We start from the raw sequence: 114494 nt of genomic DNA, 5'->3' as shown, positions 1-114494 counted from the left end.
ACAGCCTGGCGGCGGTGGTCGTCGGCCATGACGTCCTGGTCCATTCGGTCGGCGGACAGTTGCACCTGTCGTCGCCGCTCGACATCAGCCGCCGCGTCCGCGAGGGCACCATGCCACCACCTCCGGCCTACCTCCGGCGGCGGCTCGGGTGACCGCCCTCATCGAGCCGCGCCGCTGCCAGGCGGAGCGCGCCCAGGGCGGCGGCGAGCTGGCTCGCGTAGGCCGGGCGAAGATACGCACCGACATGACCCAGAGCGCCGCGCCCGGCGGCTGCGAATGTGCTCGGTGCCGACCGGAGCCGCTGACCGACATCGACGCCCAGCGGGCGCTGCGGCACGTCACGAATGGCAACGCCGCCGCCTACGCCAGAGGCGAGCTGACACTGATCGGCTGCCGCGACTGCGAGGACTGCGGAGCCTGGGTGCCGTCCTTCATCGCGGCGGAGCTGGCCGACGGCAGCTCGAACGCCTGATCGAACCGACCCCCCGCTGGGCCGAAAATGGGCCAAGACATGGCTTAACAAGGCTGACAGAAACCTAACCGGGCTAGACGAAAGACGTTGGCCTGTAAGTTACTTCGTAGACAAACCGATACAAACGTGATCCGGCCTAGACATACCGATATAGATTTACACACCAGCGGTCGGCGGTTCGATACCGTCCGCGCCCACCAGAATCAGCGCAGTCAGGCCCGCATATTGCGGACTTTGCTGACGAAGGCCGCGCCGAATGCATTCGCGGAGTAGGGGTCTTGGCCGGTGATCAGTTCGCGATCCTCCACGACCTTGCTGCCCATCGGCAGAATCGTCTGCTCAACCGTCGCGCCGCGCGACTTCAACAATTCGGTGGGGTCGTCTTTGAGGTGCCCCTTGAAGCGACGCGCCAACGGGACCGTGGACAACATCGTGTCCACGCCGGTTTTGAAGCACGTCATGCGGTAGCCCGCGTAGGTCCAGCGGCCCTCGATGGTCGGAGCCGCCGCGAGTGCAGCCGGGGCGTGACAGATCAAACCGGTGGGGCGCTGGGCGTCGTGGAAGTAACGGACCAGCGCGCCGAAGTCGTCGTTGAGAGAGTCGTCGGCGAATGCGTCGCGGTGCAGCAGGTCAACCAACGGCGCATGACCCCCCGGCACGAACATCGCATCGAACCCGTCCAGGCGCTGTGTGTCATGGGCGATCTCTTCCAGTTTGGCCGGTGTTGCCAAACCAAGTTCGAGAAGCTCCCGATAGCTGCTCAACGCGGCGTCACGCTTTTTCCGCGAGCCTTTGAAGTACATCAGGCTGCATGAGGTGCCATCGATGGCGGGAATCCTGGCGCCCGGTGTGGCGAACGCGAGCTCAAACCCGGCGTTGCGCATTGCATCAGTGGGTTCGACCAGCTCTCCTAAGTATGTGCCAGTCAGCTCGCTGCGGCCTTCTCGTAGCGGAATCCGGTCGGCCGCAGACACCACAACCAGCACGCGCCGCCCCGTCGTCGTACCCATGGCGAATTCCTCTCAGTTGTCGGCACCAGCTTCCTCCCACGTTGTCAGCGATACCCCGACGACAGTGTGACAATCGCTCTTCACCAAGCTCGTGCTCATTCCCGTGGACCTGTCTGAGTCGGTATGGCAAGGTCGTGGACGTGGGCGAGGCCTTTCAGAGCGAGAGCGCAGCGCGGCCTCCGGTGCGGTCCGCGTCGTCGGACCAACAGCCGGCGACCAAGGCCGATCTGTATGCCGCGGTCGACGCGATGCGCGCGGACATGCGCGAGTTGCTCGAGCAGATCAGCACACTGATCCGCGAGTCGAAGTAGAAGACGAACGGGATGAGGCCATTTCGCATCGACGTTCCCGACGACGTGCTCGACGACTTGCACGCGCGGTTGGCGCGCACGCGGTGGCCCGAGGCCGAATGTGTCGACGACTGGAGCCAAGGCATCCCGCTGGCCTACACCCGCGAGCTGGCCACCTATTGGGCCCACGAATACGACTGGCGCTCCCGTGAGGCGGCGCTGAATCGTTTCGACCACTTCGTCACCGAAATCGATGATCTGGACATCCATTTCATCCATCAGCGCTCCCCGCACGAGGATGCCTTCCCGCTTGTGATCACGCACGGCTGGCCGGGCTCGGTGGTGGAATTCCACAAGGTGATCGAGCCGCTGACCAACCCCACCGCTTATGGCGGGCGCGCCGAAGACGCCTTCCATGTGGTCTGCCCGTCGCTGCCCGGGTACGGGTTCTCGGGCAAGCCCAGGCGCACCGGGTGGGGCGTGCCGAAGATCGCCGAGGCCTGGGAGACGCTGATGCTGCGCCTCGGCTACGAACGCTACGGCGCTCAGGGCGGGGACTGGGGCGCGGCCGTCACCACCCAGATCGGCCGCAATCGCGGCCACTGCGCGGCAATTCACCTCAACATGCCCATTGGCCGGCCCACCTCGGAATCGCTGAAGAATCCCACCGAGGAAGAGCGGCGCGCGATGGCGGCGTTGAACGATCACCGCAAATGGGGCACCGGCTATTCCAAACAGCAGTCCACCCGGCCGCAGACCGTCGGCTACGGGTTGGTGGATTCGCCGGTGGGTCAACTGGCGTGGATCGTCGAGAAGTTCTGGGCGTGGTCCGACTGCGACGGCCACCCGGAGAACGCGGTGAGCCGCGATGAGTTGCTGGACAACGTGATGATCTATTGGGTGACCGAAACCGCGGCCTCCTCGGCCCGCCTGTACTGGGAGAGCTTCAAGGTCTGGGGTCAGCTGGACCGAGTCGAATTGCCCACGGGCGTCGGCGCTTACCCCAAAGAACTGCTGCGGGCGCCGCGGTCGTGGTGCGAGCCGGTGTACAACATCACCCATTGGACGACGATGCCGCGCGGCGGACACTTCGCCGCGTTCGAGCAGCCGGAGCTGTTCGTCGACGACCTACGGGCGTTCTTCGCGACGGTGCGCTGATCCTCAGGGGCTTCGAGTGTGCGTCTGCCGACGCGACACGCCGATTCAGCGCCGTGAGGTGCACGCCCGGGCGGGAAGAACTCAGGACGGCGGGGCGAAGAATTCGAGCGCGATGCCGTCGGGGTCGCGGAAGCTCAGGGCCGAGCCGTAGGGCGCGTCCACGATGCCGCCGTGGTGGATGCCGAGCTCATCGAGGCGGTCGGCCCACGCCTCGAGTTCGGCGCGGTTGGCGCAGCCGAAGCCGACGTGGTCCAGGCCGACGCGCAACTCGCTGAATTCTTCGTGGGCAGCTTCGCTGTCGTGCTGGTGTATGCCAAAGGCGTTGCCGTCGTTGAAGATCCACACGTGATGGTGGAAGCCGGAGTCGGTGTGCTCGTCGACCGTCGGGTCACTGCCCAGCAAGTCGCGGTACCAAGGTCCACTGATTCCGATGTTTCGGACCGTGATTGCTACGTGGTTGAGTGCCGGTACAGGCATCAGATGTGTCCTCTCATGTCGGTATGTGTCACGCTGACGGCATGCATGTCATCAGCGGCAGGCGCGATCCGGCCACCAGCTTCCCGTTGACGAGTTCGATTGACGATGACGACGAGCGGCGCCGGGCCAACCGGGCGGTCGCAGTGAGCGCTGTCGGGTTGGCGTTGACGGGTTTGATCGAACTGGCCGTCGCGGTGGTCTCTGGTTCCGCCGCGCTACTCGGCGACGCGCTGCACAATCTTTCGGACGTAACGACCAGCGCGGTGGTGTTCGGTGGCTTTCGCGGCTCCCGCGGGTTGGCGAGTCGGCGCTACCCCTATGGGTTGGAACGCGCTGAGGACCTCGCCGGCATCGGAGTGGCGCTGGTGATCTGGGCCAGTGCCATTTTCGCAGGCGTGGAAAGCGTCGAGAAGTTGTTGCGGCACAACCCGACTCGGCAAGTCGGCTGGGGTATTGCGGCCGCGGTGGTCGGCATCGTCGGCAACCAACTGATCGCCCGCTACAAGCTGACGGTGGGCCGCCGTATCCAGTCGTCGACGTTGATCGCAGATGCCAAGCATTCCTGGCTGGACGGGCTGTCATCGACGGGAGCGCTGTTGGGGTTGTGTGGGGTCGCAGTCGGTTGGGAGTGGGCCGACGGCGTGGCGGGCCTCGCGGTGACGGGTTTCATCTGCCACGTGGGGTGGGAGGTCACCACCGACATCGGGCAGCGGCTGTTGGACGGCGTCGATCCGGACGTCATCGACACCGCCGAAGCAGTAGCGGCCGAGACCGACGGTGTGCTGCATGCGCACGCCCGGGCCCGCTGGACCGGCCGCACCTTGCGGTTGGAGGTGGAAGGCTGGGTCGACTCGGATACCACCGTCGCCGAGGCCGACCGCATCGGTCGACGAGTCGCGGATCGGTTGTCGGACCGGCTGCCAGAGATGCGCAGTTTCACTTGGGCGGCTCGCAGCGTCGCTCAAGACGAGTGTTAGACGATGCGCCGGTCGCGGAAATAGCGGTATAGACACTCGGTTACCCATCGCTGAGGTTTCGGTCACGTTGTATGACAACCGGCTCGAGCATTTTGATCGCGCCCACCGCCGAACGGTTAGCTCACCGGTAAACGGGCACAAGAGCCCCCATGAGTACACCCTCCTGCCCGCCGCCGCCCGACGGGCCGAACTTGTCGCCGCACGGCAAATGGGGCGTCGCCCCGTCGAGCAGCCCGCAAATGACCCGCGCTTCGGACAAGATGGGGCTGTTTCCGGCGCTGTGGTGGCTGCTGGCGGTCGCCGTAGTGATCGTCGTGACAATCGCCATCGCGTGGCTGGTCTAAGCGCGCGACGAGCCGCACAGCACATGTGAGACGCTGCCGGGGTGGTGACGTCGACGCGGCAAGCGCGCCTTGTCGGCGTGCTGGCGGGATACCTGACTGACCTTGCGCTTGCCGACCCGCGACGGGGTCATCCGGTGGCGCTGTTCGGTCAGGGTGCCGCGACGTTAGAGCAGGTCACCTACCGCGACAGCAAGGTCGCCGGTGCGGTGCACACGGGTCTGCTGGTCGGTGCGGTGTGCGCGGTCGGCGCGACGGTACGTGCCCGCGTCTGGGCGCTTGCGGCCGCGACCTGGGTGGCTTTGGGCGGGACGTCGCTGGCGCGCACCGGCCTGGACATGGCCGAACTGCTGGCCCGAGACGACATCGACGCGGCGCGAGGGCTATTGCCGTCGTTGTGTGGGCGCGACCCCGCCCGCCTCGACGAGGCCGGGCTGACGCGCGCAGCGCTGGAATCGGTAGCGGAGAACACCTCCGATGCTCACGTGGCGCCGCTGCTGTGGGCGGCGGCCGGTGGGGTGCCCGGGGTGCTCGGCTACCGGGCGATCAACACCTTGGACTCGATGATCGGTCACCGCTCGCCGCGCTATCAGCAATTCGGTTGGGCCGCTGCGCGATTGGACGACGCGGCAAACTACGTGGGCGCGCGGGTGACGGCAGTGCTGGTGGTCCTGTGCGCACCCCTCGTGGGGGGATCACCGTGGAACGCCATACGAGCTTGGCGTCGCGACGCCGCGCGCCATCCCAGTCCCAACGCCGGCGTTGTCGAAGCGGCATTCGCCGGGGCGCTCGGCGTGCAGCTCGGCGGCCCCACCCACTATCACCACGAACTGCAGATCCGGCCCACCCTGGGTGACGGACGAGTACCCGGGGTCGGGGATCTGCGCCGCGCGGTCGCCTTGTCCCGGGCGGTACAGGCCGGGGCCGCGGTGTGCGCCGCGCTGATCGCCTACCGGCGCCGCCCGTAGCGGTCGGCCAGTTTCTCCTCGACGGTCATCGGCTGCTGGGCGGGCGGGGCCTGCTGCTTTTCCCGGCGCCGTGCCTTGATCTCGGAGTAGGCGAAATAACCCAGTCCGATGGGCGCCAGGATGCCGAACGAGATCCACTGGATGCCGTAGGACAGAAACGGTCCCGCATCCAGATGCGGCACACCGAGCACCCCCAACCCGCCGGGTTGGTTGTCGACCAACTGCAAATACATTCCGGCCAGGGGGACCGAAGTCAGCGCCGCAACCTGCTCGGTGCTGATCGAATAGACCTGCAGGAAACCATCTCTGGTGAACGGGTCCTTGCCCGGGACGGTCGGCTCCGGGTTACGCAGCCGTGCGGTGATGGTCACCGTTTGATCCGGCGCTCGCGGGATCGGCGGTACGTGTGATCCCGGCTCTGGCCGCACATAGCCGCGGTCCACCAAGACGGTCGGTCCACCGTCGACGACGAAGGGTGCCAGAACCTCGAACGCCTGCTCTCCCTCGACCACCCGCAACCTCGCCAGCACCTGGACGTCCGGCAGGTAGTGCCCGGTCGCGGTCACGCCCCGCCACTGCGCCGCCGGGTCGCTCGAATCCTGATGGGGCAGAAGCGAAGTCAGCGGCACCGGCGCGGTCCGCAGGGACTGCTCGATCTGGTGGTTCTCCCGGGAGGTCTTGGTGTTCTTCCCCAACTGCCACGGTGCGAGCACCATGAAACACAGGTAGGTGAACGCGACCACGACGAGTGCCAGCGCCAGCCAGCCCGGACGCAACAGAAACGCAAGGCCCCGCGTCAAACGTGGCATCAGCCAGACCCGTTCGCAGCCAGTCGCTGGTCGACCCAGTCGTGCAGGCCGGGCAGGGCGGCCTCGATGACGGTGAACACCTGCTCGAAGTCCTCGTGGTCGCCGTAATAGGGGTCGTCGACATCGAGCACGTAGCTCCCCGAGCGGGGATCGAACGAACGCAGCATCCTGATCCGGTCGGGGTCGACGCCCATCTCACGCAACAGCCGGGCATGGTTGCGGCTCAACGCAATCACCAGGTCGGCCGCGAGGTGGTCGTCGTCGACTTGTGCCGCACAATGCTCGGTGGGGTAGCCGTGGGCGCGCAACACCCGGTTGGCGCGTTCGTCGGCGCACTGACCCACATGCCAGTTCCCGGTGCCCGCGCTGGTCACCCGCACCGCGTTCGCCAAACCGCGCTGTTCGATCTGGTGGGCGAACATCTTCTCCGCCATCGGGGAGCGGCAGATGTTGCCGGTGCAGACGAACGTGATGTGCAGCGGTCTACCTTCAGACACCCAATGCCCTCCGTAACTCCTCGACCGTCTCCACGTGTGTGACACCGGTCAGGCCGACGGGGTCGGCGAAGTCGGCCCGCCCGTACCCCCACCCGACCACCACCGTGTCGATGCCGTGCGCGGCGGCCCCCGCCACGTCGTGGCTACGGTCACCGACCATGAGCACGCGCTCGGGAAGCGGGGCGAGCTGCTCCAGCGCGTGCGCCAGCACGTCGACCTTGCTCTTGCGCGATCCGTCGGGCGCGGCACCGGCCACCACCTCGAAGTGGTGGTCCAAGCCGAAGTGCGCGAGGATGCGCACCGCGGTGGTCTCCAGCTTGGAGGTCGCCACCGCCAACCGGATATCGGCGGCGCGCAGGTCGGCCAGCAGCGGCGCGATTCCGTCGAAAACGGTGTTGACGGCCCATCCGCGCGCCGCGTATTCGGCTCGGAAGGCGGCGATCGCGTCCTCTGCGCGCTCGCCGAGACCCATCGACCGGAAGGTGTCGTCCATCGGCGGGCCGACGATCTGGGCGACCAGGTCACCCTCGGGTATGGCAGCGCCGATCTCCATGAGCGCATGCCGGAAGCTGGCGACGATGCCCTTCGCCGAATCGGTCAGTGTGCCGTCGAGATCGAAGATCACCAGTTGGGGGGCTGGGCAGCCGTCGTCGTCGCCGGGCGGCGCTGGGCGCTCAGCTTGCTGCGCGATCGAACCTGTCACGGCTTCCATTGTCGTCGATTACTCCCCATGCCTTGCCTTCGCTGCGGCGCACTAGTGTTTCACTGATGGCCGGTCTGGATCATCGCGCGTCGATTCGCCCGGCGGCGGCGCGGTATCACGGTGATCAAGACGCCGCGCCCGGGATGTTGGACTTCGCGGTCAACGTCCGGCATGCGCAACCCCCGTCGTGGCTGGTGCAGCGGTTGGCGACGCGGTTGCCCGACCTCGGTCGTTATCCCAGCGGTGACGATGTTGCCGCGGCGCAGGACGCGGTCGGCGCGCGGCATGGCCGCGACCGCGCCGAGGTAGTCCCGTTGGCCGGGGCCGCGGAGGGCTTCGCGCTGCTGAGCAACCTGCGCCCGGCGCGCGCGGCGCTGATCGCGCCGTCCTTCACCGAACCTGCGGTGGCGCTCGGCATGGCCGGCGTGCCGGTGCACCACGTCGTTCTGGACCCCCCGTTCACCCTCGATCAAGCGCAGGTGCCCGAAGACGCCGACCTCGTCGTCGTGGGCAATCCGACCAACCCGACATCGGTGCTGCACACGCGCGAGCAACTGCTGGCGCTGCGCCGCCCCGGCCGCATTGTGGTGGTCGACGAAGCGTTCGCCGACGCCGTCCCCGGAGAACCCGAGTCGCTGGCCGGTGAACGGTTGCCCGACGTCGTGGTGCTGCGCAGCCTGACGAAAACGTGGGCGCTGGCCGGGTTGCGGGTCGGGTACGCGCTCGGCTCACCCGACGTGCTGGCCGCGCTGACCTGCCAACGCGCGCACTGGCCGGTGGGAACGCTGCAATTGACGGCCATCGCGGCCTGCTGTGCACCGGACGCCGTCGCCCAAGCCGCAGCCGACGCCGTACACCGGACGCAGGTGCGAGCCGAGATGGTGGCCGGATTGCAAGCCGTCGGCGCCGACGTGGTCGACGGCCGGGCGCCGTTTGTGTTGTTTCGGGTGCCCGACGGTGAATTGGTGAGAAAAGTGTTGGCAGACAAAGGGATTGCCGTCCGTCGTTGCGACACGTTCGTGGGCCTGGACGAACAGTACCTGCGGGCGGCGGTGCGGCCGGAGTGGCGGCAGCTGGTAGAGGGGATTGCAGCAGCGTGAGTGTGCGGCTGGCCGAAGTGATCGAGGTGCTGGACGAGGCGTATCCGCCGCGGCTGGCCGAGGCGTGGGACTCGGTCGGACTGGTCTGCGGCGACCCCACCGAAGTTCTGGATTCAGTGACCGTGGCCATCGACGCGACGCCCGAAGTCGTCGACCAAGTTCCCGACGGTGGCCTGCTGTTGGCCCACCATCCGCTGCTGCTACGTGGGGTCGACACGGTCGCGGCCAACACCGCCAAAGGCGCGCTGGTGCACAGCTTGATCCGAACCGGCCGAGCGCTGTTCACCGCCCACACCAACGCCGACTCGGCGTCACCCGGCGTATCCGACGCGCTCGCGGCAGCGCTGGGCTTGACCGTCGAAGCGGTGCTTGACCCTGCGCCCAGTTCGGCCGAATACGACAAGTGGGTCATCTACGTGCCGCCCGAAAACGCAGACGCGGTGCGGGCGGCGATCTTTGACGCCGGCGCCGGGCACATCGGTGATTACTCGCACTGCAGCTGGAGCGTGAGTGGGACGGGGCAGTTCCTGCCCCAGGAGGGCGCCTCGCCGGCGATCGGCAGCGTGGGCAGCGTCGAGCGGGTGACCGAGGACCGGGTCGAGGTGGTGGCACCGGCGCGAGCGCGGGCGCGTGTGTTGGCGGCGATGCGCGCAGCGCACCCGTACGAGGAGCCGGCCTTCGACATCTTCGCGCTCGTAGCGCCGCCGGCCGACACCGGATTGGGCCGCATCGGCAGTCTGCCCGAGCCAGAGCCGTTGCACGCCTTCGTCTCCCGGGTGGGCGCCGCGCTGCCCGAGACCTCTTGGGGGGTGCGGGCGGCGGGTGATCCGGAGTTGTCGGTGTCGCGGGTCGCCGTCTGCGGCGGCGCGGGTGATTCGCTGCTGAGCGCGGTGGCCGCTGTGGACGTGCAGGCCTATGTCACCTCGGATCTGCGCCACCATCCCGCCGACGAGCATGGCCGCGCTTCGCCGGTGGCCTTGATCGACGTCGCGCATTGGGCCAGTGAGTTCCCCTGGTGCGAGCAAGCGGCCGGCCTGCTGCGGTCCCGCTTCGGGGACGCTCTGCCGGTGCGCGTGTGCAGCATCCGTACCGATCCGTGGAACCTGGCTTGCCATTCCCGAAAGACTGACAGCGGAGATCAACGATGAAAGCCGACGTCGCACAACAACGCTCGCTCCTGGAATTGGCCAAGTTGGATGCGGAGCTATCCCGGCTCGCGCACCGGTCCAGCCATCTGCCGCAGCGCGCCGATTTCGAACGCGTTCAAGCGGAACACAATTCGGCCAGCGACCGGCTGGCCGCGGTGCGGATCGCGGTAGCGGATCTGGATGGGCAGGTCGCACGTTTGGAGGCCGAGATCGATTCCGTGCGCAAGCGCGAAGACCGCGACCGGGCGCTGCTGGCGTCGGGAGCAACCGATGCCAAGCAGCTTTCGGATCTGCAACACGAACTCGAGACGCTGCAGCGGCGTCAGGCCACCTTGGAGGACTCGCTGCTGGAGATCATGGAGCGCCGCGAAGAGCTTCAAGCGCAGCAGAGTGCGGAAGTGACCATGATCGAGGGGTTGCAAGCCGAATTGACCGGCGTGCAACAGGCCCTGGACGATGCGCTGGTAGAGATCGAGCAGACCAGGACCCAACAGTCGGCGCGGCGCGACGAGTTGGCCGCGTCGCTGGACTCGGACTTGGCGTCGCTGTACGAACGGCTGCGCGCCGGCGGGAGGCCGGGTGCGGGGCCGCTGCAGGGACACCGCTGCGGTGCCTGCCGCATCGAGATTGGCCGCGGCGAGCTGGCCCGTATCACCGCTGCCGCCGAGGACGAGGTGGTGCGCTGCCCGGAGTGCGGGGCGATCTTGTTGCGGGTCAAGGGGTTTGACCAGTGAGGGTGGTGGTCGAGGCCGACGGCGGATCACGAGGCAATCCGGGCCCGGCCGGCTACGGGGCGGTGGTGTGGACCGAGAACCACCAGACCGTGCTGGCGGAGGCCAAGCAGGCGATTGGTCGGGCGACGAACAACGTCGCCGAGTACCGGGGTCTGATCGCCGGTTTGGAGGAGGCCGGGCGCCTGGGCGCCACCGAGGTGCGGGTCCTGATGGACTCCAAGCTGGTGGTCGAGCAGATGTCCGGGCGCTGGAAAGTCAAACACCCCGACCTGATTGCGCTACACGCCCAGGCCCGCGCACTGGCCTCCCGGTTCGGCCGGATCAACTATGCGTGGGTGCCACGGGCGGAGAACTCATATGCCGATCGGTTGGCCAACGAGGCGATGGACGCCGCGGCTGAGACCAAGATCGACGGCCAGAGAGCCGACGGACCGATCACGGTCGTGGACAAGACCGTAGAAATAGAGTCGCCGAAGGCGCCGGGCTGGACCGGCGCGCGCGGTACTCCCACCCGGTTGCTGCTGTTGCGCCACGGACAGACCGAATTGTCGGCGCAACGCCGCTATTCGGGGCGCGGCAATCCGGAACTGACCGATGTCGGTAGGCGACAAGCGGATCTGGCGGCGCGTTATCTGGCCGAGCGCGGCGGCATCGCCGCGGTGGTGTCCTCACCGTTGCAGCGCGCCTACGACACGGCCACCGCCGCCGCTCGCGCGCTAGGGCTGGACGTGACGGTCGACGACGACCTGATCGAGACGGACTTCGGCGCCTGGGAGGGGTTGACGTTCACCGAAGCCTCCGAACGGGATCCGCAGCTGCATCGGCGCTGGCTGCGTGACACCACCGCGACCCCGCCCGGCGGTGAGAGCTTCGAGAACGTGCTGGGTCGGGTACGCCGCGGCCTCGACCGAATTGTCGAGGCGCATGACGGCAAGACGGTGCTGGTGGTCTCCCACGTCACGCCGATCAAGATGTTGTTGCGCATGGCCCTGGATGTCGGTCCCGAGGTGCTGTACCGCCTGCATCTGGATCTGGCGTCGTTGAGCATCGCCGAGTTCTATCCCGACGGCGCGTCGTCGGTGCGGCTGGTGAACCAGACCGCGTACCTCTAGCGAGCGGGCCTGGTCACATGGGCCACATTGGCCCCTGCGCAGGCTGGTGCACTTTTTGCCCGCCTCACAGCGACAACACCGGGCGGCGCTGTATTTGTCGCTCGGAGGCGGGCACATCGGTGATGTCCCGAGGGAGAGACTGCTGTGGCGGTTGTGACAGAACCGTCAGGCGGCGTCGTGAAAGATCAGACCCAAGGCATAGCGTCGGCCGGAGCGCACCGTCGACACGCCATGGCGCACCGGTGCCGCCGACCAGCCCCGTGCCGATCGCACCGGCCGCTCGCGGGTGGTGAAGACGTACCCGTGTCCCTGCGGCAATTGTGTTGCGGTGCCGCGAGATTGCGCACGTAACCGTTGTTCGACGAGCAGGAATTCGCCGCCGGTGTAATCGGATCCGGCGTCGCTGAGGTTGATCACCACCTGAAGCGGAAACACCAATTCGCCGTACAGGTCTCGGTGTAGGGCATTCCAGTCACCGGGCCCGTACTCGAGCATCAGTGCGGTGGACCGCGTCTGCCCGGCGGCATGGCATGCCGCCAGCCAATCGTCGAGGGTGTCGGGCCACGGCGCCTCTCGGCCCAGCTTGTCCCACCAATCCCGGGCGATCGGCAGGAGGCGGGGATAGAGCGCGTGTTTGAGCGGCTGGATCGGCTCGGGATAGGGCGCGTGAAAATACCGGTATTGCCCGGCGCCGTAGCGTTTCGGCGCCATGTCGACCGTCGACCGGAACAGGCTGTCGTCGGAGTAGAGCCCGCGCAGCCGCGCCGCCTCGGTCGGTGTGATCAAGTGGGGCAACAGCGCTCCGCCGTACTCGTTGAGCTCAGCGGTGATCTGATCCCAGTCGGCAGAGTCGACGCGTGCTGCCCACGTGGCCATCCGTCCACGATAGAGACGAACTGGCCCCGCCGTGGTGGTGCGGGTAGCGTTGTTCGTCGCGGACGAGTTGGCTGGACGGCCGCGGCCCGCGTTGCATTGGCAGCGTCGGGTCGAGGAAAGTCCGGACTTCACAGAGCAGGGTGATTGCTAACAGCAATCCGAGGTGACTCGCGGGAAAGTGCCACAGAAAACAGACCGCCATCCTCGTGGTGGTAAGGGTGAAACGGTGCGGTAAGAGCGCACCAGCGTCTCGGGTGACCGGGATGGCTCGGCAAACCCCACCCGAAGCAAGGCCAAGAAGGCCGCACCACAGGTGCGGCCGCGCAGACGTTCGAGGGTTGCTCGCCCGAGTCTGCGGGTAGGCCGCTCGAGGCACCCGGCAACGGTGTGTCCAGATGGATGGTCGTCGCCGTGCCGCCGTTGGCTCAAGCCGTGGCGGTGGGGAACAGAATCCGGCTTACAGGCCAACTCGCCCGCGCTTCACCCACCGCCCTCAGCGGCGGGCTTTCGAAACCGCCTTGTCGAGCTTGTGCAGCGCCGCGTCCACCTGCTGATGCGCGGCATCGGCCAAGTCGGCCTCCTGCTGGTAGAGCAAGCCGTAGGTGAAGGTGTCCTCGCCGGCGGCGTGCGCGGCATCGGCCTCGTGCACCAGATGCTCGCGGCTGACCACGCTGTCTTGATGCTCGCCGAGCAACGCTTGGATCGCTTTCGCCTGCTGGGACACGTCGTCGGCTCCGGTGGCCGACGCCGTATAGCGTAATCTCTTGGCCCGCTTGCGAATTCGGTGCAACGCCTCGTCGGGGTCGTCCTCTTCGGCCCGTGCCGCCTTCGCGGCCTTGCGCACGCCCTTGTAGGCGGCGTCGATGGTGATCGACGTCGTGTCGTCGGGTTTCTGGTCGGTCGGGGCCGCCGGGGCTTCGGCCACCAACTCCTCAAGGGCGTCGAGCAGCCGGAAGTATCGCTTGGACCGCATCGCGATCAGCGACCGTCGCAACCCGACCTCGTAGCGACGCTGCGCGCCGTCGACCAGACGCTGCCGAATCGGCCCGCGCACCAGCGCCGGATCCAGCCGGTCGAGGGCCGCCCGGTAGCGGTCGCGCAGCACCTCGGCGTCCCGGGCCACGCCCAACACCGCGGCCAGCTCGCGTAGTTCGTCGAGCACCCACGTGCAATCCGAGGAGCCAAACGAATCCTGGGCGTCTTTGAGCAAGCTGCGGATCTTGCGGGTGATCACCCGCATCTGGTGCACGGCATCCTCGGCGTCGGCGCGCACCGCGCGATCCCACACCAACAATTCCTCGATGTTCTCGGCGACCGCACGATGGACCGGGTCCGCCGGCGGAGGAGGACGGTCCACGTCGCTGGTCGGCGGGCCCAGCGCCCGCGCCAGCTTCGAGCCATGGCCGGCCGGGGCGGCGCCGGCATCGAGCAACCGATTACTCAGCCGGTCCAGCAGCTCCCGATTGGCGGTCCCATTCCCGCCCCCGTCCTCGATGAGCTCGATCTCCCACTCCCGCCACTCCTGCTCGGCGGGTCCGGAGTCCGAGCCGTCCGGCGTGCCCGCCGACCAGGCGGTGACGTGATCGTTCGAGAACTCCGCCAGAGCGGCCCCGTCGGCGCCGTAGAGCACCTGGCTTTCGCGTTGGGTGGTGATGCGGACAACCGGCTCCAGCGGGCGGTCCCGAACGATGGCGGCGACGACGTCGCGCAGCTCACCGGGCACCTCGGCGTCGTCGGACTCGCCGAGCGGTGCGTGGATCTCGGTGCGCGAATCCGGCCCGTCGGGCAGCTTCAGGTGCCAGCCGGCATCGTGGCCCCCGGTGCGGCGACGCAGCGTGATCCGGTGCCGCGCGAGGTCCTGGTCCGGGGTGTCGAAGTAGACCGCGTCCAACGCCTGCGCCGCGGACCTCTCCACGCGAGCCACGCTGGCGATGCCCTCGAACGACGGCGAGACCGCCGCCTCGCCGACATCGAACTTGCGCTCAACCTCGAGATGGCGCGCCGTCTTTGGCGCTTTTCCTGGCATTTCGCCTCCGTGAGAGCGCGTGGCCGCGGTCGTGGATCGGGAAAGGGCCCCAATAGCGTGCCATACCAGGGTTACGCGCTACCGGCGCGCTGGCCGGACCGGTCAGAAGCAGTGTTCCTCGGCGGGAAAGACCCCGCCGGCCACCTCTTCGGCGTATTGCGTTGCGGCGCGGCGCAGTTCACCGCCGATGTCGGCATAGCGCTTGACGAAGCGGGCGGCCTTACCGCTGCTCAACCCCGCCATGTCCTGCCATACCAGCACCTGACCGTCGCAGTTGGGGCCGGCGCCGATTCCTACCGTCGGGATGGTCAGCTTGCCGGTGATCTGGGTGGCCAGTTCGGCCGGCACCATCTCCATCACCACGGCAAACGCCCCGGCCTCGGCGACGGCGATGGCGTCGGCGATCGTCTGCTCGGCGGCATCCCCACGGCCTTGCACGCGGAACCCGCCCAGGGTGTTGACGCTCTGCGGGGTGAAGCCGATGTGCGCCATCACCGGGATGCCGGCGGCGCTGAGGCAGGCGATCTGTTCGGCGACCCGCTCACCGCCTTCCAGCTTGACGGCGTGGGCGCCGCCTTCCTTCATGAAGCGGGTGGCGGCGGCCAACGCCGCGGCGGGGCCGCTCTCATAGCTGCCGAACGGCAGGTCGGCGACGACCAGCGCGTGCGGAGCGCCCCGCACCACGCCCCGAACCAGCGGGATCAGCTCGTCGATCGAGATCGGGACCGTGGTGTCGTAGCCGTAGACGACGTTGGCGGCCGAGTCGCCAACCAGCAGCACCGGGATGCCTGCCTCGTCGAAGACCCGGGCGGTCGAGTAGTCGTAGGCCGTGAGCATGCCCCACTTATGGCCTTCGGCCTTCCACTTCTGCAGGTGATGAGTGCGAATCTTCGGCCGTGACGGGCTGACGGGCGCGCTGGCGGCAGGGGTGTCCCCATAGGGATTTTGCTCAGACATCATTGTCCTCGTGGGTGGTCGGGTCGATCCTCGTGGCCCTCGAAGTCTGTTTCCTCGGTGGGTCCCCGGGTTCGTCTGACGCCGCCATTCTGCCAGATTGTGCGGCTCGATGTCCCCACGCCCCCTTGGTCGGCATAGCATCTTCGGATGCAGCGGCTCAGTGGACTCGACGCCAGCTTCCTCTATCTGGAGACTCCCTCCCAGCCCATGCATGTTTGCTCGATCATGGGGCTGGACCCGACCACGATGCCGGGCGGTTACAACTTCGATCGGCTGCGCGAAGCACTGTCCCTGCGCATCAAAGCCATGCCGGAGTTTCGCGAAAAGCTTGCCAACAGCCCACTCAACCTCGATCACCCGGTGTGGGTGGACGACAACAATTTCGAAATCGACCGCCATCTGCACCGCATCGGCTTGCCGCCCCCGGGCGGGCGCACGGAGCTCGCCGAGATTTGCGGACACATCGCCTCGCTGCCGCTGGACCGCAGCCGGCCGCTCTGGGAGATGTGGGTGATCGAAGGCGTCGCCGGTGCCGACCCGGACAAGAAATGTATGGCGGTGATGACCAAGGTTCACCACGCCGGCGTCGACGGGGTGACCGGCGCCAACTTGATGTCGAAGCTGTGCACCACCGAGCCCGACGCGCCGGCGCCGGAGCCGGTGGCCGGTGTCGGCGACGCCAACGGCTGGCGGATCGCCGGTGGCGGCCTGCTCAGGTTTGCCACCAGACCGCTGCGCTTGGCCAATATGGTGCCGCAGACGGTGTCGTCGGTGGTCGAGACGGTGCTGCGCGCCCGCGACGGCCAGGCCATGGCCCGACCGTTCTCCGCACCGCGAACCGTGTTCAACGCCTCGGTGACCGGCCGGCGCAACATCGCCTACGCCGATCTGGACCTGCAAGACGTGAAGACCGTCAAGGACCGGTTCAACGTCAAGGTCAACGACGTGGTGATGGCGCTGGTCTCCGGGGTGCTGCGGCACTACCTTTCCGACCGCGACTCGTTGCCCGAAACCTCGTTGGTGGCGTCGGTACCGGTGTCGGTGCACGGCAAGTCCGACCGTCCGGGCCGCAACCAGGTGTCGGCGATGTTCGCCAGCCTGCAATCCCACATCGCCGACCCGGTGCAGCGTTTGAAGGCGATCGCCGACGCCAATTCCGTTGCCAAAGAACACAGTTCGGCCATCGGCGCGACACTGCTGCAGGACTGGACCCAGTTCGCGGCGCCCGCGGTGTTCGGCGTGGCGATGCGGGTCTACGCCAGCACCCGGCTCACCGAGAGCCTGCCGGTGCACAACCTGGTGGTGTCCAACGTGCCCGGCCCGCAGGTGCCGTTGTACCTGCTGGGCTGCGAGGTCAAGGCGATGTATCCGCTCGGGCCCATCTTCCACGGCTCGGGGCTCAACATCACCGTGATGTCCTTGAACGGCCGGCTGAACGTCGGGCTCATTTCCTGCCCCGACTTGCTGCCCGACTTGTGGGAGATGGCTGACGAGTTCACCGTCGGAATGGAAGAACTGCTGGCCGCGGCCCGGTAGCGACCCGTCCAGACCGCTGACCAGCATCTTGAGTGTTCTCTGGCAGCATAGGGTGCCATGTTCTCGTCTCGCCGCGACAAGATCGCGCGCTTGCTGCTGATCTGGACCGCGATCGCCGCCGTGGCGCTGATGCTCACCGGCTGCATCCGCGTGGTCGGTGGCCGCGCCCGGATGGCCGAGCCGCGGCTCGGGCAGGCGGTGGAGTGGACACCGTGTCGCACCGCCAGCGCGCAGCTGAAGCTGCCCGGCGGTGCGATGTGCGGCAAGCTCGCCGTCCCGGTCGATTACGACCACTCAGATCCCAATCAGGTCGCGGTGCTGGCGATGATTCGCTTTCCGGCGACCGGCGACAAGCTGGGTTCGCTGGTGATAAACCCCGGCGGCCCGGGTGAATCCGGTATCGAGGCGGCCCTGGGGGTGTTCCAGACCCTGCCCAAACGGATCCATGAACGGTTCGACCTGGTCGGCTTCGACCCGCGCGGCGTCGGATCCTCCCGGCCGGCGATCTGGTGCAATTCCGATGCGGACAACGACCGGCTGCGCAAGGAGCCGCAAGTCGACTACAGCCAAGCGGGCGTCGCCCACATGGAGGATGAGACCAAGCAGTTCGTCGGCCGGTGCATCGACAAGATGGGCAAGAACTTCCTGGCCAACGTCGGAACCGTCAACGTCGCCAAGGACCTCGACGCCATCCGGGCCGCCCTCGGTGACGACAAGCTGACCTACCTCGGTTACTCCTACGGCACCCGCATCGGCTCGGCCTACGCCGAAGCCTTCCCCCAGCATGTGCGCGCCATGATCCTCGATGGTGCCGTCGACCCCAACGCCGATCCGATCGAGGCAGATCTGCGTCAGGCCAAGGGCTTTCAAGATGCGTTCAACGACTATGCCGCCGACTGCGCCAAGGACGACAGCTGTCCGTTGGGCAGCGACCCGGCCAAAGCCGTCGCGGTCTACCACAGCCTGGTGGACCCGCTTGTCGATCCCACCAACCCGATGGTCAGCCGGCCGGCCAAGACCAACGACCCGCGCGGCCTGAGCTACAGCGACGCGATCGTGGGCACCATCATGGCGCTGTATTCGCCGAACCTCTGGCACCACCTGACCGACGGCCTAAGGGAATTGGTCGACCATCGCGGCGACACCATGCTCGCCCTGGCCGACATGTACATGCGACGGGATTCCAAGGGGCACTATACGAATGCCACCGACGCGCGGGTCGCGATCAATTGTGTTGACCAGCCGCCGATTACCGACCGCGCCAAAGTCATCGACGAGGACCGGCGCTCGCGGGAGCTCGCGCCGTTCATGAGCTACGGACAGTTCACCGGCAACGCCCCGCTGGGGACGTGCGCGTTCTGGCCGGTGCCGCCGACGAGCAAGCCGCACACCGTCTCGGTGCCCGGCCTGGTGCCCACCGTGGTGGTTTCGACCACCCACGATCCCGCGACGCCGTACAAGGCCGGAGTGGACCTGGCCAATCAGCTGCGCGGTTCACTGCTCACCTTCGACGGAACCCAACACACGGTGGTCTTCCAGGGCGACAGCTGCATCGACGATTACGTCACCGCGTATCTCATCGGCGGTACCACACCACCCAGCGGCGCCAAGTGTTAGCCACGCCAAATCTGCTCTGCCAGCGATAGATACGTGACCAAGGCGTGACCCTTCCGCGTCCTGCGCGGGGCCGTGGAAGTGAGACGATGTCCGCCATGCCGCGCCTGACATCGTTGAGCTCGGTGCTGCTGTCATTCGGATTGGTAGTCGGCGGGCAGTCGATCGCCGTATCGCCGTTGGCAGGCGCCACTCCCGAACCCGACACCGGTCAGACCCAGACCCCCGTGACTCCGGTCGCGGCTCCGCAACCCAGTTGGGAGTCCTGCGGCACCTTCGTCCCGGACACGACCGATATCCCCACGGCACGCTGCACCACGGTGTCGGTGCCGGTCGACTACGACAAACCCACTGGGCCGCAAGCCAAATTGGCGGTGATCCGCGTCCCGGCCACCGGCCAGCGGATCGGGTCGCTGCTGGTCAATCCGGGCGGTCCCGGCGCCTCCGCGGTGGACATGGTTGCCGGGATGGCGCCCGAGCTGAAGAACAGTGACATCGCCCGCCACTTCGACCTGGTCGGCTTCGACCCACGCGGCGTGGGCCATTCGACGCCGCAACTGCGGTGCCGCACCGATGCCGAGTTCGACGCCTACCGGCGCGACCCGATGGTCGACTACAGCCCGGCCGGGGTGACCCACATCGAGCAGGTGTACCGCGACTTGGCGCAGCACTGCGTCGACCGGATGGGACCCGCGTTTCTGGCCAACATCGGCACCGCCTCGGCCGCGCGGGACATGGACATGGTTCGCCAGGCGCTCGGCGACGAGCAGATCAACTACCTCGGCTACAGCTACGGCACCGAACTCGGCACCGCCTACGTCGAGCGGTTCGGAGCTCACGTGCGCGCCATGGTGCTCGACGGCGCCATCGATCCCACCATCGGGCCGATCGAACAGACCGTCAACCAGATGGCCGGCTTCCAGACCGCGTTCAACGACTACGCCACGGACTGCGCCCGCTCGGCGGCCTGCCCGCTGGGCACCGACCCGGCCCAGTTCGTCAGCCGCTACCACGCGCTGGTCGACCCGCTGGTCGCCAAACCCGGGAAAACGTCGGACCCGCGCGGCCTGAGCTACGCCGACGCCACCACCGGCACCATCAACGCGCTCTACACCCCGCAGCACTGGAAGTACCTGACCAGCGGCCTGTTGGGGCTACAGCGCGGCAGCGACGCCGGTGACCTGCTGGCGCTGGCCGACGACTACAACGGCCGCGACCGCCAAGGGCACTACGACAACGGCCAGGATGCGTTCAACGCGATCCGCTGCGTCGACGCGCCCACTCCGACGGACGCGGCGTCGTGGGTCGCCGCGGATCAGCGGATCCGCCAGGTGGCCCCATTCATCAGCTACGGACAGTTCACCGGATCAGCCCCGCGTGACATCTGCGCGATGTGGCCCGAGCCGGCCACCTCCACACCGCACCCGGCGTCACCGGCCGGACCCGGCAAGGTCGTCGTCGTCAGCACCACCCACGACCCGGCCACCCCGTACCAGGCCGGCGTCGACTTGGCCCGGCAGTTGGGCGCGGCGCTGATCACCTTCGACGGCACCCAACACACCGCGGTGTTCGACGGCAACCAGTGCGTGGACACCGCGGTGGTGCGCTACTTCGTGGACCTGACGCCGCCACCGGCCAGCCTGCGCTGCCAACAATGAGCCGTCTGGACACCCCGCAACGTGCCTGAACGGGCATCGGTAACACGGAGTTAACACGCAGTGCCTACTGTTCGGGATATGGATCGACAGAAGGAATTCGTCCTCCGCACCCTGGAGGAACGGGACATCCGCTTCGTGCGGCTCTGGTTCACAGACGTGCTCGGGTTCCTCAAGTCGGTCGCGATCGCCCCAGCCGAACTCGAAGGCGCCTTCGAAGAGGGCATCGGCTTCGACGGATCCTCGATCGAGGGCTTCGCGCGGGTCTCTGAATCCGACACCGTGGCGAACCCGGATCCGTCGACATTTCAGGTGCTGCCCTGGACCACTCCGGCCGGCCACCACCACTCCGCGCGGATCTTCTGCGACATCAGCATGCCGGACGGCTCGCCCTCGTGGGCCGATCCGCGCCACGTGCTGCGCCGTCAACTGACCAAGGCGAACGAGCTCGGCTTCTCCTGCTACGTGCACCCCGAGATCGAATTCTTCCTGCTCAAGTCCGGCCCCGAAGACGGCTCGGTGCCCATTCCGATCGACAACGCCGGCTACTTCGACCAAGCGATACACGACTCCGCGTCCAACTTCCGCCGCGAGGCGATCGAAGCCCTTGAGTTCATGGGCATTTCGGTGGAGTTCAGCCACCACGAGGGCGCGCCGGGTCAGCAAGAAATCGACCTGCGCTTCGCCGACGCGCTGTCGATGGCCGACAACGTGATGACGTTCCGCTACCTCATCAAAGAAGTTGCGCTCGGACAGGGCGCGCGGGCGTCGTTCATGCCCAAGCCGTTCGGGCAGCACCCGGGCTCGGCGATGCACACCCACATGAGCCTGTTCGAGGGCGACGTCAACGCGTTCCACAGCACCGACGACCCGTTGCAGCTGTCCGACGTTGGCAAATCCTTCATCGCCGGGATCCTGGAGCACGCCTCCGAGATCAGCGCGGTGACCAACCAATGGGTCAACTCCTACAAGCGGCTGGTTCACGGTGGGGAAGCGCCCACCGCCGCATCCTGGGGAGCGGCCAACCGTTCCGCGCTGGTGCGGGTCCCGATGTACACCCCGCACAAGACGTCGTCGCGGCGCATCGAGGTGCGCAGCCCCGACTCGGCCTGCAACCCCTACCTGGCCTTCGCGGTGCTGCTGGCCGCCGGGTTGCGCGGCGTGGAGAAGGGCTACGTGCTCGGCCCGCAGGCCGAGGACAACGTCTGGGACCTCACTGCCGAGGAACGGCGCACCATGGGCTACCGCGAGTTGCCGTCCAGCCTGGACGCCGCCCTGCGTGCGATGGAGGCCTCCGAGCTGGTCGCAGAAACGTTGGGGGAGCACGTGTTTGACTTCTTCCTCCGCAACAAGCGCTCGGAGTGGGCCAACTACCGCAGCCACGTCACGCCGTACGAGCTGAGCACCTACCTTTCGCTGTAACTCTCTGTAGACGCACCCGTACCTGGCGAACCGGATTCGGGCCGCTTTGCGCTACCGTCATGGGCGTGACCAAGCCCGCGACGCAGCGACCCAGGCTGCCCAGCGTGGGCCGGCTCGGATTGGTCGACCCGCCTGCCGGCGCGCGGCTGGCGCAACTCGGCTGGGCTCAGCAGGACGACCAGGCGCATGTCGACCTGCTGTGGTCACTGTCGCGAGCGCCGGACGCCGACGCTGCACTGCGGGCGCTGATTCGGCTCTCGGAGAGTTTGGACTCCGAATGGAAGCAGCTGAATGCGGCGCTGCTCACCGAGCGCAACCTGCGCGGGCGGCTGTTCTCCGTACTGGGTTCGTCACTGGCGCTGGGTGACCACCTGATCGCTCATCCGCAGTCGTGGAAGCTGTTGCGCGGCAACGTGAAACTGCCGACGATAGATCAGTTGCAGCGCTCGTTCACCGAGTGCATCGACGACTGCGCCGGCGAGTCGTCGGGCGTACTCCTGCGCCGGCTGCAGGCCCTGTACCGCGACCACCTGCTGGTGCTGGCCGCACTGGACCTGGCCGCGACCGTGGAAGACGAGCCGGTGCTGCCGTTCACAGTGGTCGGTGCCCAATTGGCGGACACCGCCGATGCCGCGATGGCCGCGGCACTGCGGGTGGCCGAAGACACGTTGTGCGCGGGCCGCACCCCGCCCCGCCTGGCGGTCATCGCGATGGGCAAATGCGGTGCGCGCGAACTGAATTACGTCAGTGACGTCGACGTCATCTTCGTCGCCGAGCGCGCCGACTCACTGAGCGCCCGAGTGGCCAGCGAGATGATGCGGGTGGCCTCCGCGGCGTTCTTCGAGGTGGACGCCGGGCTGCGCCCGGAGGGCCGCAACGGTGAGCTGGTCCGGACGCTGGACTCGCACGTCGCCTACTACCAGCGCTGGGCCAAGACCTGGGAGTTCCAGGCGTTGCTGAAAGCCCGCGCGGCCGTCGGTGACCGGGAACTCGGCGAAAGTTACCTTGCCGCGCTCAAGCCGATGGTGTGGACCGCCTGCGAGCGCGAGGACTTCGTAAGCGAAGTGCAAGCCATGCGGCGCCGGGTGGAACAGTTGGTGCCCGCCGACGTACGCGGCCGCGAATTGAAGCTGGGCACCGGTGGGCTGCGCGACGTGGAATTCGCCGTCCAGTTGCTGCAACTGGTGCACGGCCGCAGCGACGAGTCGCTGCACGTGGCCTCTACGGTGGACGCCCTGGCGGCGTTGAGCGCCGGCGGCTACATCGGACGCGAGGACGCGGCGAACCTGACCGCCTCCTACGAGTTTCTGCGCCTCCTCGAACACCGCCTGCAGTTGCAGCGGCTCAAGCGCACCCACCTGTTGCCCGAATTCGACGACGAGGAAGCGGTGCGCTGGCTGGCGCGGGCGGCGCACATCCGGCCCGACGGCCGGCACGACGCCGCCGGGGTATTGCGTGAGGAGCTCAAGAACCAGAACCACCGGGTGTCCCGGCTGCACGACAAGCTCTTCTATCAACCCTTGCTGGAATCGATCGGTCCGACCGGGCTGCAGATCGGCCAAGGCATGACGTCGGAGGCCGCCGAGCGTCAGCTCGCAGCGCTGGGCTACGAGGGGCCGCAGACCGCCCTCAAGCACATGTCGGCTCTGGTCAACCAGAGCGGCCGGCGCGGACGCGTGCAGTCGGTGTTGTTGCCCCGGTTACTGGACTGGCTGTCGTATGCGCCCGACCCCGACCGCGGGCTGCTGGCCTACCGCCGACTCAGCGAGAGCATGGCCGGCCAGACCTGGTACTTGGCGACGCTGCGCGACAAGGCCGCGGTGGCCAGACGTTTGATGCATGTGCTGGGCACCTCCGCCTTCGTGCCTGACCTGCTCATGCGGGCCCCGGAAGTCATCCAGCAGTACTCCGACGGGCCGTCGGGCCCGAAGCTGTTGGAAACCGAGCCGGCTGCGGTGGCGCGGGCACTGGTCGCCGCGGCGGGCCGGCAGACCGATCCCGATCGAGCCATCGCGGCCGCGCGCACGCTGCGTCGTCGGGAGCTGGCCCGGATTGGTTCGGCCGACCTGCTGGGCATGCTCGAGGTCACCGAGGTGTGCCGCGCGTTGACGTCGGTGTGGGTGGCGGTGCTGCAAGCCGCGCTGGAGGCGGTGATTCGCGCCAACTTGCCCGAGGATGGTCGCCCGCCGGCGGCCATCGCGGTGATCGGCATGGGCCGGCTGGGTGGCTCCGAGCTGGGCTATGGGTCCGACGCCGACGTGATGTATGTGTGCGAGCCGGCCCACGGGTCCGAAGATTCGCGCGCCGTCAAATGGGCGACCATGATCGCCGAGCAGGTGCGGGCACGATTGGGCACGCCAAGTGTCGACCCGCCGCTGGAGGTCGACGCCAACCTCCGTCCCGAGGGCCGCAACGGACCACTCGTCCGCACCATCGGGTCGTATGCCGCCTACTACGCGCAGTGGGCGCAGCCGTGGGAAATCCAGGCGCTGCTACGCGCACACGCGGTGGCCGGTGACGCGGAGCTGGGTCAACGGTTCCTGGTGATGGCCGACAAGACGCGCTATCCGCCCGACGGGGTATCGGCCGACGCGGTGCGCGAGATCCGCCGGATCAAGGCCCGTGTCTCGTCCGAGCGACTGCCGCGCGGAGCCGACCCCAACACCCACACCAAACTCGGCCGCGGCGGACTGGCCGATATCGAGTGGACCGTGCAGCTGCTGCAGTTGCGCCACGCCCACGAGATTCCCGCGCTGCACAACACCTCGACGCTGCAATCACTGGACGTGATCGCCGAGGCCGGCCTGATGCCCGAAGACGAGGTGGATCTGTTGCGGCAGGCCTGGTTGACCGCCACCCGGGCCCGTAACGCGCTGGTTTTGGTGCGGGGCAAGCCGACCGATCAATTGCCCGGGCCGGGGCGCCAACTCAACGCGGTCGCGGTGGCCGCCGGCTGGCAAGGTGAGGACGGCGGGGAATTCTTGGATAACTACCTGCGGGTGACGCGACGGGCCAAAGCCGTCGTGCGCAAGGTGTTCGGGTCGTGAGCAGGGGAGGCGGATTCGGTTGGACGCGACGTTCGAGGTCTTGAGCGAGGAGGAGTTGGGTCGGGTGACGGCCACGTATGCGCCGTTGGCCGAAGCCGTGCGAGACCTGATCGACGCGACCGTACGCACCCACGCCGACGACGACGTCATCGCCGAGGCGCGAGCCGCGATCCAGAAAGTGACCGAATCGCTGCGGAGTCAACGGATCCGGCCGCACGGCGTGAGCTACCGCGTCGACGGTCGGCCGTTGCCGTTGGGTAACGCCGCTACCGGCCAATGCAATCCGATAGCGCCGCCGGTGGTGGTGCATCACGAGGACGACGGGCGGTGCTGGAGCGAGTTCGTCCTGGGTGCGGCTTACGAGGGACCGCCCAGCCTGGTGCACGGCGGTGTCTGCGCACTGGTGCTGGACCACATGCTCGGTGAGGCGGCCAGCCAAGGGCTGACCAAGCCGCTGTTCACCGGAACCATCACCGTCAAGTACCTGCGGGGAACGCCGCTGGGACCGCTGCGCGCCGAAGCCTTCGTGGAACGCACCGAGGGTGTCAAAGCCTTTGCGCGCGGTCATCTTTCGGACGCTGCAGGTGTGACCGTCGAGGCAGAGGGTGTGTTCATCAAGCCGGCGTGGGCGCGGGACCCGGAATGAAGTTCTATATCAGCAGCGCTTTCTTGAACACCACGGAAGTCATCGAAATCGCCCGCGCCGCCGACGAACTCGGATACGACGGCATCGGGATACCCGACCACGTCGTCAACCTGGAGACCCTGGCCACGCCATACCCGTACACCAAGGACGGGCAGCGACGCTGGCAACCCTTCACCGACTGGCCGGATCCCTGGGTGTTGGTCGGCGCGCTCGCCCAGGTGACGTCGCAGCTGCGGTTCGTCAACACGGTGTACATCCCCGCCATGCGCAATCCCTACTCGGCGGCCAAAGCCATTGGCACCGCAGCGGTTCTGGCATCAGGCCGGGTGGAGCTGGGCGTCGGCGTCGGCTGGTGTGAAGAGGAATTCGCGTTGATGGGCGAGCAGTTCGCGGCCCGGGGGAAACGCACCGACGAAATTCTGCGGCTGATGCGCGCGCTGTGGGAGCCGGGCTGGACCGAATTCCAGGGCGAGTTCTACACGACGCCGCGGTTGGAGATGCAGCCGACGCCGCCGCCCATACCGATCTATGTCGGCGGCCTCAGCGACGCCGCGCTGCGCCGTGCCGCGCGCAACGACGGCTGGATCGGTGATCTGATCAAGACCGACCGGGCCATCGAGGCCGTCGGCCGGCTTCGGGAGCTCCGGGCCGAGATCGGTTTATCCATGGACGGTTTCACGGTACTGACTCCGCTCACCGACGCCTTCACCGTCGCCGACTATCAACGCGCCGCGCAAGCGGGGATCACCGGCATCATCACCATGCCGTGGATGTTCTATGCGGGGCCCGATGCGAGTTTGGCGGACAAGATCGACGGTATGCAGCGCTTCCGCAAGGATCTCGCGCTCGACGGCTAAGCGTCACAAAGGAATCACCATCGGCTCGTCGACGCCTAACAGCAATCGGCCGTAGACTTCGGCGCTGATCGCGGGGTTGCTCACGGCGTGGCTGCTGGCGATTTCGCTGTCGCGCCAGATGCGTTGCAGCGGATTGGCTTCGGCGAACGCTGAACTGCCGGCCACCGACATCAGCCCGCGGATCGCATCGCGCGCTTCGGCGATCCCGCGGGTGAGCTTGGTGTGCATGCGGGCGCGGTCGAGCAAGGCGGGCCGCACCCGGGTGCGGCCGGCGCGGTCCATCTCCTGGGCAGCGGTGAGGACCAGCGCTTGGGCGGTGTCGATGGACGACGCGGCTCGCGCGACGGCCACTTGCACGGTCGGTGCTTCGGTTTGGCGGGAGTAGGTCGTGGCGCTGACCCCGCGGCGGGCGGCATTGTCGATCACCAAGTCCAGTGCAGCTCTGGCTAATCCGAGCTGCGGTCCGGTGAGATCGCTCAACGCGCCCAGCGTCAGCGGGACGTGGTAGGGCGCTTCGTCGACAAACGGGGTGTCGACGTGCCCGGCTTCGACTGCGCCCAGCGAAATCGTTCGATGGGACGGCACGGTGACGCCGGTGGCCACGACGGTGTTGGAGCCGGTTCCGCGCATGCCGGTGACGTGCCAGGTGTCTTCGATGTCGACCTGGTCGCGGGGGACCAGCGTCACGATGGGCGCCGGTTGGCCGTCGGGGCCTTCCAATCGAGCGCCCAGGAGCACCCAGTCGGAGTGTTCGACACCGGAGCAGTATGGCCACCGGCCGCTGACGCGATATCCACCGTCGACGATCTCGGCCGTGCCCGACGGCGGGACGGCGACCGCGACCGTCGTGTCCGGACCGTTCTCCCAGACGTCCTGTTGGGCTTGTTCATTCATCATCCCGACGAACCAGGCACCGCCGGTGAGCAGCGCCAGCACCCAGCTTGTGGCGGCGCAGCCGCGAGCCAACTCACTCACCACGGTGATCTTGGTTTCGAAGCTCGCCTCATGGCCGCCACATCGGCGTGGTGTCATCATGCGCAATAGCCCGGCGTCGCGAAGCTCGGTCAGATTCTCGTTGGGAATACGGCGTTCCCGGTCGGCGCGCGCGGCGTTGAAGGCGAGCAGGGGCACCAGCTCCCTGGCGCGGGCCACCAGGTCGGCGTCGATCGTGGGACAGGTCCTGTCGTGGAGTGTGGTCATCGAGCACCTACCTCTTGCCGGTTCGAAATGTCGGAGCAGCACGTCTCGTGCCGCATTTCCTCATCCCAGCGTGGCCCGCGGCGAGGACCGCTGTGATGCACTGAGTGCCGACAATCGGTCAATTTGTGCCAACTACCCGCCTGTGTAAGCCCCAGGCGGGAATCGCTCCTGTTGCGACCAGCGTTGAAGCGCACATGCAGGCCAAGCCGTTGACCTTCACCAGCTATCGGGAAGTGATCAGCCGTACGTTGGTTCCGCTCGTCGCCGCTCCGTTGGGAGACGCCCCGTTCTGGGCGGAACTCGACGGGGCAGGGTGTGGCGAGCTGCAGATCACGACTGTCCGCTCGACAGCGCAGCGGGTGCGCCGCACCTCGGCGCTGATCGATGACGCCGTCGGCGGGTACGCCATGGCGACGATCCACGTCGCCGGTCAGTGCCGGGTGGAACAAGACGGCCGGTCGGCGCAGCTGACGCCCGGCGCCATCGTGTTCTGCGACAGCACCCGCCCGTTTGACTTCTCCTTCGACGGCTCGTTTGAACAGGTGATCGTGCAGGTCCGGCGCGATGCGGTGCCGCAGCGAGCCCTCAAGCGAGCCAGTGGCTTGCCCCTGGGCGGAGAGGATGGCCGGGCGGCAGCGGTGGGCGCGTTCTTCCGGGCACTCGCCGGGTCGGACTGTTCGGCCTTCGCGACCCACGCTCTTGGCCTGATCAGCTCGACGGTGGCCATCGCCGCCGGTGCGCAGACCGCACCTGACGAACTCGACCGGGAGCGGGTGCTGCTGCACCTACGTCGAGCCTTCCGCGACCCCGCCCTGGACGCGGACGCGGTGGCCCGCAGCTGCCACCTGTCTCGGCGCACGCTGTTTCGACTGTTCCGTGACAGTCCACGGTCGCTGGCCGACGAGCTGCGAGAAATCCGGGTCGCCGAAGCGCAACGCCTGCTTCGTATTCATCCCGGTCGTTCGGTTGCCGACATCGCCGCGGCATCGGGGTTCGGCGGGGAAACCCAGTTGCGCCGAGCTTTCCGCGCCGTGGCCGGCACCACGCCCGGACGCTACCGATCGGAGACCATCGGCTCGTCGACACCCAAGAGCAGCCGGCCGTAGTCTTCGGCGGTGATCCCTGGGTTACTGACGGCGTGGCTGCTGGTAATTTCGCTGTCGCGCCAGATGCGTTGCAGCGGGTTGGCTTCGGCGAACGCCGAGCTGCCGGCTACCGACATCAGCTCGCGGATCGCGTCGCGCGCCTCGACGATCCCGCGGGTGAGCTTGGTGTGCATGCGGGCACAGTCGAGCAAGGCGGGCCGCACCCGGGTGCGGCCGGCGCGGTCCATCTCCTGGGCCGCGGTGAGTACCAGCGCTTGGGCGGTGTCGATGGATGACGCCGCTCGGGCCACGACCAGCTGCACACTGACCCCGCGCTTAGCAGTGTTATCAATCACCAATTCCAGTGCAGCCCGTGCTAACCCGAGTTGCGGCCCGGTCAGGTCGAGCAAGGTGCACAGCGTCAGCGGCACGTGGTAGGGCGCCGCGCGTCGGAACGGGCGTTGCGCGTTTTCGACTGCGGCCAGGGGGATTGTCCGATGGGATGGCACGGTGACGCCGGTGGCCACGATGGTGTTGGAGCCGGTTCCGCGCATGCCGGTGACGTGCCAGGTGTCTTCGATGTCGACCTGGTCGCGGGGGACCAGCGTCACGATGGGCGCCGGTTGGCCGTCGGGGCCCTCCAACCGAGCGCCCAGCAGCACCCAATCAGCGTGCTCGACACCGGAGCAATATCGCCACCGGCCGCTGACGCGATATCCACCGTCGACGATCTCTGCCGTGCCCGACGGCGAGACAGCTGCCGCCACCGTCGTGTCCGGACCGGTCGCCCACACGTCGCTTTGCGCTTGTTTGCCCATCATGCCGACGAACCAGGCCCCCCGGGTGAGGAAAGCCAACAGCCAGCTTGTCGAGGCGCAGCCGCGGGCCAGCTCACTGACCACCCTGATCTTCGTCTCGCATCCCGCCTCGTGTCCGCCCCATCGGCGCGGGGTCATCATCCGCAATAGCCGGGCCTCGCGAAGCTCATCCAAGTTCTCCGCCGGTACATGCCGCTGACGGTCGGCGCGCGCGGCGTTGAAGCTGAGCAAGGGAACCAGGTCTGCGGCGCGGGCCACCAGATTGTCGGCGTCGACGATCGGCAAACTCCTCGCGTGCATTGTGGTCATGGAGCAGTTACCTCCTGTGGACGGGAGCGCACGGATCGGCCGGCCGTCGAGCAGCGGCTCCGGCGCCTATCGGTATCGAGATACGGTATGACTATCCCTATAACGCGCAGGGGACGCTGTAATAGTCGCCGACTATTAACGCGCAGTTACCTCTTGTGGACGGGAGCGCACGGATTGGCCGGCCCGTCGAGCGGCGGCTCCAGCGCATATCGGTATGGAAATACGGTATGACTATACCTGTAAACGCGAAGGGAGAGGGTGTAGCACCCATTACCAGTCAATGGGGACACCTCGGCATGTGGTGCTGCGCCGGCCCCGGATGCGGCCCTGCTTGGTTGCGCGTATGGCACGGCTATACCGCAAACACGGCAAAGGTCTACAGAGACGAAACCGCCCGCGCAGCGATCGGCGGTGCGATCACGGCGCGGGCGGTTCGGCTACAGCTTGTTACACGTCTTGTTAAACGTCTTGTTAAACGTCGTAGTACAGGGCGAACTCGTAGGGGTGCGGACGCACCTGAACCGGAAGGATCTCGTTCTCCCGCTTGAAGCTGATCCACGTCTCGATCAGGTCGGGCGTGAAAACGCCGCCCTCCGTGAGGTATTCGTGGTCGGCTTCGAGCCGGTCGATCACCGCGGACAGTTGCACAGGCGCCTGCGGGATGTTCGCGGCCTCCTCCGGCGGCAGCTCGTAGAGGTCTTTGTCGACCGGAGCCTGCGGCTCGATCTTGTTCCGGATGCCGTCCAGCCCAGCCATCAACATGGCCGAGAACGCCAGGTACGGGTTACCTGAGGAGTCGGGGCAACGGAACTCGAGCCGCTTGGCCTTCGGGTTGCTGCCGGTGATCGGGATCCGCACACACGCCGAGCGGTTGCGCTGGCTGTAGACCAGGTTGATCGGGGCCTCGTAGCCGGGCACCAGCCGCTTGTAGGAGTTCACCGTCGGGTTGGTGAAGGCCAGCAGCGACGGCGCGTGGTGCAGCAGACCGCCGATGTAGTGGCGCGCGGTGTCCGACAGGCCGGCGTACCCGGTCTCGTCGTACATCAACGGGTTGCCGTCTTTCCACAGCGACTGGTGGGTGTGCATACCCGAGCCGTTGTCCCCGAACAGCGGCTTGGGCATGAACGTGACGGTCTTGCCGTGCTGCCACGCGGTGTTCTTCACGATGTACTTGTAGAGCTGCATGTCGTCAGCCGCATGCAGCAGCGTGTTGAACTTGTAGTTGATCTCGGCCTGCCCGCCGGTGCCCACCTCGTGGTGGCCCTTCTCCAGGCTGAAGCCGGCGTTGATCAGGTTGGTCAGCATCTTGTCGCGCAGGTCGACGTAGTGGTCGACGGGTGCCACCGGGAAGTAACCGCCCTTGGGGCGGACCTTGTAACCACGGTTGGGGCTGCCGTCGGCTTCGTTGGGGGCTCCGGTGTTCCACCAACCCGAGATGGCGTCGACTTCGTAGAACGCGCCGTTGGTGCGCGAGTCGAAGCTGACGGAGTCGAAGATGTAGAACTCGGCCTCGGCGCCGAAGTAGGCAGTGTCGGCGATACCGGTGCTGATCAGGTAGTTCTCCGCCTTGCGCGCCACGTTGCGCGGGTCGCGCGAGTAGGGCTCGAGGGTGAACGGGTCGTGCACGAAGAAGTTCATGTTCAGCGTCTTGGCTTCGCGGAACTGGTCGATCTTCGCGGTGTCGGCGTCCGGCAGCAGGAGCATGTCGGACTCGTGGATCGACTGGAACCCGCGAATCGACGAGCCATCGAAGGCCAGGCCGTCCTCGAACACGCTCTCGTCGAAGAATGAAATCGGAATTGTGAAGTGCTGCATGATGCCGGGCAGGTCACAGAACCGGACGTCGACAAACTCGACGTTTTCGTCCCTGGCGAGTTTGAAGACGTCGTCGGGCGTCGTTGTCACAGAGTGCTCCTTTACTTGGTGATCCGCGGCCGACGCTAGGGAGCCGTTGTTGCCTGTTGGTCAACCCCGTGTTGCGCAGACGTTACGTGACCACGGCGGCGGCAACAGATCCAGGGTTTCGCCCGGGCCCTATTGTGAAGCCATGATCCGCAAGATCGTAACTGGTCGGATGGCAGTTCCGCGCGGGTTGTCTCGGCGGCCGAGGGCTCGGGGAATCGGGCCAGGTAAATGATGTCGGAGTCGCCTTCGGCTTACCCGGGCGAAGCGCTGGGCCTGCCGCAAAGCGGCCCGGGCTCGCTGGCCGGAATGGGCCGGCGGTTCGGTGCGCTGCTGATCGACTGGCTGATCAGTTACGGGCTGGCGTTACTGGCGCTGCGCTTCAACTTGATCTCCATGCCGATGTTGTCGACGGCTGTGCTCGCTGTCTGGCTGGTCTTGGGTGTGGTGTCGGTGCGGCTGTTCGGGTTCACCCCGGGCCAGTTGCTGTTGGGTTTGCAGGTGGCCTCGATCGGCGCGGATGCCCCCATCGGGATTGGCCGGTTGACAGTGCGGGGGCTACTGATCGGCCTGGTGGTGCCGCCGCTGTTCACTGATTCCGACGGACGCGGACTGCAGGACCGGTTGACCGCCACCGCAGTGGTCCGGCGCTAGAAGAGCCACGCCGACCCGCTGCGCCGATTGCGAAGTTACTTGCGGCGCACGGTCCGCTGCACCCCGCGCATCTTGGCGTTCGCGGGCATCGGCCCCTTGGGCAGCATGCTGGCACCGGCGCGGGTGCCCAGCGCGGCCAGCCGCGACTCCAGGGTGTCGATTTGCTTGACCGAGATGTTGCTCGGCAGCCGGGTGAGGTGGCGTTCCAGTTTGGCCAACGGAATCTCGCCGTCGCCGTTGCCCACCACGATGTCGTAGATGGGTACGTCGCCGATCAGTCGCGCGGTGCGCTTCTTCTCCTGCGCCAACAGCGGTTTGACGCGGTTCGCCGATCCCTCGGCGACGAAGATGACGCCGGGCCGGCCGATTACGCGGTGCACGGCGTCGAAGTGACCTGTGGCGGCCACTCCCGGGGTAACCCGCCACTTGCCGCGCATGTTTTCCAGCGCCCAGGCCGCGGCGCCGGTTTGGCCTTCGGCTTTGCGATAGACGCTGCGCTGAGCCCGTCGACCGAAGATGATGAACGCCACCAGGGCACCCAGCATCACGCCGAAGACGATCAGCAGGATCATGGTGAACCCGCCGGCCCACACTCCAACGGCCACCGCGAGGGCCACGATGAGCAGGAAGGCGCCGATCATGTACGGCACCAGGCGCTTGTCTTCCTTGCGCTGCATGTTGAACGCCTGCCACAGCTGGCTGCGGCGCTCCCGAGCGGCAGCCTTGCGGGCAGCCTTCGCTTCCTCTTTGGCTGCCTTGGACTCGGCGGCGTTACGGGATTTGGCCATAGTCACCAAGGATAGTGACGTTCAGCGCGTGGCTGAGTGACGGTGGCGAACAGCGGCCTGTTCGTAGAGGCGACCCGCCCGGTACGACGAGCGCACCAGCGGTCCGGCCAGCACGCCGGCGAAGCCGATTTGCTCGGCATGCTGGGCGTGTTCGACGAATTCCTCCGGCCGCACCCAGCGATCAACCGGATGGTGGCGCGTCGACGGGCGCAGATATTGGGTGATGGTGACGATGTCGCAGCCGGCGTCATGCAGATCGGCCAGCGCGGTACGCACCTCGTCGGGTGTTTCCCCCATACCGAGGATCAGGTTGCTTTTGGTGACCAGCCCGACGTCGCGCGCGGCGGTGATCACGTCCAGGCTGCGTTGGTAGGTGAAGGCGGGGCGGATTCGCCGGAAGATGCGCGGCACGGTTTCGACGTTGTGCGCCAACACTTCTGGGCGCGACTCGAACACCTCGGCAAGCCGGTCCGGTTGGCCGTTGAAGTCGGGGATGAGCAGTTCGACGCCGGTCTGCGGGTTGAGTTCTCTGATGGCGCGCACCGTCTGCGCGTAGAGCCAGGCGCCGCCGTCGGGCAGGTCGTCGCGGGCCACACCGGTGACTGTGGCGTAGCGCAGGCCCATCGCCTGCACACTCTCGGCTACCCGGCGGGGTTCGTCGCGGTCCAGCGCGGCGGGCTTGCCGGTGTCGATCTGGCAGAAGTCGCAGCGGCGGGTGCATTGGTCGCCGCCGATCAGGAAGGTGGCTTCCCGGTCCTCCCAGCATTCGAAGATGTTCGGGCACCCGGCCTCTTCGCACACGGTGTGCAGGCCCTCGCGGCGGACAAGGCTTTTCAGCTCGGTGTACTCCGGGCCCATCCGCACCCGCGTCTTGATCCACGGCGGCTTGCGCTCGATCGGGGTCTGGGCATTGCGTACCTCGAGGCGCAGGAGTTTGCGGCCTTCCGGTGCGACAGTCACAACGTCGATGCTACGCGGACGCCCGGGATGTGCTCTTGCACCGGCAGTGCACCGTCCAAGGCGTCGCACACGGCGTCGGCGACTCGGGTGCGGACGTCCGCAACGGTGACCCTGCGGCCCAGTTCGGTCGACAGCGACGTAACTCCGGCGTCGCTGATGCCGCACGGCACGATGGTGGTGAACGCACCGAGGTCGCAGTCGCAGTTGATTGCGAAGCCATGCAGTGTGGTGGCACGTGACACCCGGACCCCGATGGCGGCGATCTTGCGAGCCGGCCGTCGATCGCTGGCCGGCAACCACACCCCGGATCGGCCGTCCACCCGGCCGGCGTCCAGGCCCAGTTGGGCGCAGACCTTGATCAACGCCTCCTCGAGACGACGCACGTAGTTGACCACGTCCAGGGGCTCGGCCAGACCGATGATCGGGTATCCGACCAACTGTCCGGGGCCATGCCAGGTGATCTTGCCGCCGCGATCGGTGTCGACGACCGGAGTCCCATCAACGGGCCGTTCGTGCGGCTGGGTGCGCCGGCCCGCGGTGTAGACCGCGGGATGTTCCAACAGCAGCAACGTATCGGGGCCACCAACGACCCGGGCGTCGGCCAGCTCCCGTTGCAGCTGCCAGGCCTCCAGGTAGTCGATCGATCCCAGCTGGCGCACATCGATCGCGTCCGCGCTGGATCGGATGGACTCGGTCACACAGGCGAGGCTACCTGGACTCGGGTGCCCAATTCCTACGGCTCGTGCAGCCGCAGCGTCGCGTATTCCAGCGCCTCGCCAATTGTGTTGTGGTGGAACTGGAAACCGGCGCGCTCCAAGGCCGACGGAATGGCGCGCTGACCGGTGAGCAAGCCCTCGTCGGCGAATTCACCCAGCGCCGCCCGCACCGCAAATCCAGGCACCGCCAGCGGCGTCGGACGGTTGACCGCGCGGCCGAACGCGGTGGTGAACTCGGCATTGGTGACGGGCGCGGGACCGGTCAGGTTCACCGGACCGGACAACGAGGGATTCGAGATCGCGAACAGCAGCGCCCGTACCTCGTCTTCGAGGCTGATCCACGACATGTACTGACGGCCGCTGCCCAGCCGAGCGCCCAGGCCCACCGAAAACACCGGTCGCATCATGCGCAGCGCACCGCCCGATGGTGCCAGCACAATTCCGGTGCGAGCCAACACCACCCGCGTGCCGCTGTATTGGGCCGGCAGTGTGGCGGCTTCCCAGTCGACGCACAACTGGGCCAGGAAACCCTTTCCGGCAGAATCGTTTTCGTCGACGACGCGGTTCTTGGTATCGCCGTAGTAGCCGACCGCGCTGGCGTTGATCAGGGTGCTGACACCGGCGTCGGCGACGGCCGCCGCCAGCACCTCGGTCGGGGCGATGCGGCTGTCGCGCAAGCTCTGCTTGAACGCCCCGGACCACCGGCGCTTGCCGATGTTGACGCCGCACAGGTTGACCACCACGTCGACATCCAGCAGCGCGTCCGGATCGAATTCGCCGCTTTCTGGATTCCAGTGCAGCTCTTCGGAATTGGCTGGGGTCCGGCGCACGATGCGCAGCACGGTGTGGTCGGCGGCGCGCAACGCTGCGGTCAGAGCCGAGCCGATCAAGCCAGACGAACCCGCTATCGCGATAACGGCGTTGTCCACAATGGGGAAGCCTCTCCTAAAGCCCTAGATCGGCCTCGAAAGATCCCTCTTCAAGGCGATGCTTGATGGTGGTGAGGAAACGTCCGGCATCGGCGCCGTCGATCAGGCGGTGGTCGTAAGTCAAAGGCAGGTAGCAAACTGAGCGCACGCCGATCGACTCGTTGCCGAATTCATCGACGATCACCCGAGGCCGGCGCACGATAGCCCCGGTGCCCAACATCGCGGCCTGCGGCGGCACCAAAATCGGGGTGTCGAACAACGCGCCCTGGCTGCCGATGTTGGTGATGGTGAACGTGCCGCCGGACAACTCGTCGGGCTTGAGCTTGTTGGACCGGGCACGCGCGGCGATATCGGCGATGGCCCGGGCCAATCCGGCCAACGACAAGTCGCCGGCATTGTGGATCACCGGAGAGAGCAGCCCCTGCTCGGTGTCGACGGCGAACCCGAGGTGTTCGGCGTCGTAATAGGTGATTTCCTTGGAATCCTCGTTGTAGCTGGCGTTGATGTTGGGATGAACCTTCAGCGCGTCGATCACGGCCCTGGCGATGAACGGCAGGAAGGTCAGATTCACGCCTTCGCGCTCGGCGAACGCGTTCTTGGCCTTGGCCCGCAACGCCACGATCTTGGTCATGTCGACCTCGTGAGTCTGGGTGAGCTGCGCGGTGGCTTGCAGCGATTCCCTCGTCTTGGCGGCGGTGATCTGCCGAATCCGGCTGGCTTTCTGCGTGGTGCCCCGCAGATGTGCCAAGGATGGCGAGGGCGCAGCGGGGGCCTTGGCGGCGGGCGCGGCGGGCTCGGATTTGGCGGCCGGGGCGGGCGCCTTCTCGCTGTCCTTCTTCTGCTTCTTCTCCTCGGCAGCGGCCAAGACGTCCTGCTTGCGGATGCGTCCACCGACGCCGGTGCCGGTGACCTCGGCGAGGTCGATGTCGTTCTCGGCGGCCAGCTTTCGCACCAATGGAGTGACATACGGCGCGCCGTCACTTTGGGCGGCCGCCTGCTGATCCGGTTCGGCCTTCGGCGCGGGCTTTTCCTCGGCCTGCGGCTTGGGTTCCGGCTTGGGTTCGGGTTTTGGCTCTGGCTTCTTCTCGGCCTTCGGTTCCGGTTCGGGTTCGGGTTCCGGTTCCGGTTCGGGCTCGGGTTCCCGTTCCGGTTCGGGCTCGGCTTTCGCCTCCGGTTCCGGTTTGGGCTCCGGCTTGGCATCACCGCCGGCTTTGGCGCCCGAGCCGATCCGTGCCAGTTCCCCGCCCACCTGGACGACGTCATCCTCTTCGGCGGTAATGCTTTCCAGCACGCCGGCCACCGGTGACGGGATCTCGGTGTCCACCTTGTCGGTGGACACTTCCACCAGCGCGTCGTCCACCTCGACCGAATCGCCCACCTTCTTCAGCCAGCGGGTCACCGTGCCTTCGGTCACCGACTCGCCCAACTCCGGCATCAACACCGGCGTCGAGTCCCCATCAGACCCACCGCCGGACTTGGCTGGTGACGACGGTTCGGGCTCGGATTTCGGCTCGGGTTCGGGTTCCGGTTCCGGCTCGGCTTCTTGCTCGGCCGGCGCCTGGTCGCCACTGTCCTGCTGGGCCGAGTCGCCCGCCTCGTCACCGCCGCCGTCGCTGTCCTCGGAATCGCCGATGACGGCCAATTCGCCGCCCACCTCTACCGTGTCGTCCTCTTGGGCGATGATCTTGGTCAGCACGCCCGCGGCCGGCGACGGGATTTCGGTGTCCACCTTGTCCGTCGACACTTCCACCAGCGGCTCATCGACCTGGACCGTGTCGCCTTCTTGCTTGAGCCAGCGGGTGACCGTTCCCTCGGTAACGCTCTCACCAAGTGCCGGCATCTGGACTGAGAAGGCCATCGTTATTGACTCCTGGATCGGTCGTCGGTCGGCACACGTCGATCTCTGGCTTACCACACCACGGTGAAGCTGGCGGGAAACCCATTTGATGTCGAAACTATCCTGTCACCGCATTTTTGTCGGCCCACAGCCAGGGCCAGCTGACCGGCGCACCCCCTTGCTACGGTGTGGCCACTGATAGGCAGCAGCAAAGCGGCGGTGGTCGGAGGTTCCATGTCGGCAGCAACACAGGCACCCGAGCGGTTCATAGACAGCGCCGACGGAGTCCGCATCGCCGTCTATGAGGAAGGGAACCCCGAGGGGCCGACGGTCGTGTTGGTACACGGTTTTCCCGACTCGCATGTGTTGTGGGACGGTGTTGTTCCGCTGCTGGCGGAGCGTTTCCGCATCATTCGCTACGACAACCGCGGCGTCGGCTTCTCGTCGGTGCCCAAACCGGTGTCTGCCTACTCGATGGCGCGCTTTGCTGACGATTTCGCCGCGGTCATCGGCGAGCTGAGTCAGGGCCAGGCGGTGCATGTGCTGGCCCACGACTGGGGCTCGGTGGGCGTATGGGAGTACCTGAGCCGGCCCGGGGCTGGCGACCGGGTCGCATCGTTCACCTCGGTGTCCGGTCCGAGTCAGGATCAGTTGGTCAACTATGTCTTCAGCGGTCTGCGGCAACCTTGGCGGCCACGCCGGTTCGCACGCGCGCTCGCCCAGGCGCTGCGGCTGAGCTACATGGCGCTGTTCTCCATCCCGGTGCTGGCGCCGCTGGTACTACGGCTGGCGCTTTCGGTCCCGGCCGTGCGGCGCAACATGGTGGACAACATCCCCGTCGAGCAGATCCATCACTCCGACAAACTGGCCCGCGACGCCGCTCAGTCCGTAAAGACTTACCCCGCCAACTATTTTCGGACCTTCTCAGCGAGCTGGCGGCGCCAGGGCGTCGCGGTCGTCGACGTGCCGGTGCAACTCATCGTCAACACCCAAGACCCCTATGTGCGGCCCTACGGCTATGACGAGACGGCCCGCTGGGTGCCGCGGCTGTGGCGACGCGACATCAAAGCCGGACACTTCTCGCCGATGTCGCACCCGCAAGTGATGGCGGCGGCTGTGCACGACTTCGCCGACCTGGCCGAAGGCAAACGGCCGAGCCGCGGGCTGCTGCGGGCGCAGGTCGGGCGCCCCCGCGGGCAGTTCGGGGACACCTTGGTGTCGGTGACCGGGGCCGGCAGCGGAATCGGTCGGGAGACCGCCCTGGCGTTCGCCCGGGAGGGTGCCGAGGTCGTCGTCAGCGACATCGACGAGGCCACCGTCAAGGAGACCGCCGCCGAGATCGCCGTCCGCGGCGGCGTAGCGCACCCCTATGTCCTCGACGTTTCCGACGCCGACGCGGTCGAGGCGTTCGCCGAGCGGGTCAGCGCCGCACACGGGGTTCCCGACATTGTGGTGAACAACGCGGGCATCGGCCAGGCGGGCGGCTTCCTGGACACCCCACCCGAACAGTTCGACCGGGTGTTGGACATCAACCTCGGTGGCGTGGTCAACGGCTGCCGCTCGTTCGGGCGGCGGATGGTCGAGCGCGGCACCGGCGGACACATCGTCAACGTGTCGTCGATGGCCGCCTATGCGCCGCTGCAGTCGCTGAACGCCTACTGCACGTCCAAGGCGGCGACGTTCATGTTCTCCGACTGCTTACGCGCCGAACTCGACGCCGCAGGCGTGGGGCTGACCACCATCTGCCCCGGCGTCATCAACACCAACATCATCCAGACCACGCAGTTCCACGCCCGCGGCGGCAACGACGACACCGTTGAAGGGCGCCAGGGGCAGCTGCAGAAGATGTTCGCGGTGCGCCGCTACGGGCCGGACAAGGTAGCCAACGCCATCTTGTCGGCGGTCCAGACCAACAAGCCGATCCGGCCGGTGACCTTTGAGGCCTACGCGCTGTACGGCATCTCCCGCGTGTTGCCGCAGGCGCTGCGCAGCACCGCGCGCATGCGGGTCATCTGAAGTTCACACGCCTCTCGGCGCTCGGGTACCGATCCCGTCGTTTCGCCGCAGCAGCAGCGCCGCTCCGATCCCGGCGAGCCCGATGACGGCCAGCGGGATGGTCCACGTCCGCCGGCCCGACACCGCGGACTGGCATTGCGCCACGTAATCGGTGTGCGGAAGGACCTGATTGAGGATCGGGATGTTAGCGCCGGTCTTGTCGTTGGCGTTGCGCGCCGACGACATGTCCGCCGCGATTCCGTTCCCGCAGGAAACCTTCCCACCGTTGCTGTTGTCCACCGTCACCGGAACCAGCAGCCCGATCACGCCGGCCAGCAAAAGCACGGCGCTCACAGCAAGGATCAACCGTCGCACAGTCACAATTCGGCCTTTCGGTGCGTGCACATTCCGACCGTGCAATTAGTAGCCGCGGCGGTCCCGGGTTAAACGCACCCGGTTGGCCGGCCAGTTAACGACAGGGTTGCGGTACTACTTTCGTCTGGTGGGGGTATCCCGCGGGGAGAATCTTCGCGCGAAAGGACCCTCATGTCGGTGACCGAAGCACTGAAAGTTACTCGTGACGTGGCGACATCCCGTCAAAAAGTGTGGGATGTCATGGCCAACGGATGGACGTACTCGCAGTGGGTGGTCGGCAACAGCCGCACGCGCGCAGTCGACCCGAACTGGCCCGAACCCGGATCGTCGATCAGGCACTCCATCGGAGTGTGGCCGCTGCTCATCGACGACAAGACCGTGGTCGAAAAATGTACGCCGGGTGAGGAACTTGTTCTGCATGCACGTGGCGGGCTGATGGGCGCCGCGCGAATTACGCTGCGGCTCAGCGACACTCCGGAGGGGTGCCACGTCGAGATGATCGAGGTGCCCGTCTCGGGGCCCGGTGCCCTGATGCCCGATCGAGTGGCGCTGGCGGCGGTGTATCCGCGCAATCGGGAATGCCTGTGGCGGCTGGCGGCGCTGGCCGAACGCCTCGATCCCAGTCAGGTCAAATAGTGGAATCGGCCGACGCGGTCGTCATAGGTGCTGGACACAACGGCCTGGTGGCCGCCGCCATGCTGGCCGACGCTGGCTGGGATGTCGTGGTGCTCGAGGCTCAACCCGAACCCGGCGGCGCGGTGCGCAGCGCCGAACTGGCACCCGGTTACATCACCGACCTGTTCAGCTCGTTCTATCCCATGACGATTGCGTCGCCGGCCATCGCCGCGCTGGGGCTGGAAGATCACGGGTTGCGCTGGTCGCACGCGCCGGCGGTGGTGGGTCATCCGCGCAGCCCCACCGACGACGACCCGCCGGTCATCTACCACGACCCCGCCCGCACCGCGGCGGAGTTCGAACGGCGCCAGCCCGGCGACGGGGAGAACTGGTGGCGGCTGGTGGCGCTCTGGGACAAGGTCAAAGAGCCACTGCTGCACGCGATTTTGGCGCCGTTCCCACCGGTCGGACCGCTGACGCAGCTGCTGACCAAACTCGGTACCGCTGAGGCGCTGCGGCTTGCCAATCTGCTTGTGCAGCCGGCAAATTCGATGGCCGAGCGGTTGTTCGCCGGCGAGGCGCCACGAGTCATGTTGCTGGGCAACGCCATGCACGCCGACATACCGCCCGACGCGCCGGGCAGCGGCGTGATGGGCCTGCTGATGTCCATGATGGCCCAGGACCGGGGCTGGCCGGTGCCGGTCGGGGGGGCCGGGCAATTGACCGCTGCGCTGGTCAAGCGCGCGGAGTCGGTGGGCGCGCAGATCGAATGCAATCAGACCGTCGCGCGCATTCAGGTCAGCGGCGGTCGGGCGGTCGGGGTGAGCACGGCCGCGGGTCGAACGGTCCACGCGCGCCGGGCGATCATCGCCGATGTGACGGCGCCGCGCCTGTTCTGCGAGATGCTGCCGGCGGATGCGCTGCCCAAGGGGCTGCGGCATGACCTCGAGCACTATCTGTGGGATCCGCCGGTGGTGAAGGTCAACTATGCGCTCGACGGCCCCGTCCCGTGGCGGGCCAAGAGCTTGCACAGCGTGGGCACCGTCCACCTGGGGGCCGACGGTGACGGGTTGATCCGATGGATGGCCGACGTGAACACCAAGGTGATACCGAAAAGCCCGTTCATGCTGCTGGGTCAGACCACCACCGCGGATCCCAGCAGATCCCCCGACGGCACCGAAAGTGTCTGGGCCTACACGCATTTGCCGCGCAGCATCGACGACGACGCGTCGGCCGAGCAGCTCTCGCAATCGATGGACGACGTCATCGAAGCGCACGCGCCCGGGTTCGGCTCGCGGGTGGTCGGCCGGTTTCTGCAACGCCCGTCGGACCTAGAGGCCAGCGACGCCAACCTGTACCGCGGTTCCCTCAACGGCGGCACCGCTCAGCTGCAGCAGATGCTGATCTTTCGACCCGCTCCGGGCATGGGCCGACCCGAAACCCCGGTCGAAGGGCTGTATCTGGCCAGCGCATCGGCCACGCCGGGCGGCTCGGTGCATGGGGCGTGCGGGCGCAACGCCGCCAACGCCGCGCTGCGTGCCGGCGGGGTGACCGGCTGGCCGCGGCGCAAACTGCGCAAAGCGGTGTTGTCGCTGCTGACTCGCTGACTCGACGCTCAGCCGTTCGCGGCGATATCTTCCAGCACCGCGAACATGGTGCGAGTCGGCACGCCGGTGGCGCCCTTGGGCGTGTAACCCCACGGGCTGCCGGTGTTGTAGGCCGGGCCGGCGACGTCGATGTGCGCCCAAGCCACGCCGTCGGCGACGAATTCCCGCAGGAACACCCCGGCGACCAGCATGCCGGCGAAGCGCTGTCCGCTGATGTTGGACAGGTCGGCCACGGTGGACTTCAGGTCGTCTTTGAGCTCCTCGGGCAGCGGCATGGGCCAACCGTTTTCGCCGACCTGCTGCGAGATGGCGGCGACCCGGTCGCGGAACGCGTCGCTGCCCATCACCCCGGGAATTCGGGCGCCCAGCGCGACCGTCTGCGCGCCGGTCAGAGTCGACGTCTCGATCAGGTAGTCCGGGTTGTCCTCACACGCCCGAACGATGGCGTCGGCCAGGATGAGCCGGCCCTCGGCGTCGGTGTTCTGCACCTCGACCGTGATTCCGCCGTACTGGGTCAACACATCGCCGGGGCGCTGCGCCGTCGCCGAGGGCATGTTCTCGGCCATCGGCACGGTGGCGATCACGTCGATGGGCAACTCCAGTTGCGCGGCCAGCGTGACCGTCGCGATCACCGCAGCCGCCCCGCCCATGTCGGAGGTCATATGGTGCATACCCGCCGCGGGCTTTATCGAGATGCCGCCGGTGTCGAAGGTGATGCCCTTGCCCACCAGAGCCACCTTCTTGGTTGGCGTGCCCCTCTTGGCCAGCCGCGAACCGCGGTGGGTCAGCCGGATCAGCCGCGGCGGCCGTGAAGACCCCTGCCCGACGCCGATCACCCCGCCGTAACCGCCCTTGGCCAACGCCTTCTCGTCGAGCACCTCGACCTGCAGCCCTACCGATTCACCCAAAGCCTTTGCCCGGCGCGCGAACTCGGCGGGAAAGAGGTGGCTCGGCGGAGTGTTGACGAAGTCGCGGGCGGTGGCGACCGCGGTAGCGACCGCCGCACCGTGCGCCACCTGCTTCTTGGCGTCCTTCGCGGTGCTCAGCACGGTGATCTTGCGCAGCCCAGCGTCTTTGGGTGCGGTCTTGCCGCTGCGGAATGCGGTGAACCGGTAGCTGCCCAGGATGAGGCCCTCGACGGCGGCCGACGCGACGCCGTCCCCGGGCAGTTCGGCGAGGGTGGTGATCACCGCTTCGGCTCGACCCAGCGAGCGCGCCGCCGCACCGGCGGCGCGGCGGATGGTGTCCGGCGACCACTCCGGGCGCGGCCTGCCCAGGCCGACGGTGAGCACGCTGGCCACCGGCAGCGACGGCACGACCAGCCGATGGACCTGCTCGGTGCCGCCGGAGGCGTCCAGTGCGCGCAGGCCGGCCTCGATCTCGGCGACGGCGTCGGCGGGCAGCAACGGTTCTGCCGTCGCGACGGCGGCACCCGGCCGGTCGTCGTCGCCGGTGGAGACCACCGGCACCAGCAATACCGCAGAACCTGCACCCCGTTTGGGTAGCGATGTGGCGACGTTGACGGAAGGGCTCTGGTACAGCGGTTCGGCGGTCACGTGCATTGACCCTAGCCGCCGTGCAGGTCGAACACGTCGATAGGCGTGTCAAAACCCTTGAGCGTCATCGGGCCATAAGCGATCGCGGGCCAGTCCGGCAGTTCGTCGCGAAGCTGCGTCGCGGCCAGGATCTGACCGGGCGCCGCCGCGGCCACCAGCCGGGCCGCCAAGTTGACCGGGTTACCGAAGTAGTCGCCGTTGATGGCCAGAACGGTGCCGTAGGAAAGCCCCGCCCGCACCTGCAATCCTTCGGCGCGGGCCTTGGGATGGTCGACGAGGTCCACCGCCACCCGCACCAGCCGCTCCGGCGTTGGACTCACCCACATCACCGCGTCACCGATGAACTTGACCACCCGGCCCCCGTCGGCATGCACCACGTCGGCGACCGTGCCGCCGAATTCGGTGAGCAGGTCCGACAGTTGGGCCGGGGTGAGCATCTGCGTCAGCGCGGTGAAGCCGGAGAGATCGGCGAATCCGACGCCGCACACCACACTTGCCGACGTGTCGCGCAGTACCCCTTCGAAATAGGTACGGGCACTGGTCAAGTGGTGGCGATGCACGATATCGATCAGCGCCCCGATTTTCGGGACGAACTCCGCGGCTGCGCGGTAGGCCTGCGCCGTGGCGAGTTCGTCGTGCGTGTGGGTCATCTGGATGTCGGGCATGGCCGAGCGGATGATCGTCGACTCCGCCTCGGCGAGGCGGGCCATCGCGGCGCCCAGCACACGCAACAAACCCGAGGCGCCGTCTTCGCCCATCACCGCCTTGAGCTGAACCCACGTCGTGAGGGCGTCGACGTCGGCCTGGCTGAGCGCGGGTACGTCGAGACCGGCAATGGTCAGGCCGAGCAGACCCCAGGCGTGCGCCAGCTCCTCGGCGGACTGGCCGAGGATCTGTGCCGCGTCCTGCAGGGTGTAGGTGGGGCGTCCCGACCATTGCAAGACATCGCCGGCCAGCCCGAAGAGCCGGCCTCGTCGCTCGGCGTCGGCCATCTCCTCGACCGTGAACCCCAGCTCGTCGAGGTACTTGATCAGGTCGGCGCGCTCGCGCGGGTTGGCGATCCCGGCGGCTTCCAGCGCATCGAAGTCCTCCGCGGAGCCGGACACCTGCCTAAGTGTGCCAGCATCAGCGCTCGATTAGGGTGGGACGCCGTGAGCGATGCGCCGCAGCTGCAGCAAGGACCGTTGGAAGACCGCCACCGCGAGTTGGGCGCAAATTTCGCCGAGTTCGGCGGCTGGCTGATGCCGGTCTCGTATGCGGGCACGGTCAGCGAACACAACGCCACCCGTACCGCCGTCGGCTTGTTCGACGTCAGCCACCTCGGCAAGGCGCTGGTCCGTGGCCCGGGGGCCGCGCAGTTCGTCAACTCAGCACTGACCAACGACCTCAACCGCATCGGGCCGGGCAAGGCGCAATACACCTTGTGCTGCACCGAATCCGGCGGCGTCATCGATGACCTGATCGCCTACTACGTCGCCGACGACGAGATCTTCCTGGTGCCCAATGCCGCCAACACCGCCGCGGTGGTCGACGCGCTGGGCAGTGCCGCGCCGGCCGACCTGACGATCACCAACCTGCACCGCTCGTACGCGGTGCTGGCCGTGCAGGGACCCCGCTCGCCCGACGTGCTGGCCGCCTTGGGGCTGCCGAGCGAGATGGATTACATGGGTTTCGCCGACGCTGACTATGCCGGCGTGCCGGTGCGGGTGTGCCGGACCGGCTACACCGGTGAGCACGGCTATGAGCTGTTGCCGCCGTGGGACTCTGCTGGTGTGGTGTTCGATGCGCTGGCCGCGGCGGTCTCCGAGGCCGGCGGCCAACCGGCGGGCCTGGGCGCGCGCGACACGTTGCGCACCGAGATGGGCTACCCGCTGCACGGGCACGAACTGTCCCTGGACATTTCACCGTTGCAAGCCCGCTGTGGCTGGGCCATCGGCTGGAAGAAGGCCGCGTTCTTCGGCCGCGACGCCTTGCTGGCCGAGAAACAGGCCGGGCCGCCGCGGCTGCTGCGGGGACTGCGCATGGTGGGTCGAGGGGTGCTGCGGCCGGGGATGACGGTGCTCGACGGCGACAAGGCGATCGGGGTCACCACGTCGGGAACGTTTTCCCCGACGCTGCAAGTCGGCATCGCGTTGGCACTGATCGATACCGCGGCCGGTGTCGAGGATGGCCAGCAAATCACCGTCGATGTGCGCGGTCGTGCGGCGCCGTGTGAAGTGGTGCGGCCGCCTTTCGTCACGCTGAAGACCCGCTGACCGATTGCTGCGCGGGGAAAACCCGTTGCTGCACCGATATAGACTTGACCCCTATGACCAGCGGCTCCCTCGAGTTCTCGGTTTCGGCGTCGGATCATCCCGCCACCGAGGCGCAGCGGGTAGCCATCCTGGCTGACCCGGGATTCGGCAAATACCACACCGACCACATGGTCTCGATCGACTACGTCGACGGGAAGGGTTGGCACAATGCCCAAGTCATCGCCTACGGCCCGATCGAATTGGACCCGTCGGCGATCGTGCTGCACTACGCCCAGGAAGTGTTCGAGGGGCTCAAGGCTTACCGCTGGGCGGACGGATCGATCGTGTCGTTTCGCGCCGACGCCAACGCCGCCCGGTTGCGCTCCTCGGCGCGGCGGCTGGCGATCCCCGAATTGCCTGACGAAGTGTTCCTGGAATCCCTGCGCCAACTGGTCGCCATCGACAAGGAGTGGGTGCCCAAGGCCGGCGGCGAAGAGGCGCTGTATCTGCGCCCGTTCATCATCGCGACCGAGCCGGGGCTGGGCGTGCGGCCGGCCAAGGAATACCGGTACCTGCTGATCGCCTCGCCGGCCGGCGCGTACTTCAAGGGCGGGATCAATCCTGTTTCCGTCTGGATCTCAACGGAATTCGTGCGGGCCAGTCCGGGCGGCACTGGTGCGGCCAAGTTCGGCGGCAATTACGCGGCCTCCCTGCTGGCCCAGGCCCAAGCCGCCGAAAACGGTTGCGACCAAGTCGTTTGGCTGGACGGTGTCGAGCGTCGCTACGTCGAAGAGATGGGCGGCATGAATCTGTTCTTCGTGCTCGGCAGCGGCGGTTCGGCCCGCCTGGTCACCCCGGAGTTGTCAGGTTCGCTGTTGCCGGGCATCACGCGAGATTCATTGCTGCAGTTGGCTATTGACGCCGGATTCGCAGTCGAGGAACGCAAGATCGACATTACCGAATGGCAGAAGAAGGCCGCCTCGGGTGAGATCACCGAGGTGTTCGCCTGCGGTACCGCGGCGGTGATCACCCCGGTCGCGCAGGTCAAGTACGGTGACGCGGAGTTCACCATTGCCGATGGCCAACCGGGAGAAGTGACGATGGCGCTACGCGACACCTTGACCGGGATCCAGCGCGGCAAGTTCGCCGACACGCACGGTTGGATGTCGCGGCTGGGCTAGGCAGGGCGCCAGCCCTACCGCCCGAGCGTGAAGCCAGCTTCACGCCGGGGCTCGAACGTGAGCGCAGGTTCACGCTCGAGCGCGGGCACCCGCAAGTTACAGGTGCGCGAGCGCCGCCAGCGTCACCGCGCACACCGTCGTCGTCAACTCGATGGCCGCGCCCAGCACATCGCCGGTGATGCCGCCGAACCTGCGCACGCAATGGGCCACCAGGACCACCGCGCATGACACCGCCACCACCACGGCGACCGGCCCCTGCCACGGCCGCGTCCCCGCCCACAGGGAAACCCCGAGCAACACCGCCAGCCACGCCGCCACCACCGCGCTCGGTTGCGTACCGGCGACCCGCGCACCCAGCGTGCTGCCCTCAGCCGCCGGTATTGACCGGCGACAAGCCAACACCGCGCTCACCCGTCCGGCGAAGACGGCCACGACGATGCCGGCGGCGTGCAGCGACGCGAAAGCCAACCCCTGCACGGTGATGACCAAGACGACGGCCGCCACCCCGAACGGGCCGCTCGATCCGTCGCGCATCACGGCAAGCGCCCGTTGCGGCGGTCCGTAGCCCCCCAGCCCGTCGGCGGTATCGGCGACGCCGTCGATGTGCAGGCCGCGCGTCGCCAACAGCAGTACGGCCACCGCCAACAGCCCCGACAGTGCGCTCGACGGCCCGAACGCCTGCCCGCCGGCCCACGTGATGACCGCGGCCAGTGCGCCCAGCGCGGCACCGACCACCGGCAGCGCAGTCATCGCGCCGCGACCCATCCCCGTCACCCAGGAATTGGGCACCGGCAGCACCGTTCCAAACGCGAAAGAGGTTGCCAGCCAGCGCATTACGACGAGGATCGGGTAGAGACCCCGGCGTCGGAGAAGGTCGCCATAGCGGACAGCGCCGCGACGGCGGCGCGCAGCACCGGCAACGCGACCGTCGCGCCGGTACCCTCGCCCAGTCGCATGCCCAGATCGAGGATCGGGTCCAACTGCAACGCGCTCAGCGCCAGCCGATGGCCGGGTTCGGTGGACCGGTGACCGGCCTGCCACCACTGCCGGGCACCCGGCGCCAGGCGCTCGGCAACCAGCGCCGCCGCCGTCACCGCCATGCCGTCGAGCAGCAGGGGAGTGCGCCGCACGGCGGCCTGCGCGCAGAAACCCGCCATCGCTGCCAGGTCCGCACCCCCGCAGCACCGCAACAACCCGACCGGATCACCCAGTAACGGCCGCGCCCGGAACAGGGCGTCGCGCACCGCCGCGGTCTTGCGCGACCAGCCCGCGTCGTCGACACCGGTCCCGAAGCCGACCACTGCGACCGGTTCCTCGTTGGTCAGTGCGGCCACCAGCACCGCGGCCGGGGTGGTGTTGCCGATACCCATGTCGCCGGCGATCAGCAGATCGGCGCCGGCGTCGACCTCCTCGTCGGCGACGCGCTGGCCGGCGGCGATCGCGGCGGCGGCCTCTTCGTCGGTCAACGCGTCGTCACGGGCGATATCGCCGCTGCCGCGCCGCACCTTGTGCGCCCCGATGCGTTCGGAGAGAGGTTCGGCGTCGACGGCCACGTCGACCACGCGAACCGTGGCGTCGGCAACGCCGGCCAGCGCGTTGATCGCCGCGCCACCGGCGTCGATGTTGGCGACCATCTGCGCGGTCACCTCGGGTGGATAGGCCGACACTCCGGACCGGGCGACGCCGTGATCGCCGGCGAACACCACCACCCGGGCCCGCGCGAACTGCCGCGGCGGGCACTGGCCCTGGCAGGCGGCCGCCCACACCGACAACTCCTCGAGGCGTCCCAACGCCCCGCGCGGTTTGGTGAGGGTGTCTTGCCGGACGCGGGCGGCCGCTGCGACGTCCGGGTCGGGCGGCAAGACGGGCGCGAACCCGATCATGTCGCCTGCGGCTTGATCGGCACCGGCTGCCCGGCCACGACCAGCACCACCCGCTCGCACAGCGCAGCCACCTGCTGGTTGAGGTCACCCAGCTCGTCGGCGAAACGGCGTCCCGAAGCCGTGGCCGGTACCACGGTCAACCCCACTTCCGGGCTGACCAGAACCAGCGTGGACTCGAACGCGCGGACCGCGGCGAGCATGTCGTCGACGGGCTGGGCCACCGACCCGTCCTCCCAGTGGTGGCGATCCAGCGTGCCGGTCAGCCAGGCGCCCAGGTCGTCAACCAGGGTCGGCGTGTCCGGTGACTCGAGCAACTCGGTGGTGATGTCACCGGTCTCGACCGTTGACCAGTGGCCGGGACGACGGCTGCGGTGCGTGGCCACCCGTCGGGCCCAGTCGGTATCGCCGTGGCCGGCCGGGCCGGATGCCAGGTAGCGGACCGGTTGGCCGGCCGGCACCGACTCGGCGATCACGCCCTCGGCCCAACGGGACTTACCCGATCTGATGCCGCCGAGCACGAGGGTGCGCGCAGCGCTAGCCGACATCGGCGCCGCGCTCAACTTGCGGCTTGGGGGAGCGCATGCGACGCATCTGGGAGGCCCGGCCCGCGGCGTAAAGGCCCAATTTCCAGTGGCTTTCGGTGTTCTTCGGGAATTTCGCGTCGACCAGCCGGCCGACCTTGCGACCCAGGATGACCCCGTCGATCGTCATGAAAGCCATCAGCACCAGCATCGCCGGCGACATGTAGAACTGCACCTGCGGCACGGCGAACATGGCGAACAGCAACGCCAGCGCCGACGGCATGAACAGGCCCAGCACGTTGCGCCGGGCGTCGACGATGTCGCGCACGTACCGACGTACCGGCCCCTGGTCGCGCGGCAGCAGGTAAGCCTCGTCGCCGGCCATCATCCGTTCCCGGCGTTCGGTCATCCGTGCCCGGCTGGCGGTCCGCTCGGCCCGGCGCTCCTCGCGGCTGAGTTTGGGACCGGCCAACGACTTGCGCCGGGCCCGCGCCTCGGCGGCGGTCATCGGAGCCGGTACCACCGGGCCCTTCTTGTTCTTGCGGGCCTCGCTGCGCTTCGGAGTCGGCCGGCCCTTGCCGCTCGTGCTGCGCGGCGCGGTAGGCACGTCCACGATCTCGACGGGGGTGGCGGGCGCGTCAGCACCCGGTTGATTGCCCTTCTTACGGCCCAGCAGCTTCACAGTCGACAGGTTACTTCGCGGCTGGCCGCGCGCCGGAATTGCGCCGCTGTTACGCATGCGCCAGTAAGCAAATCCGACATACGCTGGCGGGTAATGAACGGCTCGCAGGCCTCGGATGATCCTGCCGGTGGCTTCGGGCCCGGCAGGTTGCAACTGCCTGCCATGCGGGTGCTGGTGGCGCCCGACTGCTACGGCGACAGCCTGTCCGCGGTGGAAGCCGCCGCCGCCATCGCCACGGGCTGGACCAGGTCGCGGCCGGGTGACTCGTTCATCGTGGCGCCGCAGTCCGACGGGGGCCCCGGTTTCGTCGAGGTGCTGGCCAGCCGGCTGGGGCGCAAGCGACGGCTGCGGGTGTCCGGGCCGTTGGATGACCCGGTGGACGCGGCGTGGGTCTTCGATCCCGGCTCGGCGACCGCCTATCTGGAATGCGCGCAGGCCTGCGGACTGGCTTTGCTGGGCGGGCCGCCGACGCCGGAGACCGCGATGACCGCGCACAGTAAGGGCGTGGGCCAGCTGATCGCCGCCGCGCTGCAGGCCGGCGCGAAGCGGATCGTGGTCGGCCTGGGCGGCAGCGCCTGCACCGACGGCGGGCGCGGAATGATCACCGAACTCGGCGGCCTGGACGACGCCCGCAAGCGGTTGGCCGAAGTCGAGCTGATCGCCGCCTCGGACACCGAATATCCGCTGCTCGGGCCGTGGGGCGCATCCCGGGTCTTCGCACCGCAAAAGGGAGCGGACACCGCCACCGTCGCTCAGTTGGAGGTGCGTCTGGAGGCGTGGGCGATGGAACTGGATGCCGCTGCGGGCCGCGATGTGAGCGCGGAGCCCGGCGCCGGCGCGGCCGGGGGAATCGGGGCGGGGCTGCTTGCCCTGGGTGGCCGCTGCGAATACGGTGCCGCGATCATCGCCGAACTGACGCACTTGGAGGACGACCTGGCGGACGCCGAGTTGATCGTCACCGGCGAGGGGAAATTCGACGAGCAGTCCCTGCACGGCAAGGTAGTGGGCGAGATCGCCGCGGCGGCCCAGCCGCTGGGTATCCCGGTGATCGTGCTGGCCGGGCAGGTGTCGTTGGACAAATCCGCGACCCGCCTGTCCGGCATCATGTCGGCGCTGTCCATGGCCGAATATGCAGGATCGGTGGGGCTGGCGTTGGCCGACGCGGCCAATCAACTGATGGGATTGGCCTCGGAGGTGGCTGCGCGACTCGGGAATAGCGGCCCGCCGGGGTACCGTTGAGTTAGTGGGTTTTCCCCAAGAGCACATCCCAGACCGGATCGCGCTGGGCGCCCACCCGACAATGAGCATGTAGGAGAAGCAATGACGGTGCAGAACGAGTCGACCGCCAAGACCCACGGCGTGATCCTGACCGAGGCCGCTGCCGCCAAGGCGAAGTCGCTGCTCGACCAGGAGGGGCGGGACGATCTTTCGCTGCGGATCGCCGTTCAGCCCGGCGGCTGCGCGGGACTGCGCTACAACCTCTTCTTCGACGACCGGACGCTGGACGGCGACCTGACCGCCGAATTCGGCGGCGTGACCTTGACGGTGGACCGGATGAGCGCGCCGTATGTCGAAGGCGCGTCGATCGACTTCGTCGACACCATCGAGAAGCAGGGCTTCACCATCGACAACCCCAACGCCACGGGCTCGTGCGCGTGCGGGGACTCGTTCAACTGATCAATCGGTAAGACCGGGTCGGGCGTGTGCCCCGGCCCGGTCAGTACTGTCCTGCGGTGCGCAGCACGTAGGAGCACACCAGCACCTGCCCGCGCTGGAACAGCAGCTGAGCCAGGCCTTGCACCTGACCACGCGGCGGACCGCCGGTGGCCGGCACCACCTGCATGGTGAACAGCACCTGGGCCTGGTATTGCGACCAGTAGACGATCTTGTCCACCGAGGTGACGGTGACCTCGGAGAATTGCTTGCGGAACGCGTCGCTGCTCAGCTTGGCCAAGGCCTGATCGGAGCGCTTGTCCTTGACCGCGTCGTAGATCCCGCACAGCGAATTGCGGACGATGGTCTCGGTGTCCTTGTGCACCAGCGCGTCCAGATACCCCTGGATCGCCGTCTTGGCCGATCCTTCGGTGAAGGAAGCGCCGGTGCTGGCGCCGTTGGTGCGCACGCCGTAGACGATCGCGGCGGTCAGCGCGGCGACCAGCGCCACGGCCAACAGCACCCCGATCAGCAGCCGTTTGGGCCGTCGCTTGGGGTAGGCCGGTGCTGGTGGGCCGGGGGAGAAGCCGGGCGGTGCTTCGCTCGGGTCAGCGGGGAAGTCGAAGGTGGGCGGTTGCTGGTGTCCGGGCTCGGGGTAGGGGTGCGCCGACTGAGGTCCGTCGCTGCCGACACCATGGTTCGGCGGATGCGGACCGGCCATCGTTGTTCTCCTACGCTGGGTGGTGAGGCGGCGAGCGGTTGTCGCCCGAGCAGGGGGATTCCGGCAACCTGGTGAGCTCATCGAGCAGGCTAGCGCAACGGCTGTCACCGGCCCCCGGATGTCGGCACCTGGCGACGGCGTTGGTCGCCCGGCCGATCCCCATGAGAGGCTAGACGACCTATGGAACGAAGGGTGGAGATTCAGTGACGATCGCGGTAACGGGTTCTATTGCCACAGACCACTTGATGCGGTTTCCGGGCAAGTTCTCAGAGCAGCTGCTGCCCGAGCACCTGCACAAGGTGTCGCTGAGCTTCCTCGTCGACGACCTGGTGGTCCACCGCGGCGGGGTCGCCGGAAACATCGCTTTCGCCATCGGTGTGCTGGGTGGTGACGCCGCGCTGGTCGGCGCGGCCGGGCAGGACTTCACCGACTACCGCGACTGGCTGCAAGGCCACGGCGTCAACTGTGACAACGTCCTGATCTCCGAGAGCGCCCATACGGCGCGGTTCACCTGCACCACCGACGTCGACATGGCCCAGATCGCGTCCTTCTACCCGGGCGCCATGTCCGAGGCCCGCGGCATCAAGCTCGCCGATGTGGTGGCCGCCATCGGTACCCCGGAGCTGGTCATCATCGGGGCCAACGATCCCGAAGCCATGGTGCTGCACACCGACGAGTGCCGCGAACTGGGACTGCCCTTCGCCGCCGACCCGTCCCAGCAGCTGGCCCGGCTGTCCGGAGAGGAGATCCGCAAGCTCATCGACGGCGCCACCTACCTGTTCACCAACGACTACGAGTGGGATCTGCTGCTGTCCAAGACCGGCTGGTCGGAGGCCGACGTGATGGCGCAGATCGAGCTGCGGGTGACCACCCTGGGCGCCAAGGGCGTCGACATCGTCGACCGCGACGGCACCACCGTCCACGTCGGCGTGGTCCCGGAGAACAGCCAGACCGACCCCACCGGCGTCGGGGACGCGTTCCGGGCCGGTTTCCTGACCGGCCGCAGCGCCGGCCTGAGCATCGAGCGGTCCGCCCAGCTGGGTTCGCTGGTCGCCGTGCTGGTGCTGGAGTCGACCGGGACCCAGGAGTGGCAGTGGGACCGCGACGTCGCGACGACCCGCTTGGCCGGCGCGTACGGCGACGAGGCGGCCGCCGAGATCAGCGCCGTACTCGCCTAGCCGCCGCGAGCGCCTACAACTGCACCGGGTAGTGCGGTTCGCTGATCTGCGGCACCACGCTGTGCTCGACGAAAATCGCGTGCCAGAGCATGAAGATGAGCACGGTCCACAGCCGCCGGCTGTGATCGCTGGCGCCCAGCCGGTGCTCGTCGAGCATGCGGCGCACCGCGGCGAGGTCGACGAGGTGCCCGGCCTGCGACGAGGCCACCAAGTCGGTGGCCCACTCCAGTAGTTCGCCGGTGCGCAGCCAATGGCGGATGGGCACCGGGAAGCCCAGCTTGGGCCGGTTCAGCACGTGCGCGGGCACGATGGGCTCCAGTGCGCGCCGCAGCGCGTACTTGGTCGTGGTGCGGGTGATCTTGGCCTGATAAGGCAACCGCGACGCCACGGCGAACACCTCGGGGTCCAGGAACGGCACCCGCAGCTCCAGCGAGTTGGCCATCGTCATCTTGTCGGCCTTGACCAGGATGTCCCCGCGCAGCCAGGTGAACAGGTCGATGTGTTGCATGCGGGCCACCGGATCCCACCCGACCGACTCGGCGTACACCTGCGCGGTCACGTCGGTGTGCGTCCAGTCCGCCCGGAACCCGGGCAGGACGTCGCGCAACTGCGCGTCGGAGAAGCTGCGGGCGTTGCCGTAGTAGCGCTCCTCGAGCGTCAGCGAGCCGCGGTGCAGCAGGCTCTTGCCGCGCATGCCTTCGGGCAGCGGCTTGGACACCTTGCCCATCGACCGGCGCAGCGGCCGCGGCAGGTAGTCGAACGGCTTGAGCGACAGCGGCTCCCGGTAGATGGTGTAGCCGCCGAACAACTCGTCGGCGCCTTCGCCGGAGAGCACCACCTTGACGTGTTTGCGAGCTTCGCGGGCCACGAAGAACAACGGCACCAGCGCGGGATCGGCGACCGGCTCGTCGAGGTACCACACGATTTCGGGCAGCGCGGCGACGAACTCCTCGGGGCTGACCACTTTGGCGATGTGGCGGGCGCCGATGGCCTCGGCGGAGGCCACCGCGACGTCGATCTCGGAGAATCCCTCGCGCTCGAACCCGGTGGTGAAGGTGATCAGCCGCGGGTTGTGCCGGATGGCCAGCGCCGCGATGGCCGTCGAGTCGATACCGCCGGACAGGAACGCCCCGACGGTGACGTCGGCGCGCATGTGCTTGGCAACCGAGTCCTCGAGCACCGCGGTGATCTCGTCATAGCGAGCCTGTTCGCTGCCGGCGGCGATGGGGGTGGCCGCAAAGCGCGGCTGGAAGTAGCGGGTGACCTGCGGTTGGGCACCGGGACGGATGCGCGCGTAGCAGCCGGACTCCAGCCGCCGCACCCCACGGTGCAGCGTTTCGGGCTCGGGCACGTACTGCAGCACGGTGTAGTGCTGCACCGCACGCTCGTCGAGAGCGGTGTCGAAGCCCACCAGATCCGCCAGATCGAGCAGGCACTTCTTTTCGCTGGCCACAGCCGTGCCGCCGGGGCCGGTGGCCATGAACAGCGGCTTGATGCCGAAGGGGTCGCGGGCGCAGAACAATTCCCGGGTCACGGTGTCCCACAGCGCGAAGGCGAACATGCCGCGCAGCCGGCCCAAGACCTCGGCGCCCCAGTGGTGGTAGCCGGCTACGATCGCCTCTCCGTCGCCGTCGGTGGCGAAGACGGCGCCGTGCCTGGTGGTCAGCTCGTCGCGCAGCTCCAAGTAGTTGTAGATCTCGCCGTTGAACACCAGCACGTAGCGGTCGGGGGTTTCCGGCGGGCCCCAGCGCAGCGGCTGATGGGAATGGGCGATGTCGATGATGGACAGCCGGTTGAACCCGAACACCACGCCGGGGACGGACCCGTCGGCGTGCGGCTCGGTCCAGGTGCCCGGCTCGTCGGGACCCCGGTGGCGCATCAAGTGGGACGAGCGGGCTATCGCGCCGTCGACTTGGTCATCGGCTCCAGCGGGGCCGTCCGCCCCGGTCGGAGCCGCGACGAGGGCCAGCAGTCCACACACGGCGCCCCAGTATGCCGCACGTGGCGGTGCTGGGGGATGCCGCGGCGGGCGCGTCGCGGTGACCAGGCAGTCGCCGGGTCCCACCCCGTGGTCTACGCTGCGTAGTATTCGACATCCGAGCAGGAGGCGCCACCGTGACACGTCGCGAGCCAGGTCGTTCGCAAAGCTTGTCGCAGAGTAGGTCTCAGCGCCGTCCAGGCAGCACCGGACGCAGCGCCCGAGGCCTGACTCGTCGTCTCCGCCCGTTGGGGCTGGCGGGCACGCTGGGGGTGCTAGCGGTCACCCTGAGCGGCTGCAGCTGGTCTCAGGTGCTGGGGATGGGCTGGCCGTACGGGATCACCCCCGAGGGCCGCCTGAACCGGGAACTGTGGATCGGATCGGTGATCGCCGCGCTGGTGGTGGGCATCGCGGTGTGGGGGCTGATGTTCTGGTCGTCGGCTTTCCACCGCAAGAAGCGCAGCGACGAAGACTTCCCTCGCCAGTTCGGCTACAACATGCCGCTGGAGCTGGTGTTGACCGTCACACCATTCCTGATCATCTCGGTGCTGTTCTATTTCACCGTCGTGGTGCAGGAGAAGATGTTGCACCTGGAGAAGGACCCCGAGGTCGTCATCGACGTCACGGCGTTCCAGTGGAACTGGAAGTTCGGATATCAGCGGGTCAACTTCAAGGACGGCACCATGACCTACGAGGGTGCCGACCCCGAGCGCAAACGGGCCGTGGAGTCCAAGCCGGAGGGTAAGGACGCCCACGGCGAGGAGTTGGTGGGTCCGGTGCACGGGCGCAACACCGCCGACCGGGAATACCTCAACTACGACAAGGTCGAGATTCTGGGCACCCAAACCGAGATCCCGATCCTGGTGCTGCCCACCGGCAAGCGCATCGAATTCCAGCTGAACTCTGCAGACGTGGTGCACACCTTCTGGGTGCCGGAGTTCTTGTTCAAGCGCGACGTGATTCCCAACGCGAAAGCCAACAACTCGGTCAACGTGTTCCAGGTCGGGGAGATCACCCAGACCGGCGCGTTCGTCGGGCACTGCGCCGAGTTCTGTGGCACTTATCACTCGATGATGAACTTCGAGGTCCGCGTGGTGAACCCGAACGACTTCAAGGCGTACTTGCAGCAGCGAGTCGGCGGTAAGACCAACGCCGAGGCGTTGCAGGCGATCAACCAGCCTCCGCTGGCGGTCACCACCCATCCATTCGACGTTCGCCGGGGTCAATTGGCGCCCAGCGCCGGTTAGGACACGCAATGCATATCGAAGCCAGGCTGTTCGAATTCATCGCCGCCTTCTTCGTCGTGGTCGCGATCCTGTATGCGGTACTGACCGCAATCTTTTCCCCGGGTGGTGTCGAGTGGGCAGGCGCCACCGCCCTGGTGCTGACCGGCGGACTGGCGTTGATCGTGGCCACCTTCTTCCGGTTCGTCGCCCGTCGTCTCGACACCCGGCCCGAGGACTATGAAGGCGCCGAGATCAGCGACGGCGCAGGCGAATTGGGCTTCTTCAGCCCGCACAGCTGGTGGCCGATCATGATCGCCCTGGCCGGCTCGGTCGCGGCGGTCGGTATCGCATTGTGGCTGCCCTGGCTGATCACCGCGGGCGTGGTGTTCATCCTGGCTTCGGCGGCCGGACTGGTCTTCGAGTACTACACCGGCCCGGAGAACCACTGATCGGATCGAGGAAGGTCACAATCCGGGCATCAGTTGATCAGTGGCCAGTTTGCCGTTACTTCGCTGCCCCTCCCCGTTCGGTAGGGTTTTCGGGGCATAAGCAGAATCTCCCGAGCGCGCAGGTAGGGCGGCTTCGGCGCGCAGGTGAGGCAGTTGGACAGGGTAGGCAATCATGAGCGGGCCGAATCCGCCGGGGCGGGAACCTGACGAACCCGACTTCGCCGGCGAGCCCAGCGCCGAACCGGAGCCGGCGGCAGACGGCGACGACGCCGGCAGCGACTTCGGCCCGGACCTGGACTTGGGTGCTGGGTACGGTGGCGAGCTGGAGCCGTTCGATGCCGGCCACGACGTGCCGGAGATCACCGGCGCCACCGACATCTACTCCCGGGCCTACTCGGCGCCGGAGTCCGAGCAATTCGTCAGCGGCCAATACGTGCCGGCCGATCTGCGGCTCTACGACTACGACGACTACGAGGAGTTCGACGACGACGAGCACGCCGCGCCGCGGTGGCCCTGGGTGGTCGGCGTGGCCGCGATCGTGGCGGCAATCGCGCTGGTCGTCTCGGTGTCGCTGCTGGTGACGCGGACCGGCAGCAGCAGCAATCTGGCCAACCCGGCCACCACCACCACGTCGTCGACGCCGCCGGTGCAGGACGAAATCACCACCACCACACCGCCGCCGCCACCGCCACCCCCACCCCCACCGCCCACGACCGAGCCACCGACAGCCACGGAGACCCAGACAGTGACCGTGACCCCAGCACCGCCACCGCCCCCGGCGCCGGCGCCTTCGCCGTCGCCCCCGGCACCGCCACCGGCCAGCCCGTCTGCGGCCGCGCCGCCGCCCCCGACCACGCCGGCCGGGCCGCGGCAGGTCACCTACACTGTGACCGGCACCAAGGCCCCGGGCGACATCATCTCGGTGACCTATGTAGATGCTTCCGGCCGCAGACGGACACAGCACAACGTCTACATCCCGTGGTCGATCACCGTCACGCCGATCTCGAACTCGGACGTGGGCTCGGTCGAGGCGTCCAGCCTCTTCCGGGTCAGCAGGCTCAACTGCTCCATCACCACCAACGACGGAACGGTGTTGTCCTCCAACAGCAACGACGCCTGGCAGACGAGCTGCTGATGGTGGGTAGATACTCCTCGTACCGGCGCGGGCCGGACCCCGTCGTGCCGCCGAACCTCATCGACCGGATCATGATCGGTGTCTGCGCGGCCATCTGGCTGGTGCTGGTCGGCGTGGGGGTGGCCGCCATCGTCGCGCTGGCCGACCTCGGCCAGGGGTTCCACAAAGTGTCCGGCGGCTCGCACACGACATGGGTGTTGTACGCCGTCATCATCGTGTCGGCGCTGATCATCGCCGGCGCGATCCCGGTGTTGCTGAGAGCCCGCCGGACCCAACCGGAGCAGCCGATCGTGCGCTCACCGGCGCTGCAGGGACGCACGCTGGGGCGTGCGCCACTGAAGTCCGGGCGGCCCGCGGCCCGCGGGATCCCCGAGCCGGCCCGCCGGGGGACAGTCCAGGCGGTCGCGGCCGACGGCGACTGGTCGGGCGAGGCGGTGGACCGCATGTGGCTGCGTGGCACGGTCGCCCTGACCGCCGCCATCGGCACCGCGTTGATCGGCGTCGCGGCCGCGACCTATTTGATGGCCACCGGTCACGACGGGGCGGCGTGGGTGGTCTACGGCCTGTCCGGGTTGATCACGGTGGCCATGCCGGCCATCGAGTGGCTCTACGTCCGTCAGCTACGCGCCGCGCACGACAGGCACTGAGGCGTCAATCGACGGTGCGCCCAGGGCGGGAGTCCGAGTCCCGCCCTGGGCGCACGCCGGAGCTGCGATCAGCTAGTTGTGGTCGCCGTTGCGCGAGCCGTTGGAGCCGTTGCGTCCGTGGCCGTTGTGCGAGCCGTTCGAGCCGTTGAGGCCCTCCTGGTACTCGCGCATTGCGGTCAGCGCACGCCGTTCCCCGCTGTGCTGGGCTTCGCGCAAGGCCGCGTCCTCCGACGCCGGGTCGGCGCGCAGGAAGCTGCCCATGCCGGGCGAGCCGCCCGAGCCCAGCTTGTTCATCCGCTTCGGCAACGCCCCACCCTGGTATTCCAGCGGAAGCGGGTGGCCGTGGTCGTCGACGGGGCCCAACGGCTGGTGCAGCTCGATGTAGGCACCGTGCGGCAGCCGCTTGATGATGCCGGTCTCGATGCCGTGCTCGAGCACACCGCGGTCGCTGCGCTGCAGGCCGACCGCCCAGCGGTAGGCGATGAAGTAGACGAACGGCGGCAGGACCACCATGCCGATGCGCCCGATCCAGGTGGTGGCGTTGAGCGAGATGTGGAACTTCCACGCGATGATGTCGTTCATCGCCGCCAGCGTCAGCACCATGTAGAAGGCGATCGCCATGGAACCGACCGCGGTGCGTACCGGTGCATCACGCGGCCGCTGCAGCAGGTTGTGGTGCGCGTAGTCACCGGTGAACCGCTTCTCCAGGAAGGGGTAGACGATCAGCAGGACGAAGATCAGCCCCATCAGCAGCGCCACCCACACCGCAGCCGGAATGGTGTGGTGGAAGAAGTAGAACTCCCAGGGCGGCCAGATGCGGGCCAGGCCCTCGGTCCACATCATGTAGAAGTCCGGCTGTGAGCCCGCCGATACCTGAGATGGCTTGTAGGGGCCCAGGTTCCAGATCGGGTTGATCTGCAACAGTCCGCCCATCAGGCCGAGGACGCCGACGATCGCGGCGAAGAACGCGCCGGACTTGACCGCGAACACCGGCATGACCCGAACACCGATGACGTTGTGCTCGGTGCGTCCCGGGCCGGGGAACTGGGTGTGCTTCTGGAACCACACCATCGCCAGGTGCAGCCCGATCAGCGCCAAGATGATGCCCGGGAGCAGCAGGATGTGCAACGCGTACATGCGCGGGATGATGTAACCGGCTTGGGCGCATTCGTATCCCACTCCGCCACAAGGGAAGTCGCCACCGAACAGCGCCCAGTGCAGCCAGGTTCCGATGACCGGCATGCCCAGGGTGATCGACGACAGCGCGGCGCGCAGCCCGATGCCGGACAACAGGTCGTCAGGCAGCGAGTAGCCGAAGTAGCCCTCGAACATCGCCAGGATCAGCAGCAGCGCACCGATGACCCAGTTCGCTTCGCGCGGCCGGCGGAAAGCGCCGGTGAAGAAGATCCGGGCCAGGTGGACCATGATCGACGCGGCGAAAATCAGTGCGGCCCAGTGGTGGACCTGCCGGACGAACAGCCCGCCGCGCACCTCGAAGGAGATGTCCAGTGCCGAGGCGTAGGCCTTCGACATCTCCACGCCGCGCAGCGGTTGGTAGACGCCGTTGTAGGTGACGTCGGCCATGGAGGGGTCGAAGAACAGGGTCAGGTAAACCCCGGTGAGCAGCAGGACGATGAAGCTGTACAGCGCGATCTCACCGAGCAGGAACGACCAGTGCGTCGGGAAGACCTTGTTGAGCTGACGCCGGACCGCCGCCGAGGGGTGATAGCGGGTATCGATGTCCTCGCCTTGGCGGGCCAGGACGTCGCCGATTTTGGGGGGACGAAGTTTTGGACTCATGATGTTGTGCGCTCCCAGAATGCTGGTCCCACGGGTTCGCGGAAATCGCCGTTGGCGACGAGATACCCGTTTGAGTCAATTGTGATGGGTAGTTGCGCCAACGCGCGGGCCGCCGGACCGAAGATCGGCTTGGCGAAGTGCAGCGCGTCGAACTGCGACTGGTGGCACGGGCACAGGATGCGGTAGGACTGCTGCTCGTACAGCGACGCCGGGCAGCCCAGGTGCGAGCAGATCTTCGTGTAAGCGAACAGCTCGCCGAAGTTGAAGCTTTCCTGGCCCTGACGTTTGACCACGCGGCCGACGTCGGTGGGCTTGATCCGGATGAGCATCACGGGGTTGCGGATGCCCATCGCGATCGCCTGCAGTTTCTCCCGCGACTCGACGGTGGTGCCGTCGCCGTCGGACTCGCGCCAGGGGAAGACGGTTTCCATGCCGCCGGCCTCGATGTCTTCGGGACGCATCCGGACATAGGGCGCTCCCGAGTAGGACCCGGTCGAGCGCGCCAGATAGATGGTCTCGCCCTTGTAGCGCGGGGTCCAGCCCGAGGTCCACAGCACCGCCTTCTTACCCTCGGCGGTGGACACGACCGGCTTCCACGGGTTCTTGATCAAGCCGCCGGCAAACGCAACCAAGGTGCTCAGGCCAAACGCGCCCAGGCCCATGCCCAGGGACAGTCCGATCAGCTTGCGGCGGCGGACCGTGGAGCCGTCCAGGGCGTCGGTGAGGTTGGCGACCACGGTCTTGCGGTCGATGTCCCGCGAGGCCCCGTCGTGGCGTTCCTGGATCGAAATCTCTTCGGGGATGAACTTTTTCTGGAACTGCACCGCGCCGATGGCGATCGCCAGAATGGACAGACCGAACGTCAGCCCGTAGAGCGGAGTGGCCAGCGAGTACCAGATGTTGCCCGGGTCTTCCCGCGACTTGTACTCCCACGGCCAGAACAAGAAGACCAGCAGCAGGGCCAGCCCGAACAACCCACCCAGCAACAGCCACACCGCGACCGAGCGCTCGGCGCGCTTCTCGGCGCGGGTGCCCTCTACCGGCCAGCGCAGCTCCTTGTAGACGGTGTTGACGCCGTCCATCCGGCCACCGAGCTCGACCAGTTCCTTGGTCGACATGGCGGCCAAGGCGGCGTCGTCGGGTTCCTCGTGCGTCCCGACGTTGGCGCCGGTGTCGGTGTCGGAGCCGACGTCGGCTTTGGCGCGGTTCTTGATGTCAGCGTCGTCGCTCATGCTCGAGCCCCAATCCACAATGCCAAACCGATGGCGGCCACCATTCCGATGATCCACGCCGCCATGCCCTCAGGTGCGGGTCCAAATCCGCCGAGGCCGTAACCACCCGGCGGCCGCTCCTCCTTGACGCTCTTGATGTAGGCGATGATGTCCTTCTTGGCTTCGAAGGACAGCTGGCCGTCGCCGAACTTGGGCATGTTCTGCGGGCCGGTCAGCATCGCGGTCAAGATCTGCTGCTCGTTGGCCTCGATGTTGGGCGCGTACTTACCCGAGGACAGCGCGCCGCCCTGCCCGGTGAAGTTGTGGCAGGACGCACAGTTGAGGCGGAACAGATCGCCGCCGCGGCCCAGGTCGCTACCGCGCAGCGACTGCATGGCCAGGCTGCCGTCGGGATTGCGCACCACGGTCGGGCCGCCGCCGATGGATTGCACGTAGGCCCCCAGCGCATCGATCTGCGCCGCGTCGAAGATCGGCTCCTTGCGCGGCGCCTGCGCCTCCCCGCGCATGGCGGGCATCCGGCCGGTGGACACCTGGAAGTACACCGCCGCCTCACCGACGCCGATCAGGCTCGGCCCGTGGTCGGCCACGCCTTGCAGGTTGGCGCCGTGGCAGGACACGCAGGAGGTGTCGAAGAGTTGCTTGCCGGTCCGCAGCAGCGCTGCACCGGACTCGTCGGCGACGGCCACCTGGGGGCTGGGGGTCAGGACCGCGGCCAGCCCGCCGGCGATGGTCAGCGCTATCAGCAGCAACAGCCCGCCCGACACGCGCCGCCGCAGCCGCCGCCGCGCGCGGTCGCTGAGCCTGGCCTCTGGCCGGCTTTGCCTACCGGATCGGGTGGACCCCAACTTCTTCAACCGAGCACTCCTGTTCATAGCTGTATTCGGAGCCGCGAGCTCATCGGATGAAATAAATGACGGTGAACAGCGCGATCCACACGATGTCGACGAAGTGCCAGTAGTAGGACACGACGATGCTGGCGGTGGCCTGTGCGGGGGTGAACTTGCTCATCCCGGTGCGCGCCAGCAAGAAGATGAAGGCGATCAACCCGCCGGTCACGTGTAGCCCGTGGAAGCCGGTGGCCAGGTAGAACACGGTGCCGTAAGCGCTGCCGGGGATGGTGGTCCCGTGGCTGACCAGGTGGTAGTACTCGTAGGCCTGCCCGAGGATGAAGAAGAGTCCCATCAGGAACGTGATCACGTACCAGCGGCGCAGCCCGAAAACGTCACCGCGCTCGGCCGCGAACACCCCCATCTGGCAGGTGAACGACGAGGCGATCAGGACCAGCGTCACCGGGACGGCTTGGTACAAGTTCAGCTCGGTGGGCGGCGGCGGCCAGTTGCCGCCGGCCTGGGCTCGGGCCGTGAAATAGAACGCAAACAGCCCAGCAAAGAACATCAACTCGCTAGACAGCCACACTATGGTGCCGACACTGACCATGTTTGGTCGATTCAGCGAATGCACCCGCGACGTGATGGCAGTACCCGAGGTCCCTACAGCACTCGTCACATCCGCAAGTATGACGCTTTGTAGTTGTTGTCCTCTACCCGGGTCGAAAATTCGGGCGATTTGGTTCCCTTGCCGCCGTCCCGGCGTCGCGTCGTGGGACCATCGGCGCGTGGCTGTGTCCCCGGAGGCGTCCCCACCCGCGTCGGGCGCGGTGGAGTCGTCGTGGCCGCAACTGCTGGGCCGGCTGACCGACGGGCAGCATCTGCGGCGCGGCCAGGCCGCGTGGGCCATGGATCAGATCATGACCGGCCATGCCCAGCCGTCGCAGATCGCGGCCTTCGCCGTTGCGCTGAAGATGAAGGTGCCCACTGCGGCCGAAGTCAGCGAACTGGCCGAGGTCATGCTCAGCCACGCCAGACCGATGCCCACCGACGCGATCCCGGACGATGCCGTCGACGTCGTGGGCACCGGGGGTGACGGCGTCAACACGGTCAATCTGTCCACGATGGCGGCGATCGTGGTGGCGGCCGCCGGGGTGCCGGTGGTCAAACACGGCAACCGGGCGGCGTCGTCGTTGTCCGGCGGCGCCGACACGCTCGAGGCGCTCGGAGTCCGCATCGACCTGGGGCCCGACCAGGTGGCGCGCAGCCTGGCCGAAGTCGGCATCGGGTTCTGCTTCGCGCCGCAGTTTCACCCGTCCTACCGGCACGCCTCGGCGGTCCGCCGGGAGATCGGGGTGCCGACCGTGTTCAATTTGCTTGGGCCGCTGACCAATCCGGCTCGACCGCGGGCGGGGTTGATCGGCTGTGCCTTTGCCAACCTCGCCGAGGTGATGGCCGGGGTGTTCGCCGCCCGCCGGTCCAGCGTGCTGGTGGTGCACGGCGACGACGGGCTCGACGAGCTGACCACGACCACCACCAGCACCATCTGGCGGGTGCAGGCGGGCACCGTGGACAAGCTCACCTTCGACCCGGCGGGATTCGGCTTCCCCCGCGCCGACCTCGACGAACTGCGCGGCGGCGACGCGCAAGCCAACGCGGCGCAGGTCCGCGCCGTGCTGGCGGGCGCCGCCGGTCCGGTGCGGGATGCGGTGGTGCTCAACGCCGCCGGTGCGATCGTCGCCCACGCCGGGCTATCCAGCCGCGCTGAATGGCTGCCGGCGTGGGAGGACGGGCTGCGGCGGGCCGCCGCGGCCATCGACAGCGGGGCGGCCGAACACCTGCTCGCGCGATGGGTGCGGTTCGGCCAGCAGGTCTGAGTGCCCGCTGCCCCGGCCTACTCGGCTAGTTCGACTATCAACGGCCTGCTCGGCGGCGATCCGCGCCGATCGCGCCGAGGCCGCCCACGCGGCCCACGGGCCTGCCGACCGCAGCGGTGAACACCAACCGTCGTCGGACTCGTCGCCGGTGACCCGCACGATGCGCACACCCGGCGTCGTCAGCCAGCGGGTGACCAGCGCGGTTTCCTCGACCAGCGCGCCGCCCAGTGGTGCCGGGGTCGGCAGCACCGTCTGCGCCCCCGCCGTGATCGCCTCGACCACCGGCATCGGCGGTACTCCGCGCCCGGCGGCGCCGGCCGCGGCGAGTTGACCGTGGCGGACGACGGCGAGGTGATAGCCGCCGCTACCGTCCGGGGCCGCGGCGATCAACTCGGGCAGCCGCGCCAGCGCGCGCAGGCGCTGGCCGCGCCACAGCATCTCGATGGCGGTGGCGATGTGGTCGCGCAGCCGTGCCGCGCTTTCGTAGTGTCGGCGCTCGGCCAGTTGATTGACCTGCTCGACGGCCGCCGCGAGCGCGGCGTTGTCGGCTCCGTCGGTCAACGCCAGCGCCCGCACCGTCGCGGCGGCGTACTGGGTGGGGGTCACATCGCGGGCCGCCGGGCAGGGTGACACTTCGACCCGCGGGCAGTCCGGTCCGTGCAGCGCCGAACGCCCCAGGCGCTTGGTGCAGGTGCGGATGCCGGTGTACCGGGCCAGCAGCGCCGCGGTGTCCGCGGCGTCGGCGCGCGAGCGAAACGGGCCGATGACTCGGTCGTGGCGGGGATTGCGGACCACCGACAGCCGCGGGAACGCCTCGTCGCTGAGCACCACCCACCACCACCGGTGCGGAAATTTCGACCGGCGGTTGTAGGGCGGGGCGTGGGCGGCCAGCAGCCGCAGCTCCCGCACGCCTGCTTCCAGCGCATGGGCGCATTCGACATGGTCGACGGCGCTGGCCAGGGCGACCATCTCCTTCATCCGGCCCCGCGGATCGCTGCCGTTGAAGTACTGGTTCACCCGCCGGCGCAGGTCCACCGCGGTTCCGACGTACAGCACTTCACCGGACGGTCCGCGGAACAGATACACCCCCGGCCGCCGCGGCAGGCGCTCGGCGAGCACCCGCTTGCGCCGCTGGGCCGGGGTGACGTCGGGCAGGTAGGCGCGCAGGTCGGCATAGGTGTGCACGCCCTGGTTGCCCACTCGCTCGATGAGTGCGTGCAATACGTCGACGGTCGCGCGAGCGTCGTCCAGTGCCCGGTGGGTGGGCTGGGTAGTGACGGCGAACAGCTTGGCCAGCGACGCCAGCCGCACGCTGGGCGCCTCTTCCCGGCTCAACACCCGCCGCGCCAGCCGAACCGTGCACAACACCCGTGGCCGGGGCCAGGCGATGTTGCACCGTTGGGCCGCGGCGCGCAGGAATCCGATGTCGAAGCCGGCGTTGTGCGCGACCAGGATGGCGTCACCGGCGAACTCGAGAAACATCGGCAGGACCGCATCGATCGTGGGCGCGTCACACACCATTGCCGTGGTGATGCCGGTCAGTTGGACGATCTGGGGCGGGATGCTGCGTTGCGGGTCGACCAGGGTGGCGAATTCACCCAGGACCGCCCCGCCGCGCACCTTGACCGCGCCGATCTCGGTGATGGCGTCGGCCGCGGCGGCGTCGGTGCCGCTCGCGCGGCCGCCGGTGGTCTCCAGGTCCACCACGACGAAGGTGGTGTCGTGCAGCGACTGTTCCGCGGCGCCGTCCCAGCCGTCCACCTGCGCGAAGCTCAGCTGAGTCGCACCGGTCACGCCCATGGCGGTGACGTTAGGCATGCGCACCGACAGCCCCGGTTTCCCACGCCGGGCGGGCTTGTCGGTGCTCGCAGTTAGCGTTCGACACGCAGCCCCGACCGAGCGTTCGGAATTGCTCGAGGAAAACCGGACGAACCGAATGAGAGGACTCAGGAGATGTCACATGCCAGCGGCCCCGAATGCGCGGGAGGCGCCAGGGGCAAGCCGGGTGAGCCGGTGGTGATCGACTGCGACGATTGCGCGGTGCGGGGGCCTGGGTGCCGCGACTGCGTCGTCAGTGTGTTGCTCGGTGTGCCCGAAACCCTTTCGTACGATGAGCAAGTCGCGTTGGAAGCGCTCGCCGATGCGGGGTTGGCGCCGCGACTGCGGCTGGTGCCGATCCGCCGCGACCGTGCGCCAGGGGTGGCCTAGCGAACATGTATGGTGTTGAGCGCCAGGCGAAAAGCACTAAACCGTTCCACAGAGAAATGACAGAATTCTACCCATTTTCTTAACTCCCTGCTTTGGACAAACGTCGATATCGTTTCGTAACCTGTTTGAGACCTAAACCCAGATCGACGACTAAACGTCGACGGCCGTTTAAGGAAGCAAATCTTGAGGCTCGACTGTAGGCATTCGATCGCGCGCGCAATCAAGCGGTCCGCCATCGGTTCGTTAGCGAGCTTCACCGCGTTGTCCGGGATTTTGGCTGCGAATGCGCTTGCCGATCCTGCCCAGGACGCGCTGGCGAAGCTCAACGAGCTGTCCCGGCAGGCCGAGCAGACCACCGAGGCCATGCACAGCGCCGAGCTCGACTTGGGCGCCAAGCTGGCAGCCCAGCAGGCGGCCGACAAGAAGCACGTGGAGGATCTGGCCGCCGCCGATGCCGCCAAAGCGCGCCTGGCGACGTTCCAGACCGCGGTCAACAAGCTGGCCGCCGCCACCTACATGGGTGGCCGCACCGACGGCATGGCCGCCATTCTGACCGCGGAGTCACCGCAGCTGCTGATCGACCGGATGTCGGTGCAGCGCGTGATGGCGCGTCAAATGTCAACGCAGATGGCCGAATTCAAGGCTGCGGGCGAGCAGGCCGCGAAGGCTGAGCAGGAGTCGGCCAAGTCCGCCGCCGACGCCAAAGCCGCCGCCGAGCAGGCCGCAGCAGTACGGGCCAGCTTGCAGCACAAGCAAAGCCAGTTGCAGGTACAGATCGCCGTGGTGAAGTCCCAGTACCAGGCCCTGACCCCCGAGCAGCGCACCGCGCTCGCCGACCCCGGCCAGGTCCCGGCCGGGCTTGCCGGCGGCCCCGCTCCCGCGCCCGAGGCGGCACCCCCGGGTGCGCCGCCGGCCGAGGGGCAGCCACCCGGTGAAGGTCCGCAACCGGGCGGGGCGCCCGGGTTCACGGTGCCCGGTGAAGGTGGCGGCGGTGACCGCGCCACGGTGGTGCAGGCCGCGTTGACCCAGGTCGGCTCGCCGTACGTGTGGGGTGGCGCCGCACCGGGCGGGTTCGACTGCTCCGGGCTGGTGATGTGGGCGTTCCAGCAGGCCGGCATCGCGTTGCCGCACTCCAGCCAGGCGCTGGCCCATGGTGGTCAGCCGGTCAACCTGTCCGACTTGCAGCCCGGTGACGTGCTGACCTTCTACTCCGACGCCTCCCACACCGGCATCTACGTGGGCGACGGCATGATGGTTCACTCGTCCACCTTCGGCCAACCGGTGCGTGTGGTGCCGATGGGCGCCGGCGGCCCGATCTACGACGCCCGCCGCTACTGACCGGCCCGCCGGACTGCGAGTCCGGCGCTGGCTGCCGCTGCTGCTGGCGTGCGTCTTCGCTGGTGAGCTGATCGCCGGCGCGGCCCTCCTCCCAGCCACGCGGCAACCAGGGCCCCAACCGTTGGTCGTCGCAGGCCGCACCATCCGCCTCGAGAACCTCGGCGGCCCGAGCACCGGCTCGCTGCTGTTGCGGGTGGCGGCCGACATGGGCCCCGCCATCGACGACGTCGTCACGTTCTGGGGCGCGGACTGGTCGCGCGAAATCTCGGTCGTCGCCGCCGGCACCGACGAGCAATTCCGCGCCGCCGCCGGCGGGGGACCGGCGTCGCAGTGGACTGACATCGCGGCCGTGACGGTCGTCGAACGTGTCGACATCGCCAGTCGCACGGCGGTCGATCAGCGGATCGTATTCGCGCCCGGGGCGGCGAACATGACGGCCGCTGCACTGCGAATTGTGTTGTCGCACGAGCTTTTCCACTACGCGGCGCGGGTGGACACCGCGACCGATGCCCCGCGGTGGCTCACCGAGGGAGTCGCCGACTTCGTCGCCCGGCCCCGCGCAGCGCTGCCCCCGGATGCGGCGTCCGCGGCGGCAAAATTGCCCTCGGACAGCGACCTGGACACCCCCGGACCGCAGCGCTCGCTGGCCTACGACCGGGCGTGGTGGTTCACCCGGTTCGTCGCCGACGCCTACGGCGCGGCGAAGCTGCGTGCGCTGTATCTGGCCGCCTGCGGCATCGGGCATACCGACGTCCCGACCGCCATCCGCGACGTACTGGGCACCGACCCCGCGGGCTTGCTGGTGGGCTGGCAGCGATGGCTGGACCGGTAACCTTTCGCCAGTGAGCCGGGTGCTGCTGGTAACCAACGACTTTCCGCCCCGACGCGGCGGCATCCAGTCCTACCTGGGTGAGTTCGTCGGTCTGCTGGTCGACGCCGGACTGCACGATGTCACGGTCTATGCGCCGAAGTGGAAGGGCGACAAGGACTTCGACGAGGTGGCCGCGGCGCGCGGCTACCGCGTGGTGCGTCATCCGGGCACGCTGATGCTGCCCGTTCCGACGGTCGAGGGCCGGATGCGGCGGCTCATCGCCGAGCACGGCATCGACACCGTCTGGTTCGGCGCCGCCGCGCCGCTGGCGCTGCTGGCGCCGCGGGCCCGGCAAGCCGGAGCGACCCGGGTGCTGGCCAGCACCCACGGCCACGAGGTCGGCTGGTCGATGCTTCCGGTCGCGCGGTCGGTGCTGCGGCGTATCGGCGAGGGCACCGACGTGGTGACCTTCGTCAGCCGCTACACGCGCTCGCGCTTCGCGCCCGCGTTCGGGCCCGCCGCCTCCCTGGAATACCTGCCGCCCGGCGTGGACAGCGACCGGTTCCACCCGGATGCGTCCGCCCGGGCCGAGTTGCGGCAGCGTTACGGCCTGGGCGAGCGGCCGACCATCGTGTGCGTGTCCCGGCTGGTGCCGCGCAAAGGCCAGGACATGCTGATCAAGGCGCTCAGTGCCGTCCGGCGCCGGGTCGACGGCGCCGCGCTGGTCATCGTCGGCGGCGGCCCCTACCTCGACACGTTGCGCAAGCTGGCGCACGACTGCGGGGTGGCCGAACACGTCACCTTCACCGGCGGCGTGCCGGGCGCCGAACTGCCCGCCCACCATGCCATGGCCGACGTCTTCGCGATGCCATGCCGTACCCGGGGCGGCGGCATGGACGTCGAAGGATTGGGCATCGTGTTCCTGGAAGCCTCGGCCACCGGGGTGCCGGTGGTCGCCGGCGATTCCGGTGGCGCGCCAGAAGCGGTGCAGCACAACAAGACCGGGCTGGTCATCGACGGCAACTCGACAGCCGAGGTCGCCGAAGCGATCACCGAACTGCTGACCGACGCCGACCGGGCGGCCGCGATGGGCGCCGCCGGCCGGGACTGGGTGCGGTCCCAGTGGCGCTGGGACACGCTGGCCACCCGCCTGGCGGGCCTGCTGGCCAGCCGCTAGCCCTTGTCGTAGATCGCCTCGATGTCGGAGGCGAACTTCTCGGCCACCACGTTGCGCTTGACCTTCATCGTCGGCGTCAGCTCGCCGGTGTCCTCGGTGAAGTCGACCGGCAAAATCCGGAACTTGCGGATCGACTCCGCGTTGGACACCTGCAGGTTGGCCTGCTTGACGGCCGCGTCCACCTCGGCGACGAGGTCGGGGTCGCTGGTCAGGTCGCCCACCGTCGCGCCGGCGGATTTGCTGTTGCGTTCCTTCCAGCCGTCGAACGCTTCGGGGTCGATGGTGATCAGCGCGCCGATGAACGGCTTGTTGTCGCCGACCACCATGGCCTGGCTGATCAGCGGATGCGAGCGCAACTGGTCCTCGAGCACGGCGGGGGCCACATTCTTTCCGCCCGCGGTGACGATGAGTTCCTTCTTGCGGCCGGTGATGGTCACGAAGCCGTCTTCGTCGACCGCACCCAGGTCACCGGTGCGGAACCAGCCATCGGTGAACGCGTCCGCGGTGGCCTGCTCGTTGCGCCAGTAGCCGCCGAACACCACGCCGCCGCGCACCAGCAACTCTTTGTCCTCGGCGATGCGCAGGCTGTTGCCGGGCACCAGCTTGCCGACGGTCCCGATCTTGAGGCCGTTGACCTGGTTGACGGTCACCGCCGCGCTGGTCTCGGTCAGGCCGTAGCCCTCGTAGACCGTGACCCCGGCGCCGCGGTAGAAGTGGCCGAGGCGGGCGCCTAGCGGTGCCCCACCCGAGACGGCTGCGTGGCAGTCACCGCCCAGCGCCGCGCGCAGCTTGCTGTAGACCAGCCGGTCGAACACCGCGTGCTTGGCGCGCAGCACCAGACCGGGCTTGCCCTCGTCGTGGGCACGGCTCCAGTCCACCGCGGTTTGCGCGGCGGCCTTGAAAATGGGCCCCTTGCCGTCGTTGGCGGCATTCTGCTCGGCGGTGTTGTACACCTTCTCGAACACACGCGGCACCGACACCACGACCGTCGGCTTGAACACCGCGAAGATCGGCAGCAGGTTTTTGATGTCGCTGGTGAAGCCGACGGTCACCTTGCTGGTGTAGGCCGACAAGGTCAGCGCCCGCGCCAGCACGTGGGCCAGGGGCAAGAACACCAGCAGCCGCTGACCGGTGGTCAACAGCGTCGGCAGGCACTCTTGGGTGCCGCGGATCTCGTAGAGCAGGTTGGAGTGGGTGAGCTGGCAGCCCTTGGGGCGCCCGGTGGTACCCGAGGTGTAGATCAGCGTGGCCGGGTCTTCCGACCGCAGCTCCTTCAGGCGGGCGGTCACCTCACCCGCATCGACCTCGGCGCCCGCCTCGACCAGCTGGTCGAGCGCCTTGGGGCCCGACCCGTCGATGTGCAGCACCCGTCGGAGGGCGGGCAGGTCACCGGCGAGCTCGGTGACCATTGCCGCGTGGGCGTCGGTCTCGGCGAACGCCAGCACCGCCTCGGAGTCCTGCAGCACCCAGCGCACCTGCTCGGCCGACGACGTCTCATAGATCGGCACGGTGACCCCGCCCACCGCCAAAATCGCCATGTCCAGGATCGCCCACTCGTAGCGGGTGGCCGAGAAGATGGACACCCGGTCACCGGCCTGCACGCCCAGCGCTATCAAACCCAGTGCGGCGGCGCGGATTTGCTCGGCGGCCTCGGCGCACGTGACGTCGGTCCACTCGCCGTCGATCAAGCGCTGGTAGATGACGTAGTCGGGATCGTCTCGCTCGTGCTCGAACACCACGGCGGCGACGCTGTCGTGCTCGTCGACGGAAAAGCGGGCAGGGACGCTGTACTGACGCACTGGATGACCTCGCTAAAGGGCTGGCTATTGCTGCCCAGCCTAACTGGGCTGCAGGGTGGCCCGGAGGAGTCGCCCGTTCATATGTGAAGCTGAGATGGTGAACAGCATCCAGATCGCCGACGAGACGTACGTCGCCGCCGACGGCGCGCGGGTCGGCGCGGCGATCGCGGATCCGTCCAAGTGGAACCGGTGGTGGCCCGATCTGCGGCTGCAGGTCACCGAGGACCGCGGCGAAAAGGGCATCAGGTGGGCCGTCACCGGCGCCCTGACCGGCACCATGGAAGTGTGGCTGGAACCCTCGCTGGGCGGGGTCATCCTGCATTATTTCTTGCACGCCGAACCGACCGGTGTAGCGGCATGGCAATTGGCCCGGATGAACCTGGCCAAGATGACGCACCGCCGACGAGTGGCGGGCAAGAATATGGCATTCGAGGTGAAAACGACGCTGGAAGAGTCACGTCCGGTCGGTGTTTCTCCGGTAGTTTAGCCGGATCAGCTGGGCTGGGAGAGGACCGTTTCTCTCCGGCAATCAACACCCGCACGGGGAGAGGGAAGTAGCCAGGTGGCGGAGAAGACGACGCAGACCATCTACATCGAAGCGGATCCAGACACCGTGTTGGAGGTCATCGCCGACATCGAGTCCTACCCGGATTGGATCTCGGAATACAAGGAAGCCGAAGTGCAGGAGCGAGACGCCGACGGCTATCCCAAGACCGTTCGCTTCGTGATGGACGCCGGCGTCATCAAAGACACGATGGTGATGTCCTACCAGTGGCCCGCCGATCGCAAATCGCTGAGCTGGACGCTGGTCTCCAGTTCGCTGTTGAAGTCCCTCGATGGCACGTATTCGTTGGCGGCCAAGAATTCTGGCACCGAGGTCACCTACCAGCTCACGGTCGATCTGGCCGTTCCGATGATAGGGCTGCTCAAGCGCAAAGCCGAGCGCAGGTTGACCGACACCGCGTTGAAGGATCTGAAGAAACGAGTCGAGGCTGAGTGAGTCCGGTTCGCCCACCCCGGCGCGGATCAGTCTGTTTGTCGGTAAAGGCGGGGTAGGAAAGTCCACCCTGGCGTGCGCCACCGCGGTTGGTGACGCCGGTGCCGGTCAACGCGTGCTGGTGGTGTCCACCGACCAGGCGCACTCGCTCGGTGATGTGCTGGGTGTTGCGGTCCCGCCGACCGGTAGCGGGGATCCCGTTCGAGTGTTGGCCGACGACGCCGGTGACGGCCTGTTGGACGCGCTGGCCCTGGACACGCTCGCGCTGCTCGAGGAACGCTGGCGCGACGTCGTCGACGCGCTGGACCGGCGGTTTCCCGAATCGGAGCTGAGCAGCATTGCGCCCGAAGAAATTTCGGCGCTGCCCGGCATCCAGGAAGTGTTGGGACTGCACGCTGTCGGGCAGCTCGCCACGGCGGGGCGATGGGACCGCATTGTGGTCGACTGCGCCTCGACCGCCGACGCGCTGCGGATGTTGACCCTGCCGGCGACGTTCGGCTTGTACGTCGAACGCGCCTGGCCGCGTCATCGCCGGCTCAGTACCGGCGCCGACGACGGGCGGTCGGCCGCGGTGGTGGAGCTGTTGGAGCGCACCGACGCCGCCGTCGATCGGCTCAGCTCCCTGCTCACCGACCCGGACTTGGTCAGTGCGCACTTGGTGCTCACCCCGGAGCGGGTGGTCGCGGCCGAGGCGGCGCGGACTCTGGGCTCCTTGGCGCTGATGGGTGTTCGCGTCGAGGAGCTGGTGGTCAACCAGGTGCTGCTGCAAGACGAGACCTACGAGTACCACAGCCTGCCCGACCACCCGGCCTTCTACTGGTATGCCGAACGCATCGCCGAGCAGCGGTCGGTGCTCGACGAACTCGACCACACCATCGGCGAAATCGCGCTGGTGCTGGTGCCGCATCTGGCCGGTGAGCCGATCGGCCCGAAGGCGCTGGGCGAACTGCTCGACAGTGCCCGGCGGCGGCGCGGCGGGGCGCCGCCCGGCCCGTTGCGGCCGACCGTGGACCTCGAATCCGGATCGGGACTGGATTCTGTGTACCGACTGCGACTAGCGTTGCCCCAACTCGATCCCGGAAACCTGACCCTGGGCCGGGCCGACGACGATCTGATCATCAGCGCCGGCGGAATGCGCCGCAGAGTCAAATTGGCGTCAGTCTTACGCAGATGCACAGTGTTGGATGCCCAATTGCGGGGTAGTGAGCTGACAGTTCGTTTTCGACCGAATCCGGAGGTGTGGCCGAAGTGAGTAAGGCGCATACCGACATTGGCCCGGAGCTGCGGCGGCTCGCGCAGGCAGCGCTGGACAGTATCGACCCCGCGGTGCGCGCGGCGGCAGCGGTGGCGTCCAGCGCCGGCCTGACCGGCGAGAGCGGCAAATGCCAACAGGTGTGGTGTCCGGTGTGCGCCCTGGCCGCGCTGCTCAACGGCGAGCAGCATCCGTTGCTGACGGTGGTCGCCGACCAGGGAGTCGCGCTGCTCGACGTGCTACGCGGCTTGGTCAACGACGCCGGCCGCAGCGTGCCGTCGCCGCCGGACGATGCGCCGGCCGCCGGCTTGGCCGACGAATCGGCCGCCGAGCCCATCACCGGTAACGGTGCGGCAAAAGCTCGTTACGAAGCTATTCCGATTACCGTGCAGGACTGAGCCGCCGGCTTCGAGAGGTAGTCGCGGTCACTGTCGATGGGTACAGTTGGCCCAGACACCATTCGGTGGGGGTGAAAGGGAGCCATGTGGTACTGGTTTTTCAAGTACGTTCTCCTGGGCCCGCTGCTGTCGGTGCTTGGTCGCCCGAAAGTTGAAGGGCTGGAACATGTTCCGAGCTCCGGGCCGGCCATTTTGGCCAGTAATCACCTGGCGGTGATGGACAGCTTCTTCCTGCCCTTGGTGGTGCGCCGCCGGATCACTTTCCTGGCGAAGTCGGAATACTTCACCGGCACCGGCCTGAAGGGCTGGTTCAAGCGGTGGTTCTTCACCGTCGTCGGCCAAGTGCCCATCGACCGGGCCAACGCCGATGCTGCCAACGCCGCGTTGACGACCGCAGAGCGTTTGTTGGGCGAGGGCAAGTTGTTGGGCATGTACCCGGAGGGCACCCGCTCGCCGGACGGCCGGTTGTACAAGGGCAAGACCGGGTTGGCCCGGCTGGCGCTGCAGTCCGGGGTGCCGGTGATTCCGGTGGCGATGATCGGTACCAACGTGGTCAACCCGCCGGGAAAGAAGATGTTGCGGTTCGGTCGGGTCTCCGTCCGGTTCGGCGAGCCGATGGACTTCTCCCGCTTCGAGGGGCTGGCCGGCAACCATTTCATCGAGCGCGCGGTCACCGACGAGGTGATGTACGAGCTGATGGGGCTATCCGGTCAGGAGTACGTCGACATCTACGCCGCCAGCATCAAGGACGGCACGGCCAAAGACGCGGACGCCGACCGCATTCCGGAGACGGCAGCCGGTTAATCAGCTTGCCGCCGGTACCGGCGTAAGCCCCGGCTGAGACCTGCGTTCCGCGGCAATCCGGGTGGCCACCGTGGCTCCGGCTACGACGATCAACGCCAGCGCCCACCACACGTAAGACATGCCGAGCAACTGGCGCCACCACGCCGCCGTGGTCTCCCGGTGCTTGGGCAGCAAGTCGATCGGCGTCCACCGCATCAGGGCCAGTCCGACCACGCTGATCAGCGCGAGCGCGACGTTGCGCCGCCGCCATGCCAGCACCCCGGTCACCAGGACGGCCGGCAGCATCCACACCCAGTGGTGTGACCACGACACCGGCGAGACCACCAGCCCGAACAGCGCGACGCAGATCACCGCCAGAATCGGTTCGCCCGCGCGTAGCACCCGCCGCATCGCCCAGACCGTCGCGGCCAACACCAGCAGGCAGGCGAGCACCCAGAGCAGGAAGCGTTCGTGCTCGGCAAGACCCAGCCGGGCCAACGCCCCGGCGATGTTCTGGTCGGTGTTCAAGGCAGCCCCGCCGATGCGATCGGTGTGGTGCACCGTGTGGGTCCAGTACTCCCACGAGTCGTTCCAGGCCACCGCGAAACCGATCAGCGTCGCGCCGGCGAACGAAGCCAGCGCGGTCAGCGCCGCCCGGTGGTCTCGGCGCAGCGCGAAGTACAGCAGAAAGACCGCCGGCGTCAGCTTGAGGGCAATGCCCAGGCCCAGCAGCAGTCCCCGGGGCCAGGGGGTGCGCCGCGGCGTGCAGTCGGCGATGACCAGTGTCATCAGCACCACGTTGATCTGGCCGAAGGCGAAATTGGACGTGATCGGTTCCAACCAGACCGACGCGGCAGCTACCACCACGACGGTCAACCAGACCCGGCGCAGCCACGAGGGGCCGGGCACCCTCGCGGACCTCGCCCACACGTCGAGGCCCGTCACCACCAGAAACGTCGACACGGCCAGCAACACGAGCGTCAGCAGGGTGATCACCACACTGGCCGCCGGCATTTTCATCCAGGCGAACGGAATGAACACCACGGCCGCCAGCGGTGGATAGGTGAACGGCAGGTCCAGGCCGATGGGTGTGTGGAACTTCACGTCGCCGTGGTAGAGCGGGCGGCCGTCCAGCCACGCTTGGGCGCCCATCCGGTAGATGTCGATGTCGATGCGGTAGGGCACATGCGCGAACAGCCGCCAGCACGCATAGGTCAAGATCGCGGCCGCGACCAGCCACAGCAGGCACCACAACAGGACCCGCCCGAGCCGACTGCCCACCTCGGGCGACCGCGTTTCATTCATGTCGCAGGACAGCCTAACGGGATCGGGTGCGTCAACAGGGGCGCGGCTCCCGGCTTCTCACCCCGATACGGCGTAGGTTTTTAGAGTGCTCCGCTGGCTGCACCACGACATCATCGATCGTGGCCGCCTGCCCTTGTTGTGCTGTCTGGTCGCCTTCATCCTCACCTTCTTCGTCACCCGCAGCTTCGTGCGCTTCATCCGGCACTGCGCTGACCGGGGCCGGACCCCGAGGTGGTGGCAACCGCGCAACATCCACGTCGGAACGGTGCACATCCACCACGTGACCTTCGGGGTCGTGCTGGTGATGGTGTCCGGGCTGATGCTGGTGACCCTGTCGGTCAACGGACAGGAACCCGAATACACCGTCGCCGCAACACTGTTCGGGATAGGCGCGGCGCTGGTTCTGGACGAGTACGCGCTGATTCTGCATCTTTCGGACGTGTACTGGTCCGAAGACGGCCGCAGTTCGGTCGACGCGGTCTTCGCCGCGGTGGCCGTGGCGGGACTGCTGATACTGGGCCTGCACCCGCTGATGTTCTTCCTGCCCGTGCGCCACGGCCCGGACTGGGTGCTGCTGCAAACCACGGTGGTCGGCGGGCTCGTGCTCACGTTGCCGCTGGCGGTGGTGGTCCTGCTCAAGGGCAAGGTGTGGACCGGTCTGCTCGGCATGTTCATTTTCGTGCTGCTGATCGTGGGTGCCGTCCGGCTCTCGCGCCCGCACGCGCCCTGGGCGCGGTGGCGCTACACCGCCCGGCCGGTCAAGATGCGCCGCGCACTGCAGCGCGAACGCACGCTGCGCCGCCCGGTGGTGCAAGCCAAGCTCTGGGTGCAGGGCATCGTCGCCGGGACGCCCAGCCTGCCCGACGACCAGACGGTGGACGCCCAGCTGGACCTGGTCGTTCATCCCGCGCCGCCACCCGACTCCACCGAGCCCATCCTGGTCGCCGGCTAGCGTGCGCTACTTCTACGACACCGAGTTCATCGAGGACGGCCGCACCATCGAGCTCATCTCGATCGGCGTGGCCGCCGAGGACGGCCGCGAATATTACGCGGTGTCCACCGAATTCGATCCGGAGCGGGCGGGCAGCTGGGTGCGCGCCCACGTATTGCCCAAACTGCCGCCACCGGCCTCCCAGTTGTGGCGTTCCCGCAGGCAGATTCGGGACGACCTGGAGGAGTTCTTCGGCGTCGACGGTGACGAGCCGATCGAGTTGTGGGCGTGGATCGGCGCCTATGACCACGTCGCCCTGTGTCAGTTATGGGGCACGATGCCCGAGTTGCCGCGGGCGCTGCCCCGGTTCACCCGGGAACTGCGGCAATTGTGGGAGGACCACGGATCGCCGCGACTGCCGCCGCGGCCGCGCGATGCCCACGACGCGCTGGTGGACGCCCGGGAGCAACTGCGCCGCTATCGACTGATCACGTCGACGGGGTAGCTGCGTTCGCCCTGATCAGCGATGACCGGCCGGAGCCGCGGCCCGGTTACCATGGACCGATGAACTGGACCGTCGACATTCCGATCGACCAGCTGCCGTCGCTGCCGCCGTTGCCCGGCGACCTGCGCGGCCGGCTCGACGCCGCACTGGCCAAGCCGGCGGCCCAGCAGCCCAGCTGGCCCGCCGAGCAGGCGACGGCCATGCGGACCGTGCTGGAGAGTGTCCCACCGGTCACGGTGCCCTCGGAGATCGTGCGGCTGCAGGAGCAGCTGGCCCAAGTCGCCAAGGGTGAGGCGTTCCTGCTCCAGGGCGGGGACTGCGCCGAGACCTTCGTCGACAACACCGAACCCCACATCCGCGGCAATATCCGGACCTTGCTGCAGATGGCCGTGGTGCTGACCTACGGCGCCAGCATGCCGGTGGTGAAGGTGGCGCGCATCGCCGGCCAGTACGCCAAGCCGCGCTCGGCCGACATCGACGCTTTGGGCCTGAAGTCCTACCGCGGGGACATGATCAACGGTTTCGCCCCGGACGCCGCGGTGCGCGAACACGACGCGTCACGGCTGGTGCGTGCCTACGCCAACGCCAGCGCCGCGATGAACCTGGTGCGGGCGCTGACGTCGTCGGGGCTGGCGTCGCTGCACCTGGTGCACGACTGGAACCGCGAGTTCGTGCGCACCTCACCGGCCGGTGCCCGCTACGAAGCGCTGGCCAGCGAGATCGACCGCGGCCTGAAGTTCATGAGTGCATGCGGGGTGGCCGACCGCAACCTGCAGACCGCCGAAATCTACGCCAGCCACGAGGCGTTGGTGCTCGACTACGAGCGGGCCATGCTGCGGTTGTCCGAATCCGACGACGGCGAGCCGCAGCTCTATGACCTGTCGGCGCACACGGTGTGGATCGGGGAGCGGACCCGCCAACTCGACGGTGCGCACGTCGCGTTCGCCGAGGTGATCGCCAACCCGATCGGGGTCAAGATCGGCCCGACCATGACTCCGGAACTGGCCGTGGAATACGTCGAGCGCCTCGACCCGCACAACAAGCCGGGCCGGTTGACGTTGGTGAGTCGGTTGGGCAACAGCAAGGTGCGCGATCTGCTGCCGCCGATCGTGGAAAAGGTGCAGGCCACCGGCCATCAGGTGATCTGGCAGTGCGACCCGATGCACGGCAACACCCACGAGTCGTCCACCGGGTACAAGACCCGCCACTTCGACCGCGTGGTCGACGAGGTGCAGGGCTTCTTCGAGGTGCACCGGGCGCTGGGCACCCACCCCGGCGGCATCCACGTCGAGATCACCGGCGAGAACGTCACCGAGTGTCTCGGTGGCGCGCAAGACATTTCCGACACCGACCTGGCCGGCCGGTACGAGACGGCGTGCGACCCGCGGCTGAACACCCAGCAGTCGCTGGAGCTGGCGTTCCTGGTCGCGGAGATGCTGCGCGACTAGTCACAGCAGTCCGCTGAGGTTGCTGCCCAGCGTCCAGCCCGCGGTGGCGGCCAATCCGGTGATCGCCAAGATCACCGCCACCCACAGCAGCACCATGCGGCGGGCGTGCTGGCGCGCCCAGATGAATTCGTCGATCGGGATACCGGCGAATTCGCCTGTGGGCGACTGGTATTCGTATTCGTTCTCGTACTCGTCGAGTTCGGGGTCCGGCTGGGCCGCCACGGGCTGCGGCCACTCGGCCGGATCGCGGGGCAATTCCCGGGTGGGTTGGCGCACCGGCTGGCTCACGCGGCTGCGCTGCAGCGCCGCCGACCGGTGCTGGGCGGAATTGCGCGGCGCGGGCACCCGGAAGTCCGGCAGCCGGAGTTCCTCGGCGACGGCCTCCAGGTCGGCGGCCATCTCGATGGCGTCGGCGTAGCGCTCGGCGGGGTCGCGCGCCGTCGCGCACGCCACGAATTCGTCGAATTGCGTTGGTACTCCGTCGATCACGCTGCTGGGCGCCGGCACGTCGGTGTCCAGCCGCTGGTAGGCGATCGACAACGCCGTGTCACCGGTGAACGGGGTGCGTCCGGTGAGCAGCTCGTAGGTGAGGATGCCGGCGGAGTAGACATCGCTGCGCGGGCCGGCGTTCCCATCGCGCACCTGTTCAGGCGACAGGTAGGCGGCCGTACCCAGAATCACACTGGTGGACGTGATTTTCGCGGCCGCCACGGCACGGACCAACCCGAAGTCGGCGATCTTGACCTCGCCGTCGTCGGAGATCAACACGTTCTCCGGTTTGACGTCGCGGTGCACCAGCCCGGCCCGGTGCGCGGCGGCCAGCCCACCCAACACCGGGCGCAGCACCGCCGCGACCGCGTGCGGGGGCATCGGCCCCCGTTCGGTCAGCAACTCGCGCAGGGTGCCGCCTTCGATCAGCTCCATCACCAGGAACGGGTGGCGGGCATCGAGGCCCTGGTCGTAGACCGCAACCAGCCCAGGGCTTTTCAGCCGCGCCACGGTGCGGGCCTCGAGCTGGAAGCGGGTCATGAATTGCGGGTCGCCGGCGTACCGGGAGTCCATCACCTTCAGCGCGACCGGCCGGTCCAGTCGGGTGTCGAGCCCGCGGTACACCGTGGACGTGCCGCCGCTGGCAATGGGCGCTTGAACCAGGTAGCGGCCATCGAGCAACGCGTTGTGCAACGGGTCTCCCGCGCCAGGTCCGGCCACGGGGCCATCGTAGGTGGCGGCCGGGGATACGGATCGGACCTCGTGTGCGCAACGTGCATACCCGGCTGCCCACCAGGTCTTACACTGGCGCAGTGGGCAGCATTCCGGCCGGCGACGACGTACTAGACCCCGACGAACCCACCTATGACCTGCACCGGGTCGCGGAGTTGCTCCGCGTACCGGTGAGCAAGGTGCATCAGCAGATACGGGAAGGCCATCTGGTGGCGGTGCGACGCGACGGTGGCGTGGTGGTGCCGCAGGTGTTCTTCACCAACACCGGCCAGGTGGTCAAGAGCCTGCCCGGTCTGCTGACGATCCTGCACGACGGCGGTTATCACGAGACGGAGATCGTGCGGTGGCTGTTCACGCCGGACCCGTCGCTGACCGTCACCCGCGACGGCTCGCGCGATGCGCTGAACAACGCGCGTCCGGTCGACGCGCTGCACGCGCACCAAGCCCGGGAGGTCCTGCGTCGCGCCCAGGCTATGGCGTACTAGCCGCCGGCTCGGGCGCCCGGTACAGCGAATACCACGCCACCACGGCGAACGCCGTCGCCAGCGCGACATGCAGCCAGGAATACATGCCGTGGGCGCCGTCGGGCTTGAAGATCACCATGATCCAGGTGGAGAACCCGGCGATCAGCGCCATGGCCGGGCGGGACTGCGCCAGCGGCGCCAGCACGGCCAGCGGCCAGGAGTAGTACCACGGCAGCGCGGCGGGCACGAACAACACCACCACCAGCATCGCGCCGAAAATCCCGGTCAGCACGGCCCGGTCGTCGCGGCGAAACCGCCACCACAGCAACGGCAGTGCCAGCACGATGATCGCGATTCCGATCAGCCGGTTCACCCGCAGGATGCCGTAGAAGTTGACCGGGACGAAGGCGCTGCTCAACGCGTGGATCAGGTTCGCGGCCGCGGTCGGCACGGTCAGCCAATTGATGATCTTCACCGAACCGGCCAGCGCGGACAGCCAACCCAGTCCCACGCCGGCGACCAGGGACAACGCCCCGAACAGCACCGCGACAATGCCCAGCGACGCGGCGACGGCCGCCAACAGCGCCGCAACCGGGCGGTATCCCCGGTCCTCGCGCAGATGGCGCATCCACACCCAGAACAGGAACGGCAGCGCCAGGCCCGCGGTCGCTTTGACCGCGATGCCCACGGTGAGCAGGGCGATGCCGGCGACGTGACGGCGTTGCAGCGTCAGTGCGATGCCGGCGGCCATCAGTCCGACCATCAGCATCTCGTTGTGCACCCCGCCCATCAGGTGGATGAGCACCAGCGGGTTGAGCACACAGATCCACAGCGCCTTGGCGCCGTCGGCGCCGACCTGGTGGGCCAGCCGCGGGGTCGCCCAGACCAGCAGCGCCAGGCCCGGCAGCATGCACAACCGCAACAGCATGGTTCCGGCGATGACGTGGTTGCCCACCAGCATGGTGACCAGCTTGGCGACCAGGATGAAGGCCGGACCGTAGGGCGCGGTGGTGATGGTCCAGATCGGACTCACGTTGTCCAGCAACGGGTTCGGGTTTGCCACCGGACCGACGGCATAGGGATCCATGCCGTCTCGCAGCAGCGCGCCCTGGGCCAGGTAGGAGTAGGTGTCGCGGCTGAACACCGGCACCGACAGCAGCAACGGCGCCAACCAGATCACGGTGGTGGCCCGCATGGTGAACTCGCTGACGCCGCCGCCGACCACGTGTCGGCCCAGCCGCAGCCACGCGATCAGCATGAGCCCCACACCCACCCACAGCAGGATGGAGGACAGCACCAGCCCGTGGCCGAAGCGCAGCCACGACATGTGCAGCGACTCCAGCAGCGGGTCGTGCTGGCGGGTGCTGCCGGCGCCCAATGCGCCCACGGTGATCAGGACCGCGCCGAGGAACCCGAGTCGGGCCGGGCCGGCTGCCGGGGTGGTGGCGAACGCCCGCAGGTGTGAAAGCCGTTGTCTTATCGAGTCTTTGGTTGCCGGCTGGGCTTGCGGCGTGGGCGTCGCGGCGGTCATCGGGTCACGCCGACCGGTCCGTGGCCATCCGGGCCAGTGCGCGCAGGCCGGTCTTGGCGGCGGGGTTGATCGGCGCGGACGCCAGCGTGTCCAGCGCGCGCTGGGTCAACGCGGTGATGCGGTCTTCGGCCGCCGACAGCGCGCCCACTCCGACGATCACGTCGCGCAGTGTGCGCACCTGTGCGTCGGTCAGTTCCGAGCCGATCGAGGTGCGCAACAGGTGGGCGGCCGGTGGGTCTGCCTGGTCGGCCAATTCGATGGCTTCGGCCAGCAGCACGGTGCGCTTGCCGGAGCGCAGGTCGTCTCCAGACGGTTTGCCGGTCACCTCCGGGTCGCCGAACACGCCCAGGATGTCGTCGCGCAGCTGGAAGGCCACCCCGAGGTCGGTGCCGAATTGGCCGAACGCGCCGGCCACGTCGGGTCGGTCCGCGGCGGCGGCCACGCCTAGCTGCAGCGGGCGCATCACCGTATAGCAGGCGGTCTTGTAGGTGGCGACGGTCATTGCCGACGCGATCGAGTCCGCGGCGCTGGCCTCGACGACGATGTCGAGATACTGCCCGGCGAGCACCTCGGTGCGGATGTCGGACCACACGCGCCGCACGCGCCGCTGCGCGTCGGCGGGCAGGCGGGCGGCGGAGACCTCGGAGATGATGTCGTCGGCCCAGGCCTGCGCCACGTCCCCGAGCAGGATCGCCGCTGAGGTGCCGAACTGGTCGGCCGGGCCATGCCAGGACCGTTCGCGGTGCAAATCGGCGAAATGCATGTGCGCGGTTGGCCTGCCGCGCCGGGTCGCCGAGGCGTCGATCACGTCGTCGTGGATCAGCGCGGACGCATGCAGCAATTCCAGTGCGCCGAACAACAGCAGCACGTCGGCGTCCGGATCGTGCGGCGACACGGCCTGCCAGCCCCAGTAGGCGAACACCGGTCGCAGCCGCTTGCCCCCGTCCACGACGAAGTCTTCCAACCAGGCGGTGAAGGCGCCGTAGTCGCTGCCCTGCGGAACCGCGATATGGGCACCAGCGCTACGCCGGTCGCCCAAATAGCGTCGTAGTTGCTCGGTGATGGCGCCGGCCAACTCGACGGTCGCCGATGCTTCCGAAGCTCTCAGGCTCAGCGCGGCCCCTTTCGACTTTGCCCTGTCGGGCAGGTTCTGGTCCGACAGTGTATTCGGCCGTAGCTGCCCCCAGTGGCTTCGATCGCCTTCCCGCACCGCCCCTATGCTGTCGAGGGATCGGCGGTCGGGGAAGTCAATCAGCCAGGAAGAGGATCTCGTGACGCTCAACACCATTGCCCTCGAGCTGGTGCCACCGAACGTGGACGGGGGCGTGGAACGGGCAACCGAGGACGCGCAGAAAGTGCTGCGCTACTCGGCGGAGTCTGGGCTCGACGGGCGGATCCGGCACATCATGATCCCCGGGATGATCGCCGAGGACGACGACCGGCCCGTGCCCATGCAGCAGAAGCTCGACGTCCTGGACTACTGGTCGATCATCAAACCGCAACTGCCCGGGGTCAATGGGTTGTGCACTCAGGTCACCGCGTTCATGGACGAGGCATCGCTGGGCCGGCGGCTGTCCACTCTCGTCGACGCCGGCATGGAGGGCATTGTCTTCGTCGGGGTTCCGCGCACCATGAACGACGGCGAGGGCTCCGGCGTCGCGCCCACCGACGCCTTGTCGATCTATCGCGAACTGGTGGCCAACCGCGGCGTCATCGTGATCCCCACTCGCGACGGCGAGCAGGGCCGGCTCAACTTCAAGTGCAACCAGGGCGCCACCTACGGCATGACCCAGCTGTTGTATTCCGAGGCCATCGTGGAGTTCCTGACCGAGTTCGCCAAGACGACCGATCACCGGCCCGAGATCCTGCTGTCCTTCGGCTTCGTCCCGAAGATGGAGTCGCGCGTGGGCCTGATCAACTGGCTGATCCAGGATCCCGGCAATGCCGCGGTGGCCGAGGAGCAGGAGTTCGTCAAGAAACTGGCCGGCAGTGAACCCGCCGTCAAGCGTCAGCTGTTGGTCGACCTGTACAAGCGCGTCATCGATGGGCTTGTGGGCGGACCTGCCGACCTCGGCTTCCCGCTGAGCATCCACTTCGAGGCGACCTATGGGGTGTCGGCGCCGGCGTTCGACACCTTTGCCGAGATGCTGGATTACTGGGCGCCCGACCGGCAGGCGGCCAGCTAGCTCGGCGGCGGCTCGCCTGGGGTGGTGAACCGTGGCGAGCGGTCCCGGCTGAGCCAGGCCGCCGCCGCCACCACACCGGCGGCGGCGAATGAGGCGATGCCCAGCCAGATCCCGGCGCCGGTGAACGAACGCGTATTGGGATCGGTGTAGCGCGCCTGCGCGGTCATGGTGCTCACCACGCCCGGCTTGAGCTTCCACTGCACCACCTCGGGCTCGATGCGGTCGCCGTTGGTGGAGGTGACCGTGCCGGGGAACGCGACGGTCAATTCCACGTCGGCGTCGGTGTCGGTCACCGAGGTCAGATCCGCCCGGCCCTCGAGGATGACCAGGTTGCCGTTGCGTCGCAGCGACAGGTTGACGCCGGTGGCATCGGAGTTCATGTTGGCCAGCTGCGGCAGCTCGGCGAAGGTGAGATCGGAGAACACCGCCTGCGACCCCACGTAGCCGTCGCTGTCGTAGTTGGACACCGCCACTTTCTGGTTGAACGCCAGATTGTTGCTGTCCAGCTGCGGGCCGGTGTCTTTGTTGGTCTTGGGTTTGGCCGCGGCGATGATCTCCCCGGACACCAGGTCGTCGGGTGAGATGGTGAGCGAGGCTCGCACCCGCAGGCATCCGGTGGCCAGCGGTACCAGCATCAGCAGCATGGCGATGGCCACCAAGCGGCGACGCCGACGCGTGCTGGCGCTGGCAGCGGACGCCCGCACGACGCGGGCCGGGCGCGGGGGAGAGCTGGCGGACACGAGGTCATCGTGCCAGATCCAGTGTGTCGCACCGGCGAGCCGCCCGGGTTTCATCCCGAGTTCGACAGCGGCAGCTTGCGGCCCAGAATCGCGAACGCGCGCGGGTCGCCGGCGAAGTGGTAGCCGCGGATGACGTCGGTGAAGCCCAGCCGCCGGTACAACCGCCACGCCCGGTTGGCCTCGCCGTTGGTCTCGGGCGTGGAGAGCAAGACGTGGGCCTCGTCGCGCCCGGCCAGCAGTCGCCGCGCCAATGCCTCGCCCAGGCCGCGGCCCTGGGCGCGCGGGTGGATGTGCAGTTCGGTCAGTTCGAAGTAGCTGCTCATCAGCCGGTCGATGGCGGGCGGCGGAAACCCGCTGCGCTGCAAGCCCAGAATCACCTGCTGCTGCCACCACTGGCCCGGTGCTCCCGGGTAGCCGTACGCCACCCCGACCAACGGCGCACTGCTCATCTCGGCGGCCGACGGCACCGCCGCGCCGCCGCCAGGATCGGCAGCCCCGGCGCTTGCCTCGACTTCGACGGCCCCCACGGCGCGCCAGCCGGGCCTGCGGGTGTGTTCCAGCCACATCGCGGCGCGCTGATTCTCGGTGCCCCTGGGATAGCGCATTGCATCGACATAGACCTTGAGGGCGTCACCGAGGCGGCGCTCCATATCGGTCGGCGGCAGATCGATGAGGAAAGTCGCCAATTCGCGGTGCCCTCCTCATGTGGTGATCCAACGCGCTGCCTGTGCACCAGTATTGAACGGTCGATGTGACAGCTTGCACCACACTGCCATCCGGTCCGCCTGCCCGCTGTGCTGCAGCAAGGATAGAATCGCCTGCGAATCAGTGGTACGGCGTAGATTGACCTCGTATCATCTGAATTAGATGCCCCGAGAGCGGGCATCCTCGCGCTATCGGTAACGACAGTCTGTCGGCAAGGAGGGACGAATGCCACTCTCCGATCATGAGCAGAGAATGCTCGATCAGATCGAGAGCGCTCTCTATGCCGAGGACCCGAAGTTCGCGTCGAGCGTTCGTGGCGGCGGCTTCCGGGCGCCCACCGCACGGCGACGCGTGCAGGGCGCGGCGTTGTTCGTCGTCGGTCTGGCCATGCTGGTTTCCGGCGTGGCCTTCAAGGCCACGATGATCGGCAGCTTCCCGATCCTCAGCGTCATCGGATTCGTCGTGATGTTTGGCGGCGTGGTGTACGCGGTCACCGGTCAGCGGGTTCCCGGCCGGGTTGATCACGGCCGGCCCGCCTCGGGTCCGGTGCGCCCCCGTCGCAACAAGGCGGGCGGCTCGTTCACCAGCCGCATGGAGGATCGGTTCCGGCGGCGCTTCGAAGACTGAGCGCATCAACTCGTAGCGGGGCAGCCAATTTGGCTGCCCCGTTTTTATAGCTGCCTGCTCGGTCCGGGGCGGGTCGTACTCGCGCGCCGTTCCCCACTTGAGGCCCACTCGTGTCCGTTTCGTTGAAAATGCGCCCCACTGCGCCCCACACCGGTCCTCGTGCGCCACGGCGGCACGTCTGACGTGCTCTTTTGCCGCGGGCAGCCGCCCTCGCCCGGAAGTCGACGTCGACACCCGCCTCCGGGTTGATAACGGCGAAGTGGCGAAACGCCACACCGAGACGCGCGCAGGGGCCGATTATGGGGTGAAGTGGGGGAGTGTGGGGTATGGTGGCCGAAGTGTTTGGGTGAGTGGAAACGCTCGAGGTTGGAGGTGCCCCAATGTTTTTGGGCACCTACACGCCCAAGCTCGACGACAAGGGGCGGCTGACGCTGCCGGCCAAGTTTCGCGACGCACTGGCGGGAGGGTTGATGGTCACCAAGAGCCAAGATCACAGCCTCGCCGTCTACCCGCGCGCGGAGTTCGAGCAACTGGCGCGCCGGGCGAGCAAAGCGCCGCGCAGCAATCCCGAAGCCCGGGCCTTCCTGCGCAATCTCGCTGCCGGCACCGACGAGCAGCACCCCGACAGCCAGGGCCGAATCACTCTTTCGGCTGACCATCGGCGTTACGCGGGCTTGTCCAAGGACTGTGTGGTGATCGGTGCCGTCGACTACCTCGAGATCTGGGACGCCCAAGCCTGGCAGAACTACCAGCAAATCCATGAAGAGAACTTCTCCGCGGCCAGCGATGAAGCACTCGGCGACATTTTCTGAGGTGCATGCCTGTGCATCGTGGTCTCTGCCCGAACCGACCCTGGCGTACTTCCCCAACGCCAGGTTCGCGCCTTCGGGCAGAGACCAGGGTGCACGGACACCTCAGCTGACGGCGACCTGGGAAGCTTGCGGCCAGAGCCGGGGAGGTGTCGCGTTGGTGGACGAACCTGATTCCGGCGCAACCGATTTCGGGCATGTGCCGGTCCTGGCCCAGCGGTGCGTGGAGCTGCTGACTCCGGCGCTGACCCGGCACGAATCCGACGGCACCGGTGCGGTCCTGGTCGACGCCACACTCGGGGCCGGGGGACACGCGGAGCGGTTCTTGACCGAGTTGCCCGGTCTGCGGCTGATCGGGCTGGATCGCGACCCCACTGCCCTGGACATCGCCGGCTCACGGCTGGCCCGCTTCGGTGATCGAGTCACGTTGGTGCACAACCGGTTTGACGGCCTGCCCGACGCGCTGGCCGAGTCCGGCCACGGCGCAGTGCAATCGGTGGACGGGGTGCTGTTCGATCTCGGGGTTTCCTCGATGCAGCTCGACCGTGCCGAACGCGGCTTTGCCTACGCCAAGGACGCGCCGCTGGACATGCGGATGGATCCGTCGGAACCGCTGACCGCCGCCGACATCGTCAACACCTATGACGAAGCCGCGCTGACCGACATCCTGCGCCGCTACGGCGAGGAGCGGTTCGCCCGCCGCATCGCCCAGCACATCGTGCGGCGCCGCGCCCGCACCCCGCTGCACACCACGGCCGAGTTGGTCGCGCTGCTCTACGAAGCGATTCCGGCCCCGGCCCGGCGGACCGGCGGTCACCCGGCGAAACGGACTTTTCAGGCGTTGCGCGTCGCGGTCAACGGCGAGCTGGACGCGTTGGGCAGCGCCATCCCCGCCGCCCTGAAAGCCGTTGCCCTGCATGGGCGCATCGTCGTCATGGCCTATCAGTCGCTGGAGGACCGGATGGTCAAGCGATTCTTCGCCGAGGCGGTCGCGTCCCGGACACCGGCCGATTTGCCGGTCGAACTGCCTGGCCACGGGCCGCGATTCCGGTCGCTGACCCATGGTGCGGAGCGAGCCGATGCGGCCGAAATCGAACGCAACCCACGCAGCGCCCCGGTCCGGTTACGGGCCTTGGAACGTATCGAGCAGGACGGTCAGGACACCCGATCCCGGAAGGGCGACGCATGAAAACCAAGCGCGAAGAGGCGCGCCGCACCAGCGGTCGGCGCAGCGCACGCGACGGTGCCGCCCGGACCGGTAGGCGTCCCCGGCCCGGTACGACGACTGAGGTGGGGGGCGCACGCCGCGGTCGCGGGACCGCCGCGCCTAACCGGGAAGCGCGGGTACCGAGTTCGGGGCCACAGACCAACCCGATCTCCCGGCCCGTCGACCGGCCGGCCCGGCCCAAGAACACCAGCCAGGCCAAGGCGCGCGCCAAGGCCCGGAAAGCCAAGGCTCCGAAGGTCGTTCGGCCCAAGCTGAGCGAACGGCTGGCCACTCGCCTGGCCACCATCGACCTGCGGCCGCGGACCCTGATCAGCAAGGTCCCGTTCGTCGTGCTGGTGATCGGATCGCTGGGCGTCGGACTCGGTCTGACGCTGTGGTTGTCCACCGCCGCCGCCGAACGCTCCTACCACCTCAGCGATGCCCGGGAGCGGACCCGGATGCTGCAGCAGCAGAAGGAATCCCTGGAACGCGACGTGCGCCAAGCCGAATCGGCGCCGGCACTGGCGGAGGCCGCCCGCAAGCAGGGCATGATCCCGACCCGGGACACCGCCCACCTGGTGCAGGCTCCGGACGGCAACTGGGTGGTGGTGGGGACGCCCAAGCCGGCCGACGGCGTGCCCCCGCCGCCGCTGAACACCAAGCTGCCCGAAGAAGGTCCGCCGCCACCGCCCAAGCCGCCCGTGGCACCCCCCGAAGTGCCGGTCCGCGTCATGCCGGGCCCCAACGACCCGCCCCCGCCGGGCCGTGCCGGGCCGCAGCTGTTACCGCGTAACCCGGACGGCTCCACGACGCTGGGCGGCGCCCAACCCTTCCCCGGTCAACTCCCGGGACAGCAGCCCGGCCAGCTGACGGTGCCGCAGGTGGTGCCGCCGGTGCCGGGACAGCCCGTTCCGGGACCGGCTGAGGTGCCCCTGCCGCTGCAAGCGGGCGCCATGCCGCCGGGCCTGGTCATGCCGCCGGTGCCCGCGCTGGCTCCCGCGCCGGTGCCGCCGACCGGCGAGCAGTTCGGGCCGGTCACCGTGCCGGTGGTCCCGGGAGCGCAGCGGTGAGCCGGGGCGACTCGCGCCAGCCCCGCCCGACGCGATCGCGGCGCGGCGCGCCGGCACCGGCCAAGGACGTTCGCAAGGCCAAGCGGACACGTAAGTCCGAACCCGCCCCCTCGGGCCACTCGGCGCGCGAGCGGCGCACCCGCCAGGCGGTGGAAGTGGCGGCCTCGCGCGGCGCGTCGTTCGTCTTCCGGCACCGCGCCGGCAACGCGGTGATCTTCGCGCTGATCCTGGTGGCCGCGGTCCAGCTGTTCTTCCTGCAGGTGTCCAACGCCGCCGAGCTGCGTGCCCAGGCGGCCGGTCAGCTCAAGGTCACCGACGTCCAACGGGCGGTTCGCGGCGCCATCGTCGACCGCCACAACGACCGCCTGGCCTTCACCATCGAAGCCCGCGCCCTGACCTTCCAGCCCAAGCGGGTGCGCCAGCAGCTGGAAGAGGCCAGGAAGAAGTCGTCGCGGGCGCCGGACCCGCAGCAGCGGCTCAAGGACATCGCGAAGGAGGTCGCCGCCCGGCTGAACAACAAGCCCGACGCGGCGACGCTGTATAAAAAGCTCGACAGCAACGAGACGTTCGTCTACCTGGCCCGCTCCGTCGACCCAGCCGTCGCCAACGCCATTTCCGACAAGTACCCCGAAGTCGGTTCCGAGCGGCAGGACCTGCGTCAGTATCCGGGCGGCGCGCTGGCGGCCAACATCATCGGCGGCATCGACTGGGACGGCCACGGACTGCTCGGCCTCGAGGACTCGATGGACGCGATGCTGGCCGGCACCGACGGCTCGGTGACCTACGACCGCGGCTCGGACGGCGTCGTCATCCCCGGCAGCTACCGCAACCGGCACCGGGCGGTGGACGGCTCCACCGTCCAGCTCACTTTGGACAACGACATCCAGTTCTACGTGCAGCAGCAGGTGCAGCAGGCCAGGAACCTGTCCGGGGCGCACAACGTCTCAGCCGTCGTGCTGGACGCCAAGACCGGTGAAGTGCTGGCGATGGCCAACGACAACACCTTCGATCCGTCGCAGGACATCGGCCGCCAGTCGGACAAGCAGCTGGGGAACCTGCCGGTGTCCTCGCCGTTCGAACCGGGTTCGGTCAACAAGGTCATCACCGCGTCCTCGGTCATCGAGTACGGCCTGTCCAACCCCGACGAAGTGCTGCAGGTGCCGGGCACGCTGCAGATGGGCGGGGTCACCGTGCACGACGCCTGGAACCACGGCGTGATGCCCTACACCACCACCGGCGTGTTCGGGAAGTCGTCCAACGTCGGCACGCTGATGCTGGCCCAGCGCGTCGGCCCGGAACGCTTCTACGACATGGTCCGCAAGTTCGGATTGGGTCAGCGCACAGGCGTCGGGCTGCCTGGTGAAAGCTCCGGCCTGGTCCCGCCGATCGACCAGTGGTCGGGCAGCACCTTCTCCAACCTGCCCATCGGGCAGGGCCTTTCGATGACCCTGCTGCAGATGGCCGGCATGTACCAAGCCATCGCCAATGACGGGGTGCGCATTCCGCCGCGCATCATCAAGGCCACCGTCGCCCCCGACGGCACCCGGACCGAAGAACCGCGTCCCGACGGGGTGCGCGTGGTGTCGGCGCAGACCGCCCAGACCGTGCGCCAAATGCTGCGCGCCGTCGTGCAGAACGACCCGATGGGCTACCAGCAGGGCACCGGGCCGGCCGCCTCGGTGCCCGGCTACCAGATGGCCGGCAAAACCGGCACCGCTCAGCAGATCAACCCCGGCTGCGGCTGCTACTTCGACGACGTCTACTGGATCACCTTCGCCGGCATGGCCACCGTCGACAATCCCCGCTACGTGATCGGGCTGATGCTGGACAACCCCGAGCGCAACGCTGACGGCACCCCCGGCCACTCCGCCGCCCCGCTGTTCCACAACATCGCGGGCTGGCTGATGCAACGTGAGAACGTGCCGCTCTCACCCGATCCCGGGCCGCCGCTGACTTTGCAGGCGATGTAGGCCCTGGGGCGCAACCGGCACCAGGCGCGGGAAACACCCGAGCCTCCTCCGTCTGGGTAGGGTGTCATGGCTGATCATGGCGGCAGCTCAGCGTCGGACGGAGGTGGTGGCAGAAGTGGCGTCGGTGTCCATGGGATTGCGCCCTACCGTCGGGGCGGGCGTGCCGCTGGCCGCACTGGCCGCTCAGGTCGGCGCGGTACCGGCCGACGGTCCTGATCACCCGGACGTGCGGGTCACCGGCGTCACGCTGCGCGGTCAGGACGTGCAAACCGGAGACCTGTTCGCGGCGCTGCCCGGCTCCACCACCCACGGCGCCCGGCATGTCGGCGAGGCGATTCGACGCGGTGCGGTCGCCGTGCTCACCGACGCCGCCGGCGTGGCCGCGATGGCGGCGCACCGCCACGCCGTTCCGGTGCTGGTCCACCCGACGCCGCGCCGGGTGCTCGGCGGCCTGGCCGCCACCGTCTACGGGAACCCGTCGCAGCGCCTCGCGGTCGTCGGCATCACCGGCACCTCTGGCAAAACCACGACGACATACCTGGTCGAGGCCGGGCTACGGGCGGGCGGGCGGGTCGCCGGCCTGGCCGGCACCATCGGCATCCGCATCGACGGCGCCGACATCCCCAGCGCCCTGACCACCCCCGAGGCGCCCGCGCTGCAGGCCATGCTCGCCGCCATGGCCGAGCGCGGCGTGGACACCGTGGTCATGGAAGTGTCCAGTCACGCGCTCGCCCTGGGCCGCGTGGACGGCACCGAATTCGCGGTCGGCGGCTTCACCAACCTCTCGCGCGACCACCTCGACTTCCACCCGACCATGGACGACTACTTCGAGGCGAAGGCGCTGCTCTTCGATCCGCGGTCGCCGTTGCGCGCTCGAACCGCGGTGGTGTGCATCGACGACGAGTGGGGCCGCGCCATGGCCGCCCGGGCCGGTGACGCCATCACCGTCAGCACCACCGACCAGCCCGCGCACTGGCGCGCCATGGACCTGGCGCCGGTGGGAGCCGGCGGGCACGAATTCACCGTCGTGGACCCCGCCGGCGACCGGCACCGGGTGGGCATCCGGCTCCCGGGCCGCTACAACGTGGCGAACTGCCTGGTCGCGCTGGCCATCCTGGATGCCGTCGGGGTCACCGCGGAGCAGGCGTCGCCGGGCCTGCGCGAGACCCGCGTCCCCGGGCGGATGGAAGACGTCGACCGCGGTCAGGACTTTCTGGCGCTGGTCGATTACGCGCACAAACCGGGCGCGCTGCGGGCGGTGCTGACCGCCTTGGCGCAGCCGGGACGCCGGCTGGCGGTGGTGTTCGGCGCCGGCGGCGAACGCGACCCGGGCAAGCGCGCCCCGATGGGGGCCGTCGCCGCCGAACTGGCCGACCTCGTCGTCGTCACCGACGACAACCCGCGCGGCGAGGATCCGGCCGCCATCCGGCGCGAGATCCTCACCGGGGCGCGCGAGGTCGGCGGTGCCGCGCAGGTGGTCGAGATCGCCGATCGCGCGGCGGCGATCCGGCACGCCGTCGCCTGGGCCGGACCGGGTGACGTGGTGCTGATCGCCGGCAAAGGCCACGAGACCGGCCAGCGCAGCGCGCAGGAAGTGCGGCCGTTTGACGACCGGGTCGAGCTGGCCAAGGCGCTGGAGGAACGCGCGTGATCGACCTGACGGTCGCCGAGATCGCCGACATCGTGGGTGGGGAATTGGCCGACATCTCCGCCGCAGAGGCCGCGCAGCGCCACGTCACCGGCACGGTCGAATTCGACTCGCGCGCCGTCGGCCCGGGCGGCCTGTTCCTGGCGCTGCCCGGTGCCCGCTCCGATGGGCATGACCACGCCGCGGCGGCGGTCGCGGCCGGTGCCGTTGCGGTGCTGGCGGCCCGACCGGTCGGGGTTCCGGCGATCGTGGTCCGGCCGCGAACGGCCCAGGACGGGCGGGCCGGAGTGCTCGAACACGACACCGACGGATCGGGGGCGGCGGTGCTGGCCGCGCTGGCCAAACTGGCCAAGGCGGTCGCCGCTGACCTGGTGGCCGGCGGGCTGACCATCATCGGCATCACCGGATCCTCCGGCAAGACCTCGACCAAAGACCTGGTCGCCGCCGTGCTCCAACCGCTGGGCCAGGTGGTGGCCCCACCAGGATCGTTCAACAACGAGCTGGGCCATCCCTGGACGGTGCTGCGGGCCACCCGCGACACCGACTACCTCATCCTGGAGATGTCGGCACGTCACCCCGGCAACATCGCCGCGCTGGCCGACATCGCGCAGCCGGCCATCGGAGTGGTGCTCAACGTCGGCACCGCGCACCTGGGCGAGTTCGGTTCCCGCGAGGCCATCGCCAAGACGAAATCCGAACTGCCGCAATCGGTTCCGCCCTCGGGCGTGGTCATTCTCAACGCCGACGACCCGGCGGTGGCCGCGATGGCCGAGGTGACGCGGGCGCGGGTGCTCAGAGTCAGCCGGGGCGAGGCGACCGGCAGCGGTCCCAGCGACGTCTGGGCCGGGCCGGTCAGCCTGGACGCACTGGCCCGCCCCCGCTTCACGCTGCACACCACCAACGCCGCAGCCGACATCCAGCTCGGCGTCTACGGCGATCACCAAGTCACCAATGCCATGTGCGCGGCCGCGGTCGCCTTGGAATGCGGAGCCACCATGCAACAGGTGGCCGACGCGTTGGCCACCGCCGGTCCGGTATCGCGGCACCGGATGCAGGTGACCACCCGCGCCGACGGGGTGACGGTGATCGACGACGCTTACAACGCCAACCCCGATTCCATGCGGGCCGGGCTGCAGGCGTTGGCCTGGATCGCCCACGACGGCCCCGAGCAGCGGCGCAGTTGGGCGGTGCTGGGGGAAATGGCCGAGCTGGGCGACGACGCGATAACCGAGCACGATCGCATCGGCCGGCTCGCGGTGCGCTTAGATGTGTCACGACTCGTTGTCGTGGGAACTGGGAGGTCGATGAGCGCCATGCACCACGGCGCGGTCATGGAAGGCTCGTGGGGAGCTGAGACCGTCACCGTGCCCGACGCCGACGCCGCCCTGACCCTGCTGCGCTCCGAGCTGCACCCAGGCGACGTCGTGCTGGTCAAGGCGTCCAACGCCGCCGGATTGGGCGCGCTGGCCGACGCGCTGGTCGCCGACGAGGGAGCCGCGCGGCCATGAGACAGATCCTGATCGCCGTCGCGATCGCGGTGACCGTGTCGATCCTGCTGACCCCGGCGCTGATCCGGCTGTTCACCAAGCAGGGATTCGGCCACGAGATCCGCGAGGACGGGCCGCCCACCCACCACGGCAAGCGCGGCACGCCGTCGATGGGTGGCGTGGCGATCTTGGCCGGGATCTGGGCGGGTTACCTGGGCACGCACCTGGCCGGACTGGCCTTCGACGGCGAAGGCATCTCCGCGTCCGGTCTGCTGGTGCTGGGCCTGGCCACCGCCTTGGGCGGGGTCGGGTTCATCGACGACCTGATTAAGATCCGCCGCTCGCGCAACCTGGGGCTGAACAAGACGGCCAAGACGGTCGGACAGATCACCGCGGCGGTGCTGTTCGCGGTGCTGGTATTGCAGTTCCGCAACTACGCCGGCCTGACCCCGGGCAGCCCGGACCTGTCCTACGTCCGGGAGATCGCCACGGTCACCCTGGCGCCGGGGCTGTTCGTGCTGTTCTGCGTGCTGGTCGTCAGCGCCTGGTCCAACGCGGTCAACTTCACCGACGGCCTGGACGGGCTGGCCGCGGGCTGCATGGCCATGGTCACCGCCGCCTACGTGCTGATCACCTTCTGGCAATACCGCAACGCGTGCGTCACCGCCCCGGGTCTGGGTTGCTACAACGTGCGGGACCCGCTGGATTTGGCGCTGATCGCCGCGGCCACCGCCGGCGCTTGCATCGGCTTTCTGTGGTGGAATGCCGCACCGGCGAAGATCTTCATGGGCGACACCGGGTCGCTGGCGCTGGGCGGCATCATCGCGGGATTGTCGGTCACCAGCCGCACCGAAGTCCTGGCCGTCGTGCTGGGCTCGCTGTTCGTCGCCGAGATCACCTCGGTGGTGCTGCAGATCCTGGCCTTCCGCACCACCGGGCGCCGCGTGTTCCGGATGGCGCCGTTTCACCATCACTTCGAGTTGAGTGGCTGGGCCGAAACGACCGTCATCATCCGCTTCTGGCTGCTCACCGCGATCAGCTGCGGGCTCGGGGTGGCCTTGTTCTACGGCGAGTGGCTCGCCACCCTCGGGGCCTGACGTGCTCGACCCGCTGGCGCCCGGTGCGCCCGTGCTGATCGCCGGCGGCCGGGTGACCGGCCGGGCGGTCCTGGCGGCGCTGACCCGCTTCGGTGCCGTCCCCACCGTCTGCGACGACGACCCGGCCATGCTCAGTCCCTACGCCGAGAGCGGGGTGACGACGCTGAGCCCGGCGCAGGCGGTGCAGCAGATCGCCGACTATGCGCTGGTGGTGACCAGTCCGGGCTTTCAGCCCACCACCCCGGTGCTGGCCGCCGCCGCTGAGGCCGGCGTGCCGATCTGGGGTGACGTCGAGCTGGCCTGGCGCCTGGACGTTGCCGGTTGCTACGGCCCGCCGCGGCGCTGGTTGGTGGTCACCGGCACCAACGGCAAGACCACGACGACCTCGATGCTGCATGCCATGTTGGTGGCCGGTGGGCGCAGCAGCGTGCTGTGCGGCAACATCGGCAGCCCGGTGCTCGACGTGCTGGACCAGCCCGCCGAACTGCTGGCGGTGGAGTTGTCCAGCTTCCAGCTGTTCTGGGCGCCGTCATTGCGGCCCGAGGGCGGGGTGGTGCTCAACATCGCCGAAGACCACCTGGATTGGCACGGCACGATGGCCGCCTACACCGCGGCCAAAGCGCGGGCGCTGACCGGCCGGGTCGCGGTGGCCGGACTGGACGACGACCGCGCGGCCGCGCTGCTGGGCACCGCGCCGGCGCCGGTGCGGGTGGGTTTCCGGCTCGGCGAACCTGCCGCCGGCGAGCTCGGCGTGCGCGCGGGCCAGCTGGTCGACCGCGCCTTCGCCGACGACCTGACGTTGCTGCCGGCCGCGTCCATACCGGTGCCGGGCCCGGTCGGAGTGCTCGACACCCTGGCCGCAGCAGCGCTGGCCCGCTGCGTCGGGGTGCCTGCCGAGGCGATCGCGGCCGCGGTCGGCTCCTTCCAAGTAGGCCGGCATCGCTCCGAAGTCGTCGCCGTCGTCGACGGCGTTACCTACGTTGACGACTCCAAAGCCACCAATCCGCACGCCGCCCTCGCCTCGGTGCTGGCGTATCCCCGGGTGGTCTGGGTGGCCGGTGGCCTGCTCAAGGGCGCATCCATCGACGCCGAAGTCGCCCGCATGGCGCCGCGGCTGGCCGGCGCGGTGCTGATCGGCCGGGATCGAGCCGAGTTTGCCGAGGCGTTATCACGACACGCGCGCCAAGTTCCCGTCGTCCACGTTGTTACAGGCGAGGATGATGAGATGAATGCGACAGCTGAGGCTCCTGTTAATTCTGTGACACAAGTCGACACCGCTCTCGGTGAGTCCATCGGCTCTCGCGTGATGACCGCGGCGGTGGCCGCGGCCCGGCAACTCGCCCACCCCGGTGACACGGTGCTGCTGGCGCCGGCCGGTGCCTCGTTCGACCAATTCACCGGATACGCCGACCGTGGCGAGGCCTTCGCCGCCGCGGTTCGGGCCGCGGTCTAGGGGCGTGGGTATGGGATGGACCCGGCTGACGCGCCGGGGCAAGCGAAACGACAGCACCGCACCGGCGGAGGACGTCGTCACCGACGAACCCCGGGCCGAGACCTCCGAACCGGACGCGCCCGACACCGGCGCGCCGACGGCGGCCAAGCCCGAGACCGGCTTTGCCGACTACGAACCGGGCGGTCCGCGCACCCGGTTCGGCGCCTGGCTGGGCCGGCCCATGACGTCGTTTCACCTGATCATCGCCGTCGCGGCGCTGCTGACCTCGCTCGGCTTGATCATGGTGCTGTCGGCGTCGGGGGTGCGTTCCTACGGCGCCGACGGGTCGCCGTGGGTGATCTTCGGCAAGCAGGTGCTGTGGACGGTGATCGGGCTCATCGGGTGCTACGCGTCGCTGCGGATGTCGATCCGGTTCATCCGGCGCATCGCGTTCAGCAGCTACGCGATCACCGTGGTGCTGCTGGTGCTGGTGCTCATCCCGGGCATCGGCAACCTGGCCAACGGCTCGCGGAAGTGGTTCGTCGTCGCCGGCTTTTCCATGCAGCCGTCGGAGTTGACCAAGATCGCGTTCGCCATCTGGGGGGCCCATCTGCTGGCCGCGCGCCGGCTGGAACGCGCGTCGCTGCGCGAGATGCTGATTCCGCTGGTTCCCGCCGCGCTGATCTCGCTGGCGTTGATCGTCGCTCAGCCTGACCTGGGGCAGACGGTGTCGCTGGGCATCATCTTGCTGGGCCTGTTGTGGTACGCCGGGTTGCCCTTGCGTGTCTTCGGCAGTTCGCTGGTGGCCGTCGTCATCGCCGGCGGGGTGCTGGCCATGTCCGCGGGCTACCGGTCGGATCGGGTGCGTTCCTGGCTCGACCCCGACAACGACCCGATGGACACCGGCTACCAGGCGCGGCAGGCCAAATTCGCGCTGGCCCACGGCGGCATCTTCGGGGACGGCCTGGGCCAGGGCGTGGCCAAGTGGAACTATCTGCCCAACGCGCACAACGACTTCATCTTCGCGATCATCGGCGAGGAGCTGGGCATGATCGGCGCGCTGGGCCTGCTGGGGCTGTTCGGCCTGTTCGCCTACACCGGGATGCGGATCGCCCGGCGGTCGGCCGACCCGTTCCTGCGGCTGCTGACCGCCACCACCACGCTGTGGGTGTTGGGTCAGGCGTTCATCAACATCGGCTACGTCATCGGGGTGCTGCCGGTGACCGGCTTGCAGCTGCCGCTCATCTCGGCGGGTGGAACATCAACGGCCACAACCCTGTTCATGATCGGCATCATGGCCAACGCGGCCCGGCACGAGCCGGAGGCGGTGGCCGCGCTGCGCGCCGGGCGCGACGACAAGGTCAACCGGCTGCTGCGCCTGCCGCTGCCCGAGCCGTATGTGCCCAGCCGGATCGAGACGTTCCGCGACCGCAAGCGCCCGCCGTCGCAAGGAAGCAAACGACCGGCCCCGCGCAAGCCCGCCAAGCAACCGGCCCGCAAGCCCGCGCCCAGATCCGGGGGCAGCGTCCGCTCGCGGGACAGGCATCATGGATCTGGCCAGCGGTACGCCGGCCAGCGCCGTACACAGCGCGTCCGCGCACTGGAAGGTCAGCGTTACGGGTGAGCGACTCGGTTAGGAAACCGGCCGGCGGGTCGGGGGCACACCCCCTGCCCGCCGGTGCTGCGTTCTCGGTGGTACTGGCCGGCGGCGGCACCGCCGGGCACGTGGAACCGGCGATGGCGGTCGCCGACGCCCTGCGCGCCCTCGACCCGCAGGTCCGGATCACCGCGCTGGGAACCCCGCGCGGACTGGAGACGCGGCTGGTGCCCGAGCGGGGATACCACCTGGAACTGATCACCCCCGTGCCGCTGCCCCGCAAACTCAGCGGCGACCTGGCCAGACTGCCGCCGCGGGTATGGCGCGCCGTCCGCGAAACCCGCACGGTGCTCGACGACGTCGCCGCCGACGTCGTCATCGGTTTCGGCGGATATGTCGCCCTGCCCGCGTACCTGGCCTCCCGCGCGACGCCCACCCTGCCCAGGCGGCGACGCCGAATCCCGGTGGTCATCCACGAAGCCAACGCCCGCGCCGGGCTGGCCAACCGGGTCGGCGCCCGCAGCGCCGACCGGATCCTGTCCGCGGTCCCGGGGTCGGGGCTGCGGGGCGCCGAGGTGGTCGGAATACCGGTCCGCGACGCCATCACCACGCTCGATCGCGCGGCCCTGCGCGCGCAAGCCCGCGCCTACTTCGGCTTCCCCCCGGACGCGCGGGTGCTGCTGGTGTTCGGCGGCTCGCAGGGCGCGGTCTCGCTCAACCGGGCGGTGTCCGGCGCGGCCGCCGCGCTGGCCGCCGCCGGTGTGTCGGTGCTGCACGCCCACGGGCCCAAGAACGTGTTGGAACTACGCACACCCGAGCCCGGGGACCCGCCCTATGTGGCGGTGCCTTACCTGGACCGGATGGACCTGGCCTACGCCGCGGCCGACCTGGCGATCTGCCGGTCAGGCGCGATGACGGTCGCCGAGGTGTCGGCGGTCGGGCTGCCGGCCATCTACGTCCCGCTGCCCATCGGCAACGGCGAACAGCGGCTCAACGCCTTGCCCGTAGTCAACGCGGGCGGGGGCCTGATCGTCCCCGATGCGGAGTTGACGCCGCAGTTGGTGGCTCGGGAAGCCGCCGCCCTGCTCACCGACCCCCCGCGGCTGGCGGCGATGACCACGGCCGCCGCCCAGGTCGGTCACCCGAACGCGGCCCGCCAGGTGGCTCAGGCGGCGCTGGACATCGCCCACGCGGCCCGGGCCGGGAGACTGCCGTGAGCGCCGAGCAGCTTCCCCCGGAGCTGCAGCGGGTGCACATGGTCGGCATCGGCGGTGCCGGCATGTCCGGTATCGCCCGCATCCTGCTGGACCGCGGTGCGCTGGTCTCGGGTTCAGACGCCAAGGAGTCGCGCGGGGTGCACGCGCTGCGCGCCCGCGGCGCACAGATCCGGATCGGGCACGACGCGGCGTCCTTGGATCTGTTGCCCGGTGGTCCCACCGCGGTCATCACCACCCACGCCGCGATCCCCAAGACCAACCCCGAACTCGTCGAAGCCCGCCGCCGCGGCGTCCCGGTGATCCTGCGCCCGGTGGTGCTCGCCAAACTGATGGCCGGGCGCACCACTTTGATGGTCACCGGTACCCACGGCAAGACCTCGACGACGTCGATGCTGATTGTGGCGCTGCAGCACTGCGGGCGTGACCCGTCCTTCGCGGTGGGCGGCGAGTTGGGGGAGGCGGGCACCAACGCCCATCACGGCAGCGGGGACAGCTTCGTCGCCGAAGCCGACGAAAGCGACGGCTCACTGCTGGAATACACGCCCAACGTTGCCGTGGTCACCAACATCGAAGCCGATCACCTGGACTTCTACGGCAGCACCGAGGCCTACGTCGGCGTGTTCGACGCCTTCGTGGAGCGGTTGGCGCCGGGTGGTGCCCTGGTGGCGTGCATCGACGACCCGGGGGCGGCCGCGCTCGCCGAGCGCACCGCCGAACTGGGCATCCGGGTGTTGCGGTACGGATCTGCGCCGGACCAACCGGGTGAACCGCTGGCCGGCGCGCTGGTGAATTGGGAACAGCGCGGCACCGAGGCCGTCGCCCACATCCAGTTGCGCGACGAGGCCCGGCCGCGGGTGATGCGGCTGTCGGTGCCCGGGCGCCACATGGCCCTCAACGCCCTGGGTGCGCTGCTGGCCGCGCTCGAAATCGGCGCCGGCGTCGACGAAGTGCTCGACGGTTTGGCCGGCTTCGAGGGAGTGCGCCGGCGATTCGAATTGGTCGGCACCGCGCGAGTCGGCCGGGGCTCGGTGCGCGTCTTCGACGACTACGCACACCACCCGACCGAGATCAGCGCGACGCTGGCCGCCGCGCGCACCGTACTCGACCAGGGCGGCGGTCGCTCACTGGTGGTCTTCCAGCCCCATTTGTATTCGCGGACAAAGGCTTTCGCCGCGGAGTTCGGTCGCGCGCTGAACGCCGCCGACGAGGTGTTCGTGCTCGACGTCTACGGCGCCCGGGAACAACCGCTGGCCGGTATCAGCGGTGCCAGCGTCGCCGAGCACGTCAGCGTTCCGGTGCGCTATCTGCCGGATCTCTCCGCGGTGCCCGCGCAGGTGGCCGCCGCGGCGGGCCCGGGCGACGTCATCATCACCATGGGCGCCGGTGACGTGACTCTGCTCGGACCCGAGATCATCACCGCGCTACGGGTGCGGGGCAACCGCAGCACGCCCGGGGGCGCGTCGTGACGTCGGCAGGGGCCGAACCCCACGACGGGCCGCCGACCGACCTGGTCGGCGACGACACCGCGGCCACCGAACCGATCATCGCGACGCCCCGGGCAGACCCCCAAGAGTCTGAAGAGGAAAAGGACGACTTCGAGGGCCCGCGCCGGCGCGCCCGTCGGGAACGCGCGGAGCGGCGCGCCGCCCAGGCTCGCGCCACCGCCATTGAGCACGCCCGCCGCGAAGCCAAACGAAAGGTCCAGGGGCAGGTCCTCGCCGAGCCCAAACCTGTGCGCCGCGGCGTGGTGCGCGGCCTGAGGATGCTGCTCGGCTCGATCCTGTTGGCCGTCCTGGGCATCGCCCTGGCGCTCATCCTGTATTTCACCCCGGCAATGTCGGCCCGCAATATCGTCGTCACCGGAATCGGCACGGTGAGCCGCGAGGAGGTCCTCGACGCCGCCCGGGTGCGCCCGGGCACGCCCCTGCTGCAGATCAACACCGACCAGGTGGCCGACCGGGTCGCGGCCATCCGGCGGGTGGCCAGCGCGCGGGTGCAGCGCCAATATCCTTCGGCGCTGCGGATCACCATCGTCGAGCGAGTCCCGGTGGTGGTCAAGGACTTTCCCGACGGCCCGCACCTGTTCGACCACGACGGCGTGGACTTCGCCACCGATCCGCCGCCACCGGCGCTGCCCTACATCGACGTCGACAACCCCGGCCCCACCGACCCGCCCACCCTGGCCGCGCTGCAGGTGCTGGCCGCGTTGCCGCCCGAGGTGTCCGGACAGGTGGGCCGCATCGCCGCCCCGTCGGTGTCCTCGATCACCCTCACCCTCTCCGACGGGCGACTGGTGATCTGGGGGACCACCGACCGGGCCAAAGAGAAAGCCGAGAAGCTGGCGGCCCTGCTCACGCAGCCCGGACGCACCTACGACGTGTCGAGCCCCGACCTGCCGACGGTCAAGTAGCGCAGCAGGCTCGCCGAATGTGCGGCCAGCCGCGCATTCGGCGCCCAACGTGAAGCCAGCCGCACACTCGCCGCCGAATTGGCGCACAAGAAAAAATGCGCAACGCGCGTCGGCGCGCCTGCGCGGTTAGCCACCGTCGTACCCATACGGTTCTGGTTACGCGGAACTACTTGACATAACTCTAACTCTATGGTTGAGGTTGAGACTTTTGCAAGGGGACACACCGCAGCCGGAACCAAGTCCCTTCAGGGAGGAAGACGAATGATGACCCCCCCACACAACTACCTCGCCGTCATCAAGGTCGTGGGCATCGGTGGCGGCGGCGTCAACGCCGTGAACCGGATGATCGAACAGGGCCTCAAGGGCGTGGAGTTCATCGCCATCAACACCGACGCGCAGGCGTTGTTGATGAGCGACGCCGACGTCAAGCTCGACGTGGGCCGTGACTCCACCCGTGGCCTGGGCGCCGGCGCCGACCCCGAGGTGGGCCGCAAGGCCGCCGAGGACGCCAAGGACGAGATCGAAGAGCTGCTGCGCGGCGCCGACATGGTGTTCGTCACCGCCGGTGAAGGCGGCGGCACCGGCACCGGCGGGGCGCCCGTCGTCGCCAGCATCGCCCGCAAACTGGGCGCGCTGACCGTCGGCGTCGTCACCCGCCCGTTCTCCTTCGAGGGCAAGCGGCGCAGCAACCAGGCCGAGAACGGCATCGCCGCGCTGCGCGAAAGCTGCGACACCCTGATCGTCATCCCCAACGACCGGCTGCTGCAGATGGGCGACGCCGCGGTGTCGCTTATGGACGCCTTCCGCAGCGCCGACGAGGTGCTGCTCAACGGTGTGCAGGGCATCACCGACCTGATCACCACACCGGGGCTGATCAACGTCGACTTCGCCGACGTCAAGGGCATCATGTCCGGCGCAGGCACCGCCCTGATGGGCATCGGCTCGGCCCGCGGCGAAGGCCGCTCGCTCAAGGCCGCCGAAATCGCCATCAACTCGCCGCTGCTCGAGGCCTCGATGGAAGGCGCCCAGGGCGTGCTGATGTCCATCGCCGGCGGCAGTGACCTGGGGCTGTTCGAGATCAACGAGGCCGCCTCGCTGGTGCAGGACGCCGCCCACCAAGACGCCAACATCATCTTCGGCACGGTGATCGACGACTCGCTTGGCGACGAGGTGCGGGTCACCGTCATCGCGGCCGGCTTCGACGTGGCCGGACCGGGCCGCAAACCGGTGGTGGGGGAGACCGGTGGGGCGCACCGCATCGAGTCGGCCAAGGCCGGCAAGCTCACCTCGACCCTGTTCGAGCCGGTCGACGCCGTGAGCGTGCCCGTGCACACCAACGGCGCGACGTTGAGCATCGGTGGCGACGACGACGACGTCGACGTGCCGCCCTTCATGCGCCGCTGAGGGGCTCGCTTTGCTTGCCAGCGCGCGACGAACCGGCCGCGGCCGAATCGCGCTGGCGCCTGGCCGGCACCAGAATCCGGATACTGGGCACGTGGACGTTCGCATCCGTCGAGTGACGACGACCCGGGCCGGCGGGGTCTCCGCGGCGCCGTTCGACACCTTCAACCTCGGTGACCATGTGGGCGACGACCCGGCCGCGGTCCAGGCCAACCGCGACCGGCTGGCCAAGGTGATCGGGCTGCCGGCCCGGCGGCTGGTGTGGATGAACCAGGTGCATGGTGACCACATCGAGGTGGTCGACGGTCCGCGACCCGCTGCGGTCGACGACACCGACGGGCTGGTGACCAATATCGCGCGCCTGGCGCTGGTCGTCGTCACCGCCGACTGCGTGCCGGTGCTGCTGGCCGATGCGCGCGCCGGCGTGGTGGCGGCGGTGCACGCCGGTCGGGTCGGCGCCCAACACGGCGTGGTGGTTCGTGCGGTGGAAGCCATGCAGGGCCTGGGCGCGCAGCCCGCCGACATCTCGGCGCTGTTGGGGCCGGCGGCCAGCGGCCGCCACTACGAGGTGCCCGCCGCGATGGCCGATGACGTGGAAGCGACGCTGCCCGGCAGTCGCACGACGACCGTCGCGGGCACCCCGGGGTTGGACCTGCGCGCCGGAATCGCCGCGCAGCTACAGGCTTTGGGCGTGACGTCCATCGATGTCGACCCGCGCTGCACCATCGCCGAACCCACCCTGTTCAGCCACCGACGCGAAGCGCCGACCGGTCGGTTGGCGTCCCTGGTGTGGATGGAATGAGCGTGATGGCGGCTGATCGGGCAACGCAATCGGAGCGCCAATCGGAATTGACGCACGCGTTGGCCGGGGTGCGGTCGCGGCTGGCCGCCGCGGCCGAGGCGGCCGGACGCAATGTCTCAGACATCGAACTGCTGCCCGTCACCAAGTTCTTCCCGGCCACCGATGTGGCGATCCTGTCCCGGCTGGGTTGTCGGTGCGTCGGTGAATCCCGCGAGCAGGAGGCATCGGCCAAGGTCACCGAGGTGGCGCGGCTGCTGGCGGCGGCGGGACAGTCCCGTGAGATGCACTGGCACATGGTCGGGCAGATCCAGCGCAACAAGGTGCGGTCGCTGGCCCGCTGGGCGCACACCGTTCACTCGGTCGACAGCGCCAAGCTGGTGACCGCGTTGGATCGCGCCGTCGGCGCCGCGCTGGCCGAGCAGCGCCGGGCCGACCGGCTGCGGGTCTATGTGCAGGTCAGTCTCGACGGTGACGTCTCCCGCGGCGGCGTCGACATCACGACGCCCGGCGCGGTGGAGGAGATCTGCACGTCCGTCCAAGAGGCGGCCAGTCTGAAACTGGTCGGGTTGATGGGCATCCCGCCGCTGCACTGGGACCCGGACCGGGCCTTTGAGCTGCTCAAACGCGAGCACACCCGGGTGCTGAAGATGTTCGGGGACGCGGTGAAACTGTCCGCCGGGATGTCCAATGACCTGGAAGCGGCCGTCAAACATGGTTCGACGTGTGTGCGTGTCGGTACCGCGCTATTGGGCCCACGGCGGTTACGGTCACCGTGATCGTCACATTAGTAACATCTTCATCACGGACACCACAGAACGCAGGGGCTAGAAGGGGTCAGCAATGAGCACACTGCACAAGGTCAAGGCCTACTTCGGGATGGCGCCGATGGAGGATTACGAGGACGAGTATTACGACGACCGCACGCCGTCGCGCGGTTATCCCCGCGCCCGCTTCGACGACGAATACGGCCGTTATGAAGGGCGCGATTACGACGACCCGCGCCGCGATCCCCGCGCCGATCTGCGCGGCGACTTGCGCGGCGATTTGCGGGGCGAGCCGGCCGACTACCCGCCGCCGAGCAGCTACCGCGGCGGCTACGACGAACCCCGGTTCGCGCCGCGGGAGTTCGACCGCGGCGACCTGCCGCGCGGGCAGCGCCTGGGGTCGTGGTTGCGCAACTCCACCCGCGGCGCTCTGGCGATGGACCCCCGCCGGATGGCCATGATGTTCGAGGAAGGTCACCCCCTGTCGAAGATCACCACGCTGCGCCCCAAGGACTACAGCGAGGCCCGCACCATCGGGGAGCGGTTCCGCGACGGCACGCCGGTCATCATGGATCTGGTGTCGATGGACAACGCCGACGCCAAACGCCTGGTCGACTTCGCCGCGGGTCTGGCTTTCGCGCTGCGCGGCTCCTTCGACAAGGTCGCTACCAAGGTGTTCTTGCTCTCACCCGCGGACGTCGACGTGTCCCCGGAGGAGCGGCGCCGCATCGCCGAAACCGGTTTCTACGCTTACCAATAACGCGATCTGAAGCTCTTTCAGCCCGGTGGACCGCTCGGTCCGCCGGGCTGAGCAGCTTGTTCGCCGTTATGCGCCAGATGTGAGCCGGGCGGGTGAGTCGGTAGGCTTGCTCATGCCGTTCTCACCGGCGGCGTGTTGACATCCTCATCGTTAAGGTCGGGCTCTCGTTGGTGCTGTTTTTTCAGATCCTTGGGTTTGCGCTGTTCATCTTCTGGCTGCTGCTGATCGCTCGCGTCGTCGTCGAGTTCATCCGCTCGTTCAGCCGGGACTGGCGCCCCACCGGTCTCACCGTGGTGATCCTGGAGATCATCATGTCGATCACCGATCCGCCGGTGAAACTGCTGCGGCGGCTGATCCCTCAGTTGACCATCGGCGCGGTGCGCTTCGACCTGTCCATCATGGTGCTGTTGCTGGTGGCGTTCATCGGCATGCAACTGGCTTTCGGGGCGGCGGCGTAAACCGCTTCGCGGTAACTCATCGATAAAGATATGGGACAGAACAGCCACGATTTGGCGACAAGATTGTCGCCGCAGATTTCGAAATCTAAGGACTGTGTTTTATTGACCTTAGAGATTGAAATTGCTTCTTATTTATTACTCCAATCGGCGACCGCCGAGTCTGGTGTGACAGGATGGACGGCAGTTGCGCGACGGCTACCAGTCCGTTCTACACTTTCCAGATCGTTTGACCGTCCAGGAACTCGAGGGGACAAACAATGCCGCTTACACCTGCCGACGTCCACAATGTGGCGTTCAGTAAGCCGCCTATCGGCAAGCGCGGGTACAACGAAGATGAAGTTGACGCCTTCCTTGACCTGGTGGAAAACGAGCTGACCCGCCTCATTGAAGAGAATTCCGATCTTCGCCAGCGCATTGCTGAGCTGGACCAGGAACTGGCCGCCGGCGGCGGGGGCGCCGGGGCCGCGGCTGCCCAGCCGACCCAGGCCATTCCGACCTACGAGCCCGAGCCCGAACCGGTCAAACAGGCACCCCCGCCCGCTCCCGCACCTGCGCAGACGGGCACGAACGAAGAGCAGGCCATGAAGGCGGCCCGCGTGTTGAGCCTGGCTCAAGACACCGCCGACCGCCTGACCAGCACCGCGAAGGCCGAGTCGGACAAGATGCTCGCCGACGCCCGCGCCAACGCCGACCAGATCCTCAGCGAGGCCCGGCACACCGCCGAAACCACGGTCGCCGAGGCCCGGCAGCGTGCCGACGCCATGCTGGCCGACGCGCAGAGCCGCTCCGAAACCCAACTGCGCCAGGCGCAGGAGAAGGCCGACGCCCTGCAGGCCGACGCCGAACGCAAGCACTCCGAGATCATGGGCACCATCAACCAGCAGCGCACCGTGCTGGAAGGCCGTCTCGAGCAATTGCGCACCTTCGAACGCGAATACCGCACCCGCCTCAAGACCTACCTGGAGTCCCAGCTCGAGGAGCTGGGCCAGCGTGGCTCTGCCGCGCCGGTCGACTCCAGCGCCGACGCCGGCGGGTTCGACCAATTCAATCGGGGCAACAACTAGCCGACACGGCCCTGGTAGGTTTGGCAGTCGCTGTTCGCCGGCCGAAGGATGACCAATGCTGATCATTGCGCTCGTGTTAGCCCTGATCGGGCTCGTTGCGCTGGTTTTTGCGGTGGTCACCAGCAATGAGCTGGTGGCTTGGGTGTGCATCGGCGCCAGCGTGTTGGGCGTGGTGCTGCTGATCATCGACGCGGTGCGGGAGCGCCAGCGCCGCGATGCGGGCACCGAGGCCACCGACGACGACGACAAGGACGAGGCCGAAGCGGAGACGGTCGACTACCCCGAGGAAGCCGCCGACGAGCCGGCCGAGAAGTCGGCCGAGCGCGACGAGACCGCCAAGTAGCTGGCTTCTAGCCGCCCGACACAGCCGTCGACACCGCCGAGCGTGCGCCGACGGCTTCGACTGAGCGGCTACGGCGCAGAAATTGCTGCCGCGCCGCCGTGAGCGCACCCGCGAATCCCTGAGCGCACGCTCGAGCGCCGGGGGTCAGTTGGGCGGGGTGGCCAGCAACTCGCGCACCTCGTCGTCGCTGACTTGATGAAAGTCGGTGTACACCTGTCCCACCGCCTCGAATGCGGCCGGCATCGTCGCGCACACCACGTCGTCGGCTTCTCTGGACAGCTCTCGGCAGGCCGAGACCGGTCCGACCGGAACGGCGACGACCACCTTGCGCGGGTGGGCGGCGCGGACGGCGCGGACCGCCGCGAGCATGCTGGCGCCGGTGGCGATGCCGTCGTCGACCAGGATCGCGATCCTGCCGCTCGGGTCGGCCGTCGGGCGTCCGCCCCGGTACGCCTGCTCCCGGCGCCGCAGTTCGGTGGTCTCACTGTCGATCACCGTGCGCACCTGCTCGTCGGTGATGTGCAGGTTGGACACCACGTCGTCGTTCATCACGACTCGTCCGCCGCTGGCCAGCGCGCCCATCGCCAGTTCCGGCCAGCGCGGCACCCCGAGTTTGCGGACCAGGAACACATCGAGGTCGGCGCGCAGCGCCGCGGCGACTTCCCAGCCGACCGGCAGGCCGCCCCTCGCCAGGCCGAGCACCAGCACGTCGTCCTCGTCGCGGTAGGGGGTCAGCGCTTCGGCCAGCACACGCCCGGCTTCCCGGCGGTCGCGGAATATGCGGGTCGGTGTCCGCCGCAGAAAGCCACTCGGTGGAGTCATTGCCGGTTCGGGGCCTCGCTGATAATCGCGACTGCTGACAAACTCCAGCCTACGACCGGCAGCAACCCCAGTTCGGTGTCCGAGGGGGGACTTGAACCCCCACGCCCATTAGTAGGGCACTAGCACCTCAAGCTAGCGCGTCTGCCATTCCGCCACTCGGACCCGACCAACATGAGTTGGCAGCTAAGGCTATCGGATCGGTTGGCAGCGGCCCAATTCGGCTGGCGAGGCCAGCGGGCAGGCTGATCCCAGCCGGGAATGGTAGGAAAGGTGACTGTGACCCTACAGAGCGGGGCCAGCGGCGCGGCCGGGGCTTCTTTCCAGCCGAGTGATGACGTGGCCGAGGTCGTCAGCAGATTGATCCGGTTCGACACCAGCAACACCGGTGAAGCACAGACCACCAAGGGCGAAGCGGAGTGCGCGCAGTGGATCGCCGGGCAGCTCGCCGAGGTCGGCTATGAGACCGAATACGTCGAGTCCGGCGCGCCGGGCCGCGGCAACCTGTTCGCCCGGCTGCCGGGCGCCGATCCCTCCCGCGGCGCCCTGCTGATCCACGGGCACCTGGACGTGGTGCCGGCCGAACCGGCCGAGTGGAGCGTGCATCCGTTCTCCGGGGCGATCGAAGACGGCTACGTGTGGGGCCGCGGCGCGGTCGACATGAAGGACATGGTGGGCATGATGATCGTCATCGCCCGGCATTTCCGTCAGGCCGGCATCGTCCCGCCCCGCGACCTGGTGTTCGCGTTCATCGCCGACGAGGAACACGGCGGCAAATACGGGGCGCACTGGCTGGTCGACAACCGGCCAGATCTCTTCCACGGCATCACCGAAGCGATCGGCGAAGTCGGCGGCTTCTCCCTGACGGTGCCCCGCCCGGACGGGGGTGAGCGGCGGCTGTACCTGGTCGAGACGGCCGAGAAAGGCATCCTGTGGATGCGTCTGACCGCCCGCGGCCAGGCCGGGCACGGCTCCATGGTGCACGACAACAACGCCGTCACAGCGGTCGCCGAGGCGGTCGCGCGGCTGGGCCGCCACCAGTTCCCCCTGGTACTCACCGACACCGTCACCCAGTTCCTGGCCGCGGTCAGCGAGGAGACCGGCTACACCTTCGACACCGAGTCCCCCGACCTGGCCGGGGCGATCGAGAAGCTCGGCCCGATGGCCCGGATGCTCAAAGCCGTCCTGCATGACACGGCGAACCCGACGATGCTCAAAGCCGGCTACAAGGCCAACGTCATCCCGGCAACGGCCGAAGCGGTGATCGACTGCCGCGTGCTGCCGGGTCGTCAGGCCGCTTTTGAGGCCGAGGTCGACGAGCTGATCGGACCGGACGTGAACCGCGAGTGGATCAGGGAGCTGGCGTCGTATGAAACGGGTTTCGACGGTGAACTGGTCGACGCGATGAACGCCGCGGTGCTGTCGGTCGACCCCGACGGCCGCACGGTGCCCTACATGCTGTCCGGCGGCACGGATGCAAAAGCGTTCGCGCGGTTGGGGATTCGCTGCTTTGGCTTCAGCCCGCTGCGGCTGCCGCCGGAGCTGGATTTCGCCTCGCTGTTCCACGGGGTCGACGAGCGGGTACCTATTGATGCGTTGAAATTTGGCACCGAAGTACTCGCACATTTCCTGACACACTGCTGAGAGGACTGAGTATGACCGCGCCCGATCCCTACGACGCGCTGCCCAAGCTGCCCGGATTCCGCCTGACTTCCGACTCGATCACCGACGGCCAGCCGCTGCCGACCGCTCAGGTCAGCGGCATCATGGGCGCCGGCGGCCAAGACGCCAGCCCGCAGTTGACGTGGTCGGGCTTCCCCGAGGAGACGCGCAGTTTCGCGGTCAGCGTCTACGACCCCGACGCGCCGACACTGTCCGGTTTCTGGCACTGGGCGGTGGCCAATCTGCCCGCCGACGTCACCGAGTTGCCCGAAGGCGCCGGTGACGGCAGCGACCTGCCCGGTGGCGCGCTGACCCTTCGCAACGACGCCGGCCTGCGCCGCTACGTCGGCGCCGCACCGCCGCCCGGTCACGGGGTGCACCGCTACTACGTCACGGTGACCGCGGTGGACGTCGACAAGCTCGACCTCGACGAGTCCGCCACCCCGGCCTACCTGGGCTTCAACCTGTTCCAGCACGCTCTGGCCCGCGCCGTGATCGTCGGCACCTACGAACAGCAGTCGTCGGCCTAGCGGGAACCCACCAGCCGTCCGGCGGCCGAGCGCACTCCCCGTGCCGCTGCCACCACCCGCGGGAAGTGCGGCCGGTCCGGGTCGTCTCCGCGGGCGGGACGGCCGGCGTCGAGCCGTTCGCGCTGCGGAATCACGACGTACTTGGGGTCGCGGGTGGACTCGACACCGGCATAGAACACCCCGAAGCGCTGCAGCGCGCTGCCGGTGAGCAGCGCCAGCCCGCACAGCGCCGCGGCGCGCCGGTTGCGCCCGGCGGCCACCGTGCCCAGCGCCCCGCCGACGGTCAGATACTCCGCCCAGGCGCGCAGCCGGTGGGCCTTGCCGGTCGTATAGGCCTCGGCGGTCAGGCCCAGCCGTTGTTCGAGCAGCCGGGAAGCGGCGACTTCCAGCGCGGCGCCGGTGACGGCGAACTGCCGGGCTGGGCCGGCCTGCTCGACGGGCGTCAGCAGCATGCCCAGACCGCCGCCGCTGGCCGCGGCGGAACCGGTGAACACGAACGGCAGATACGGGTGCGCCTCGTGCCACGCCGGCACCGCGGTCTGCGAGAGCAGCACGGCGGTGTAGGACGCCACGCCGGGGGCGATGGCGGCGGCGGACAACCCCGCCGGGCGGGCCAGCCAGGCCAGCAGCGCACCCAGCCACGAGCGTGCCAACCGCCGCGGCATCAGCTCGGCCACCCCGGCCAGCCCGGCCCCGGGACCGTAGGCGACCAAGATCCACGTGCCCACGCTCATCGGCGAACTCGGCTTGGCCACCCGCAGCATGTGGTGGAACCGCAACGGCCGGCCCAGGTCGGACACCAGGAAGTACATGCTGGCCAGGATGCTCACCAGCGCCCCGACTCGGCCGGTGCGGCGCAGCGCCGGGCGGTCGGTGACATCGGCGCCCGCGGCCAGCAGCGCCGAACCGGCCGACAACCCGCCGGCGAAGAGGTAGGCCGCAATCTTCCACTCCCACACCGGGGTCTTGAGCACCGCGCGGCCGTAGTAGGACCGGAACTCCGCTCGCGGCACCGCGAGTTGCTCCCGCGAGCCCCGGCTCATCGTCGGCCCCGGCCCAAAAACGACGACACCGCCGCCGCGACGAACGCCGAAGCGGCGATGCCGGCGAACCGCCACATGGCCGGCGCGTCGCGGGTCGGCACCACCGGATCCGGCGGCAAGCCGTACACCTCGGGCTCGTCCAACAGCAGAAAGAAGGCGCCGTCGCCGCCCACGCCGTCGTTGGGGTCGTTGCCGTACAGACGCGCTTCGGGAACGCCGCGCTCGTGCAATTCCTCGACGCGCCGCGCGGCGCGCTCGCGCAGTTCGTCCAGGACGCCGAACTGAATCGACTTGGTGGGGCAGGCTTTCGCGCACGCCGGCTCCAGGTTGTCGTGCAGCCGGTCATAGCACAGCGTGCATTTCCAGGCCCGGCCGTCACCCTCGCGCCGGTCGATCACCCCGTACGGGCAGCCGGACACGCAGTACCCGCAGCCATTGCAGATGTCTTGCTGCACAACGACGGTGCCGAACTCGGTGCGGAACAACGCACCGGTCGGGCACACGTCCAGGCAGCCGGCGTGGGTGCAGTGTTTGCACACATCCGAGCTCATCAACCAGCGAAACGAGGTGCGCGACTCCGCCCCGCTGCCGTCGCCGGGACGCTCGAATTTCGGCACGCCCAGGTCCACCGACACGTTGCCCAGCTCCGCGCCGCCCTCGGGCATGGCCTCGATCGCCGCCGCGGTGATCTGAGCCGATCGCTCGCTCGCCGGCGGCCCCGTCGGCAGATCGGTCAGGCCGGGGTCTTGATCGCCCAGCGGGCGGGCCTGCTCGATGAACGCCACGTGTCGCCAACTGTCCGCACCCAGGTTGCCGGTGTTGTCCATGGACATCCCCAGCAGGTTGAACCCGTCCTCGGGCACCATGTTCCATTCCTTGCAGGCCACCTCACACGCCTTGCAACCGATACACACCGAGGTGTCGGTGAAGAATCCCACCCGCGGCGGGTGGTCGGGGGAGTAGCCGGCGTTGGCCGCCGGGTCAGGTAGCGGGCCGTAGAAGCTGTTGTCGCTCATGGGGTTCCCTCCGGCTCGGTATGCGTGACCCGGTCCGGCGCGGTGGTGTCCAGGTGCGTCCCTGTCTGCACCGTGATCCCGGCTCGCCGTCGGTAATCGGCGACGTAGTCCAGCAGTTCGGGCCCCCGCGGCCGCCGGCCGGCCCGAACGTCACAGGTGGCGACCTTGCTTTCCTGGATGAACACGTTGGGGTCGGCGACCACGCCGAGCAGGTCGTTGACCACGTCACCGTCCACCAGCCCCGAGTGTCCCCAGTGGTAGGGCATCCAAACCTGGTGCACCACGCGGTCTTCGATGCGCAGCGGCTTCATCCGGTCGGTTACGAAGACGCGGGCGTCCACCGCGGTGCGGCTGGTGATCACGTGCGCCCACTGCATGTGCGTCAGCCCGCGCGCGGCGGCCAATTCCGGTGACACCTCGACGAACAACCCCGGCTGCAGTTCGGCGAGGTAGGGCAGTT

107 protein-coding genes, 1 tRNA gene, 1 other RNA gene and 3 pseudogenes (2 of these 112 only partly in view) are annotated in these 114494 nt (G+C 68.3%); 70 read left to right on the top strand and 42 right to left on the bottom strand.

Translation table 11 applies throughout. The annotated features are described in order from the left end of the window. Positions 1-152: the final stretch of a terminase large subunit domain-containing protein gene (locus I2456_RS15910; RefSeq protein WP_241008002.1), read on the top strand. It extends 1219 nt beyond the left edge of the window; the window shows 152 of its 1371 coding nt (coding positions 1220-1371); its start codon lies beyond the left edge, outside the window; the stop codon is at positions 150-152. Continuing rightward, on the top strand, positions 149-472 hold the full coding sequence (locus I2456_RS15905) for a hypothetical protein (protein WP_241007724.1): 324 nt from the start codon (positions 149-151) through the stop codon (positions 470-472). Before I2456_RS15910 ends, I2456_RS15905 begins: the two co-directional genes overlap by 4 nt. Positions 473-684: 212 nt before the next feature. Here I2456_RS15905 and I2456_RS15900 read toward each other — a convergent pair whose 3' ends face one another. After that, positions 685-1482 (bottom strand): DJ-1/PfpI family protein, encoded by a 798-nt coding sequence (locus tag I2456_RS15900; RefSeq protein ID WP_085074551.1) that lies wholly within the window; start codon positions 1480-1482, stop codon positions 685-687. A 140-nt stretch (positions 1483-1622) separates the two neighbouring features. Here I2456_RS15900 and I2456_RS15895 point away from each other — a divergent pair, with 140 nt between their 5' ends. After that, positions 1623-1793: a hypothetical protein gene (locus I2456_RS15895; RefSeq protein WP_186246643.1), complete on the top strand. Its 171-nt coding sequence runs from the start codon at positions 1623-1625 to the stop codon at positions 1791-1793. A 12-nt stretch (positions 1794-1805) separates the two neighbouring features. Beyond that, positions 1806-2930 carry an epoxide hydrolase family protein gene (locus I2456_RS15890; RefSeq protein ID WP_085074550.1) on the top strand — a complete coding sequence of 375 codons (1125 nt, stop codon included), beginning with the start codon at positions 1806-1808 and terminating at the stop codon, positions 2928-2930. An 81-nt stretch (positions 2931-3011) separates the two neighbouring features. Here the strand turns inward: I2456_RS15890 and I2456_RS15885 are convergent, their stop codons facing one another. Then, positions 3012-3407, bottom strand: coding sequence for a VOC family protein (locus I2456_RS15885; protein ID WP_085074549.1), 396 nt, complete (start codon positions 3405-3407; stop codon positions 3012-3014). 41 nt (positions 3408-3448) lie between these two features. On the opposite strand from I2456_RS15885, the gene I2456_RS15880 reads away from it, so the two are divergent. The 3 genes from I2456_RS15880 to I2456_RS15870 all read left to right on the top strand — a co-directional run bounded on the left by I2456_RS15880 (position 3449) and on the right by I2456_RS15870 (position 5693). Then, positions 3449-4384 carry a cation diffusion facilitator family transporter gene (locus I2456_RS15880; RefSeq protein WP_085074548.1) on the top strand — a complete coding sequence of 312 codons (936 nt, stop codon included), beginning with the start codon at positions 3449-3451 and terminating at the stop codon, positions 4382-4384. A gap of 149 nt (positions 4385-4533) precedes the next feature. Continuing rightward, positions 4534-4728 (top strand): hypothetical protein, encoded by a 195-nt coding sequence (locus I2456_RS15875; RefSeq protein WP_139823195.1) that lies wholly within the window; start codon positions 4534-4536, stop codon positions 4726-4728. 41 nt (positions 4729-4769) lie between these two features. Next, positions 4770-5693, top strand: coding sequence for a cobalamin biosynthesis protein (locus tag I2456_RS15870; protein WP_068156207.1), 924 nt, complete (start codon positions 4770-4772; stop codon positions 5691-5693). On the opposite strand, the gene I2456_RS15865 is transcribed toward I2456_RS15870, so the two are convergent. From I2456_RS15865 to I2456_RS15855, 3 genes are read right to left on the bottom strand one after another with little or no spacing between them, the layout of a single operon-like run. After that, positions 5675-6502, bottom strand: coding sequence for an SURF1 family cytochrome oxidase biogenesis protein (locus I2456_RS15865; protein ID WP_068026867.1), 828 nt, complete (start codon positions 6500-6502; stop codon positions 5675-5677). The genes I2456_RS15870 and I2456_RS15865 overlap by 19 nt on opposite strands. Further along, entirely contained in the window at positions 6502-6936 is a 435-nt protein-coding gene (locus I2456_RS15860) for a low molecular weight protein-tyrosine-phosphatase (RefSeq protein WP_241008001.1), read from the bottom strand. Before I2456_RS15860 ends, I2456_RS15865 begins: the two co-directional genes overlap by 1 nt. Positions 6937-6991: 55 nt before the next feature. Beyond that, positions 6992-7711 carry an HAD-IA family hydrolase gene (locus I2456_RS15855; protein ID WP_139823194.1) on the bottom strand — a complete coding sequence of 240 codons (720 nt, stop codon included), beginning with the start codon at positions 7709-7711 and terminating at the stop codon, positions 6992-6994. A 56-nt stretch (positions 7712-7767) separates the two neighbouring features. On the opposite strand from I2456_RS15855, the gene cobC reads away from it, so the two are divergent. Genes cobC through I2456_RS15835 form a run of 4 tightly spaced genes read left to right on the top strand, consistent with a single transcriptional unit; the run spans position 7768 to position 11796 of the window. After that, positions 7768-8802, top strand: coding sequence for an Rv2231c family histidinol phosphate aminotransferase CobC (cobC, locus tag I2456_RS15850; protein WP_085074547.1), 1035 nt, complete (start codon positions 7768-7770; stop codon positions 8800-8802). Then, on the top strand, positions 8799-9950 hold the full coding sequence (locus I2456_RS15845) for a Nif3-like dinuclear metal center hexameric protein (RefSeq protein ID WP_085074546.1): 1152 nt from the start codon (positions 8799-8801) through the stop codon (positions 9948-9950). The genes cobC and I2456_RS15845 overlap by 4 nt, the downstream gene beginning before the upstream one ends. Next, complete coding sequence (locus I2456_RS15840; protein ID WP_085074545.1) at positions 9947-10684, top strand: zinc ribbon domain-containing protein; 738 nt, start codon at positions 9947-9949, stop codon at positions 10682-10684. Before I2456_RS15845 ends, I2456_RS15840 begins: the two co-directional genes overlap by 4 nt. Further along, positions 10681-11796: a bifunctional RNase H/acid phosphatase gene (locus I2456_RS15835; protein WP_068026853.1), complete on the top strand. Its 1116-nt coding sequence runs from the start codon at positions 10681-10683 to the stop codon at positions 11794-11796. Before I2456_RS15840 ends, I2456_RS15835 begins: the two co-directional genes overlap by 4 nt. Positions 11797-11961: 165 nt before the next feature. Here I2456_RS15835 and I2456_RS15830 read toward each other — a convergent pair whose 3' ends face one another. Further along, positions 11962-12672, bottom strand: a complete 711-nt coding sequence (locus I2456_RS15830) for a 2OG-Fe(II) oxygenase (protein WP_085074544.1) — start codon at positions 12670-12672, stop codon at positions 11962-11964. Between the two features lie 63 nt (positions 12673-12735). Between I2456_RS15830 and rnpB the strand changes: the two genes are divergently transcribed. After that, positions 12736-13148, top strand: an RNA gene (rnpB, locus tag I2456_RS15825) — RNase P RNA component class A. Between the two features lie 17 nt (positions 13149-13165). Here the strand turns inward: rnpB and I2456_RS15820 are convergent. Continuing rightward, positions 13166-14698, bottom strand: coding sequence for a CYTH and CHAD domain-containing protein (locus I2456_RS15820; RefSeq protein ID WP_085074543.1), 1533 nt, complete (start codon positions 14696-14698; stop codon positions 13166-13168). Between the two features lie 102 nt (positions 14699-14800). Further along, positions 14801-15655 carry a 3-methyl-2-oxobutanoate hydroxymethyltransferase gene (gene panB, locus I2456_RS15815; RefSeq protein ID WP_085074622.1) on the bottom strand — a complete coding sequence of 285 codons (855 nt, stop codon included), beginning with the start codon at positions 15653-15655 and terminating at the stop codon, positions 14801-14803. 147 nt (positions 15656-15802) lie between these two features. Here panB and I2456_RS15810 point away from each other — a divergent pair, with 147 nt between their 5' ends. From I2456_RS15810 to I2456_RS15780, 7 genes are all read left to right on the top strand, one after another. Continuing rightward, entirely contained in the window at positions 15803-17191 is a 1389-nt protein-coding gene (locus I2456_RS15810) for a WS/DGAT/MGAT family O-acyltransferase (protein ID WP_085074542.1), read from the top strand. A 57-nt stretch (positions 17192-17248) separates the two neighbouring features. Next, positions 17249-18808, top strand: a complete 1560-nt coding sequence (locus I2456_RS15805) for an alpha/beta hydrolase (RefSeq protein WP_085074541.1) — start codon at positions 17249-17251, stop codon at positions 18806-18808. A gap of 86 nt (positions 18809-18894) precedes the next feature. Further along, a complete protein-coding gene (locus tag I2456_RS15800; protein WP_116672379.1) occupies positions 18895-20463 on the top strand; it encodes an alpha/beta hydrolase in 1569 nt (522 codons plus the stop codon). A 78-nt stretch (positions 20464-20541) separates the two neighbouring features. Next, on the top strand, positions 20542-21882 hold the full coding sequence (glnA, locus tag I2456_RS15795) for a type I glutamate--ammonia ligase (protein WP_068026839.1): 1341 nt from the start codon (positions 20542-20544) through the stop codon (positions 21880-21882). A gap of 59 nt (positions 21883-21941) precedes the next feature. Further along, on the top strand, positions 21942-24929 hold the full coding sequence (locus I2456_RS15790) for a bifunctional [glutamine synthetase] adenylyltransferase/[glutamine synthetase]-adenylyl-L-tyrosine phosphorylase (RefSeq protein WP_085074540.1): 2988 nt from the start codon (positions 21942-21944) through the stop codon (positions 24927-24929). Positions 24930-24948: 19 nt separating this feature from the next. Next, positions 24949-25575 carry a PaaI family thioesterase gene (locus I2456_RS15785; RefSeq protein WP_085074539.1) on the top strand — a complete coding sequence of 209 codons (627 nt, stop codon included), beginning with the start codon at positions 24949-24951 and terminating at the stop codon, positions 25573-25575. Beyond that, positions 25572-26432: a TIGR03619 family F420-dependent LLM class oxidoreductase gene (locus I2456_RS15780; RefSeq protein ID WP_085074621.1), complete on the top strand. Its 861-nt coding sequence runs from the start codon at positions 25572-25574 to the stop codon at positions 26430-26432. Before I2456_RS15785 ends, I2456_RS15780 begins: the two co-directional genes overlap by 4 nt. 3 nt (positions 26433-26435) lie before the next feature. On the opposite strand, the gene I2456_RS15775 is transcribed toward I2456_RS15780, so the two are convergent. Then, positions 26436-27632 (bottom strand): acyl-CoA dehydrogenase family protein, encoded by a 1197-nt coding sequence (locus tag I2456_RS15775; RefSeq protein ID WP_085074538.1) that lies wholly within the window; start codon positions 27630-27632, stop codon positions 26436-26438. 194 nt (positions 27633-27826) lie between these two features. On the opposite strand from I2456_RS15775, the gene I2456_RS15770 reads away from it, so the two are divergent. Continuing rightward, positions 27827-28738 (top strand): AraC-like ligand-binding domain-containing protein, encoded by a 912-nt coding sequence (locus tag I2456_RS15770; protein ID WP_085074537.1) that lies wholly within the window; start codon positions 27827-27829, stop codon positions 28736-28738. Here the strand turns inward: I2456_RS15770 and I2456_RS15765 are convergent. Together I2456_RS15765 and glnA (I2456_RS15760) are read right to left on the bottom strand one after the other, a co-directional pair. Continuing rightward, positions 28687-29844: an acyl-CoA dehydrogenase family protein gene (locus I2456_RS15765; protein WP_085074536.1), complete on the bottom strand. Its 1158-nt coding sequence runs from the start codon at positions 29842-29844 to the stop codon at positions 28687-28689. The genes I2456_RS15770 and I2456_RS15765 overlap by 52 nt on opposite strands. 471 nt (positions 29845-30315) lie before the next feature. After that, the gene (glnA, locus tag I2456_RS15760) at positions 30316-31749 is read right to left on the bottom strand and encodes a type I glutamate--ammonia ligase (protein WP_068026825.1); all 1434 of its coding nucleotides are present in this window, start codon (positions 31747-31749) and stop codon (positions 30316-30318) included. Positions 31750-31977: 228 nt separating this feature from the next. Here glnA (I2456_RS15760) and I2456_RS15755 point away from each other — a divergent pair, with 228 nt between their 5' ends. After that, positions 31978-32400 (top strand): RDD family protein, encoded by a 423-nt coding sequence (locus I2456_RS15755; RefSeq protein ID WP_085074535.1) that lies wholly within the window; start codon positions 31978-31980, stop codon positions 32398-32400. 35 nt (positions 32401-32435) lie between these two features. Here the strand turns inward: I2456_RS15755 and I2456_RS15750 are convergent, their stop codons facing one another. From I2456_RS15750 to sucB, 5 genes are read right to left on the bottom strand one after another with little or no spacing between them, the layout of a single operon-like run. Next, on the bottom strand, positions 32436-33188 hold the full coding sequence (locus tag I2456_RS15750; protein WP_068026819.1) for a DUF4191 domain-containing protein: 753 nt from the start codon (positions 33186-33188) through the stop codon (positions 32436-32438). 21 nt (positions 33189-33209) lie between these two features. Beyond that, positions 33210-34148, bottom strand: coding sequence for a lipoyl synthase (gene lipA / locus I2456_RS15745; RefSeq protein WP_068159879.1), 939 nt, complete (start codon positions 34146-34148; stop codon positions 33210-33212). After that, complete coding sequence (gene lipB / locus I2456_RS15740) at positions 34145-34846, bottom strand: lipoyl(octanoyl) transferase LipB (protein ID WP_085074534.1); 702 nt, start codon at positions 34844-34846, stop codon at positions 34145-34147. Before lipB ends, lipA begins: the two co-directional genes overlap by 4 nt. Before the next feature lie 35 nt (positions 34847-34881). Beyond that, positions 34882-35793 carry a TIGR01777 family oxidoreductase gene (locus tag I2456_RS15735; RefSeq protein WP_068026809.1) on the bottom strand — a complete coding sequence of 304 codons (912 nt, stop codon included), beginning with the start codon at positions 35791-35793 and terminating at the stop codon, positions 34882-34884. A gap of 16 nt (positions 35794-35809) precedes the next feature. Then, positions 35810-37651: a 2-oxoglutarate dehydrogenase, E2 component, dihydrolipoamide succinyltransferase gene (sucB, locus tag I2456_RS15730; protein WP_085074533.1), complete on the bottom strand. Its 1842-nt coding sequence runs from the start codon at positions 37649-37651 to the stop codon at positions 35810-35812. A 213-nt stretch (positions 37652-37864) separates the two neighbouring features. On the opposite strand from sucB, the gene I2456_RS15725 reads away from it, so the two are divergent. After that, positions 37865-39646 carry an SDR family oxidoreductase gene (locus I2456_RS15725; protein ID WP_085074620.1) on the top strand — a complete coding sequence of 594 codons (1782 nt, stop codon included), beginning with the start codon at positions 37865-37867 and terminating at the stop codon, positions 39644-39646. A gap of 3 nt (positions 39647-39649) precedes the next feature. Here the strand turns inward: I2456_RS15725 and I2456_RS15720 are convergent, their stop codons facing one another. After that, positions 39650-40006: an aminopeptidase gene (locus I2456_RS15720; RefSeq protein WP_068026803.1), complete on the bottom strand. Its 357-nt coding sequence runs from the start codon at positions 40004-40006 to the stop codon at positions 39650-39652. Positions 40007-40171: 165 nt separating this feature from the next. Here I2456_RS15720 and I2456_RS15715 point away from each other — a divergent pair, with 165 nt between their 5' ends. Together I2456_RS15715 and I2456_RS15710 are read left to right on the top strand one after the other, a co-directional pair. Then, on the top strand, positions 40172-40636 hold the full coding sequence (locus I2456_RS15715; protein WP_068026800.1) for an SRPBCC family protein: 465 nt from the start codon (positions 40172-40174) through the stop codon (positions 40634-40636). Then, positions 40579-42222, top strand: coding sequence for a phytoene desaturase family protein (locus I2456_RS15710; protein ID WP_085074532.1), 1644 nt, complete (start codon positions 40579-40581; stop codon positions 42220-42222). Before I2456_RS15715 ends, I2456_RS15710 begins: the two co-directional genes overlap by 58 nt. An 8-nt stretch (positions 42223-42230) precedes the next feature. Here I2456_RS15710 and I2456_RS15705 read toward each other — a convergent pair whose 3' ends face one another. Continuing rightward, complete coding sequence (locus I2456_RS15705; RefSeq protein ID WP_116645710.1) at positions 42231-43778, bottom strand: leucyl aminopeptidase; 1548 nt, start codon at positions 43776-43778, stop codon at positions 42231-42233. Positions 43779-43789: 11 nt separating this feature from the next. Then, complete coding sequence (locus tag I2456_RS15700) at positions 43790-44884, bottom strand: adenylate/guanylate cyclase domain-containing protein (RefSeq protein ID WP_085074531.1); 1095 nt, start codon at positions 44882-44884, stop codon at positions 43790-43792. A 45-nt stretch (positions 44885-44929) separates the two neighbouring features. Here I2456_RS15700 and gcvT point away from each other — a divergent pair, with 45 nt between their 5' ends. Together gcvT and I2456_RS15690 are read left to right on the top strand one after the other, a co-directional pair. Next, on the top strand, positions 44930-46033 hold the full coding sequence (gene gcvT / locus I2456_RS15695; protein WP_085074530.1) for a glycine cleavage system aminomethyltransferase GcvT: 1104 nt from the start codon (positions 44930-44932) through the stop codon (positions 46031-46033). A 53-nt stretch (positions 46034-46086) separates the two neighbouring features. Continuing rightward, the gene (locus I2456_RS15690; RefSeq protein WP_085074529.1) at positions 46087-47193 is read left to right on the top strand and encodes a branched-chain amino acid aminotransferase; all 1107 of its coding nucleotides are present in this window, start codon (positions 46087-46089) and stop codon (positions 47191-47193) included. A 96-nt stretch (positions 47194-47289) separates the two neighbouring features. On the opposite strand, the gene I2456_RS15685 is transcribed toward I2456_RS15690, so the two are convergent. Genes I2456_RS15685 through I2456_RS15670 form a run of 4 tightly spaced genes read right to left on the bottom strand, consistent with a single transcriptional unit; the run spans position 47290 to position 50279 of the window. Further along, positions 47290-48027, bottom strand: coding sequence for an adenosylcobinamide-GDP ribazoletransferase (locus I2456_RS15685; protein ID WP_085074528.1), 738 nt, complete (start codon positions 48025-48027; stop codon positions 47290-47292). Then, positions 48027-49076: a nicotinate-nucleotide--dimethylbenzimidazole phosphoribosyltransferase gene (gene cobT / locus I2456_RS15680; protein WP_085074527.1), complete on the bottom strand. Its 1050-nt coding sequence runs from the start codon at positions 49074-49076 to the stop codon at positions 48027-48029. Before cobT ends, I2456_RS15685 begins: the two co-directional genes overlap by 1 nt. Further along, positions 49073-49621 (bottom strand): bifunctional adenosylcobinamide kinase/adenosylcobinamide-phosphate guanylyltransferase, encoded by a 549-nt coding sequence (locus tag I2456_RS15675; RefSeq protein ID WP_068026778.1) that lies wholly within the window; start codon positions 49619-49621, stop codon positions 49073-49075. Before I2456_RS15675 ends, cobT begins: the two co-directional genes overlap by 4 nt. Continuing rightward, positions 49611-50279 carry a DUF3043 domain-containing protein gene (locus I2456_RS15670; protein WP_068026775.1) on the bottom strand — a complete coding sequence of 223 codons (669 nt, stop codon included), beginning with the start codon at positions 50277-50279 and terminating at the stop codon, positions 49611-49613. Before I2456_RS15670 ends, I2456_RS15675 begins: the two co-directional genes overlap by 11 nt. Positions 50280-50441: 162 nt before the next feature. Here I2456_RS15670 and I2456_RS15665 point away from each other — a divergent pair, with 162 nt between their 5' ends. Together I2456_RS15665 and I2456_RS15660 are read left to right on the top strand one after the other, a co-directional pair. Beyond that, positions 50442-51518 carry a glycerate kinase family protein gene (locus tag I2456_RS15665; RefSeq protein WP_139823209.1) on the top strand — a complete coding sequence of 359 codons (1077 nt, stop codon included), beginning with the start codon at positions 50442-50444 and terminating at the stop codon, positions 51516-51518. An 81-nt stretch (positions 51519-51599) separates the two neighbouring features. Then, positions 51600-51956: an iron-sulfur cluster assembly accessory protein gene (locus I2456_RS15660; protein ID WP_067418934.1), complete on the top strand. Its 357-nt coding sequence runs from the start codon at positions 51600-51602 to the stop codon at positions 51954-51956. A gap of 40 nt (positions 51957-51996) precedes the next feature. Here the strand turns inward: I2456_RS15660 and I2456_RS15655 are convergent, their stop codons facing one another. Continuing rightward, a complete protein-coding gene (locus tag I2456_RS15655) occupies positions 51997-52653 on the bottom strand; it encodes an Rv0361 family membrane protein (protein ID WP_068159923.1) in 657 nt (218 codons plus the stop codon). Between the two features lie 203 nt (positions 52654-52856). Here I2456_RS15655 and I2456_RS15650 point away from each other — a divergent pair, with 203 nt between their 5' ends. Beyond that, entirely contained in the window at positions 52857-53831 is a 975-nt protein-coding gene (locus I2456_RS15650) for a carbohydrate kinase family protein (protein ID WP_068026766.1), read from the top strand. Between the two features lie 13 nt (positions 53832-53844). Here I2456_RS15650 and asnB read toward each other — a convergent pair whose 3' ends face one another. Next, positions 53845-55812: an asparagine synthase (glutamine-hydrolyzing) gene (gene asnB / locus I2456_RS15645; RefSeq protein ID WP_085074525.1), complete on the bottom strand. Its 1968-nt coding sequence runs from the start codon at positions 55810-55812 to the stop codon at positions 53845-53847. 134 nt (positions 55813-55946) lie between these two features. On the opposite strand from asnB, the gene ctaC reads away from it, so the two are divergent. From ctaC to I2456_RS15625, 4 genes are all read left to right on the top strand, one after another. Further along, positions 55947-57056 (top strand): aa3-type cytochrome oxidase subunit II, encoded by a 1110-nt coding sequence (gene ctaC, locus I2456_RS15640; RefSeq protein WP_085074524.1) that lies wholly within the window; start codon positions 55947-55949, stop codon positions 57054-57056. Between the two features lie 8 nt (positions 57057-57064). After that, complete coding sequence (locus tag I2456_RS15635; protein WP_068026757.1) at positions 57065-57484, top strand: cytochrome c oxidase subunit 4; 420 nt, start codon at positions 57065-57067, stop codon at positions 57482-57484. Positions 57485-57656: 172 nt separating this feature from the next. Beyond that, on the top strand, positions 57657-58619 hold the full coding sequence (locus I2456_RS15630; RefSeq protein WP_163703950.1) for an MmpS family transport accessory protein: 963 nt from the start codon (positions 57657-57659) through the stop codon (positions 58617-58619). After that, a complete protein-coding gene (locus I2456_RS15625) occupies positions 58619-59266 on the top strand; it encodes a DUF2561 family protein (RefSeq protein WP_085075597.1) in 648 nt (215 codons plus the stop codon). Before I2456_RS15630 ends, I2456_RS15625 begins: the two co-directional genes overlap by 1 nt. Positions 59267-59338: 72 nt before the next feature. Here the strand turns inward: I2456_RS15625 and qcrB are convergent, their stop codons facing one another. The 4 genes from qcrB to ctaE are packed head-to-tail and all read right to left on the bottom strand — an operon-like array spanning position 59339 to position 63804. After that, entirely contained in the window at positions 59339-61066 is a 1728-nt protein-coding gene (qcrB, locus tag I2456_RS15620) for a cytochrome bc1 complex cytochrome b subunit (RefSeq protein WP_085075598.1), read from the bottom strand. Further along, complete coding sequence (gene qcrA, locus I2456_RS15615; RefSeq protein WP_068026743.1) at positions 61063-62298, bottom strand: cytochrome bc1 complex Rieske iron-sulfur subunit; 1236 nt, start codon at positions 62296-62298, stop codon at positions 61063-61065. The genes qcrB and qcrA overlap by 4 nt, the downstream gene beginning before the upstream one ends. Then, positions 62295-63152: a cytochrome bc1 complex diheme cytochrome c subunit gene (qcrC, locus tag I2456_RS15610; protein ID WP_241007999.1), complete on the bottom strand. Its 858-nt coding sequence runs from the start codon at positions 63150-63152 to the stop codon at positions 62295-62297. The genes qcrA and qcrC overlap by 4 nt, the downstream gene beginning before the upstream one ends. Before the next feature lie 40 nt (positions 63153-63192). Then, complete coding sequence (gene ctaE / locus I2456_RS15605) at positions 63193-63804, bottom strand: aa3-type cytochrome oxidase subunit III (protein ID WP_068026740.1); 612 nt, start codon at positions 63802-63804, stop codon at positions 63193-63195. 109 nt (positions 63805-63913) lie between these two features. Here ctaE and trpD point away from each other — a divergent pair, with 109 nt between their 5' ends. Then, positions 63914-65002 (top strand): anthranilate phosphoribosyltransferase, encoded by a 1089-nt coding sequence (gene trpD, locus I2456_RS28520; RefSeq protein WP_068026736.1) that lies wholly within the window; start codon positions 63914-63916, stop codon positions 65000-65002. On the opposite strand, the pseudogene I2456_RS15600 reads toward trpD, so the two are convergent. Beyond that, positions 64940-66802: pseudogene (locus tag I2456_RS15600) on the bottom strand (DEDD exonuclease domain-containing protein); the annotation flags it as partial. The gene trpD and the pseudogene I2456_RS15600 overlap by 63 nt on opposite strands. A gap of 153 nt (positions 66803-66955) precedes the next feature. Here I2456_RS15600 and I2456_RS15595 point away from each other — a divergent pair. From I2456_RS15595 to pimB, 4 genes are all read left to right on the top strand, one after another. Further along, positions 66956-67210: a hypothetical protein gene (locus tag I2456_RS15595; protein WP_068026732.1), complete on the top strand. Its 255-nt coding sequence runs from the start codon at positions 66956-66958 to the stop codon at positions 67208-67210. Between the two features lie 183 nt (positions 67211-67393). Beyond that, a complete protein-coding gene (gene ripC / locus I2456_RS15590; protein WP_085075601.1) occupies positions 67394-68548 on the top strand; it encodes a peptidoglycan hydrolase RipC in 1155 nt (384 codons plus the stop codon). 121 nt (positions 68549-68669) lie between these two features. Then, on the top strand, positions 68670-69380 hold the full coding sequence (locus I2456_RS15585) for a hypothetical protein (RefSeq protein WP_371869961.1): 711 nt from the start codon (positions 68670-68672) through the stop codon (positions 69378-69380). Between the two features lie 10 nt (positions 69381-69390). Next, positions 69391-70536 (top strand): GDP-mannose-dependent alpha-(1-6)-phosphatidylinositol monomannoside mannosyltransferase, encoded by a 1146-nt coding sequence (pimB, locus tag I2456_RS15580; RefSeq protein ID WP_085075602.1) that lies wholly within the window; start codon positions 69391-69393, stop codon positions 70534-70536. Here pimB and I2456_RS15575 read toward each other — a convergent pair. Then, a complete protein-coding gene (locus I2456_RS15575; RefSeq protein WP_068026725.1) occupies positions 70533-72335 on the bottom strand; it encodes an AMP-dependent synthetase/ligase in 1803 nt (600 codons plus the stop codon). The two genes, pimB and I2456_RS15575, sit on opposite strands and share 4 nt — an antisense overlap. A gap of 97 nt (positions 72336-72432) precedes the next feature. On the opposite strand from I2456_RS15575, the gene I2456_RS15570 reads away from it, so the two are divergent. From I2456_RS15570 to I2456_RS15550, 5 genes are all read left to right on the top strand, one after another. Then, a complete protein-coding gene (locus I2456_RS15570; protein WP_068027136.1) occupies positions 72433-72822 on the top strand; it encodes a polyketide cyclase / dehydrase and lipid transport in 390 nt (129 codons plus the stop codon). Between the two features lie 75 nt (positions 72823-72897). Continuing rightward, the gene (locus tag I2456_RS15565; RefSeq protein ID WP_068026722.1) at positions 72898-73335 is read left to right on the top strand and encodes an SRPBCC family protein; all 438 of its coding nucleotides are present in this window, start codon (positions 72898-72900) and stop codon (positions 73333-73335) included. Beyond that, entirely contained in the window at positions 73328-74584 is a 1257-nt protein-coding gene (locus tag I2456_RS15560) for an ArsA family ATPase (RefSeq protein WP_085075603.1), read from the top strand. Before I2456_RS15565 ends, I2456_RS15560 begins: the two co-directional genes overlap by 8 nt. Beyond that, positions 74581-74982, top strand: coding sequence for a hypothetical protein (locus I2456_RS15555; protein ID WP_085075611.1), 402 nt, complete (start codon positions 74581-74583; stop codon positions 74980-74982). Before I2456_RS15560 ends, I2456_RS15555 begins: the two co-directional genes overlap by 4 nt. An 84-nt stretch (positions 74983-75066) precedes the next feature. Then, positions 75067-75786, top strand: coding sequence for a lysophospholipid acyltransferase family protein (locus I2456_RS15550; protein ID WP_068026717.1), 720 nt, complete (start codon positions 75067-75069; stop codon positions 75784-75786). On the opposite strand, the gene I2456_RS15545 is transcribed toward I2456_RS15550, so the two are convergent. After that, positions 75787-77070 (bottom strand): glycosyltransferase 87 family protein, encoded by a 1284-nt coding sequence (locus I2456_RS15545; protein ID WP_085075604.1) that lies wholly within the window; start codon positions 77068-77070, stop codon positions 75787-75789. It abuts the gene before it with no gap. Between the two features lie 85 nt (positions 77071-77155). On the opposite strand from I2456_RS15545, the gene I2456_RS15540 reads away from it, so the two are divergent. The 3 genes from I2456_RS15540 to I2456_RS15530 are packed head-to-tail and all read left to right on the top strand — an operon-like array spanning position 77156 to position 79954. Beyond that, positions 77156-78022 carry a hypothetical protein gene (locus tag I2456_RS15540; protein ID WP_068026710.1) on the top strand — a complete coding sequence of 289 codons (867 nt, stop codon included), beginning with the start codon at positions 77156-77158 and terminating at the stop codon, positions 78020-78022. A 1-nt stretch (position 78023) separates the two neighbouring features. Continuing rightward, positions 78024-78506 carry a polyadenylate-specific 3'-exoribonuclease AS gene (locus I2456_RS15535; RefSeq protein ID WP_085075605.1) on the top strand — a complete coding sequence of 161 codons (483 nt, stop codon included), beginning with the start codon at positions 78024-78026 and terminating at the stop codon, positions 78504-78506. 59 nt (positions 78507-78565) lie between these two features. Then, positions 78566-79954: a class II 3-deoxy-7-phosphoheptulonate synthase gene (locus I2456_RS15530; RefSeq protein ID WP_068026704.1), complete on the top strand. Its 1389-nt coding sequence runs from the start codon at positions 78566-78568 to the stop codon at positions 79952-79954. Here I2456_RS15530 and I2456_RS15525 read toward each other — a convergent pair whose 3' ends face one another. Next, positions 79955-81163 carry a protein kinase domain-containing protein gene (locus I2456_RS15525; RefSeq protein WP_174814240.1) on the bottom strand — a complete coding sequence of 403 codons (1209 nt, stop codon included), beginning with the start codon at positions 81161-81163 and terminating at the stop codon, positions 79955-79957. It lies immediately after the preceding gene. A 92-nt stretch (positions 81164-81255) separates the two neighbouring features. On the opposite strand from I2456_RS15525, the gene I2456_RS15520 reads away from it, so the two are divergent. Further along, positions 81256-81660 carry an Rv2175c family DNA-binding protein gene (locus I2456_RS15520; protein ID WP_068026698.1) on the top strand — a complete coding sequence of 135 codons (405 nt, stop codon included), beginning with the start codon at positions 81256-81258 and terminating at the stop codon, positions 81658-81660. Here I2456_RS15520 and I2456_RS15515 read toward each other — a convergent pair. Both I2456_RS15515 and idsA2 read right to left on the bottom strand, forming a co-directional pair. Continuing rightward, positions 81647-83170 carry an alpha-(1->6)-mannopyranosyltransferase A gene (locus I2456_RS15515; protein ID WP_085075606.1) on the bottom strand — a complete coding sequence of 508 codons (1524 nt, stop codon included), beginning with the start codon at positions 83168-83170 and terminating at the stop codon, positions 81647-81649. The two genes, I2456_RS15520 and I2456_RS15515, sit on opposite strands and share 14 nt — an antisense overlap. Before the next feature lie 4 nt (positions 83171-83174). After that, entirely contained in the window at positions 83175-84245 is a 1071-nt protein-coding gene (gene idsA2, locus I2456_RS15510) for a bifunctional (2E,6E)-farnesyl/geranyl diphosphate synthase (RefSeq protein ID WP_085075613.1), read from the bottom strand. A gap of 196 nt (positions 84246-84441) precedes the next feature. Here idsA2 and I2456_RS15505 point away from each other — a divergent pair, with 196 nt between their 5' ends. Then, entirely contained in the window at positions 84442-85356 is a 915-nt protein-coding gene (locus tag I2456_RS15505) for a mycobacterial-type methylenetetrahydrofolate reductase (protein ID WP_085075614.1), read from the top strand. Here I2456_RS15505 and lppM read toward each other — a convergent pair. Both lppM and I2456_RS15495 read right to left on the bottom strand, forming a co-directional pair. Beyond that, positions 85353-86000: a lipoprotein LppM gene (gene lppM / locus I2456_RS15500; RefSeq protein ID WP_068158761.1), complete on the bottom strand. Its 648-nt coding sequence runs from the start codon at positions 85998-86000 to the stop codon at positions 85353-85355. The genes I2456_RS15505 and lppM overlap by 4 nt on opposite strands. A gap of 146 nt (positions 86001-86146) precedes the next feature. Further along, entirely contained in the window at positions 86147-86782 is a 636-nt protein-coding gene (locus I2456_RS15495) for a GNAT family N-acetyltransferase (protein ID WP_068026691.1), read from the bottom strand. A gap of 244 nt (positions 86783-87026) precedes the next feature. On the opposite strand from I2456_RS15495, the gene I2456_RS15490 reads away from it, so the two are divergent. The 20 genes and pseudogenes from I2456_RS15490 (at position 87027) to I2456_RS15395 (ending at position 108964) form a co-directional block, all read left to right on the top strand. Beyond that, complete coding sequence (locus I2456_RS15490; protein ID WP_068026688.1) at positions 87027-87428, top strand: DUF3040 domain-containing protein; 402 nt, start codon at positions 87027-87029, stop codon at positions 87426-87428. A 380-nt stretch (positions 87429-87808) separates the two neighbouring features. After that, on the top strand, positions 87809-88240 hold the full coding sequence (mraZ, locus tag I2456_RS15485) for a division/cell wall cluster transcriptional repressor MraZ (RefSeq protein WP_068026685.1): 432 nt from the start codon (positions 87809-87811) through the stop codon (positions 88238-88240). A 1-nt stretch (position 88241) separates the two neighbouring features. Then, positions 88242-89426: a 16S rRNA (cytosine(1402)-N(4))-methyltransferase RsmH gene (rsmH, locus tag I2456_RS15480; protein ID WP_139823328.1), complete on the top strand. Its 1185-nt coding sequence runs from the start codon at positions 88242-88244 to the stop codon at positions 89424-89426. Then, positions 89423-90514: a cell division protein FtsL gene (ftsL, locus tag I2456_RS15475; RefSeq protein WP_085075607.1), complete on the top strand. Its 1092-nt coding sequence runs from the start codon at positions 89423-89425 to the stop codon at positions 90512-90514. Before rsmH ends, ftsL begins: the two co-directional genes overlap by 4 nt. Positions 90515-90548: 34 nt before the next feature. Further along, positions 90549-92484, top strand: a pseudogene (locus I2456_RS15470) (peptidoglycan D,D-transpeptidase FtsI family protein). A 76-nt stretch (positions 92485-92560) separates the two neighbouring features. Continuing rightward, a complete protein-coding gene (locus tag I2456_RS15465) occupies positions 92561-94135 on the top strand; it encodes a UDP-N-acetylmuramoyl-L-alanyl-D-glutamate--2,6-diaminopimelate ligase (RefSeq protein ID WP_163703952.1) in 1575 nt (524 codons plus the stop codon). After that, complete coding sequence (locus I2456_RS15460) at positions 94132-95640, top strand: UDP-N-acetylmuramoyl-tripeptide--D-alanyl-D-alanine ligase (RefSeq protein ID WP_085075457.1); 1509 nt, start codon at positions 94132-94134, stop codon at positions 95638-95640. Before I2456_RS15465 ends, I2456_RS15460 begins: the two co-directional genes overlap by 4 nt. Then, positions 95637-96716, top strand: a complete 1080-nt coding sequence (gene mraY / locus I2456_RS15455) for a phospho-N-acetylmuramoyl-pentapeptide-transferase (RefSeq protein ID WP_085075456.1) — start codon at positions 95637-95639, stop codon at positions 96714-96716. The genes I2456_RS15460 and mraY overlap by 4 nt, the downstream gene beginning before the upstream one ends. A gap of 1 nt (position 96717) precedes the next feature. Further along, on the top strand, positions 96718-98169 hold the full coding sequence (gene murD / locus I2456_RS15450; RefSeq protein ID WP_085075455.1) for a UDP-N-acetylmuramoyl-L-alanine--D-glutamate ligase: 1452 nt from the start codon (positions 96718-96720) through the stop codon (positions 98167-98169). A 4-nt stretch (positions 98170-98173) separates the two neighbouring features. Then, complete coding sequence (ftsW, locus tag I2456_RS15445; RefSeq protein WP_241007723.1) at positions 98174-99772, top strand: putative lipid II flippase FtsW; 1599 nt, start codon at positions 98174-98176, stop codon at positions 99770-99772. Further along, entirely contained in the window at positions 99769-100962 is a 1194-nt protein-coding gene (gene murG / locus I2456_RS15440) for an undecaprenyldiphospho-muramoylpentapeptide beta-N-acetylglucosaminyltransferase (protein ID WP_085075453.1), read from the top strand. The genes ftsW and murG overlap by 4 nt, the downstream gene beginning before the upstream one ends. Continuing rightward, positions 100959-102428 (top strand): UDP-N-acetylmuramate--L-alanine ligase, encoded by a 1470-nt coding sequence (gene murC / locus I2456_RS15435; protein WP_085075452.1) that lies wholly within the window; start codon positions 100959-100961, stop codon positions 102426-102428. The genes murG and murC overlap by 4 nt, the downstream gene beginning before the upstream one ends. A 41-nt stretch (positions 102429-102469) precedes the next feature. After that, entirely contained in the window at positions 102470-103372 is a 903-nt protein-coding gene (locus tag I2456_RS15430; protein WP_139823320.1) for a cell division protein FtsQ/DivIB, read from the top strand. A 264-nt stretch (positions 103373-103636) separates the two neighbouring features. Then, complete coding sequence (ftsZ, locus tag I2456_RS15425) at positions 103637-104776, top strand: cell division protein FtsZ (protein WP_068027119.1); 1140 nt, start codon at positions 103637-103639, stop codon at positions 104774-104776. Positions 104777-104867: 91 nt separating this feature from the next. Then, positions 104868-105575, top strand: a complete 708-nt coding sequence (pgeF, locus tag I2456_RS15420; RefSeq protein ID WP_082966011.1) for a peptidoglycan editing factor PgeF — start codon at positions 104868-104870, stop codon at positions 105573-105575. 5 nt (positions 105576-105580) lie between these two features. Then, the gene (locus I2456_RS15415; protein WP_139823319.1) at positions 105581-106351 is read left to right on the top strand and encodes a YggS family pyridoxal phosphate-dependent enzyme; all 771 of its coding nucleotides are present in this window, start codon (positions 105581-105583) and stop codon (positions 106349-106351) included. Between the two features lie 64 nt (positions 106352-106415). After that, the gene (locus I2456_RS15410; RefSeq protein ID WP_068026647.1) at positions 106416-107099 is read left to right on the top strand and encodes a cell division protein SepF; all 684 of its coding nucleotides are present in this window, start codon (positions 106416-106418) and stop codon (positions 107097-107099) included. Positions 107100-107266: 167 nt separating this feature from the next. After that, the gene (locus I2456_RS15405; RefSeq protein ID WP_023364806.1) at positions 107267-107557 is read left to right on the top strand and encodes a YggT family protein; all 291 of its coding nucleotides are present in this window, start codon (positions 107267-107269) and stop codon (positions 107555-107557) included. A 257-nt stretch (positions 107558-107814) separates the two neighbouring features. Further along, on the top strand, positions 107815-108621 hold the full coding sequence (gene wag31 / locus I2456_RS15400) for a DivIVA-like cell division protein Wag31 (RefSeq protein ID WP_068026644.1): 807 nt from the start codon (positions 107815-107817) through the stop codon (positions 108619-108621). Between the two features lie 55 nt (positions 108622-108676). Next, positions 108677-108964, top strand: coding sequence for a hypothetical protein (locus I2456_RS15395; RefSeq protein ID WP_068026641.1), 288 nt, complete (start codon positions 108677-108679; stop codon positions 108962-108964). 144 nt (positions 108965-109108) lie between these two features. Here the strand turns inward: I2456_RS15395 and I2456_RS15390 are convergent. Then, positions 109109-109786: pseudogene (locus I2456_RS15390) on the bottom strand (phosphoribosyltransferase); the annotation flags it as partial. Positions 109787-109862: 76 nt separating this feature from the next. Beyond that, positions 109863-109948: transfer RNA gene (locus I2456_RS15385), tRNA-Leu, on the bottom strand. A 96-nt stretch (positions 109949-110044) separates the two neighbouring features. Between I2456_RS15385 and I2456_RS15380 the strand changes: the two genes are divergently transcribed. Both I2456_RS15380 and I2456_RS15375 read left to right on the top strand, forming a co-directional pair. Next, on the top strand, positions 110045-111427 hold the full coding sequence (locus I2456_RS15380) for a M20/M25/M40 family metallo-hydrolase (RefSeq protein WP_068033341.1): 1383 nt from the start codon (positions 110045-110047) through the stop codon (positions 111425-111427). 11 nt (positions 111428-111438) lie between these two features. Further along, a complete protein-coding gene (locus I2456_RS15375; RefSeq protein ID WP_085075448.1) occupies positions 111439-111975 on the top strand; it encodes a YbhB/YbcL family Raf kinase inhibitor-like protein in 537 nt (178 codons plus the stop codon). Here the strand turns inward: I2456_RS15375 and nrfD are convergent. The 3 genes in view from nrfD to fdh are tightly spaced (each overlapping or abutting the next) and all read right to left on the bottom strand, a layout consistent with a single transcriptional unit that may run on beyond the window. Further along, the gene (nrfD, locus tag I2456_RS15370; RefSeq protein WP_085075447.1) at positions 111972-113018 is read right to left on the bottom strand and encodes an NrfD/PsrC family molybdoenzyme membrane anchor subunit; all 1047 of its coding nucleotides are present in this window, start codon (positions 113016-113018) and stop codon (positions 111972-111974) included. The two genes, I2456_RS15375 and nrfD, sit on opposite strands and share 4 nt — an antisense overlap. Next, positions 113015-114034: a 4Fe-4S dicluster domain-containing protein gene (locus tag I2456_RS15365; protein WP_085075446.1), complete on the bottom strand. Its 1020-nt coding sequence runs from the start codon at positions 114032-114034 to the stop codon at positions 113015-113017. The genes nrfD and I2456_RS15365 overlap by 4 nt, the downstream gene beginning before the upstream one ends. After that, on the bottom strand, positions 114031-114494 hold the end of the coding sequence (gene fdh, locus I2456_RS15360) for a formate dehydrogenase (protein WP_174814241.1). 2815 nt of this gene lie beyond the right edge of the window; only the last 464 of its 3279 coding nucleotides appear in the window; the start codon falls outside the window, past its right edge; its stop codon occupies positions 114031-114033. Before fdh ends, I2456_RS15365 begins: the two co-directional genes overlap by 4 nt.

This window comes from Mycobacterium kubicae (assembly GCF_015689175.1).
GTDB lineage: Bacteria > Actinomycetota > Actinomycetes > Mycobacteriales > Mycobacteriaceae > Mycobacterium > Mycobacterium kubicae.
The sequence above is the reverse complement of the archived record's forward strand: the minus strand, read 5'-3'. Positions and strand labels throughout refer to the sequence as shown.

Coding starts and splice junctions, on each gene's coding strand:
- I2456_RS15465 (WP_163703952.1), top strand. CDS start 92,561: ATGGCGGCAGCTCAGCGTCGGACGGAGGTGGTGGCAGAAGTGGCGTCG.
- I2456_RS15395 (WP_068026641.1), top strand. CDS start 108,677: ATGCTGATCATTGCGCTCGTGTTAGCCCTGATCGGGCTCGTTGCGCTG.
- I2456_RS15625 (WP_085075597.1), top strand. CDS start 58,619: ATGGTGGGTAGATACTCCTCGTACCGGCGCGGGCCGGACCCCGTCGTG.
- I2456_RS15715 (WP_068026800.1), top strand. CDS start 40,172: ATGTCGGTGACCGAAGCACTGAAAGTTACTCGTGACGTGGCGACATCC.
- I2456_RS15855 (WP_139823194.1), bottom strand. CDS start 7,711: ATGGAAGCCGTGACAGGTTCGATCGCGCAGCAAGCTGAGCGCCCAGCG.
- nrfD (WP_085075447.1), bottom strand. CDS start 113,018: ATGAGCCGGGGCTCGCGGGAGCAACTCGCGGTGCCGCGAGCGGAGTTC.
- I2456_RS15830 (WP_085074544.1), bottom strand. CDS start 12,672: ATGGCCACGTGGGCAGCACGCGTCGACTCTGCCGACTGGGATCAGATC.
- I2456_RS15595 (WP_068026732.1), top strand. CDS start 66,956: ATGTCACATGCCAGCGGCCCCGAATGCGCGGGAGGCGCCAGGGGCAAG.
- I2456_RS15765 (WP_085074536.1), bottom strand. CDS start 29,844: ATGACCACAATGCACGCGAGGAGTTTGCCGATCGTCGACGCCGACAAT.
- ftsL (WP_085075607.1), top strand. CDS start 89,423: ATGAAAACCAAGCGCGAAGAGGCGCGCCGCACCAGCGGTCGGCGCAGC.
- I2456_RS15685 (WP_085074528.1), bottom strand. CDS start 48,027: ATGCGCTGGCTGGCAACCTCTTTCGCGTTTGGAACGGTGCTGCCGGTG.
- I2456_RS15860 (WP_241008001.1), bottom strand. CDS start 6,936: ATGGCGGAGAAGATGTTCGCCCACCAGATCGAACAGCGCGGTTTGGCG.
- I2456_RS15780 (WP_085074621.1), top strand. CDS start 25,572: ATGAAGTTCTATATCAGCAGCGCTTTCTTGAACACCACGGAAGTCATC.
- I2456_RS15875 (WP_139823195.1), top strand. CDS start 4,534: ATGAGTACACCCTCCTGCCCGCCGCCGCCCGACGGGCCGAACTTGTCG.
- I2456_RS15775 (WP_085074538.1), bottom strand. CDS start 27,632: ATGACCACACTCCACGACAGGACCTGTCCCACGATCGACGCCGACCTG.
- I2456_RS15800 (WP_116672379.1), top strand. CDS start 18,895: ATGTCCGCCATGCCGCGCCTGACATCGTTGAGCTCGGTGCTGCTGTCA.
- panB (WP_085074622.1), bottom strand. CDS start 15,655: ATGTCTGAGCAAAATCCCTATGGGGACACCCCTGCCGCCAGCGCGCCC.
- I2456_RS15375 (WP_085075448.1), top strand. CDS start 111,439: ATGACCGCGCCCGATCCCTACGACGCGCTGCCCAAGCTGCCCGGATTC.
- glnA (WP_068026839.1), top strand. CDS start 20,542: ATGGATCGACAGAAGGAATTCGTCCTCCGCACCCTGGAGGAACGGGAC.
- I2456_RS15890 (WP_085074550.1), top strand. CDS start 1,806: ATGAGGCCATTTCGCATCGACGTTCCCGACGACGTGCTCGACGACTTG.
- cobT (WP_085074527.1), bottom strand. CDS start 49,076: ATGATCGGGTTCGCGCCCGTCTTGCCGCCCGACCCGGACGTCGCAGCG.
- I2456_RS15790 (WP_085074540.1), top strand. CDS start 21,942: ATGGGCGTGACCAAGCCCGCGACGCAGCGACCCAGGCTGCCCAGCGTG.
- I2456_RS15490 (WP_068026688.1), top strand. CDS start 87,027: ATGCCACTCTCCGATCATGAGCAGAGAATGCTCGATCAGATCGAGAGC.
- I2456_RS15665 (WP_139823209.1), top strand. CDS start 50,442: ATGCGGGTGCTGGTGGCGCCCGACTGCTACGGCGACAGCCTGTCCGCG.
- I2456_RS15865 (WP_068026867.1), bottom strand. CDS start 6,502: ATGCCACGTTTGACGCGGGGCCTTGCGTTTCTGTTGCGTCCGGGCTGG.
- wag31 (WP_068026644.1), top strand. CDS start 107,815: ATGCCGCTTACACCTGCCGACGTCCACAATGTGGCGTTCAGTAAGCCG.
- I2456_RS15635 (WP_068026757.1), top strand. CDS start 57,065: ATGCATATCGAAGCCAGGCTGTTCGAATTCATCGCCGCCTTCTTCGTC.
- I2456_RS15710 (WP_085074532.1), top strand. CDS start 40,579: ATGCCTGTGGCGGCTGGCGGCGCTGGCCGAACGCCTCGATCCCAGTCA.
- I2456_RS15770 (WP_085074537.1), top strand. CDS start 27,827: ATGCAGGCCAAGCCGTTGACCTTCACCAGCTATCGGGAAGTGATCAGC.
- I2456_RS15805 (WP_085074541.1), top strand. CDS start 17,249: ATGTTCTCGTCTCGCCGCGACAAGATCGCGCGCTTGCTGCTGATCTGG.
- I2456_RS15725 (WP_085074620.1), top strand. CDS start 37,865: ATGTCGGCAGCAACACAGGCACCCGAGCGGTTCATAGACAGCGCCGAC.
- I2456_RS15515 (WP_085075606.1), bottom strand. CDS start 83,170: ATGACCGCCGCGACGCCCACGCCGCAAGCCCAGCCGGCAACCAAAGAC.
- I2456_RS15885 (WP_085074549.1), bottom strand. CDS start 3,407: ATGCCTGTACCGGCACTCAACCACGTAGCAATCACGGTCCGAAACATC.
- mraY (WP_085075456.1), top strand. CDS start 95,637: ATGAGACAGATCCTGATCGCCGTCGCGATCGCGGTGACCGTGTCGATC.
- I2456_RS15810 (WP_085074542.1), top strand. CDS start 15,803: ATGCAGCGGCTCAGTGGACTCGACGCCAGCTTCCTCTATCTGGAGACT.
- I2456_RS15755 (WP_085074535.1), top strand. CDS start 31,978: ATGATGTCGGAGTCGCCTTCGGCTTACCCGGGCGAAGCGCTGGGCCTG.
- I2456_RS15880 (WP_085074548.1), top strand. CDS start 3,449: ATGCATGTCATCAGCGGCAGGCGCGATCCGGCCACCAGCTTCCCGTTG.
- I2456_RS15410 (WP_068026647.1), top strand. CDS start 106,416: ATGAGCACACTGCACAAGGTCAAGGCCTACTTCGGGATGGCGCCGATG.
- I2456_RS15655 (WP_068159923.1), bottom strand. CDS start 52,653: ATGGCCGGTCCGCATCCGCCGAACCATGGTGTCGGCAGCGACGGACCT.
- qcrA (WP_068026743.1), bottom strand. CDS start 62,298: ATGAGCGACGACGCTGACATCAAGAACCGCGCCAAAGCCGACGTCGGC.
- sucB (WP_085074533.1), bottom strand. CDS start 37,651: ATGGCCTTCTCAGTCCAGATGCCGGCACTTGGTGAGAGCGTTACCGAG.
- I2456_RS15690 (WP_085074529.1), top strand. CDS start 46,087: ATGACCAGCGGCTCCCTCGAGTTCTCGGTTTCGGCGTCGGATCATCCC.
- I2456_RS15365 (WP_085075446.1), bottom strand. CDS start 114,034: ATGAGCGACAACAGCTTCTACGGCCCGCTACCTGACCCGGCGGCCAAC.
- I2456_RS15675 (WP_068026778.1), bottom strand. CDS start 49,621: ATGTCGGCTAGCGCTGCGCGCACCCTCGTGCTCGGCGGCATCAGATCG.
- qcrB (WP_085075598.1), bottom strand. CDS start 61,066: ATGAGTCCAAAACTTCGTCCCCCCAAAATCGGCGACGTCCTGGCCCGC.
- I2456_RS15550 (WP_068026717.1), top strand. CDS start 75,067: ATGTGGTACTGGTTTTTCAAGTACGTTCTCCTGGGCCCGCTGCTGTCG.
- ftsZ (WP_068027119.1), top strand. CDS start 103,637: ATGACCCCCCCACACAACTACCTCGCCGTCATCAAGGTCGTGGGCATC.
- I2456_RS15840 (WP_085074545.1), top strand. CDS start 9,947: ATGAAAGCCGACGTCGCACAACAACGCTCGCTCCTGGAATTGGCCAAG.
- I2456_RS15900 (WP_085074551.1), bottom strand. CDS start 1,482: ATGGGTACGACGACGGGGCGGCGCGTGCTGGTTGTGGTGTCTGCGGCC.
- cobC (WP_085074547.1), top strand. CDS start 7,768: ATGGCCGGTCTGGATCATCGCGCGTCGATTCGCCCGGCGGCGGCGCGG.
- I2456_RS15530 (WP_068026704.1), top strand. CDS start 78,566: ATGAACTGGACCGTCGACATTCCGATCGACCAGCTGCCGTCGCTGCCG.
- lppM (WP_068158761.1), bottom strand. CDS start 86,000: ATGCTGCTGATGCTGGTACCGCTGGCCACCGGATGCCTGCGGGTGCGA.
- mraZ (WP_068026685.1), top strand. CDS start 87,809: ATGTTTTTGGGCACCTACACGCCCAAGCTCGACGACAAGGGGCGGCTG.
- I2456_RS15660 (WP_067418934.1), top strand. CDS start 51,600: ATGACGGTGCAGAACGAGTCGACCGCCAAGACCCACGGCGTGATCCTG.
- I2456_RS15415 (WP_139823319.1), top strand. CDS start 105,581: ATGGCGGCTGATCGGGCAACGCAATCGGAGCGCCAATCGGAATTGACG.
- I2456_RS15630 (WP_163703950.1), top strand. CDS start 57,657: ATGAGCGGGCCGAATCCGCCGGGGCGGGAACCTGACGAACCCGACTTC.
- I2456_RS15380 (WP_068033341.1), top strand. CDS start 110,045: ATGGTAGGAAAGGTGACTGTGACCCTACAGAGCGGGGCCAGCGGCGCG.
- I2456_RS15750 (WP_068026819.1), bottom strand. CDS start 33,188: ATGGCCAAATCCCGTAACGCCGCCGAGTCCAAGGCAGCCAAAGAGGAA.
- I2456_RS15820 (WP_085074543.1), bottom strand. CDS start 14,698: ATGCCAGGAAAAGCGCCAAAGACGGCGCGCCATCTCGAGGTTGAGCGC.
- I2456_RS15545 (WP_085075604.1), bottom strand. CDS start 77,070: ATGAATGAAACGCGGTCGCCCGAGGTGGGCAGTCGGCTCGGGCGGGTC.